The organism is Amycolatopsis sp. NPDC031561 (assembly GCF_055580625.1).
The window spans coordinates 1-110,962 of the sequence record NZ_JBVILA010000008.1 but is presented as its reverse complement, the minus strand read 5'-3'; the positions used below and the strand labels follow the sequence as shown (position 1 = coordinate 110,962).

Genomic DNA, 110,962 nt, shown 5'->3' with positions numbered 1-110,962 from the left:
ACAGCAGCAGTTCGACCGAGGCCCCGAGGGCGACGATCCCGGCGGCGTTCGGCATCCCGCCTTCCAGCCGCCGGGCGCTGTCGTCGGGCACGTAGTCCAGGTTGTCCCAGTCCTCCCGATGGGCGACCGAGTTCCAGCCCGGTTCCAGTGGCCGCAGCAGGTCCAAACAGGACTCCCGTACGTAGAGCACGCCGCAGCCCTGCGGCCCCAGCAGCCATTTGTGCCCGTCGGCCATCGCGAAGTCGACACCCCATTCCTCCAGCCGGGCCGGGATCACACCGAGCCCCTGGATGACGTCGACACAGAAGAGCGCGCCCGCATCGCGGCACACCCGGCTCAGCGCGGCGAGATCGACTCGCCAGCCGTGCCCGAACTGGACCCAGCTGGTCACCACGAGTTTGGGCGGCGGGCCCGCGGCGATCGCCTCGGCGAAGGCCTCGGTGGTGAGCTCACCGCGCACGCGATCCACCACCACGCCGCGATCGGCGAGCGCGAGCCACGGGTACAGCGTGGACGGGAACTCGAAGTCCGGGATGACGACGCGGTCGCCCGGCGACCAGTCGAGTCCGTTCGCGACGAAACCGAGGCCGGTACTGGTGTTCTTCACGAAGGCGACGTCGCGGGACGGCACCCCCATCAGCGTCGCCACCGACGCGCGGGCCCGTTCGATCGCCGCACTGTGCGCGGCGTAGGTGAACTCGCCGTCCAGTGAGACCTCGACGGCTTGCCGGTGCATGGCCTCCACCGACGACGTGGGCAGCGGGCAGATCCCGGCGTGATTGAGGTAGGCCCAGCGCTTCACGGCGGGGAACTGCTCGCGCGGCAACGGAGTCATCGAATCCTCCTCAAGTGAACACCGTGTCCACTTCGTGGATCCGAAGCTAGTCGATAACCGGTCACGGTGTCCACTTACGGGGTCAACGTCCTCCCGGTGAGGCTCGCGGTCTCCACGGCCTCGACGTAACTGCGCGCGACCTCCGCCGCCGGGGTGCCACCCTCCGGCTCGCCGAGCGCGGCGAGCGTTTCGCTCACCCAGCCGGGGCTGACGGCGTTGACACGGAGGCCGCGCGGCAGTTCGCGCGCCGCGGCGGCGACGAACGCTTCGAGGCCGGTGTTGGTCAGGACACCGAACGCGCTGCCGCGCAACGTCTCCGGGATCCGTCCCGCGGTCAGCGTCACGGAACCGCCGTCCGGCAGGTGCGGGATCGCGTGCCGCACCAGGAACACCTGGCCGAGCAGTTTTCCCTGCAGCCCTTGGACGAACTCTTCGTCGGTGCCGCCGTCGACGGGGACGAGCGAGCCGCTCCCCGCGCAGCACACGACGTGCTCGATCCCCGGTTCGGCGGCGAACACCGCGTCGAGGGTGCCCGGCCGTTCGACGTCCACTTCGACTTCACCGGAGCGGGACGCGGCGAGCACGGTGTGCCCGCGTGTGGCGAGGGCTTCGGAGACCGCGGCCCCGATCGTTCCGGTGGCACCGACCACGAGGATCTTCATCGGCGTTCTTCCTTTCAAGGTCGGGTGAAGGGTTCTGTTTCGTACGCCCGGCGCAGCGATGCGACGAACGACGGCGCCGCCGGCAACGGCATCTCGCCGATCCGATGCACCGCGATCCCCGGCGTCCACGAGTTCATGACCACCGCGCCCGCCAGGTCCGGCAGATCGGCGACGGTGACCTCCTGGACCCGCTGCGGCACTTCCAGTCGCCGTCGCAGGATGTCCATCGTGGTGCCCCGCAGCAGACCGGCGTCGGGCCACACCACCGTATCGCCGTCCCAGAACGCCAGGTTCCAGATCGTCGCCTCGCTGAGCCTGCCCTGGCGGTCCGCGAACGCGGCGTCGTCGAACCCTTGGGCCACGGCCTGACGCCGGAAGTGCGTCTTCGCCGTCTCACCGGTGTGCTTGATCGACGGCAGAAAGCGTTCGTGCTCGACGACTGTCAGCTTCAGCGGGCCTTCGGGGCCGGACGCCGGAGGCCGGGTACGAACGAGGACTTCGAGATCGCCTGGCAGGTGGATCGTCACGGTCAGGGAGACGTCGGCGGGGCCCGACTCCAGCGCCGTCCGCAGGTGCGAGCGGATCCTGTCGTCGGGCACCGCATTGCCGAACAGCTCCAGGGACGCGGTCCTCAGCCGGTCCAGGTGCAGGTCGAGACCGCGGACCAGGCCGTCGCGCACCTGCATGGCCGTGAAGTGGGCGAAGCCCGCGAAGGCGAGAGGCGCCAGCTCCTCGGCGGTCGCCGTCCGCCCATCCCGCTGCACTACGAAGGCACTCATGCCACCCACCGTAATCGCGTTTCGTTCTCTGGTTGCGGTAGTTGCCCGGGCAACTACCGCAACCAGAGGACGAAACGCGGGAGTCACGCGCGGACGGTCGTGATGCCGGGAATGGACTTCAGCTCGCCGAGCAGCATCGCGCTGACCGCGACCGGATAGTCGTCGAGCGCGTACGACTTCCCGGCGAGATCCACCCGGACCGGGGTTTCCCCCTTGTGCGCCAGCAAGGCCTGCTTCAGTTCCAGGACCGCGTCCTCGGTCAGCTTCTCGGCGATCGCGTGCAGGGTGAGGGGCGGCTCCTCGTCACCCGCCGCGGAAAGGTCGAGCGGCATCAGCCCGCCACCGAACACGGACATCTTGTCTTCCCGCCAGTTCACCCGGCCGCAGACGCGGACGGCGTTGTCCTCGGCCAGATCCGCCACGAACAACGCGTAGGCCTTGGGAAGGAACAGCACTTCGAGCGCGGCGTCCAGATCTTCGATCGTGCAGATCGCCCACGGCTCGCCCTTCTTGTTCACCCGCCGCTCCAAGGAGGTGACGATCCCGGCGACGACGAGATCCCCTTCCCTGGGCGGATTGTCGAGGATCGCCGCGATCGGGCGCGGCGCGTGTTTGCGCAGAAGGCGTTCCGCCCCGTCGAGCGGATGCGCGGAGACGTACAGACCGAGCATCTCCCTTTCGTGCGCGAGAAGTTCCTTGCGCGGCCACTCTTGGACACCGAACCTGAGGTGAGCGAGCGGCGAGGTGTCCTCTTGGCTCTCCTCGCCCGAACCGAAAAGATCGAACTGGCCCATCGCCTGCTTGCGTTTCAACGGCACCACGGCGTCCACCGCCTCCTCGTGCACCCGCAGGATCGAGAGCCGCGTGTGCCCGAGCGAGTCGAACGCGCCCGCCTTGGCCAGGGATTCGATGACCCGTTTGTTGCAGGCCACCAGTTCCGACTTGCCGAGGAAGTCGGTGAACGAGGCGTACTTCCCCTTTTCCCTTCGCGTCGCGATGATCGAGTCGACGACGTTCGCGCCGACGTTGCGCACCGCGCCCAGCCCGAACCGGATCGCGTCTCCCACCGCCGAGAACCGGAGTCCCGATTCGTTGACGTCCGGCGGCAGCACCTTGATCCCCAGCCGACGGCATTCCGAGAGGTAGACCGCCGACTTGTCCTTGTTGTCCCCCACCGAAGTCAGCAGGCCCGCCATGTACTCCGCCGGGTAGTTCGCCTTCAGGTACGCGGTCCAATAGCCGACCAGCCCGTAACCGGCGGCATGGGACTTGTTGAACGCGTAACCGGCGAACGGGAGGATCGCGTCCCACAGCGCCTGCACGGCTTCGAGGGAGAACCCGTTGGCGACCATGCCGTCCCGGAAACCCTCGAACTCCCTTTCCAGTACCTCTTTCTTCTTCTTGCCCATCGCCTTGCGCAGCACGTCGGCGCGGCCCATGGAGTAGCCGGCGACGTCACGCGCGATCCGCATGATCTGTTCCTGGTACACGATCAGGCCATGGGTCTCGGCCAGGATCTCGCGCAGCGGCCCGGCCAGCTCGGGGTGGATCGACTCGATCGGCTGCCTGCCGTTCTTGCGGTCCGCGTAGTTGTTGTGCGTGTTCATCGCGATGGGGCCGGGCCGGTACAGCGCGTTCACCGCGATGATGTCGCCGAAGCCGGTCGGCCCCATGCGGCGCAGCAGATCCCGCATCGCGCCGCCGTCGAGCTGGAAGACGCCGAGGCTGTCGCCGCGGGCGAGCAGTTCATACGTCGCCGGATCCTCGACACCGAGCGTGTCGAGGTCGATCTCCTCGCCGCGGTTGTCCTTGATGTTGTCCAGCGCGTCGCCGATGACGGTGAGGTTGCGCAGGCCGAGGAAGTCCATCTTCAGCAGGCCGATGGCCTCGCACGACGGATAGTCCCAGCCGGTGATGACCGCACCGTCATCCCGCCGCCACAACGGGATCGCGTCGAGCAGCGGTTCACTCGACATGATGACGGCGCAGGCGTGCACACCGGCGTTGCGGATCAGCCCTTCGAGCCCGCGGGCGGTCTCGAAGATCTTCGACGCCTCGCCGTCGCCTTCCAGCAGCGCGCGGACTTCCGCCGCCTCGGCGTAACGTTCGTGATCCGGCTCGACGATCCCGGCGAGCGGGATGTCCTTCGCCGCGACCGGCGGCGGAAGTGCCTTGGAGATCCGGTCCGCGATCGCGTACCCGCTCTGTCCATGGTGGACGCGGGCGGAGTCCTTGATGGCCGCTTTGGTCTTGATGGTGCCGAAGGTGATCACCTGCGCGACATGTTCGGCGCCGTACTTGACGGTGGCATAACGGATCATCTCGCCGCGGCGCCGGTCGTCGAAGTCCATGTCGATGTCCGGCATGGAGACCCGTTCGGGGTTGAGAAACCGCTCGAAGAGCAGTCCGAGGTCGATCGGGTCCAGGTTGGTGATGCCGAGCGCGTACGCGACGAGCGAACCCGCCGCCGAGCCGCGGCCGGGCCCGACCCGGATGCCGACCTCGCGGGCGTGCCTCATCAGGTCGGCGGTGATCAGGAAGTACGCAGGGAAGCCCTTTTCGGCGATCACGCCGATCTCGAAGTCGGCACGGGCGACGTAGGCGTCAGGAACGCCGTCCGGCAACCGCCACCGCAGCCCATCGGCGACCTCTTTGCGCAGCCAGGATCCTTCGTCGTGTCCTTCGGGAACCTCGAAGACCGGCATGCGGTCGAGGTGGCGATAGACGTCGTCGTAGGACTCGATCCGCTCGGCGATGAGGAGGGTGGAATCCGCCGCGCCCGGGACTTCGGCGTCCCAATACCGGCGCATCTCCTCCGCGGACTTGAGGTAGTAGCCGTCGCCGTCGAACTTGAACCGGCCGGGATCGTCGAGGGTCTTGCCGGACTGGACGCACAGCAGCGCGGAGTGCGCGGCCGCCTGATCCTGGGTGACGTAGTGCGAATCGTTGGTGGCCAACGGTTTCAGGTCGAGACGGCGTCCGATGTCCAGCAAGCCGTCCCGCACCGATCGCTCGATGGGGAGACCGTGGTCCATCAGTTCCAGGAAGAAGTCGTCCGCGCCGAAGATGTCGCGGTAGTCCGAAGCCGCCTGGATGGCCTCGTCCGGCTGGCCGAGCCGGAGCCTGGTCTGCACCTCGCCGGACGGGCAGCCGGTGGTGGCGATGATGCCTTCGTGGTGCCGGGCGAGGAGTTCGCGGTCCATCCGGGGTTTGCGGTAGTAGCCCTCCAGACTGGCCAAGGAGGACAGGCGGAACAGGTTCCGCAGCCCGGTCGCGTTCTCCGCGAGCATGGTCATATGCGTGTAGGCACCGCCGCCGGAGACGTCGCCGCCGTCGCCGCGCCGTCCCCAGAACACCGGTTTCCGATGGAAACGCGACTCGGGCGCGAGGTATGCCTCGATGCCGATCACCGGCTTGAGCCCGGCCAGGACGGACTGCCGGTAGAACTCGTCGGCGCCGTACATGTTGCCGTGGTCGGTCATCCCCACCGCGGGCATGCCGAGCCGCTGGGCCTCGGCGAACAGCGGCGCGATCTTGGCCGCGCCGTCGAGCATCGAATATTCGGTATGAACGTGCAGGTGCACGAAGGAGTCCACCGGCCACTCCCCACGGTTGTACGATTCCGGTCCGACGCGGCGATTGGACCCAAGACACACAGGCGCTGTCCAACAAGCGACACGCGGCGAGCGACAACCAGAAGTTGTAAGGAGCACACAGTGGAGCTGGACCTGGGCGCGGTCCGCGCGTTCGTCGCGGTGGCCGAGGACCGGTACTTCGGCGAGGCGGCGATCCGGCTGGAGGTGAGTCAGCAGGCGATCTCCAAACGGGTCGCGAAACTCGAGGCGGACCTCGGCGTGCGGCTGCTGTCGCGAACACGCGGAGGCGCCGAGCCGACCGAGGACGGCGAGGAGTTCCTCAAGCACGCTCGCGCGCTGATCAGCCTCGCGGACCAGGCCGTCGAGCGACTGCACGGCAGGCGCCGCCCCCTGCGCGTCGACGTCCTCGGCACGCGGCTGGCGACCATGGAGGTGATCCGGGCGTTCCACGCCGAGCACGACGACGAACTGGAGCTCGTCACGCCGGGACTGGGTGCGGTGCGCCGGTCGATGCTGCCCGAGACGGTGGATGCCGCCTTCGCCCGCGTCCACACCGTGAAGGACCCCGCGATCGGCCGCACGCCCGCTTATCTGGAACCGGCGAACCTGCTGGTCGGGCGGCGGCATCCGCTCGCACGGCGGCGCCGGGTCGCGATGGCGGACCTCGCCGGCCTCACGGCCTGGATGCCGTACAACGCGCGGGCCAGCGAATGGGCGGAGTTCTGGCAGGAACTGTGCCCGGCGTTCGGCGTCCTCGTCGACACCGACGGCCCGAACTTCGGCCTGGAGCACCACATCGAGGTGCTCAGCGAGTCGAAGGACCGTCTGGGTTTCGTCGGCGCGAAGATGCACGTGCCCTGGCATCCGGACGTCGTCCAGATCCCGCTGGTCGACCCGACTCCGGTGTACCCGTTCTCGCTGCTGTGGCGGCACGAGAACCGGCACCCGACGCTGCCGCTGCTGATCGAGCACGTCCGGTCCGGCTACCGGCCCTTCGACGCCGATCGGCAATGGCTCCCGATGGCGGACCGGGCGGCGATGAGCCTCGTGAGTGGTGAGGACGGTTAGAACCGTCCTCACCACTCACGAGACCCAAGCACCCTTGCCTAACTATACGAACGGTCGTACGTTTAGTTCCGACCCACTGGAGGGACCCGTGACGTACGCGCTCGTCCAAGCCTTGGCACTCGCCAAGAGCAGGCAGGACATCCCCGCGGCACTCGACCTGCTGCACCCCGACATGCTCCTCGAAACCCCGGCCTTCGGGACCACGGCGAAAGGCCGTGCCGAGAACGAGAAGGCGCTCAAGCGCTTCTTCGCCGCCTTCCCCGACTACGACGTCACCCTCGACGGCCACGCGAGCGACGGCACGACACTCGCCTGCTGGGGCACCGCCCGGATGACGATGACCGGCGACCGGTTCGGCGTCGTCCCCAGCGGCGATCGCGCCGAACTGCCCGTGTTCATCCGGTTCACGTTCGCCGACGGCCTCATCGCGTCCGAACGGTTCTTCTTCGACCTCTCGGCGCTCTGCGCCCAATCGGGCGTCTCGACCGACGCCGTCCGGCGGAAGGTGTTCGGCTCATGACCACGCGCGTGAAGGACGTCGGCGAACTCCGCACGGAGCCGCTCTTCGACATCGTCATCGATCTGCACCCTCCGCTGAACATCGGCGGCGGCCGAGTGCTCTTCGGCGCCGCGGGCGGCACGTTCGAGGGCCCGGAGCTGCGCGGCGAGGTCCTGCCGACCGGCGGCGACTGGGCGACGTTCCGCCCCGGCGGCACGATGGCGCTCGACGTCCGGCTGACCCTGCGCACCCACGACGACGCGCTGCTGCACATGACCTACCACGGCCGCTGGCGGATCCCCGCCGAACTCCGCGCCGAGCTCGCCGATCCCGCGACCCGCCATCTGGTCGACCCGGCCCGGTACTACTTCCGGACGACTCCGTACTTCGAGACCGGCTCCGAGCGCTACGCGTGGCTGAACGACGTCGTGTGCGCGGGTTCGGGCTACCCGGTCGAAGGCGGGATCGCCTACCGAGTCGCGAAGATCCTCTGACTCCGGGCCCCGCCGTGACCCGTGTGCACGATGCGCGAAGCACCATCGGTGCGGAAAAGTGAACGCATGGGCGAGGGGCTGATCGGCGCGAAGGTGACCCGGCAGGAGGACGTCCGCCTGCTCACCGGCCGGGCGCAGTACATCGACGACGTCCGATTGCCGGGGACGCTCGAGGCCGCGATCCTCCGCAGCCCTCATCCGCACGCGCGGATCCTGCGCGTCGACACCACGGCCGCGAACGCCCATCCCGGCGTGTTCGCCGTGATCACCGGCGAAGACGTGGTGTCGAGCACGAAGACACCACAGCCGGTGATCTGGTCGAACCTGCCGGACATGCGGGTGCCCGAGAACCACGCGCTGGCCGTCGGCAAGGTGCGGTATCCCGGCCAGGGCGTCGCGGCCGTCGCGGCGAAGGACCGGGCGACCGCGGAAGACGCGCTGGAACTGATCGAGGTCGAATACGAGGAACTCCCGGCCGTCAGCACGCTCGAACAGGCGCTGGCGGACGACGCGCCGAAGCTCTACGAAGACTGGCCGAACAATGTCGCCGGCACCGGAACCATCCCGATGGGTGACGTGAGCACCGCGTTCGCCGAGGCCGACGTCGTGCTCACCGAGTCGTTCCGCTTCGCGCGCCAGATGGGCACGCCGATCGAAACCCGCGGCGTGGTGGCGACCTGGGACCCGTTCACCGACCGGCTCGATGTCTGGCTCGCGACGCAGGCACCCAATCTCGCGCGCGAACTGTTCGGCGAGATCTTCGGGCTCTCGCTGGACCGGATCCGCGTGCGCACTCCCGACGTCGGCGGCGGCTTCGGCAACAAGTTCGACTTCTACGCCGAGGAGGTCGTCGCGGCGATCCTGTCTCGGCGTACCGGGAAACCGGTCAAGCTCATCGAGGACCGGGCGGAAAGCTTCGTCGCCAACGCGCACTCGCGCGAACAGAAGATCGACGTCGAACTCGCGGCCAAGGACGACGGCACGATCACCGGCCTGCGCGCCACGGTGTACGGCGTCCTCGGTGGCGTGCTCGGGACCGTCGGCCCCAGCCCGTGCTGGACGACGACGGCGCTGCTCACCGGGCCGTACGCCATCCCGAACGTGGAACTGAGCCTGGTCGCGGTGATGACGAACCGGTCGCCGTACGGATCGTTCCGCGGTTACGGGCTGCCGAAAGCGAACTTCGTGCACGAACACCTCGTGGAGCAGCTGGCGAAACGTCTCGGCATGGACGCGCACGCGGTGCGGCGCAAGAACTTCATCCCGCCGGAGGCGTTTCCGTACCAGAGTCCGGTGTTCGTCTACGACAGCGGCCGCTACGAAGACTGCCTGGATCTCTGTTTGAAGGCCGTCGCGGAGGCGGGCTGGGCGAAGCGCCGCGGAAACGGTGTCGGCATCGGCTATTCGTTCCACAACGAACTGACCGGGTTCGGGCCGAGCCGGATCATCAACCTCTCCGGTCTGGGGCATTCCGGCTTCGACGAGGAAGTCGTGCGGGTCGACTCGACCGGGCACGTGACCGTCCACACCGGACTGTCCGCGATCGGCCAGGGCATCCACACGACGCTGGCGCAGGTGGCCGCGCATACGCTCGGCGTCCCGCTCGACCACGTCACCGTCCTTTCCGGGGACACCGACAGCTGCCCGTACACCGGCTACGGCACGGCGGCGAGCCGCGGGGCGGCCGTCGGCGGCGCGGCCGTGCTGAACGCGTCGACCCGGCTGCGGGCGAAAATCCTGCGGGTGGCGGGCCACATACTGGAAGTCTCCCCCGACGATCTGTCCCTTGAGGACGGTGTCGTTTCGGTGAAGGGCGTGCCGGGCAAGGAGGTCACGCTGGCCGCGATCGGCGATGCCGCGTACCGGCGGCTGAACGGCGTCTGGCCGGAAGACGAGACGCCGACGCTGGAAGAGCGCGAGGTCTACGACCCGGTCAACGTCGCGACCTCGTTCGGCTGCACCGCCGTCCTCGCCGAGGTCGACCGGGAAACCGGTGTGGTGACGCTGCTGGACTACCTGATCGCGCACGACTGCGGCACCGTGATCAACCCGATGATCGTGGACGGGCAACTGCACGGCGGCGCGGCACAGGCGATCGGCGGCGCGCTGTACGAGGAGCTGGTCTACGGCGCCGACGGACGACTGGAGACCACGTCGTTCACCGGGTACCTGCTGCCGACCGCGACCGAGATCCCGCCGTTCTCCGTCTCCCATATGGCGACGCCCGCCGAACACGTTCCGGGCGGGTTCAAGGGGATGGGGGAAGCGGGTGTGATCGGCGGTGGCGCGGCGATCGCGCACGCCGTCGGAGACGCGCTGCGCGAGTACGGCGTCGACATCACGTCGCTGCCCATCACGCCGCCACGACTGCTGGCCGCGATCAAGCGAGGAGCACACCGGTGAAGGCCGCTCCGTTCGAGTACCTCCGGGCCGCTTCGCTCGACGAGGCCATCGAGGCGCTTGCGGGCACACCGGACGCGCGGGTGCTGGCGGGCGGGCAGAGCCTCGTGCCGTTGCTGAACCTGCGTCAGGTACGGCCCACCCTGGTGGTCGACATCAACCGTGTCGACGAGCTTTCCTTCCTGCGCAAGGAGAACGGACAGCTCGAGATCGGCGCTCTCACCCGTCACAGGGTCCTCGAGACGTCCGAAACCGTCCGGTCCGAAGTCCCGCTGCTCGCCGAGGCGATCGGCTATGTGGGACACCCGGCGATCCGGAACCGGGGCACCCTCGGCGGCAGCCTCGCGCACGCCGACCCCGCCGCGGAACTGCCCGCGGTGATGGTCGCGCTCGACGCCGGATTCACCGCGCACGGGCCGGAAGGCGAGCGGGTGATCGCCGCGCGGGACTTCTTCCTCGGCCCGCATCGAACGGCGTTGGGTCCCGGCGAACTGCTGACCCGGATTTCGGTGCCGTCGCACCGGGGCGGCTGCGCTGTCGAGCAACTGAGCCGTCGGAGCCGGGATCTCGCGCTGGTCGCCGTCTTCGCCACCGTGACGCTGTCCGGCGACGTCTGCGAAACCGCGCGGATCGCCATCTCGGGCGCGGGCCCCACGCCGATCCGGGCCACCGCCGCCGAAGAAGCGCTCACCGGCCGCGCCCTGACGGACGACGTGATCGCCCTTGCCGCGGAACTCGCCGCCGCGGCGACGGATCCGCCCGACGACCTCCACGCCCCCGCGGGCTACCGGCGCGAGATGGCCGCGGTCCTCACCCGGCGGGCGATCACGCGAGCGAAGGAGGGCGCATGATCACGGTCAGCCTCACGGTGAACGGACGGACCTACCGCGCCGACTGCGAACCGCGGCGGACGCTGGCCGACTTCCTGCGCCACGACCTGGGCTTCACCGGGGTGCACGTCGGCTGCGAACACGGCGTCTGCGGCTCGTGCACGATCACCCTCGACGGCGCGAGCGCGCGATCGTGCTGCCTGCTGGCGGTCCAGGTGGACGGCGCGGAGATCGTCACCGTCGAGGGACTGGCCGAGAACGGCGAACTGCATCCGCTGCAGGAATCGTTCCGGAAGCACCACGGGCTGCAGTGCGGTTTTTGCACGTCCGGGATGCTGGCGACGGCGGTGGAGCTGCTGAAGGAGAACCCGGACCCGACGGATGCCGAGATCCGGCAGGGGATCTCGGGGAACCTGTGCCGGTGCACGGGTTACCAGTTCATCGTGGACGCCATCCGGGACGCGGCCAAAGGTCCGTGAAGGCGTCACCACTGCTCGTCGATGCGCCGGAGGTACGCCTGGAATTCCGGGGTGAGCCGAGCGGGGAGCGCGAGCAGGACACCTTCGAGCATTTCCCTCGCCTCCAGGGGATCGCCGCAGCACTCCCAGACGCCGCAACCCTTGCTGTCGACCCGAAGCCGCCGGTACGGGTCAGCGGTGACTTCTTGCCAGAGGCGCAATGCGGTCCGGGTCGCACCGGCTCCGAGGTAATTGCGGGTGCGTTCAAGGCGGGAGATCTCGGCTGCGAGCGCCGGCGAAAAGTCCCGCCGGTCGTGAAATTCGGCCGGGCGCCGGAGTCGCAGCCCCTGCCGGACCCGCGCGGGTGCTCTACGTGCCACCACTCAAAAATACGTGAAGGCCTCCTTCACGGACCTTCGAGCCGTCAGCCGACGATGTCGATCTCGAACTCCACGTTCGAGCTGTACTCGTAGTCGACCCAGACGGCGCCCGGCAGGGCGTACCGCCGGTGCGACACCGTCTTCGGGTTGAATCCGGGCGCCTGCAAGGGATTCCCGCCGACACCGACCTTGTCGCTGCCCCAGGCGAAGATGTTGCCCTGCCAGACGGGCGAGTCGGTGGTGCCGTCGCCGTCGATCCGCGGGCGGACGATGATCGCGGCCGTCTCGCTGCCGGAGAGCAGCAGCCGCACGGACGTGGTGGCCGGGCTGGCCGGAATGGTCCTGCGTTCCATGAGTTCTGTCGTCGCCTTCCGTTTCGGGGCGGCGCCGCCGCCGGTCAAGTGGGCGTTCGTGTAGGACTCGTTGAGGTCGACACTGCTCGCGCGGATGCCGGGGACCTGACCGGCGTCCGAGTACTGGTGCACGTCGTAGCGGCCGGCGGCGGCGTCGGGTTTGGCGCCGTAGCGCGCGATCCAGATCACCAGGTCCGACACGCCGAACTGGTCGGGACGCAGCATCTTGGCGAGCGAATTGTTCATATAGATACCTGGCCGGAACCCGTGCCCCGCCACACGATTGCAGAACCTGATCGAGAAGTCGCGCTTGCGGCCGTCGGGGATGTTCGGTGCCCCGGAACCCGGCGGATTGTCTTCGAGGTCGAGCATCGGAACACAGCCTGTCGCGCCGAGTTTCCGGACCTCGGCGATGAACAGGTCGGCTTGCGCTTCCGGCGAAGGACTCGCCTGAGCGAAGTGGTAGCCGCCCACCGGAATCCCCACGGATCTCGCTCCGGCCACGAGCGCCCCGCCGGTGTGGCGGCCGCCGTTCGGCAGGCCACCGCCATCGGTGAGCTTGACGAAGACGAACGTCACGCCATGGTTCTTGACGGCCTGCCAGTTAGTAACGGATTGGAAGCGGCTGTAGATATCGATTCCCAGCGCCATCTTTACAGCCTGACGGGTGAACCTGTTGGACAAAAGGGCCTAGTGGGCGATTACTCGTACGTCCGATTCGCCCTTTTGGGCGGCCCCTCCCTGGCTGACTCCGATCACCCGTGCCCGTACTGTGACGGCCATGGCGTCTCGAAGCCCCTTTCGCTGGATGACCCGGTGGGTGGACTGGTTCGAAGAGCGCGGCGTCTACGTCCCGGGCGAGGAGAGCCGCGCGGTCGACCCGATGCGCGATTTCGGCTGGCTGATCGTGGCGTGGGTGTCCGGTCTGGCGATCTTCATCCTGTTCTTCGCCTTCGCCGTTTGACCCCTCCAGGTGTGCCACCGAGGTGACGACTGTCACTAGCCGTACCCTTCCGATCACGGATCGGCCACGGCTGTACACCAGGTGCGCTTCAACCCGGCCGTGCCGCTCCTCTCAGCTGAAGAAGCCAGTCACTCTGGACTCTTCGGCACTAATGACTACCTCGAACGGCCCACCCGCACCGCCGACTGGAGTAACCGCACATGGCGCCCCCGCGCACCCCGAAGTTCTTGATCGCCGCCTGTGCGCTGACGCTGGCGGCCGCGTGCGGGGTCCCGGCACCGGAAAAGGGGGCGGCCGTGCTCGGCGCGGACGCCCCGGCGCAAGGGCTGGCCGCGACGCACGCTGAAGGCGACCTCGCGTTCGGCGCCCCGCACCGGTTCGCGAGCGGGGTCACGATCTCCGTGTCCGCGCCGAAGGTTTTCCGGCCCAGCGCGTCGGCGTACCCGCAGAGCCCGCGCGCGGTGGCCTTCGGCATCGAAGTGACGAACGCGGGCGACGGGACCTACCGGCTTTCCGGCCTGTCCGTGACCGGTGAGGTCGACGGCGAACGCTCGTCGGTCAAACAGGTCGTCGACGCGGTGCAGGGCTACAACGGCATCGCGGACGCGGGCAAGGACGTGGCGCCCGGCCGGTCGGTCCACCTGAACCTGGCGTTCGCCGTTCCGGACAAGCCGGTGAAACTGCGCCTGCAGGTGCGGCCGAGCCCCTCGGAACCCGTCGCCGCGAAGTACTGCGGAAAGGTCTGACGCCGCCGATTCGCTACCGTGTGCGTCATGACCGAGCAGCGACTCTCCCCCGGCGACAAAGCGCCCGACTTCACCCTCCCCGACAGCGAGGGCAACGACGTCAAGCTCAGCGACTTCCGCGGCAAGTCGGTCGTCGTGTACTTCTACCCGAGCGCTGGCACGCCGGGCTGCACGAAGCAGGCCTGCGACTTCCGGGACAGCCTCGCGCAGCTCAACGACGCCGGTTACCAGGTGCTCGGGATCTCGCCGGACAAGCCCGCGAAGCTCGCGAAGTTCGTCGAGGCGGAGGGGCTGACCTTCCCGCTGCTCTCCGACACGGAGAAGACCGCCCTCAAGGCGTACAGCGCCTTCGGCGAGAAGAAGAACTACGGCAAGGTCTACGAAGGCGTCATCCGCTCGACGTTCGTCGTCGACGCGGACGGCAAGATCGCGGTGGCGCAGTACAACGTGCGCGCTACCGGTCACGTCGCGAAGCTTCTCCGGGACCTCTCGCTGGCGTAATCTCCTGACGATGACGGGGCTGGAGGGACCCGCCCTCAAATTGGGCGGCACCATCGCCACACACGCGGCGAAGTCGTGGCTACAACGGCGACGAAAGAAGACCGAACGCGAGTCGAGTCTGGCCGAACTGGCGGCTGATGAGCTCAAGGGACCGCTCGAGAAACGCAAGCTCGAGAACCTGGTGGAGAATATCGGCCTTCAGGTGGCCGAAGAGTTGAAGCCGGTTCTCGCTGCACGGTTCTCGACGCTGCCCGGAAACGAGATCGCCGCGGCGTTCCTTGCCGTAGAAGACACGCTTGGCAAGGTCGATCTCTCCGATAGAGCCCTTCTAGCGGACGACGCCGATCCGGAACAGCTGGCTCGGCGCGTCCGCGAACAGTTCCCTGGGCGCTCAGCCCTGCTGGCCGAGCGGACGGCGGATCTGTACGAGTTTGCTCTGGATCAGGCGTGCCGTCACCTGGTGATGGTGGTGCGGCATCTGCCGTCCTTCCAGCCGACGACGCTCGCCGAGGTGCTCAAACGACTGAGCCAACAATCGGCTCAGTTCGAGGAAATTCTCACGAGGGTCCCCAAGACCAGCCTCGCTGCCCCTACCGGTACCAACCACGACGCCGAGTTCCAAGCAGAATACCTGAGACTGATCGCCCGCAAACTGGACAAACTCGAACTGCTCGGACTGACCATGGACGACCAGCCGACGTTGCCCCTGACGGTCGCCTACCTCAGTCTTTCCGTCTCATCGGAGCGCACACGCAGGAGCAACCACCATCCGACGGAATGGTTCGAGAAACATCCAGGCCACCGCACGGGAGCAACCATGCGGATCGAAGACGCGATCGGCGATTCTCTCCGGACACTCGTCCGCGGCGAGGCAGGTTCGGGAAAGACCACCCTCCTCAACTGGCTCGCGGTCAAAGCCGCGACAGGTGGTTTCAGCGGAAAACTCTCCCAATGGAACGGATTCGTGCCATTCGTGATCCGGCTACGGAGATTTACGACCGGCGAACTGCCGAACGCCGACCAGTTCGTCCAGTGCTCAGCACCCACCTTGGCCGGACGCGCACCCACCAACTGGGCGGACCGCGTACTGCTCACCGGCCGGGCGATCGTCCTCGTGGATGGTGTCGACGAAGTCGACGCGGCACGCCGCCGGAAAGTCAAAGAATGGCTACAGGAACTCGGACTGACTTACCCCGACGCACGTTTCGTCGTCACCTCACGAGCGGCCGCGGCCGACCAGGGCTGGCTCTCACAAGAAGAGTTCGGTTCGGTGCTCTTGGAGTCGATGAGCGTCAACGACATCCACGCGTTGGTGGGCCGCTGGCATAATGCTGCGGTTTCGGTTCGCCCGGAAGAGGATCTCGACTCCGCGCAGCGGCGGCTGCTGAATCAGTTCACGAACCGACCGCAATTACGGACACTGGCGTCCAGCCCTTTGCTATGCGCGATGCTCTGCGCTCTGAATCTGGCGCACCGATCCGAACTGCCGCGCGACCGGATGGACCTATATCGCAAGGCACTGTCGATGCTGCTGCACATGCGTGATGCCGAACGCGGCATCACAGTGCTGCTGAACGAGCAGCAAAAACAGATTCTGCTCGGCCATCTCGCGTGGCGGCTCACCTCAGGCGGCAAGGTCGAACTGCCGAAAGACGAGGTGCTCGAGCACGTCGCCTACCGTTTGAAGTGGATTCCGCACGTCGACCACAGCCCGCAGGAAGTGCTGAACCACCTCCTCGAACGCAGTGGAGTACTGCGAGAGCCGGTGAGCGGCCGGGTCGATTTCGTCCACCGCACGTTCCAAGAGTTCCTTGCGGCCTACGAGGCCACCGATGCGAGCTACATCGACATGATGGTCTCCCAGGCACATCGTGACACCTGGCGGGAAACCATAGTCATGGCGTGTGGGCACGCGAAGCGCCACCAGACCAACAAGCTACTGAACGGCATCCTCGTTCGCGCCGGTGCGGAACCGCGCTACAGCCGGCGATTGCGGCTGCTCGCGGCGGCATGCCTGGAGACCGTTAGCAACGTCGATCCCAAAGTCATCTCCCGGGTCGAACGGGTCATCCGGGAACATCTCGTGCCGCCACGTGACCTTCGTGAGACCCGCTCTCTCGCATCGGTCGGAGTCCGACTCTTGCACTATCTTCCCGAAAACCTTGACGGATTGAGTGATTCCGCAGCCTCCGCGACGGTCCGGGCGACCGCCCTCACCGCGGGGAACGACGCTCTGCCACTGCTTCGAAACTACGCACAGGACAGTCGGCGGAAGGTTCAGGAACAGCTCTGTGAGGCTTGGCAATACTTCGATCCGGAACGCTTCGCCAAGGAGGTTCTCGCCGATTCGCCTCTTCGGGGAGGAAGGCTCGAAGCTCACGCGAGCAGGCTGGTCCCACAGGCTAAATTACTTCGCAACCTTACCGACTTCCGGATCGATCTACCTCTCTCGGAAAGGCACACGGACCTCTCCCTACTCTCCGGCGTGCCCTGTTTACGGGAAGTGGACATCTGTTTCGACAATGACGCGGTCGTGGATCTGGCCCACCTGGCCGACCATCCAGATCTGGAGAAGGTCCACCTTCTCTTCGCCAGGAGGTACACGAGTCTGAAAACATTGAGAACTCTTGAAAAACTCGCAAATTTGACAATTTTCCGATACACGCCGTGGCGAGGCCTCGACGCAATCAGCCGCTTGGATCAGGTGACGCATATGTCGCTCGATCAACTGCAGTCTATCAACAACCTCAACGCCATCGCATCATTGTCGTCTTTGGAAAGCCTGAGCATTTGGGAATGCCCCTCGCGGACGTTGAAGGCGACGCGGCCGATGCCCGACATCGGCCGCCTGACCTGTCACAGCGAGGAAGCAATGGGGGTTTCCTCCCGAAACCTCGCCACAACCTTTCCTGACATGAGACACCTCACGGCCTCTTCTGTTGACATGACAGATCTCAAGCCACTGGCAGACCTGCCATTGAAGTCCCTTTATCTGTCATTCTGTCAACTGGGCGATCTTCGCCCACTCGCTTCGCACTCCACCCTGGAAATACTCTGGATAGGCGGCACACGGACGCCCGTGGACGTCAGTCCGTTGGCGGATCTGGAGATGACCTTGATGCTGCGGCGCTCATCCCGGGTGACGGGGCTCGAGACTCTCGGGCCCGGCGTGAAAGTGATCACTTCGTCGAACCGGTCGTGAATGGCGATTCAGGTATGGAGCATACCGGTATTTTCCTACCGACGTTTGCCCAGTCCCGGCTGGTGATTCGATGACTGTTTCCGGAATTGACGACGCAGGAATTGAGGCGTTCAGCACCCGCCTCCTGCATCGTCACCGAGTCGTGTCGGGATCCGACCACCTCAAGAGGCCAGCTTCCGCAGTTCCCCCACCAACGCCCGCAACGCCAGTCCGCGATGCGACGCACTGTCCTTTTCAGATGGTTCCAGCTCGGCCGATGACCGCGTCTCACCTTCGGGCACGAAGATCGGGTCGTAACCGAATCCGTTGGTACCACGGCGTTCCCGGATCAACGTGCCACGCCATTCCCCACGCACCACGGTCTCGTCGCCCCCGGGGACGACCAGCGCCGCCGCGCAGACGAACCCCGCGCCCCTGCGCTCGTCGGGGGTGTCGGACAGTTGAGCCAGCACGAGGTTCAGGTTCGCCTCGTCGTCGCCGTGCTTGCCCGACCAGCGTGCCGAGAGCACACCCGGCATGCCGTTGAGCGCGTCGATGGCGATGCCGGAGTCGTCGGCGATCGCGGGGAGGCCGGTCGCGGCGGCCGCGTCCTGCGCCTTCGCAAGCGCGTTGCCTTCGAAGTCCGGGGCGGTTTCGGGCGCCTCGGGGAACTCGGGGACGTCAGCGAGGCCGATGACCTCGACGCCCTCGATCCCTTCCGCCACCAGGATGCGCCGGAGTTCGCCGAGCTTCTTCGCGTTGCGGGTGGCCAAAAGCAGCTTGGTCACTTCGCACCCTTCTTCTTGTCCGGCCGCGGCTCGGGCAGTTCGCCGGGGTACGGCAGCGCGAGCGCCTCGGTCTGCAGGCGGGTCAGCTCCTCGCAGCCCGCGAGCGCCATGTCCAGCATGGTGTCCAAAGTGGACCGCGCGAAGGTGGCCCCCTCACCGGTGCCCTGCACCTCGATCATGGTGCCCGCGTCGGTGGCGACGACGTTCATGTCGACCTCCGCACGCGAGTCCTCCTCGTAGGGCAGGTCGAGGCGCACGCGACCGTCGACGACGCCCACGCTCACCGCGGCCACCGAGGACGAAAGCGGCTGCGGGTCGGCGAGGCGGCCCGCGGCGCCGAGCCAGGTGACGGCGTCGGCGAGCGCGACGTAGCCACCGGTCACCGCGGCCGTGCGGGTGCCGCCGTCGGCCTGGATGACGTCGCAGTCGATGACGATCGTGTTCTCCCCCAGCGCCGCCAGGTCGATGCAGGCGCGCAGGGACCGGCCGATCAGCCGGGAGATCTCGTGCGTGCGGCCGCCGACGCGGCCCTTGATGGATTCGCGGTCGCTGCGGGTGTTGGTCGCCGACGGCAGCATCGCGTACTCGGCGGTGACCCAGCCGAGGCCGGAACCGGCCCGCCAGCGGGGGACGCCTTCGGTGACGCTCGCCGCGCACAGCACCCGGGTGTCGCCGAATTCGATCATCACCGAACCCGCGGGCCACCTCTGGAAGCCACGGGTGATCTTGATGTCGCGAAGCTGGTCGTCGTTCCTGCCGTCTTTTCTCGCCACGGCCGTCACTCTAGAACCCCGCGTCAGATGTCGTAGACGGCGCCCTGCTCGACCAGCTCGGCGGCGGGGAACGCGACGGCCGCCTCGGCGAGGACGGCCTCACGGTCGGTCCAGGGCGCGACGTGGGTGAGCAGCAGCCGTCCCACCCCCGCCTTGCGCCCCAGTTCACCCGCTTCCTTGCCGGACAGGTGGACACCGGCGGGCCGGTCGGGCGAGTCGGTCCAGGACGCTTCGGACAGCAGGACGTCGACGCCGGCGGCCAGATCGGTCAAGGTGTCGCAGACGCCGGTGTCCCCGGTGTAGGCGAGCGTCTTGCCGCCGTGCGCGAACCTCAGCCCGAACGCCGGGGTCGGGTGGTCGACCGGGACCGCGGTGACCTCGAACGGCCCGATCCGCATGGGCTCGGCCCGCAGGGCGTCGAAGGCGAAGACGTCGGACAGATCGGTGATCGCCCGCTCCTCCTCGTTCGCCGCGTAGGCGAGGGCGAGCCGCTCGTGCACGTCCGACGGTCCGTACACCGGCAGCCTGCGCGGCCTCTCCGGATACGGCAGCGCGGGGTGATAGCGCCGCAGCACGGTGAGGGCGCTGACGTCGGCGCAGTGATCGGGGTGGAGATGCGAAAGGATCAGTGCGTCCAGGTCGAACGGGTCGCGCAAGGCCTGCAGCCTGGCGAGCGTCCCGTTGCCGAGTTCGAGCCCCAGGACGAACCCGTCCGCCTCGATCAGATAGCCGGACGCGGCGGCGTTGGGCCCGGGGATGCTGCCTGAGCAGCCGAGGATCGTGAGACGCACTGTGACACCTTAAGCACGGAATCGGCGATTTTACGCACTGGTGGGAGCCAGCACACCCGGAGCGAAACCCATGAACCGCTGAGCGAGCCTGGTGAACGGCTCGGCGGATCCGGTGGCGACGAACTCGTGCCGCGGCGGGGTGTCGCGCTCGGCGAGGAGATCGTCCTCGGTGAGTACGCGCACGAGGTCACGCGCGGTCTCTTCGGCGCTGGACACCAGCGTGACGTCCTGACCCATGACGATCTGCAGCACCCCGGACAGCAACGGGTAGTGCGTGCAGCCCATGACGAGTGTGTCGACCTGTGCGTCCAGCAGTGGTTCCAGATAACCCTGTGCGAGTCCGAGCACCTGGCGCCCGGTGGTGATCCCGCGTTCGACGAAGTCCACGAACCGCGGGCACGCGACGCTGGTGATCTCGACGTCCTGAGCGGCGTTGAAGGCGTCGTCGTAGGCGCGGGACCGGACGGTGCCCTCGGTGCCGATCACGCCGATCCGGCCGGAACGCGTCGCCGAGACAGCCCGACGTGCGGCAGGGAGGACGACCTCGACCACGGGGACGTCGTAGCGCTCCCTCGCGTCACGCAGACAAGCGGCGGAGGCGGTGTTGCAGGCGATGACCAGCGCCTTCACCCCGCCCTCGACGATGTCGTCCAAGGCCTCGAGCGCGTACTGGCGCGCCGTCGCGATGGGGAGCGGACCGTACGGGTTGCGGGCGGTGTCGCCGACGTAGCGCAACTGCTCACCGGGCAGCTGCTCCAGGATCGCCCTGGCGACGGTGAGCCCGCCCACTCCGGAATCGAAGACGCCGATCGGGGCGTCGGCGCTCGGCTTGGTCACCCGGCGAGGTTACCGGCACCGCCGGGAGTCCCCTTTGAAGAGGCCTGCCTGGCTCGGGTCTTGTCCATCCGCGCCACCACCCAGGCCGCGAAGACGCCGGACAGCGCACCGAACAGGTGGCCCTGCCACGAGACGTTCGGATCACCCGGCAGCAGTCCCCAGAGCATTCCGCTCCAGATGCCCAGCAGCAGCACGGCGACCAGGATCTGCCCGACCGCACGGTTGAAGATGCCCCTGACCAGCAGGAAAGCGAGCCATCCGAAGGCGACGCCGGAAGCTCCCACGGTCACCGTGCCACTCGGCGCGATCAGCCAGACGCCGAGACCCGACAGCACCCAGATGATCGCTGTCACCAGCACCCACCGGCCGATGCCCGCGGCCATCGAGAGGAAGGCGAACACCAGCACCGGGACGGTGTTGGAGAACAGGTGCCCCCAGCCCGAATGCAGCAACGGCGCCCAGAGCACGCCATCGAGCCCGGAGACGTCACGGGCGAGGATGCCGCCCTGGTCGAGGTCGGCGGGCAGCACGACGTCGACCAGCTCGACCAGGTAGAGCAGCACGGTGAAGGCCAGCGCCACGATCACGGCGGCCTTCGGGTTCGGCGGCAGGACGCGTTTGGCCGGATCAGTACCGGACGACTCGCTCGCCGGGACCGGCTGGGAAGGCAAAGTGGTCACCTCCCCAGGCTACGACGGGGATCGGCGAGATCGCCTCCGTGAGAACCCTGAATTGTCGGTAGGGGGCGCTACGGTCGCTCGCATGGGGATCCCTTCTTCCGAGCACGTCGACGTGCCGGTCTACCTCGCGCGACTCGGCCTCGAGCACGAGCCGCCGGGCCTCGACGCGCTCTTCCGGCTGCACGCGGCCCATGTGGAACGGGTGCCGTACGAGGATTTCGAAGTCCAGCTGGGCCGGGTGACATCGCTGGATCCGGCGGTGTCGTTCGGCCGGATCGCCGCCGGTCGCGGCGGCTACTGCTATCACCTCAACGGCGCGTTCTCGGCCCTGTTGACGGCGCTCGGCTACCAGGTCACGCGGCATCCGGGTGGGGCGCAGATGCCGGGTGACCCGGCCGGGATCCACCTCAACCACCTGCCGCTGACGGTGTCCGGGCTGACGGAGACACCGGAAACGAACTGGTTCGTCGACGTGGGGCTCGGCGACGGCATCCACCAGCCGATCCCGCTGCTCGAAGGCGAGTACAAACAGGGGCCACTGGTTTTCGGCATGCGGGCCTCGGAGGTCACCCCCGGCGGCTGGCGGTTCGATCACGATCCGCAGGGCAGCTTCCTGGGAATGGACTTCGCGCCCGAGACGGCCGTGATGCCGGACTTCGCCGAGAAGCACGTCGAGCTGTCCACATCCGCGGATTCCGGCTTCGTCCGCACACTCGTGCTGCAACGCCGGGACGCCGATGGCGTGGACTCGCTGCGCGCGCTGACGTTGAGCCGTCTGCCGGGCGACAAGACGGTGCTGGAGTCACCGGCCGAGTGGTGGACGGCGATCGAGGACGTCTTCGGCGTGCCGCGTGCCGGATTCACCGGTGAAGAACAGGACAGGCTGTGGCGGCAAGCCTTCGCGCAGCACGAACGTCACTCGGCGGAGGGGAGCGAAATCTTGCCGAGCGCGTAGTCCACGGCCGCCTCGGCGTGCAACCTGGTGGTGGGGAACGTGGGCACCGGGCTGTCTCCGGGGCCGACGAGCAGTTCGATCTCGGTGCAGCCGTAGACGACGCCCTCCGCCCCCGCGTCGACGATCCGCGCGATGACCTCGCGGTACCGCTCGCGCGACTCATCGGTGACCACGCCGTGGACGAGTTCGTCGTAGATGACCCGGTGCACCGTCTCGCGATCGACTTCGTCCGGCACGAGCACGTCGAGCCCGTGCGCGGCGAGGCGTTCGCGGTAGAACGGCTGGGCCATGGTGAAACCGGTGCCCAGGAGCCCGACGCGCTCGAGGTTCGCGGCTTTGATCGCGGTGGCCGTGGTGTCCGCGAGATGCAGCAGCGGAATGCCGAGGCCGTCGGTGAGCTGGTCAGCGACCTTGTGCATCGTGTTGGTGCACAAGACGACGAAGTCAGCTCCGGCGGCTTCGAGGCCGCGCGCGGCTCGGTTCAGTTCCCGGCCGGCGTCATCCCAGCGGCCCTCGGCCTGCATCGCTTCGATTTCGGCGAAGTCCACGGAGTAGAGCACGGTGCGCGCGGAGTGGTACCCGCCGCGCAGCTCACGGACGCGCTCGTTGACCAGCCGGTAGTACTCGGCCGACGATTCCCAGCTCATCCCGCCCAGCAACCCGATGACCTTCATGCCCGCCATCGTGCCAGCGTGACCCGGGGGTGTGCGGATGACGCTAGCGAGCGCCCCGACTGCTCGACCGGACTGGCGTGGCGACCTCGGTTCGCATGTCCCCAATGTCGCATTGGGGACGCTGAGCGTCTCAAATGCGACATTGGGGACCCCTCAACCGAGGTCGCCCATCGCAGGTCAGCTCTGATCGAAGCGCCACTCGCAACGACAGCGCACGGCCACACAAATGTCATGAAAGGGGCTTTCAGGACGAAAAACGTCCTGAACGACCCTTTCATGACATCCGGAACCGGGATCAGGCCCAGAGCTGCCCGTCGAGCCTCTCGGCGGCTTCGTCGAGCGAACCGGAGTAAGCGCCCGTCGAGAGGTACTTCCACCCCGCGTCCGCGACCACGAAGGCCACGTCGGCGGGCTTCCCCGAAGCCGCGGCCTTCTCGGCGACGGCCAGCGCCGCGTGCAGCACGGCACCGGTCGAGATCCCCGCGAAGATGCCTTCGTGCTCCAGCAGCTCACGTGTCCGGCGAAGCGCGTCGTAGGCGCCCACGGAGAAGCGGCCGTTGAGCACGCTCGCGTCGTAGAGCTCCGGGACGAACCCCTCGTCGAGGTTCCGCAGGCCGTACACCAGCTCGCCGTAGCGCGGCTCGGCCGCGATGATCTGCACGTCCGGCTTCGCCTCGTGCAGGTAGCGCCCGACACCGACCAGGGTGCCGGTGGTGCCGAGGCCGCCGACGAAATGCGTCAGCGTCGGCAGGTCCTTGAGCAGTTCGGGCCCGGTGCCGCGGTAGTGCGCTTCGGCGTTGGCCGGGTTGCCGTACTGGTAGAGCATCACCCAGTCCGGGTTGGCCTCGGACAGTTCCTTCGCCCGGCGCACGGCCTCGTTGGACCCGCCGGCGGCCGGGGAGAAGACGATCCGCGCGCCGTACGCCTGCAGCAGTTGCTTGCGTTCGGTGGAGGTGTTCTCCGGCATGACGCACACCAGGCCGTAGCCCTTGAGCTTCGCGGCCATGGCGAGCGAAATCCCGGTGTTGCCCGACGTCGGCTCCAGGATCGTGGAGCCACGCCGGAGCTTGCCCTCACGCTCGGCGGCCTCGATCATCGCCAGCGCGGGGCGATCCTTGATCGAACCGGTCGGGTTGCGGTCCTCCAGCTTCGCCCACAACCGCACGTCGTGGGTGGGCGAAAGCCGGGGAAGGCCGACCAGCGGGGTACCGCCGAGCGTGTCGAGCAGCGACTCGAAGCGAGCCATGGATCAGCCTCCGGCCACGGCGGGCAGGATGGTCAGCGTGTCGCCGTCCTTGACCTCGGCCTCGAGGCCACCGGAGAAGCGGACGTCCTCGTCGTTGACGTAGACGTTGACGAAGCGGTGCAGCTTCTCTTCCTTGACCAGGCGGGCCTTGAGGCCGCCGTGGCGGGACTCGATGTCGTCGATCACCTCGAGCACGGTCTTGCCGCTCGCCTCGACGGACTTCTCGCCGCCAGTGTGCGTACGCAGGATGGTCGGGATGGACACGGTCACGGCCATGGTTTTCTACCTCCGGTGGGTTCTCTGCTACGCAGACGTTCGGGCCGGTCCGGGTTATTCCCGGGGCCGGGGTTCAGCCGGTGATCTCGACGGGCTCCTCGGTGATCTCCCCGTCCACGATCCGGTAAGACCGGAACTGATGCGAATCGGGGTCCTTGGTGGAGACGAGCACGTAGTGCGCGTCGGGTTCCGAGGCGTACGAGACATCGGTGCGAGACGGATAGGCGTCGGTCGCGGTGTGCGAGTGGTAGATGACCACCGGCACCTCGTCGTTGGCGTCCATCTCGCGGTAGAGCTTGAGCAGGTCGCCCGAGTCGAATTCGTAGAACGTGGGTGAGCGCGCCGCGTTCAGCATCGGGATGTACCGCTCGGGGCTGTCCGATCCCTCGGGACCGGCGATCACCCCGCACGCCTCATCGGGATGGTCACGGCGGGCATGGGCGACGATCTCGTCGACGAGTTCACGGCGGATCCGGAGCACATCGCACATCTTAGGTGCTGGACGCGGCCGGTCCACACTCTGAGATTGCTGCCACTCAGAGCGTGTGGACGCCCGGAGCCGCCGGGTCGTCGAGGATCGCGGTCGTGACCAGGTTTTCGAGCGAGGCCAGCCAGGCGGACTTCACATCGCGGTCTCGTCTGGCCACGAAGTCCTTCGGCGCATGGGCCTTCCACCTAGGGCGGCGCAGGTACCTGACCTGCGCCTGGACGAGCACGAGCCGCAGATCGGCGACCCCGGCCCGGTCGAGGACCAGAGTCGTCCCGGACGTCCTCGGCCCGCGACTCCAGGGCCTGGCCGAAATCGACCAGGATCGCTCGCAGCACTTCGGCCACGTTCTCCGTCAGGTCGAGCCGGACGCCGTCGCCGTCCCGGACCGCGCGAGCCCCGTCACGCATGCCGGAGCCTCGCCCGAAGGCCACGCACTTGCAGCGCCGCGACCAGCTTCTCGGCTTCCGCCCACGGCCCCGGAGCCAGCTCCACCTTGCCGCGGCGGTCGATGTCACCGGCGACCCGGTACGCGGTCTCGGTGGTATAGCCGAGCACGTCGGTCAGCACCAGCGTGACACCGCCGTAGGTGTTGATGTTGTCGTTGTGGATCTCGATGATCCACGAGCCCCCAGGGTGCATGCCGATTTGATCAACGGACGGCACCTCCGCGTTACGCGAGGGCTTCGGGCCAGACGTCGCGGTAGGCGCGCATGCCTCCGGCGGAAGTGGCGTTCAGCACGCCGTGCACCATCGCCCGTCCGAACACCCGCGCGGCCGCCGAGCAGAGCGTGTCCAGCACAACCGCCCGCTGGGTCGCCGCGACCGGGCCCGCGCCGCCGGGGAGCTCCCGGTCGCCGGTCGCCAGCGCGAAGACCGTGTCGCCGTCGAACATCGTGTGCGCCGGCCGCACGGCCCTGGCGAGACCGTCCTGCGCGGCCACCGCGAGCCGTCGCGCCTCCGCTTTGGACAGTGCCGCGTCGACCGCGACCACGCCGATGGTCGTGTTGAGTCCCGCCGCCTTCGCCTCGACGTCGCCGGGCCGGTGGGGCCAGCGGACGCCGAACTCGCCGTCGACTTCGTGATCAGCCGCGAACGCACGGCCGGTCGAGAGATCGACGGCCTCTCCGGCGGCGTTCACCGCGGCGACGACGCCGACGGTGAACGCCCCGACCCGCTCCGAGGCCGTCCCGATCCCACCTTTGAGTGATCCCGCCTTCGCCCCGGCACCCGCGCCGACGGTCCCCAGCGGCACCGGACCGGCCGCGGCCGCTTCACAGGCGGCGTAGCCGAAAGAGGCGTCCGGGCGGTTTCCCCAGTCGCTGCGCGGCAGGTCGAACAGCACCGCCGCGGGCACGATCGGCACCACTTCGTGCGGTCGCGTCCCGACCGGTATCCCCAGGTTCCGTTCGGCGAGCCAGCGCATGACGCCGTCCGCCGCGGCCAGGCCGTACGCGCTCCCGCCGGACAGGCAGATCGCGTTGACGTGCTGGACCAGGTTCTCCGGCTCCAGCAGATTGGTCTCCCGCGTGCCGGGCGCGCCGCCGCGCTGGTCGACGGCCCCGACTGCGCCGCCGGGGACCAGCACGACCGTCGTCCCGGTCGCCCAGCCGTCGCCGACCCGCTCGTGGTGCCCGACCAGCACGCCGGGAACGTCGGTGATCACGATGTCAACGACTGGATGAGGGTCTCCTGCACCCAGGTCAACCAGTGGTAGACGCCGAGATGCGGCGCGCGGGGATCGTCCTCGGGAAGCTCGTCGGGCATGTCCTCGGTGACGTCGAGCGCGGTGCCCAGCGCCAGCCGGACGTCGTTGAGCGCGCCGAGCCACGCGTCGGCCTGCTCGAAGGTCAGCCGCACGTTCCCGCCGTCACGCGGCAGGGTGTCCAGCACGATCTTGGCGACACCGACCTTCTTGTCCAGGAGGTCGGGCTCGTGGAGCGACCGCATCGCGGCGGCCGAGTCGATGTCCTCGCGGGTCGGGTTGTCCGGGTCCAGCTTGTGGAAGTCCGGCAACAGCCGGGAGAGCACCGGATCGTCCGGCGACTCCGTCGGGCCGGTGCGGATCCCGGTCAGCTCGGCCAGCTCGTCCTGCGGCGCCTCCTCGGCGCGCGCGGTGAGCATGTCCTCCAGCTGGCTGACCAGACCTCGCAGGACCGCGGCCTCCTGCTGCTCGAACCCGGCGACGATGGTCTCGCCTTTGCGGCGCCATCCGTTCATGAAGTCTGCTCCATCGTCGCCCAGAGGCCGGCCGCGTGCAGTTTCGCGACGTCGATCTCCACCTTCTCCTTGGAACCGGAGGACACGATCGCCTTGCCCTTCTGGTGCACGTCGAGCATCAGCTTCGTCGCGTGGTCCCGGCTGTAACCGAACAGCTTCTGGAACACGTACGTCACGTACGACATGAGGTTCACCGGATCGTTCCAGACGACCGTCCGCCAGGGATTGTCCTCAGAGACGACTTCTACTCCCTGTGGATCAACCTGCGTCTGCTCGGATGCGACAGGCGTGGACATGCACTCCATGGTGTCACGGGCCCAACCCGGTACGGGTTGGCAGGTCCGGCCATGTGAGTGAATAGGCTGGCACCATGGGTTCCCCCGAGGCGGCCACTGGCGCCGGCACCGCGTTGCTCACCGACCACTACGAGCTGACCATGCTGGCCAGCGCGCTGGCCGACGGGACCGCGGACAGGCCGTGTGTCTTCGAGGTCTTCGCACGTCGTCTCCCCGACGGCCGCCGCTACGGCGTCGTCGCGGGCACCGGCCGGGTCCTCGACTCGATCGCGGACTTCCGGTTCACCGACGCCGAGCTGAGCCAGCTGGAAGCGACCGCCGTCGTCGACGACGCCACCCTTTCGTGGCTCTCGGAGTACTCCTTCTCGGGGAACATCGACGGCTACGCCGAGGGCGAGCTCTACTTCCCCGGCTCCCCGATCCTGACCGTCACCGGTTCCTTCGGCGACGCCGTCGTGCTGGAGACGCTGATCCTCTCGATCCTCAACCACGACAGCGCGATCGCGTCCGCGGCGGCGCGGATGTCGGGCGCCGCGCACGGCAGGCCGATCATCGAGATGGGCGGGCGCCGCACGCACGAGTGGGCCGCCGTCGCCGCCGCGCGGGCCGCGTACCTCGCCGGTTTCGCCACGACGTCCAACCTCGAAGCGGGCCGCCGCTACGGCATCCCGACGCGGGGCACCGTCGCGCACGCGTTCATGTTGCTGCACGACAGCGAGGAAGAGGCCTTCCGCGCGCAGGTGGACAAGATGGGCACCGACACCACCCTCCTGGTGGACACCTACGACATCACCAAGGGCATCGAGACGGCCGTCCGGGTGGCCGGGACCGAACTCGGCGCGATCCGCATCGACTCGGGCGACGTCGGCCCGCTGGCCCGCAAGGCCCGCGAGCAGCTCGACGCCCTGGGCGCCAAGGACACCCGCATCGTGGTGTCCGGCGACCTCGACGAACACGCCATCGCGGCGCTGCGGGCGGAACCCGTCGACGCGTACGGCGTCGGCACCTCGGTCGTCACCGGCTCGGGCGCGCCGACCGCCGGGATGGTCTACAAACTCGTCGAGGTCGACGGCAGGCCGGTCGCCAAGCGCAGCGCGCACAAGGAGTCCCGCGGCGGCCGGAAATCCGCGCTGCGGCGGCACCGCGGCACCGGCACCGCCGTCGAAGAGGTGATCTGGACCGCCGCCTCGCCGGCACCGGAACGGGGACCGGACGACCACGAATTGCAGATACCGCTGGTCCGGGACGGCCGGACCGTGGATGATTTGCCCACGCTGGACGACGCGCGCCAGCGGCTGCGACGGGCTTTGGTGAGCCTGCCATGGGAAGGCCTCAAGCTTTCGCACGGCGAGCCCGCCATCCCGACCGTATTCGTCTAGAGAGAACTCAGGAGCAACACATGGGGACCGCCTTGATCGTGGTCGATGTGCAGAACGACTTTTGCGAAGGCGGGTCGCTCGGCCTGCCCGGTGGCGCCGCCGCCGCCGAAGCGATCTCCAAGCAGGCCGCCGAGGGCGGCTACGCGCACGTCGTCGCCACCCGCGATTACCACATCGACCCGGGCGACCACTTCAGCGAGACGCCGGACTTCAAGGACAGCTGGCCGCGGCACTGTGTCGCGGGCACCTCCGGCGCGTCGTTCCACCCGGCGCTCGACGTGGTCCCGGTCAGCGAGGTCTTCTCCAAGGGCGAGTACACCGCCGCGTACTCGGGCTTCGAGGGCAACGCGCGTGACGGCAAGACGCTCGACGCCTGGCTGAAGGAGCACGACGTCACCGAGGTCGACGTCGTCGGCATCGCGACCGACTTCTGCGTGCGCGCGACAGCGCTCGACGCGGCGAAGGCGGGCTTCACCGTGCGAGTGCTGCTGGACCTCACCGTCGGCGGCTCGCAGCCGACGGTCGACGCGGCGCTCAAGGACTTCGACGAGGCCGGCGTGACCTACACCGGGAAGGCGCCGGTCCCGACCGCATGATCCAGCACCACCTCCAGGACACCCTGATCGAAAACCGGCTCATCGCGATCCTGCGAGCCGACAACGCGAACCGCTTCGCCGACGCCGCCACGGTGTTGCACGCGGCGGGCGTGCGGGTGCTCGAAGCGGCGTTGACCACGCCGGGCGCCCCGGAAGCCATCGCCGTCATCCGCAAGAAGCTCGGCGACGACGCGCACGTCGGGGCCGGGAGCGTGCGTGAACCGTCCGATGTGGACATCGCGGCGGACGCGGGCGCGACGTTCCTGGTCACGCCGACGGTGAACCCGCTGGTACTGGAGCGCGCGCACGAACGCGGGCTGCCGGTGGTCTGCGGCGCGCTGACCCCGACCGAGATCGACCAGGCCTGGCGCCTCGGCGCGGCGGCGGTGAAGGTGTTCCCGGTCGCCGCCGTCGGCGGGGTCGCTTACCTGCGGGCGATCCGGGCGCCGATGCCGGACATCCCGCTCGTGCCGACCGGCGGCGTGCACCTCGCCGACGTCGCGAAGTACCTCGAGTCGGGTTCGATCGCCGTCGCCGCGGCCACTCCGCTGCTCGGCGACGCGCTCACCTCCGGCGGGTCGCTGACGGACCTCGCGACCAGGGCGGGCGAGTTCGTCGCCGCGGCCGCGAAGTACGTCTCGCGCACCTGAGCCCCTTCCGCAATTCGTCCTCTAGTTGCGATGGTTGGGAGTACGAATTACCGCAACTAGAGGACGAAACGCGGGGGGTCAGGGGGTCTTCTTGCCGTAGGGGTCGCAGCGTGCGGTGCCGAGGTAGATGTCGCCCTTCGCCGGTCCGCCGCCCTGCGGGAACAGCTTGATGTGCAGCATGTGCGTCACGAGACTCCCGTCGGGCGGCGTCGGCGTGACGGTCTCGTTGACCGTGAGCGACGCCAGCGCCGTCCCGCCCTTGCCGCCGGCGATGGTCAGCCGGTAGTTCTGCGGGATGTTCTCCGGCAGCGTGAACCCGGTGACGTCGCCGAACTCGATGTAGCCGAGGCTGCCGTCCTTGGTGGTGCTGCACTTCGCCATGAACGTGCGGACCTTGATCACCGGACCGCCGAAGCGCTTGAGCAGGCTGGTTTCGAACCGCCGTCCGGACGCCTCGGCGACGGCCACCGCGCCGGTCCGGCCGCAGTTCGAGTCACCGCCGCCGAACCGGGCGAAATCGCCGGTCGACCCGCCCTGGGTCTTCCCGGTCAGCGGCCCGTCGACGTCGCACGGCGCGAGATCGCCGGTGACGACGTGCTCGTCGCCGATCTCCACGTCGAGCGAACCGACCGACGCCGACGCCGTCGCGGGTGCCGCATCGGCCGACGCGATCGCCGGGACCCCCGTCACCAGCGCCCCGGTCAGCATCGTCACCGACAACAGCCTCGAACCGAGTTTCTTCATGTCCGGCAGCCTTCACCAAGAGCCTGACCGGCGCAGGTCCACGCCACCCGGACGAGTGGACCGGCGATGACCGTGAGGTGGCCGACATTCGGTCCGCGGCCCGCCGTCTGGCGTTAACCTCGGTTCACATTCGTGTACTCATAGGAGGTCTGAGTGTCTTCGCTGTCTGTGGCCGGCCACCGTCCGGTTCTCGCCGACCTCGTTCCCGGCGCTCTGGTCCGTGACGCGGTCCTGGTCGCCGGTGGTGCCGCCCTGACCGGTGCGGCCGCGCAGCTCATGATCCCGGTGCCCGGCTCGCCGGTGCCGATGACCGGCCAGACGTTCGCCGCCCTGCTGGTCGGCGCCGCGCTCGGCTGGAAGCGCGGCGCGCTGTCGATGGCGCTGTACCTCGCCGTCGGCGCGGCAGGCTTCGGCTGGTTCCAGGACGGCTCGTCGGGCCTGTTCGGCCACAGCGCCGGATACATCGTCGGATTCGTCTTCGCCGGTGCCCTGGTGGGCGCGCTCGCCGGCCGCGGCGGGGACCGCACGCCGCTGCGCATGGCGGGGACGATGGTGCTGGGCAACCTCGTCATCTACTCGATCGGCGTGCCGTGGCTGATGGCCTCGCTGGACGTCGGCCTGTCGACCGCGCTCGCGAAGGGTGTCGTGCCGTTCCTGATCGGGGACGCGCTGAAGATCGCCGTCGCGGCGGCGCTGCTTCCGGGCACCTGGGCGCTGGTCTCTCGCTTCGGTGAAGACAAGCACAGTCGCAAGGACGTGTGACCGGCCCTTTCACCACCTCTCCGGTGTGTAATGAACGGGACTTTCATTGCAAATTTTGCAATGAAAGTCCCGTTCATTGCACGGGCCTCAGGATCCTGACGGTGGCCCCGGCTATCGTCTTGTCCCGTGCCCTCCCGTGCTGACTTCCCCGGTGTCCTCGAACTCCTGACCCACGCGGTCGAGTCCGTGGGTGGTGCCGAGCGCGAGGGCCAGGTCCAGATGGCGGACGCCGTCGGCCGCGCCATCCGCACCGGTGAGCACCTGGCCGTCCAGGCGGGCACCGGCACCGGGAAGTCGTTGGCGTACCTCGTTCCCGCGATCCGGCACGCGGTCGAGAAAGAGGCCACGGTCGTGGTCTCCACGGCCACCATCGCGCTGCAGCGCCAGCTGGTCGACCGAGACCTCCCCCGGCTGGCGAAGGCGCTGAAGAAGCCCCTCGGCCGCGAGCCCACCTTCGCGATCCTCAAGGGCCGCCGTAACTATCTCTGCCTCCACCGGCTCGATTCCGGTGCCCCGGACGAGCCGGAAGACCAGCAGCTGTTCGACCCGTTCGCCGTCTCCCGGCTGGGCAAGGAGGTCACGCGGCTGCGGGAATGGTCGTCCGACACCGAGACCGGCGATCGCGACGAGCTCGTCCCCGGTGTTTCGGATCAGGCGTGGCGGCAGGTTTCCGTCACGGCCAGGGAATGCCTCGGCGCCTCGCGCTGCCCCATCGGCACCGACTGCTTCGCGGAGCGGTCCCGCGCCGAGGCGGGCAAGGCCGACGTCGTGATCACCAACCACGCGCTGCTGGCGATCGACGCGCTGCAGGGTTACCAGGTGCTCCCCGACCACGACCTGGTGATCATCGACGAGGCGCACGACCTGGTCGACCGCGTGACGTCGGTGGCCACCGGCGAGCTGACCAGCGGCATGGTCTCCGCCGCCGCCCGGCGCTGCGGGAAACTGGTCGACGACGAAGTGGCCGACCAGTTGCTCGAGGCGAGCGACGGGCTTGCCCTGATCCTCGACGACCTGCCGTCCGGCCGCATGGACTCCCTGCCCCAGGCTCTCAACGGGGCGATCCCCGCGGTCCGCGACGCCGCGCATCGCTGCCTCACCTCGCTCGGCAAGGACCGTAAGGAAGACGTCGACGGGGCCACGGCCCGTAAACTGGCGCGGTCGCTGCTCGAAGAGGTCCACGACACCGCTGTCCGGCTCCTCGAAGCCTTCGACGACGACAAGGCGCACCAGCGCGATGTCGTCTGGCTGACCGGGGACCGCTTCTCCACCAACCCGCGTCCGCCCGCGCTGAAGGTCGCTCCGCTGGGTGTCGCGGGGCTGCTGCGCGAGCGGGTCTTCAACCAGCACACGACCGTTCTCACGTCGGCGACGCTGACCCTGGGCGGCACGTTCGACACCATGGCCCGGCAATGGGGTCTTCCGCCCGGCGGGGCCAGGGTCGAGAAGTCACCGGGCACGGCGACCGAGAAGGCCGCTCCCGCCGACAGCGACGACGCAGACGGCCCGAAGTGGACCGGCCTCGACGTCGGCTCCCCGTTCGACCACAAGCGCAACGGCATCCTCTACCTGGCCAAACATCTGCCGCCGCCGGGCCGGGACGGGCTGCAGCCCTCGACCATGGACGAGCTGGCCGAGCTGATCGAGGCCGCGGGCGGGCGCACGCTCGGCCTGTTCTCCTCGATGCGCGCGGCGAAGCAGGCCACCGAGGAGATGCGGGAGCGGCTCGACCTGCCGATCCTCTGCCAGGGCGACGATTCCACCGGCCTGCTGGTGCAGAAGTTCTCCGAGGACGCGCGCACCTGCCTGTTCGGCACGCTGTCGTTGTGGCAGGGCGTCGACGTGCCGGGCCCGTCGCTCCAGCTCGTGGTGGTCGACCGCATCCCGTTCCCGCGCCCGGACGACCCGGTCTCGTCGGCGCGGCAGCGAGCCGTGGAAGCCAGGGGCGGCAACGGTTTCCTCACCGTCGCGGCCACGCACGCCGCCTTGCTGCTCGCGCAGGGAACCGGGCGCCTGCACCGTTCGGTCACTGACCGCGGTGTCGTGGCGATCCTCGATTCGCGGCTGGCCAACGCCCGCTACGGCGGATTCCTGCGTGCCTCGCTGCCGCCGTTCTGGCCCACCATGGACCCGAAGGTCGCCCGCGACGCGCTGCGCCGCCTCGACGCCGCCGCCCCGGCCTGAGTGGCCTGGAACACCGCCGAGTACCTTAAACGGAACGCCGAAGACAGGGAGAACCGGTTGTCCCACGAGTCGCCCAACGCACAATCCCGGACCGTCAGCGTCGATGACACCGGGGTGCGGCGCCAGCTCGCGGACGGAAGCGAGGAAGCCGTCACGTGGTCCGAGCTGTCCGCGGTGGTGGTCAGAGTGATCCCTGAAGGCCCGTGGAAGGAAGACGTCTTCTTCATGCTCGCCGGCGCCGACGGGAAGGGCACCGCGATCCCCAGCGGCGACCCGGCCGCCGACGCGCTGATCGAGCGGCTGCAGACGCTGCCCGGCTTCGACAACGAGAAGTTCATCGAGGCCATGACCACCGACGCCGACGAGGCGTACGTGGTCTGGAGCTCCGAAGGCCACGCCGCCAAACACTAGCCCCGTGTAATGAACGGGACTTTCATTGCAAATTCTGCAATGAAAGTCCCGTTCATTACATCCGGAGGCCTACTCGACAGGGAAGCTCTCCGTGACCGGGATGCCCTTCTTCAGCGTCCGGCTCACCGTGCACAGCCGCTCGATGGCGCGGTCCACCGCCACCGCGAGCGCCTCCCGGTCCGCCGCGGCGAGCGAGGACACGTCGACGTCGAAGGCCACGTGGACGGCGTCGAGTTCCGAAGCGCCTTCGCGCCTGTCCGCGGTCACGCCGACCCGGAACTTCGAGTCCTCACCGATCCGGCGCGTGATGAGGTTCTCCGCGGTGACGGCCGAGCAGCCCGCCGCCGCGATCTGAAGCAGTTCGGCGGGCGAGAAGGCGCCCTCGGCCCCCTTGCGGCCGATCACGACCTCGGCACCGCGTTCGTTGCGGCCGATGAAGCGGTGCTCGCCGTCGCGCTGGACTTCCAAAGACACGGTTTTCCTTTCAGAGTGACGGCAGCCTGGGCGCGATGTCCCTGGCCAGCCGTTCCGCCGCCGGGCACATCTCCTGCGGCTTTTTGACCTTGTCCGAGACGTAGATCTCCACCGTCTCGATCATGGCCCGGCCGTCGCCGGTGAAGGTCCGGTGCGGGATCTCGGCCTGGCAAGCCTCCCACTCGGACGAGACCTCGACGAAGGCTTCCCGCGATCCGAGAGCGAGGCGCGTGCCGCCGTCCTCGAACGGCGCCCACTCCCGTTCGAACCGGATCGTCACCTCCATGTCGCGGTGGTTCCAGTAGCACTCCCAATTGCCGAAGACGGGATCCGGCGCGGCCGGACCATCGACGACCTTCGACGGCGAATCCCCGCCCAGCGCGCAGGCGTCGAGACTCCCGAGCGTTCCCGCGGGGAACGGGGCGGGACGGCGCTTGATCGGTTCCCGGTTCAGCACGGCCGCCGCGTGCACGGCCACCGGATCGACGTAGTCGCACAGGTGGGCGTGCCAGTCCTGGATGTGCCGGGCGTGCACCCAGACCTGGTTGCCGTCCGGCAGCGGGATGACCCGCTCACACTTCTCCTCGGGCTGGCCCGTCACCTCGCGCACGCTCAGCCGCCCCGGCACCGGCTTCTCCAGCAGCGGCGCTTTCGGAATCGTCAGTTCGAGCCGGACGTCGACGATGTCCCCTTCGTCGGGGCTCATGCGCAGCAGGATTCCGCAGGCGTTGAAGTTGCCGTTGGCGGTGTCCAGTTCGGGGGTGCCGAACTGCTTCAGCACGGAAGGGTCCACCAGCGCGCAGGGATCCGCCGTCCGGGGGTCGCCGACCGAATCGGCCGGACGCGGGGCGGCCGCCATCGAAGCCGGTTCCTTCAGGGCGTAGACGAGGCCTCCGACCAGGACGAGCGCCGCGGCGACGCCTCCGATCGCGAGTGCACGTTTGGTCACCCGGATCCGCCGGGACCGCGCCGGGGCGGCCACATCCGCGACTTCGGCCAGCAGTTCGGCCGCGCGGACGGCGTTCGGCCGTCCGGCGGGTTTGCGTCGCAGCAGCTCGGTCAGTACCGGTGCCAGCGTTCCCGCCTGGCGGATCGGCTCCAGGGTGTACGACGTGGCCCGCCGGAGCTGGACGAACGGTCCCGAGTTCGGGTCTCCCCACACCGAGGTGCCTTCGACGGCGGTGAACAGCGTCGCGCCGAGCGAGAACACGTCCGCCGCGGCACCGGCCTGATGCCCCTCGGCCATCTCGGGCGCCAGGTAGCCGGGAGTCCCGACGTCGAGGCCGCCGCCGGTGCGCGTCACCTCCGCCCACTGCGCGATGCCGAGGTCGGTGAGTTTCGCGGTGCCGTCCTCGGCCACCAGGACGTTGCCCGGTTTGAGGTCGCGGTGGACCATGCCTTTTTCGTGCATCGCCGCGAGCGCGTTGGCGAGCTGCACGCCGATCTTCGCCACCTTGCCGGGTGACAGCGGCCCGTCGGCGTCGATGACGTCGGCGAGGCTGCGCGAAGGCAGGTACTCCATGACGAGCCAGCGATCGTCACCGTCCATCACGGCGTCGAAAACGGTGACCACGTTCGGATGATGCAAGCCCGCGCCGATCCGCGCCTCACGCCGGATCTGGCCGCTGTCCCCGGCCTGTGAACGTTTGAGTGCGACGACCCGCCCGAGGTCCTGATCGGTGGCACGCCAGACCACGCCCATGCCCCCGGCGCCGATCCGCTCCTCCAAGCGATAGCGCCCGGCGATCAGCCGGTCACCCATGAGGGGAGTATAGGAGGTTAAGCCCTTTGGGCTAGGACCGTGACGGTTCCGGGATCGACTTCGGTGAATCCGGCGTCCCTGACCGCGACGACACCGTCGCGGCGCCACGAGCCTTCGGGATCCTCGACCGGGCACAGCGCTTTCCAGGTCGCGACCGGCGGAGTCCGCACCGAGCACCGGAACCCGGTCCCGGCCCAAGCCGCCAGTTCGGCCTCGTCCAGCAGCGAGGCCAGGATCATCGTCGCGTGCCCGACCTGGGCGGAGCCCTTGCCGACGGTCATCGAGACCTCGGGGTTCAGCAGCAGCCGCGGGAGTCCTTCCGGCGCGGGGCCGGGTTCGTCGGCCGGGAGTTCGCTCCCGGAGATCTGCAGCCGCGAGACCTCTTTCGGCGTATCGACGACGCGGCCGGGGAGCAGGGCCCGCGCCTCGGCACCGTCGACCTCGATCGTGATGCCCGGCAGCTCCTGGACGGCCTGCCAGTGCGCGCCCCGCGCACGCCGGGCGACCTTGCGGATCCGGCCGTCGACCCAGGCCTTGAGCGGCTCGTGCCATTCACCCTCGGGCCCGGCGCGTTCGTCGAGGCAAACTGCGACCGCGGCCGCCGCGGCGGCCTCCAGCAAAGCGGTCCGAGAGGGCGGTTCGGCGCGTTCCATCCGCAGGATCACCGGCATCGCGCGGACCTCGCCGGGATCCTCGTCGGAGGTGTCCACCGTGTCTTCGGCCGGCAGCCCCAGCCAGTAGGCGTACCGCGCGGCCAGCGGCTCCAGCACACTCATGGCCGGGACAGTTCGAGGCCGTCGGCCGCGTCGGCCGCCTCGATCTCACCCCGCGTGACGCCGAGCAGGAACAGCACGGCGTCGAGGTACGGGTGCGAAAGCGCGGTGTCGGCGACCTCGCGCAGCGCGGGCTTCGCGTTGAAGGCGACGCCCATCCCGGCGACCGACAGCATGTCGATGTCGTTCGCCCCGTCGCCCACCGCGACGCACTGCTGCAGCGAGATCTCGTATTCCTCGGCGAACCGGCGCAGCGCCGTCGCCTTGCCCGCGCGGTCGACGATCTCCCCGACCACCCGGCCGGTGAGCTTGCCATCGACCACTTCGAGCTCGTTCGCGGCGGCGAAGTCGAGGCCGAGGTCGTCCACGAGGGCCTGGATGATCTTGGTGAACCCGCCCGAAACCACCCCGCAGCGGAAGCCCATCCGCTTCAACGTGCGGATGGTCGTGCGAGCGCCCGGAGTGAGCTCGATCGACGCGGCGACCTCGTCGAGAACCGTCTCCGGCAGGCCTTCCAGCAGGGCGACCCGGCGCTCCAGCGATTCGCTGAAGTTCAGTTCGCCGCGCATCGCGGCCTCGGTGATCTCTCGGACCTGAGGCTCGACGCCGGCGTGCGCGCCGAGCATTTCGATGACCTCGCCCTGGATGAGCGTGGAATCGACGTCGAAGACGACCAGCCGCTTGGCCCGGCGGGCGAGCCCGGCCCGCTCGACCGAGATGTCGATCCCGGCCTCGACGGCGGCGTCGGCCAGCGCGGTGCGCAGCGCGGCGTCGGCTTCCGGGGTGTCCTGGGCGAGCGAGGTGTACAGCTCCAGCCCGGTGACCGGGTAGTCGGCGACACTGCGGATCGAGTCGATGTTGACGTTCAGCGCGGCGAGGCGGCGCGCGACGTCGGAGAACGCCCGCGCGGTCACCGGGCGGCCGAGCATCAGCAGGACGTGCGTCGAGTCCTTCTGGCCGATGGCGAACGGGTCGGCGCCGATGGCGGAACCGATCTTCACCTCGACCTGCATCCCGACCGACGCCATCGCCTGCTCGACGTATTCCTGCAGGCCCTCGGGGTCGCGGTACACCCCGGCGAGCACGCCGAGCACCAGCTGGCCTCTGATGACCACCTGCTCGACGTCGAGGATGTCGACGTCGTGGCGCGAAAGCACGGCGAACAGCACCGAGGACACGCCCGGCTTGTCGGGACCGGTGGTGGTGATGAGAACTGGTGTCTGCGTCACGGGGTCAGTCTCTCTTAGCCGGACATGAAAAAGGCGCGTGCCGCACCTCGGTGTGAGGCAGGGCACGCGCCATTTCCGCTTATCGGGTCACTTCTCGCTGGAGTTGTCCTCGGAGTGATCACCCGGCATGACCGCCTCGGTGAGCACCTGGGACGGCGCCCGGTGGGTGTTGACCTTCTGCTTCCCGAAGAAGCCGATCTCACCCTCCTTGTGGATGCGCTCCACCATGTGCGGGTAGTGCAGCTCGAACGCCGGCCGCTCGGAGCGGATCCGCGGCAGCTCGGTAAAGTTGTGCCGCGGCGGCGGGCAGGACGTCGCCCATTCGAGCGAGTTGCCGTAGCCCCACGGGTCGTCCACCGTGACGATCTCGCCGTACCGGTAGCTCTTGAAGACGTTCCAGATGAACGGCAGCGTCGAGGCACCGAGGATGTACGCGCCGATCGTGGAGATCGTGTTCAGCGTGGTGAAGCCGTCGGACTGCAGGTAGTCCGCGTACCGGCGCGGCATGCCTTCGGCACCGAGCCAGTGCTGCACCAGGAACGTGGCGTGGAAGCCGATGAACGTGGTCCAGAAGTGCCACTTGCCGAGCTTCTCGTCCATCATGCGGCCGGTGATCTTCGGGAACCAGAAGTAGATCCCGGCGAACGTGGCGAACACGATCGTGCCGTAGAGCACGTAGTGGAAGTGCGCGACGACGAAGTAGCTGTCCGACACGTGGAAGTCGATCGCCGGCGCGGCCAGCATGATGCCGGTCAGACCGCCGAAGAGGAACGTGACGATGAAGCCCATCGAGAAGATCATCGGCGTCTCGAAGGACAGCTGGCCCTTCCACATCGTGCCGATCCAGTTGAAGAACTTCACGCCGGTCGGGACCGCGATCAGGAAGGTCATGAAGGAGAAGAACGGCAGCAGCACGGCGCCGGTCGCGTACATGTGGTGCGCCCACACCGCCACCGACAGCGCGGCGATCGCCAGCGTCGCCCAGACCAGGCCCTTGTATCCGAAAATCGGTTTGCGGCTGAAGACCGGGAAGATCTCCGACACGATCCCGAAGAACGGTAGGGCCACGATATAGACCTCTGGATGGCCGAAGAACCAGAACAGATGCTGCCAGAGGATCACGCCGCCGTTCGCGGGGTCGAACACATGCGCCCCGAGATGCCGGTCCGCCAGCAGGCCCATCAGGGCCGCGGTCAGGATCGGGAACGCCAGCAGGATCAGGATGCTGGTGACCAGGATGTTCCAGGTGAAGATCGGCATCCGGTACATCGTCATACCGGGGGCGCGCAGGCAGACCACCGTGGTGATCATGTTGACGCCACCGAGGATGGTGCCCAGACCCGAGACGACCAGACCGGAGATCCACAGGTCGGCGCCGACGCCGGGCGAGTGGATGGCGTCCGACAGCGGGGTGTAGGCGAACCAGCCGAAGTCGGCGGCGCCACCCGGAGTCAGGAAGCCGGACATCACGATCAGGCCGCCGAAGAGGTACAGCCAGTACGAGAACGCGTTCAGCCGCGGGAACGCGACGTCCGGCGAACCGATCTGCAGCGGCAGCACGAAGTTCGCGAATCCGAAGAGGATCGGCGTCGCGTACAGCAGCAGCATGATCGTGCCGTGCATCGTGAACAGCTGGTTGTACTGCTCCTGCGAAAGGAACTGCTGCCCGGGACGCGCCAGCTCGGAGCGGATCAGCATCGCCATCGCGCCGCCCACCATGAAGAAGGCGAACGACGTGACCAGATACATGATGCCGATTTGCTTGTGGTCCGTCGTGCGGAACAACCGCAGCAGGTACGAACCCTTAACCGACTCGCGCGCGGGGTACGGGCGCGTGGCGATCGGCTTGGGGGCTACGGCCGTCACTCCTGCCTCCAACACTCAAACCTTGTGGTGGTCAATGTTCTGCCGTCGGCCGGGTTCGGGACCCATTTCGGCGGCTAGTGGGGATCGTAGCCCTCACTACCCACCGTCGCGCGCACCGGCTGGCAAGATCGCGCCGTGACCGACGAACACACGCGTGCGGGAGTGGCCGCCGCGGTCGCTGTAGGTGACCGGTACGGACTGCCGACAAGCGATCCGGAGGTCCTGCATTTCAAGTCGAACGTGCTGGTGAGACTGGGTCCGGTGGTGGCGCGGGTGCCGGGCACGACGCGCTTCGCCAGGCCGTCCCCCGCGGACTGGCTCGCGCGCGACGTCGCGCTGTCGAGGTATCTCACGGAACGTGATGTGCTCGTCGTCTCACCGACCACGGATCCCCCGGCGGGACCGCATTTCGCCGACGGCTTGCCGGTCACTCTCTGGCATTACACCCCTCATGAGCCGGGGCACACGCTGTCGCCGCGAGAGGTGGCGATATCGCTCGCCCGGGTGCACGCCGCACTCGCGGACTACCCCGGTGAACTGCCCGAACTCGGACCGGTCCGGGAACTCCGGACGCTGCTCGACCGGCACGGGTCCTTCATGAACGGTGCGGCGCCGCGACTGTACGAAGAACTCGAACGGGTCACCGCGGCACTGCCTGACTCGCCTGTGCGGCCGCTGCACGGGGACGCCCACCCGGGGAACATCGTCGCGACGGCGGCCGGGCCGTGCTGGCTCGACTTCGAGGACACCTGGCGCGGGCCGCTCGGGTGGGACCTCGGCGTGCTCTACGCGGAAGCGGGCGCTTCGGCTCTCTCCGCGTACCCGGCCGATGTGGCGCCTTCGTCGCTTGAGCCGTTCATCGCGCTTCGGCGGCTGTTCGAGGTTCCCTGGCGGTTCGTGATCGCGCGGCGGTTCCCTTCGCGGCTCGGGGAGGCCGAAGCCGCCCTGGAGCGCTACTTCTCCCGCGTTTAGTCCTCTAGTTGCGGAGGTTGGTAGTGCGAACCACCGCAACTAGAGGACTACTTGCTTGGCGCTAGACCGACGTCATCAGGAGCTGGGCCGCCACATCGACGCCGTCCGTCCGCACCTCACCGCCGACGCGACCGGCCCGCTCGGCGACCTCGGGCCGCAGCACCTCCGCCAGCGCGGAGGTCAGCGATTCCGCCGTCGGTTCCCCGGTGATCGAGGTCCCGACCCCGAGGTCCCGGACGCGCTGCGCGAAATACGGCTGGTCGAACATCTGCGGGACGAGCACCTGCGGCACCCCGGCCCGGGTCGCCGCCGTGGTCGTACCGGCGCCGCCGTGGTGCACGACCGCCGCGACCCGAGGGAAGAGCGCCTGCTGGTTGACGTCCCCGATGGCGACGCAGTCGGGTTCGTCGTCGATCAGCGACAGTCCGGTCCAGCCGCGGAACACGACCGCCCGCCGCCCGTGCGCCCTCGCCGCCTCGATCATCGCCTTCGCGATCTCCTCCGGAGCGCGGATGCTCCCGAATCCGAAGTAGACCGGCGGTTCCCCGTCGTCGAGGAACGCCTCCAGTTCCGGGGACAACGGGCTGTGGTCCGGCAGGATCCAGGCCCCGGTCTGGTGCACGTCCAGCGCCGACGGTCCCCGCCACGGCGCCAGCACCGGATCGGCGGCCAGCCACGGCTGTTCGGTGAAGATGTGCCCGCGGACGTCGTCGACCGGCGGCAGGCCCAGCAGTTTCCGCCGCGAGTCGAGAACCTCGCCCCATTGCCCGTTCCACCGTTCCGCGTCGTCGGCCCACAAGGCCGGGATGGTGGCATCGGGATTCTTCGGCGCCCACCCCGGGAAAACGGGCGGCCGATGGTGCAGGGAAGGCAGCGTTATCGGGCAGTAAGCGGTGAAGAAATACGGGATCCCTTTTCGTTCCGCCACCGAATGGGCGGCGATGTTCAACGCCATTCCCGCGACGACGGCGTCGCAGCCCTCGGCCACGTCCGGCATCGTCTCGAACTGGTCGACCACCATGGCCTCGGCCATCGCGCGCCGCCCCTCGGGCGTGGCCATCGCCTTGGTCATCGCGGAATCCGGTTTCGCGGTCGACCGGAGCTCGGGACCCAGCGGGGCGAAGGAAATCCCGAGACCTTCGGCCCATTCACGGAAATCCGGCGGCGCACACAGCCGGACGTCCTGACCGAGTTCCCGCAATCGCACCGCCAAGGCGACCAGCGGTTGTACCTCACCCCTCGTCCCGATAGTGGACAGGAGTACACGCATGGGAATCCCCCTTCGGCAAAACGTGAAGGCACGAATTGTGGACCGGGAATGGGGGCTTGCCGCAAGTCCCCCTGTCCGCTATACCTTTGAAGGGGCGAGGGAAACGTTTCTACGCGGGGTACCAGCCCAAGATCGCTTCGACGACTCCAGCAGGATCCTCCAGCGGCGTCAGATGTCCCACCTCCGGCAGCACGACCAGTGTCGCGTCCGGCAGCGTCTCCACCAGGGTGTTCGCCGCGGCCGGCGGGGTCAGGCCGTCCTCTTCGCCGACCACGACCAGCGCCGGCACGTTCGCCGATCGCAGTGTCTCGGCCGAATCGGGCCGTGCCGCCATCGCGCGCGCCGCCCACGCGATGCCGGACGGCGGCTGCGTCGTGATCAGTTCGCGAAGCCGATCGGCCACCTCTGGCCGGGTCTTCTCGGCGAGCAGTCCGGGGGTGAGGGTTTCGGGCAGCCACCCGGCGCCTTCGGCTTCGACCCGGGCCGCGAGGTCGTGCCGGGCCTGCGCGGCCTCGGGGGTGTCGGCGGTCGCCTTGGTGTCGAGGAAAACGAGGCCGCCCACGCGTTCCGGTGCCACGCGCAGCACCGCCATCGTCAGGTAGCCGCCCATCGAGCAGCCGCCGAGAACGACCCTGTCGAGTTCGAGCCGGTCGAGCAACGCCACGACGTCGCGGGCGGCGTCGTCCAGGCTCGGCTCACGACCGGTTTCGGGCAGTGGGCTGCGGCCGAGGCCGCGCTGGTCGGGTGTGATCAGCCGGAGGCGTTCCGACAGCGGCGCGCGGACCGCGTCCCACATGCGGGCGTCGACGGGGAAAGCGTGCAGCAGTACCAGCGGGAGATCCGTCATGGCGATAATTCTGTCGCACCCCCGCGCTACCGTCGGATCCGTGCTGACAGAGATCAAAACGGAGAGGCTGCTGCTGCGGAGGCTGCGCGAGGAAGATCGCGAGAACATCGTCGCGCTGCAGGCCGATCCCGAGACGAACAAGTTCAACGCCGAGCCGCACACCGTCGAAGGTTCGCAGGAACTGTTCGACGCCTGGATGAAGCAATGGGCCGAGCACGGGTTCGGCTACCTCACGGTGTCCGCTTCGGACGAGCCGGAGGTCATCGTCGGCTTCGGCGGAGTCCGGTATCACGAATGGAACGGCGAGCGCGTGCTGAACCTCGCGTACCGCTTCTGGCCGTTCGCCTGGGGCAGGGGCTACGCGACGGAGATGGCGGCCGCCGTCGTCGAGTGGGCCGAGCGGGAGATCCCCGACGTCCCGGTGATCGCCAACATCATGGCGTCCAACACACCGTCGATCCGGGTCGCCGAGCGGCTCGGGTTCAAGATCCACACGGAGGAGGAATTCGCCGGAGAACCATCACTGCACCTGCGGCGCTGACTCACCAGCGGCTGAGTCACCAACGACCTGGCCTTCGCCGGGACCGGGCGTCCCAGCACGCCTTGTGCCAATGGCGGCGGTCGGCGACCCCGCCGGTGTCGTCGGCGGGCCAGACGACCAGATGCGAGGTCCCCGGCCGGATCTCGTGGTCGCAGCCGGGGCAGCGGTAGTCCTTGGTGGCTTGCGCGCCGGGCACGGTCCGGACGAGCCACTCCCCGTCCGTGGCGGATTCGGAGCGCGCCCAGCCGGTCGACGCGCCGAGGTCGGGGCGTCCACCGCGGTCGGGACGGTTACGTCGAGGCACCCCGGAACCGTAACCGGAGGCCTGACTCAGTCGCCGAAGTAGGCGCCCGGCGTCACACCGACAGCCCGTCGGAAAGCGACGACGAAGGCGCTCGGCGACGAGTAGCCGATCCGGCGGGAGACCGCCGTCAGCGGCATGTCCCCGGCCAGCAGCGGCAAAGACGCGCGCAGCCGGGCCTGCACCCGCCACGCGCCGAAAGTCGTCCGGCACTCGGCGAGGAACAGCCGCGCGAGCGTGCGTTCACTCGCGCCCACGTCGCGCGCGAAGTCCGCGAGGGCACGCCGGTCCGCCGGATCGGCGATCACCGCCCGGGCGACGGTCAGCGCCCGCTCGTCGGACGGCATCGGCACGTTGATCGGCACGACGTCCACCGGTTCGAGCAGGTCGAAGACGACGGCTTCGGCGCGGCGGCGGGCGCCGTCGTCGAGCACGGCCGAGCCCAGGTGGTCCAGCAGCTCCCGCAGCAGCGGACGGACGGCGACGAGCGTCGGCACGGGCCAGCGAACCGGGCACCGGTTCTGAGCCGCGTAGATACCCCGCAACACGGTCTGCGCGGTGGCACCGGTCCGGTGGACGACACCGGCCGGGATCCACAGTGCCCTCGTCGGCGGGAGCACCCAGTGCTGCTCGCCGACGTTCACGCTCAGGATCCCCCGCGCCGCCCAGGCGAGCTGGTGACCGTCGTGCTCGTGCCACGGCAACCAGGTGCCCGCGGGCAGATCCATCTCGCCGAGCACCATCGCCGTCGACATCGGCGGAAGGAGTCCGATTTTCGACATCACTTGGCAGCCTATCGCCTACCGGTCACCGCTAGCTTCGGATTCATGCCGATGAACCTGGTGCACCGCAAACTCTGCAGTTCCGCGCTGTGGGCGAAGGCCGTCGCCCACGAGATGCCGGGCAACGTCGCCGGTTTCGATCTGGGCGACTCCGTACTGGAGATCGGCCCCGGCTACGGCGCGACCACCCGGGCGTTGGTCGGACTCGTCCCCCGGCTCACCTCCATCGAGATCGACGAAGCGTCGGCGGATCTCCTCAAGCGGGAGTTCGACGACCGCGTGCGGATCGTCCAGGGCGACGGCGCGGCGATGCCGTTCGAGGACGGCGAGTTCTCCGCCGTCGTCTGCTTCACGATGCTGCACCACGTGCCGACCACGGCCCTGCAGGACGCGATCTTCGCCGAGGCTTTCCGAGTGCTCCGCCCCGGCGGAGTCCTGCGGGCGATGGACAGCCTGGCGAGTGCGCCGTTCCGGCTTTTCCACCTCGGCGACACGATGAACGCCCTCGACCCGGTCTCGGTCTGGCCCCGGCTCCAGGACGCCGGATTCACCGGCATCAAGGTCGACCACGTCCCGAAGCGCTCCATCAGTTTCTCGGCCAGGAAGCCGGATTGACGCGTTTCGTTCTCTTGATGCGGTAGTTGCACGCGCAAGGACCGCATCAAGAGAACGAAACGCGGGGTCAGCCGCGCGCGAGGACCAGGGGGACGAGTTGTTCGGCCGGGGTCAGCGAGCCGTGCTGACCGACCAACGAGGACTCGACGGCCTCGGCCAGTTCCCGCACGAGCCCGAACCGCCCCTTCGCCGCCACGACGACGTCGCCGATCCGCGGCCGGACCCGGTCGGCGACCGGCCCGAACCAGCCCGCTTCGACGGCCTCGTCGCGGGAGAGGGTCCACGCCCGGTCACCGATCACCTCGCGCCAGGCCGCCAGCACGTCGGCCTCCGCCCCCGGCTCGGTGTAGACGTGCCGTGCCCGGACCTCGCCCCCGATGGCCCGGACGCCGCCGAGCAGCGCGGGCGTCTCGTCGATGTCGAGCGCGCCCTCGACGGTCACCATGCCGTGGTCGGCCACGACCGCGAGGAGCGCGCCGGACGGCAGACCGTCCACAAGGGACTCGACCAGCCTGTCGACCTGCCGCAGCTGCATCCGCCACGGTGACGAACCGGGGCCGTAGATGTGGCCCAGCATGTCGAGTTCGCTGTGATAGCCCCAGCAGAACACCGGCCGCGTCTCGAGACACCGAAGGATGCAGGCGGCCAGGTCACCGAGCGCGTGGACGCCCACGTATCGGGCACCGGACTGCGTCGCCCGGGTGAGCGCGGTGTCGGCGAACTTCGCCGAAGACACGACGCTGGTGGTGATCCCGGCGGCCGCGGCGCGCTCGAACGTCGTCGGGAGGGGCTGCACCTCGCGCGGCGGCAGCGCCCCGCGGAGATCGCCGCCGTCCACGTGACTGGACCAGCGCAACGCGTTCATGACGCCCGCACCCGGGACTTCGAAGCTGTAGCCGACCAGGCCGTGCTCCCCCGAGGCCAGTCCCGTGCCGATCGCGCCGAGCCCCGCCGCCGTCGTCGCCGGGAACCCAACCCGCAGCGGCGACTTGGCCAGCTGCGTGAGCACGGGCGCGTCGGCGGCGTGCTCGGCCAGCAGTTCCCAGCCGAGACCGTCGATGAGCAGGACGCAGGCGCTGGACGCCTCGGCCAGGCTCAGCGAGTTGGCGAACCCGGCGCCACCCAGGGCGGAAAGCACGGACGGGACGACTTGGCCGAGATGCGGCACATGCGCCGCGACAGGCAGTTCCACCCGGTCAGCTTCTCATTCCGGAGCGGTGTGCGGGATGAGAAGATGAGCGCATGCCGACTTACGCCTACCGCTGCCGCGAGTGCACCGAGACCTTCGAACTGCTGCGGCCGATGAGCGAGTCCGGCGCGCCCGCGCCGTGCCCGGAGGGCCACCAGGACACCGTCAAGCTGCTGACGACCGTCGCACTGACCGGATCGGCCTCCGGTCCGGCCCCTGTTCCCGCAGGTGGGGGCGGCGGTTGCTGCGGAGGCGGCTGCTGCGGCTGACACTCGTTCGGGTGGCCTAACGTGTGATCGCCCGAATGGCGGGTACTTCCTTCCCACCAGTCTGGATCCTCCAGTCGTGGGAAGGGAGAAGCCCAGTGGCCACATCAGCACTGGCGGCCGTCGATTTCGGTCAAGGCGTGTCCAGCGCCTGGAGTTCGGTCGCCACGTTCGTCCCTAAGCTGCTCGCGTTCCTGGTCATCCTGTTCATCGGCTGGCTGATCGCCAAGGCGATCGCGAAGGCCGTGAGCATGGTGCTCGAGAAGGTCGGGTTCAACCGGCTCCTCGAACGCGGGGGCTTCAAGCAGATGCTCGCGCGAGGCCAGTTCGACGCGTCGAACATCATCAGCAAGATCATCTACTACGCGATCCTGCTGATCGCCCTGCAGATCGCGTTCGGCGTGTTCGGCCCCAACCCGGTGAGCTCGCTGCTCAACGACATCGTGGCCTGGCTGCCGCGCGCCATCGTCGCGATCGTCATCGTGGTGATCGCCGGCGCGATCGCCAAGGCGGTCAAGGACTTGGTGGGCAACGCCCTCGGCGGCGTCTCCTACGGCAAGGTGCTCGCCACCATCGCCTCGGTGTTCATCTGGGGTCTCGGCGCGATCGCCGCGCTGAACCAGATCGGCGTGGCCACCGCGGTCACGCTGCCGGTGCTGATCACCGTGCTCGCCACGGTCGGCGGGATCGCCGTCGTCGGTGTCGGCGGTGGCCTGATCAAGCCGATGCAGCAGCGCTGGGAGACCTGGCTCGGCCGGGCCGAGGCGGAGATCCCGGCCGCGAAGGCGCAGGCCGAGGCCTACCAGCGGGGCCGGGAGGACGCGAGCCGCTCCGGTGACGTGCCGACCGAACGGACGACCGCGCACCAGCCGGTGCCCGCCGGGCATCACGCGGTGAACGATCCGAACGTGGCCGGTGGCCAGCACTCGGCCCAGCAGCAGTTCCCGCCGAACCAGGGTCAGGTGCCGCAGCACCAGGATCCCGGCCAGCGGCCCCCCGGTGGGTCAATGCCCCCTCCGCCGGAGTACCGCTGACCTAGAACGGGAACGGGTAGGGCGTCCGGCCGCCCTATCCGTTCCCGGTCGGCTGTGCCCGGCGGTCGCCGAGCGTGGCGGCCAGCGAACACACACCGACCAGGCGCGCGGTCGTCCAATCGCTGGTACTCCAGGCTGATAGGTCTGCCGGGGCGCGGAACGTCCAACCCTTGGCCTTGGCTTCGTCCAGCAGCCCTCGCGTGTAGCCGGCGAGCAGCACCACCCCGGCGACGGCCGCCGAACCTTCGACCCCCGCCGCGAGGATGTCCCGTACCGCGGCGGAGTGCTGATCGAAGACCGCCGACAGCCCGGGAAGAGCCGCCGCCGCGGCTAGCCCGGCGACGCCGATCTGCTCGTGAAGCCGCGAAAGCGTGCTACGAGCCGAAGATTCCACCCAGGACGAGACCAGATCTTTCACCCGACCAGGTTAGCCAGGTCGGACGATTTGTCGACATCCCGGTGATCACGATCGCAGTGATTCAGCACGCTTTGAGTGCCTGATCCAGGTCGTGCCAGAGATCCTCGACGTCCTCCAGCCCCACCGACATGCGGATGAGCCGGTCGGTGACGCCCGCCCCGCGCCGGTCGTCCTCGGCGACGATCCGGTGGCTGATCGACGCGGGATGCTGGATGAGCGAGTCCACGCTGCCGAGGCTGACGGCCGGGGTGATCAACCGGACCGCGCCGATGAGCGCGTGCGGATCGCCGTCGACCTCGAAAGCGATCAGTGGACCACCGATGCCCGGATAGTGCACGGCGCTCACGTTCGCGTGACCACGAAGCCGCTCGACGAGTTCTGCGGCCGTCGCGGACGCGGCGTTGACGCGCAGCGGAAGGGTCGAAAGGCCGCGAAGCAGCATGTACCCGGCCAGCGGGTGCAGCACGCCGCCGGTGGCGAACCGGATCTGCCGCAACATCCCGGCGTCCTCGGCGTTGCACGCGACCACGCCGCCCATGACGTCGCCGTGACCACCGAGGAACTTGGTCGCGCTGTGCAGGACGAAGCGGGCCCCGTGGCGTCCGGGCCGCTGGAGCACGGGAGTCGCGAAGGTGTTGTCGACCAGCACCGGGACGTCACCCGCCGCGCGCACGATCTCGGCGATGTCGACCTCCCGCAGGGTCGGGTTCGCCGGCGTTTCGAGCAGCACCAGGCCGGTGTCGGGGCGCAGTGCCGAGCCGACGCCCTCCGGATCGGCCCAGGTCACTTCGGTGCCGAGAAGACCGGACGTGAGCATGTGGTCGGTGCAGCCGTAGACCGGCCGGACGGCGACGATGTGCCGCTTGCCCTGCGCGACGGCGGCCAGCAGCGAGGCCGACACCGCGGCCATGCCGGTGGCGAACGCGACGGCGTCGTCGAATCCTTCGAGTTCGGCCAGCGCCTTCTCGAACCGCTCGACGGTCGGATTGCTCAGCCGCCCGTAGACCGGGAGCCCGGACAGCGAGCCCGTGGTGGCGAACTCGTCGATGCGGGCCGCTTCTTCGACGCTGTCCCGCGACGGGTAGGTCGTGGACAGGTCAAGCGGTGCGGCGTGGACGCCGAGGTCCGTGAGATCGTCACGGCCGGCGTGGACGGCCCGGGTGCGCAGCGTTGCGGTCATACCGAGATGGTGCGATTTTCTCCGGATCGAGCGCAATATCCTCGGATATCATTCGCAGATGTCGGATTCTGCCGAATTGAGCACGGTCGACCTGCGGATTCTGCGGCTGCTGCAGAACGACGCCCGGATCTCGAACAAGGATCTGGCCGCCGAGGTCGGCATCGCGCCGTCGACCTGCCTCGACCGCGTCAACCGGCTGCGCGAGCTCGGGGTGATCATCGGCCAGCGCGCGGAGGTGGACGCCGCCAAACTCGGCCGCCCGCTCGAAGCGCTCCTGTTCGTCCAGGTCCGGCCGCACCGGCGAACGCTGGTGGACGCGTTCGTCGAGCATCTGCTGTCCCTGCCCGAGGTCCGCGCCGTCTACCACCTGACCGGACCGGACGACTTCCTCGCGCACGTCGCCACCGCTTCGGCGACCGAGCTGCAACGGCTGGTGCTCGACGAGCTGACCGCCCGCGACGAGGTCGCCAGGGTGCACACGAACCTGGTCTTCCAGCACTGGAGCGGGGGACCTTTGCTCCCGCCCGCCTAGTCGATCCGGACCTTGAACGGGTGAGTGACGTCGGTGGGGCAGGTGAAGACGTTCAGCGCTCCCCTGCGGTGGAACGACCAGCCCGCCGGTTCGTCCTCGGCGACCTCACAACCGCAGCCGACCTCGTGTTCCTCCGTGGCCAGCGAGAGCGTCTGCCGCAGCTCCACACCGCATTCCCGGCAGCCCAGCTCGTGACGGCCGGTCGCGTACCAGGCCGTCCAGCCGCCGACTTTCGAGTAGTGCGCCAGCTCCGGCCAGCCCTCCGGATCGTCGCTCGCGTCCTCGGGGATGCCGAGCGCGGCGCGGGTCTCCGGCGGGAAGTCGCAGAGCCGGGGCAGTTCATCGATAGAGCACGGTTCGAAGACGCAGGGCGCCGGCAGGAGATCGACGTCGGCCTCCTCGGGCGCGGGCGGCGGGTCCGCGATGTCCTCGACCTCCCCGGAATCGCGCCACACCAGCCGGACCGCGGGCCCTTGGTGATGCGGGCTGTTGTGCTGCATCGGGCAGAAAAGGATCTGGAGGACGTCGGTGCCCTCCGGGAAGGGCAGCTCCGGGAAGTCGTCGCGGAAGAACTGCGCCGCGCTGACCATCACCGGGACCGGACCGTCGAGCGGATGCCCGCCCGCCCACGCGTCGTCGGACGCGTCCGGGTCGGGAGGCCAGGTCACCGGGCACTCGGGCCACGGCTCGTCCGACGGCCAGAGCAGCGGGCCGCCGAAGTGGCTTTCGTCATGGCGAGGCTCGCCCGGCGCGGGGTGCAGCCGGATGGCCGTCCGGACCAGGTCGTTCAGGCCGGGGATCGGCACCCCGCCGTATGTCAGCTGACGCACCCAGGGGAGCTTAGAGGTCCGGCAGCGGATCTTCAGGTTTTGCCGCATTCCGCGAGATCTCCGCGTCGGCGGCGTGGACGGCCGCGATGTACTCGTCGTCGATCTCGTAGACGATGCCGTTGAACTCGAACCACGGGTTGCCGCCCGTCTCCACGGGGCCGATCCGGTGGTTTCGCAGGGTCACCGAGATGACGCGTTTCGGCGACTTCCTGCTCAGGCGGCCGGTCGTCAGGATCGTGATCGTCTTGCGGGTCACCGCGAAGAACACGCTGGGATTGGTGCTGCCGAAGATGTCGGCTGGGAACACGTACTGGATCTCGTCGTCCGGATCGAGTAGTTCCTTGATCCGCTTCCTGACCCCCGAGGAAACCGGCATACGGCCAGGCTACCCAGCCCGGTCACCGCTCGTGGCCGATGTCCCCAATGTGGCATTGGAGACGCTGAGCGTCTCCAATGCCACATTGGGGACCTTTCCCGCGAGGCTGAAACCCGGGTGTGCCCGCTTGCGGGACGAGGGTCCCGTGTCCTGAAGGCCACCTTTGAGACGGTCAACGTCTCAAAGGTGGCCTTCAGGACAGCCCTTCAGAACTCACGAGGGGTTACCTGGCCGAGTAGTCCTTGAAGCCCTTCCCCGTCTTCCGGCCGAGCCGCCCGGCGGTCACGAGGTGCTCCAGCAGCGGCGCGGGCGCGAAGCCCTCTTCGCGGAACTCGTTGAACAGGGTCCGCTGGATCGCCAGCGAAACGTCCAGCCCGACGACGTCGAGCAGTTCGAACGGGCCCATCGGCAGCCCGCAGCCCACCTTCATCGCGGTGTCGATGTCGTCGGCCTCCGCGTAGTGCGCTTCGAGCATCTTCACCGCGTCGTTGAGGTACGGGAACAGCAGCGCGTTGACGATGAACCCGGCCCGGTCGCCGCAGTGCACCGGGTGCTTGCCCACCACCGCGCAGACGGCGTCCACGGTCGCGATCACGTCGGGGGCGGTGGCGATCGTCGAGACGACCTCGACGAGTTTCATCACCGGCGCCGGGTTGAAGAAGTGCACGCCGACGACGTCCGACGGCCGCGAAGTGGCGGCCGCGCATTCGATGACCGGCAGCGAGGACGTGGTCGTCGCCAGGACCGCGCCCGGTTTCACGACGTCGTCGAGCGCGGCGAAAACGGCCTGCTTGACGGCCAGGTCCTCGGCCACCGCCTCGATGACGAGGTCGACGTCGGCCAGCTCGTCGAACTCCACCGCGGGCGAGATCCGGCCGAGTGCGGCGGCGGCGTCCTCTTCGGACAGCCTGCCCTTGACGACCGACTTGTCCAGCGACTTCTTCACCCGCGCGACCGACGCGGCGGCCTTCTCCGCGCTCCGCGCCCGCAGGATGACCTCGTAGCCGCGTTTCGCGAACACCTCGACGATACCGGTCGCCATGGTCCCGGTCCCGACGACGCCGACCTTGCGCACCTCTCGCGGCGCCACGGTGTCCACTGTGGACGCCTTGACCGAGTCGGTCACCGTCGGCGAATCAGGCTCGTCGTAGGCGTAAAAGCCTTGTCCCGTCTTCCGGCCGAGCAGGCCCGCGGTGATCATCTGCTTCAGCAACGGCGCCGGCGCGTGGAGCCGGTTGCGCGACTGGTGGTACATCGTGTCGAGGATCTCGTACGCGGTGTCCAGCCCGATGAGGTCGAGCAAAGCCAAGGGCCCCATGGGATATCCGCAGCCGAACCGCATCGCCGCGTCGAGATCCTCGCGCGTGGCGTAGCGCTGCTCGTACATGCGCACGGCGTGGTTGAGATACCCGAACAACAGCGCGTTCGCGATGAACCCGGCGCGGTCGCCGATCACCACCGGCGTCTTGCCGAGGCGTTCGGCGAACGCGACGACGTCGGTGATCACCTCCGGCTCGGTGACGACCGTGCGGACGATCTCGACCAGTTTGAGGATCGGCGCCGGGTTGAAGAAGTGCATCCCGACGACCTTGCCCGGCCGCGCGGTCTGCACCCCGATCTCGGTGATCGACAGCGAGGACGTGTTGGACACGAAGATCGTGTCCGCGCCGGTGATCTTGTCCAGCTCCGCGAACACGTCGGATTTCGCTTCGAGGTTCTCCGGGATCGCCTCGATCACCAGGTCCACATCGGACAGTTCGGCCAGCGACGTGGTGTACCGGATCCGGCCCAGCAGGGCGTCCCGGCCGTCGGCGTCGAGTTTTCCGCCGGACACCGCCCGTTCGGTCGAATGCTCCAGATGACCCCGGCCCCGGTGCACGCCGTCGTCGTCGATCTCCACCGCGACGACGGACACCCCGCTCCGCGCGAGCACCTCGGCGATCCCGGCACCCATGGTGCCGAGACCGATGACTCCCACACTCGAGATTTCCCGCGCCACAACCGGCCTCCGGAGGTTACTCGCTGGTAGTTTTCTCCGATCGTGCCATGCCGGGGCGCGGAAAGCACCGGCTGTCACCCTCCGGATCGAGTAAGTGTCACTCCCCGAAGTTCTGGTCGACGAGGTCCTTGACCTTGGTGAGCGCTTCTTCGGCCTGCGCACCCTTCGCGCGGACCTCGATCCTGTCGCCCTGGCGTGCGCCGAGCGCCATCAACGCGAGGACACTGTTGGCGTCCGCGGTCTCTTCGCCGAGCCGGACGGTTACCTGCGCGTCCAGCCCCGCGATGCTCCGGACCAGGACCGCCGCGGGCCGCGCGTGCAGGCCGACGTCGTTCCGCAGCGTGAGTTCGACACTGCTCTCGCCGTCTTGCGCGCCGCTGTCGAACGTCAGATCCGGTGGAGCTCCCGCCGCGGCAGCGGCACCGGCGACGGCCTGGCGATCCGCCCCGCCCTGCGCCGCGACGGCGGCGGCGATCGCGCCTTCGACGAGCGGCGCGTCCACCACGACCGCGGCCGACGGGTCGGCGAGCGATTCGACGGCGAGGTCCGCGGTCATCTGCGCGCTGCCCAGGTCGTACAGCAGGACGACGCCCGACCCCGAATCGGCGCGCTGCGTCGCGGCGACGACCTCGTCGTAGTCCGTTCCGATCCCGCCTTCGGACAGGCCGCCCGCCGCCACGATGGTGACGTCCGGCGCCATCTGGGCGGCGAGTTCCGCGAGCCCTTCGGCGAGTTTGGCGCTGTGGGAGACGAGCACGATTCCGACGCTCACTTGGCGGCCTCCGCGAACGCGCGCAGCAGCAGCGCCGTCGAGCGGGCTCCGGGATCGAGATGCCCCTTCGCGCGTTCGCCGAGGTACGACGCCCGGCCCTTGCGCGGTACGAGGTCCACAGTGGACTCGGCGCCCTTGTCGGCGGCGTCCGCGGCCGCGGCCAGGATCGCGGCGATGCCCTCGCCGGAAGCCTCCTCGGCGGCGGAGACGGCCGGGATCAGCGCGTCGACCATGGTCGCGTCTCCCCCGACGGCCTTGCCGCGTGCCTGCACCCCTTCGAGTGCCGCGCGCAGGGCTTCCACGAGCAGCGGACCGTCCACTTCGGCGGCGTCACCCAGTTTGACCGACGCGCGCAGGAAAGCCGTGCCGTACAACGGTCCCGCCGCACCGCCGACCTTCGAGATCAGCGTCGTGGCGGCGAGTTTCGCGACCGCGGCGGGGGTCTCGGGAGTCGCGGTGTCCAAAGCGGACACGATCGCGGTGAACCCCCTGTCCAGGTTCTCGCCGTGGTCGGCGTCGCCGATCGCGCGGTCGAGGTCGATCAGCTCGGCGCGATGCTCGGCGATCACCGCGGCCGCCGCCCGCAAGGCGGCGGCGAGCGTCTCGGCGGTGCAGGCCATCAGACTCCCCACCTCAGGGCCGGGGTGTTCACCGGCGCGTCCCACAACTCGGTCAGCTCGTCGTCCAGTTTCAGCAACGTCAGGCTCATCCCCTGCATCTCGAGGCTGGTGATGTACGGCCCCACCAGGCGCCGTTCGACCACGATCCCACGCTCGGCCAGCAGCCGCTCGGCGATCCCGTGGGCGAGGTACAGCTCCACCAGCGGCGTGCCGCCCATCGAGTTCGTGAACAGCAGGACCTTGTCGCCGTCGGCGAAGGGCAGGTCCGTGACCACCGCTTCGACCATGCGCGCGACGAGTTCGTCGGCGGACACGGCCGGTGTCTTTTCGATGCCGGGCTCGCCGTGGATCCCGATGCCGAACTCGATCTCGTCGTCGGCGAGTGCGAAACTCGGCTCGCCCGCGTGCGGCACGGTCGGCGCGGTGAGCGCGACACCGATCGAGCGGACCTGGCCGATCACCTTGCGCGCCAAGGCCTCCACCGCGTCGAGCGCGTCACCGCGTTCGGCGGCGGCGCCGGTGATCTTCTCCAGCAGTACCGTGCCGCCGACACCGCGGCGGCCGGCGGTGTACGTGGAGTCCTTGACCGCGACGTCGTCGTCGATCACCACGCTGCGCACGTCCAGCCCTTCGGCGGCGGCAAGCTCTGCGGCGGTCTCGAAGTTGAGCACGTCGCCGGTGTAGTTCTTCACGATCAGCAGGGCGCCCGTGTCACCCGTGGTGGCCTTGACCGCGGCCTCGACGGCGTCCGGCGTCGGCGAGGTGAACACCGCGCCCGGGACGGCGGCCGCCAGCATGCCCTGTCCGACGAAGCCGCCGTGCAGTGGTTCGTGCCCGGAACCGCCGCCGGAGATCACCGCGACCTTGCCGGCCAGGGGCGCGTCCACGCGCACCACGATCGCCGGGTCGTCCTCGACGCGCAGCACGTCCGCGTGCGCCAGGGCGAGCCCGCGCAGGGATTCCGCGACCACCGTCTTCGGGTCGTTGATGATCTTCTTCATGGCGGTCTCCGACACGTCGGCGGGTGGGATGTCCCCTTCCTACCTCGCCCGGCCGGATGCCGCCAGCGTCAGGGCTTCGGCAGCTTCGAGATCACCGATTTGGCGATCTTCGCCGTCTTCTCGCAGGACGCGGTTTCGTCCTTCTTCTCGTCGTAGTTCTGGTACGTCACGGCGACGAGCTCGACGTACTCGCCTGTCCACGGCTTGTGCTGCCACTCCATCTTGCACTCGGCGCTGCTGCCGACGCCCACCTTCTGGTAGACGGTGGTGCCACCGACCTCGACCTTCTTGGTCCCGTCACGTTCCTGCGGCGGGCGGCCGGGGCGGAAACCGATGGTGATCCGCGGGTTGGAGCCCGGCGTCCAGTCACAGGCGTGGAAGGTCGTCGGGGAGGTCGCGCCGTGCGGCGCCACCTCGCCGAGGACGGCGGGATCCGCGACGGTGCACGGGTCGACCGCGGTCAGCGTGCCCGCGCTGGTGGGGTACTTCGCCGGGGACGAGTGCAGGCTCTTCACGCCCTTCGCCGCCACCGAGCGGGCCGCCGCGCAGGGATCGCCGCCGTCGTAGTTGACCGAGAAGCTCACTCCGCGCTCGGGCTTGCGCAACGTCATGACGCCGACGTCGCAGCTCTTGCCGTCCTTGCTCTTCCGCTCGACCTGCGGCAGGCCGTCCACCGCCGTGACCACGGCGCCACCGGTGTCGGACAGGTAGGTCGACGCTCCGATGTCGACACTGACGGAGAACTGCTTACCGCCTGCGTCGACGACCTTCGCCCGGCAGCCGCCGAACGAGCTGGTCGACGGCACCGGGTCCTCCGGGGCGCCGAGGTCGCTCAGCGCCTCTTTGCCCACCAGCGGGCACGGGTCGATCGTGCGCATGATCGCCGGGGTGACGGCCGGGTCGTTGATGTTCCCGCTCGGCACGTCTCCGCCACTGCCCGCTTCCGCGGCGACGGTGGTACGGGCGAAGTTGGACTTGCCGAGGTTCTGTCCGCAGGCGGAAAGCGCGCCGAGCGCGGCCACCAGGGCCAGCGCGGACGCGATCCGGCGACGTCGAGCGTTGAGCAGCACGAAGTGCACGGTAGCCGGAGCGTGTCGCCGGTGTCCGGACAACCCGGCTATTCGCCGTCCTCGCCGGTTTCGGACGTGGGCGGCACCACGATGGGCCGCAGCTTCGCCCACAGCACGAACAGCAGCCCGAACGCCAGCATGCCGATGCCCGCCCACAGGTTGATGTTGACGTCGGCGGCCTTGGCCAGTTCCGCTTCGGTGGTGAAGCCGATGCCCATGATCGTGAGCACCAGCCCGTAGCCGCCGATGAGCAGGGCGATGACCAGCCGGATGTCGAAGACGCCGGCCTTCTTGGGAGCTTGGGACGCAGCCATCTCCGGCCTCCTAGAAGATGATGTTGAGCACGATGGTCAGGATCAGCACGATGCCCGCGAGCAGGCCCGGCTTGCGGTACCAGCCCGCGTCGTCACCGGTTTCGTCGTGCTTCAGCGACTCCTTCGGGGTGAGGGAGTAGACGAGGCCGACCAGCTGGGCTTCCGGCTTCGGCGCGGTGGCGAGCGAAACCGCGACGCTGACCACGATGTCGACGGCGAACGCCGTACCGGCGGCCACGAAGCTGACGCCCTGCCCGGTGAGCCCGAGGACCCCGGCCTGCGAAAGCAGCCACACGGTGATCGCGGACGCGGTACCGGCGACAAGGCCGACCCAGCCCGCCGTCGGCGTCATCCGCTTCCAGAACATGCCGAGGATGAAGGTGGCGAACAGCGGCGCGTTGAAAAAGGAGAACAGGTCCTGCAGGTAGGTCAGGATGTTCCCGGAGTTCGACGCGATGAACGCGGTACCGATCGCCAGCACGGTGCCTGCCGCGGTGACCAGGCGGCCGAGGCGGAGGTAGTAGCCGTCGGACTCGTTCTTCTTCACGTACGACTGCCAGATGTCATAGGTGAAGACGGTGTTGAACGAACTCAGGTTCGCCGCCATACCGGCCATGAAGGACGCGAGGAGACCGGCGATCGCGACGCCGAGCATGCCGTTGGGCAGCAGGTCGCGCATCAGCAGCAGGATCGCGTTGTTCGCGGTGACGCCGCTGGGCGCTTCGCCGCCATCGAGCAGGACCTGCTTGTCCTGGACGTACTCGGACACGGTGACCGCGGCGATCATGCCGGGGATGATCACGATGAACGGGATGAACATCTTCGGGAACGCGCCGATGATCGGCGTCCGCCGCGCGGCCGACATGCTCTTGGAGGCCATGGCGCGCTGGACTTCGACGAAGTTCGTGGTCCAGTAACCGAACGACAGCACGAAACCGAGGCCGAAGACGAGGCCGAGGATGGAGAGGAAGCTGTTGCCGAAGCCGGTGAGGTTGTCACCCGGCCAGGAGGACAGCTGCGCCTCGCCGCCGGGGCCGGCGGTGACCTTGTCGACCAGTCCCTGCCAGCCGCCGACCTTCACCAGGCCGACGATGGTCAGCGGCAGCAGCGCCGCGACGATCACGAAGAACTGCAGGACCTCGTTGTAGATCGCGGCGGAGAGACCGCCGAGCGCGGTGTAGGAGAGCACGACCGCGGCCGCGACGATGATCGACACCCACAACGGCCAACCGAGCAGGAGGTTCACGACGCTGGCGAGCAGGAACAGGTTCGCGCCGGCGATGAGGATCTGCGCACTCGCGAAGCTGATGCCGTTGACGAGGTGGGCGGGTTTGCCGAACCGGCGGAGCATGAACTCCGGGACACTGCGGACCTTCGAGCCGTAATAGAACGGCATCATCACGATGCCGAGGAACAGCATCGCCGGGATCGCGCCGATCCAGAAGTAGTGGAAGGTCGGCAGGCCGTAGAGCACGCCGTTGGCCGACATGCCCATGATCTCGACGGCGCCGAGGTTCGCCGAGATGAAGGCGAGACCGGTGACCCACGCGGGCAGCGAACGGCCGGAGAGGAAGAAGTCCAGGCTGCTCGAGACCGACCTTCGCGCCATGTACCCGATGCCGAGCACCAGCGCGAAGTAGAAGGCGAGCAGGACGTAGTCGATCGGACTCGCGTCGAGCCGCAGGTTCGCATCGGCCAGCACGTGCAACCGACCCACCTCCATAGTGAAAATGTCCACGAGAAGCGCCGGTAGCGCGTCAATCGCGGACCATACTGCATGGATTCAGGAACGGCAGCGTGGGTGGCCAGGCCGGGAGCGCACCGCTCCCGGCCTGGTGTTCAAAGCAGAGCCGGAGCGGGGATCACGGCGCCAGGCGCCAGACCACCGGGACGCCGCCGGAACCCCTCGAGTCGTTCGTCGCGTACCCGGCGAGCGAGCCGTCGTCTGCCGCGACCGAGGCTTCGAACGTCGAGTAGCCGCTCGGCGCGCGGACCTCGCCCGGCGTCGTCGTGCGCCACGCGATCGCGTTGCCGACGATCGACGGCCCCGACGGGTTCGGCACCAGCCCGGCCGTCAGGCCGACCTGGTTGACGCTCAACGCCATCGCGCCGCCCGCCAGCCCGACCGCCGGCGCGTCCGGGGACGCCCAGCGCACCGCCTGATCGACACCGCCGTAAACCCGCGTCCCGACGACGACCCCGTTGCGGATCGCGAGGCCCCAGCCCTGGACGGACGGGCTCGGTGACAGGTGCCGGACAACGCCGTCCTTCCACAGTGCCGAGCTGCGGTTCGAGTCGAACAGGAGCGTGCCGTCCTCGTCGAGGTCGCGCACGTAGTACATGTCCGGTGTGCTCGGGACGAGCACCGGCGCGCCGCCCTCCGCCCGCCACAGGACCGCGGCGTCGCTCCCGGTGCCACCGTTGAACTTCATCGCCCGGCCGAGCACGTCGCCACGCGTGTTGATCGCGACGCCGTACACGTAGTCGTAGCCCGCGGGGACGTCCTTGACGTGGAACCCGTTCGCGTCCAGCGTGTACGCCCGGCTGATCATCGAGTCGTAGTCGTGCGCCGTGCCGACGATGACGCCCGCCGGGTTCTCGTCCTCGGCCAGCGCCGCCTCGTAGCCGCCCGGCACGCCGCGCACCACCGGCTGCCCGTTCCGCCAGCTGACCACCGATTGCCTGCCGTTGACGCTGAACGTGCCCGTGTACTCCCCCTTGCCGTCGGACGCGGTCAGGAACCCGCTGCTGCCGCCGGACGGCAACGGCAGGACCGTCGGGCGCCACGCGAGGCGGTTCGCGGCCTGCGCGGGCTGCGCCAGTACCGCGACCGAAAGCGCGGCGACGACCGGCGCCGCGAACCGTACCCAGGACTTGAGTTTCATGGTCTCTCCCTTGTGGTCCCCCGACCTACATGGATCATCACGCCGGAGCACGGCGTCCGGTTGTCCGCCAAAAGGAGCAACTTCCCGTGGAGTCCGATGAGGACACAGCTCGCGAGCGGTCCGGGAAACGGAAAAGGGCCGCCCCGGCGTCTCCGCCGGAACGGCCCTTCTCGCGACCGGTGGGGGTTTACCGGTCCGTGGGCAGGCCTACTTCGCCGTCCTCCTTGATCAGCCTGGCGAGGACGTCGTCAGGCAGGTACGTGCGGTGCGGGTAGTTCGGTCCCCACGAGTTGAGGAACGGCACGGCGCCGAGTTCGTCGGCACGCGGGTTGCCGAGGACCTCGTGCACCTCGTCGACGGTCTTCGCCCAGCGATAGGCCTGGATGCCGTTCTTGACGTCGGGCGTGTAGGCGGCCCGCTTGACGTGGTCGTCGCTGGCGTAGCTCTCCGACCACGAGACGTGGCCCAGTTCCAGCAACACCTCGGCCGCCGCGCGGACGGACGTGCCGTTGTTGTCGCCGGGGTTGGTCTCGTCCCATTCGTCGCGCAGCTTCGACTGGTCCCACAGCCACCGCGCGGCGTAGAGGTCGCCGTTGAACAGCGTCATGCAGCGCGACCAGCCGAACCCGACGCAGGCGCCTTCCTTGCCCTGGTCGTAGAAGGCGTACTGGGTGTCGCCGTCCGTCGATTCGCCGGGTTCGAGGCAGACACAGTGACCGCCGCGTATCCGGGTGAGCGACTTCGCGCCGCCCTTCGCGACGAAGAACTCGCCGGACTTCGGGTCCTTTTCCGGGACGTCGAATTCCGCGTACCAGTTGACGCCGATGACGACCGGTGACCGGGTGGGCCGGTCCTGGGTGGCCAGCGCGGTCAGCGGATAGCGCTCGACGTGGCGCCAGTCGTCCGGGACGAACCGGCCGAGGCGGCCGTCCGCCGGATCACTGCCGATCGGGCGATAACGCATGGGATCCTCCTATTCCTCATCCCACCGGAATACCGCCGGCGAGTTCACTGCGGCACAATCTTTTCCAGAAACCGCCGCGCGGCCTCCCGCCCGTTTTCGAAGAGGTGCTTCTTCTCCTCTTCGCCGAGCCCGAAGTCGACAGCGGAAACACCGGTCGTGTCGACGTACACCGTCCTCCGGTTCACACCTTCCTCGTGCAGCCGGTAACGATTCCAGTCCGAAAGCAGGGTCTCGAGCGAACCGATGGCGATCCGCAACGCGCTCTTCACCGGTTTGTCCCTGCCGCCGGCGGGTTCCCCGGAAAGCTTCACGCCCCAGGTCGGCCAGCGCGGCTTCTTCATGTCGGTCCGGTCGAAGACGGTGATCGGGAAGTTCGACAGCAACCCGCCGTCGACCCAGGTGACGGTGCCCTCGGGGCGGACGTCGAACTGCACCGGCCGGAAGTAGAACGGGATCGACATCGACGCGCGGACGGCGTCGACGATCTTCTCCTCGCCGGGATCGCGGCCGTACTGGGAATAATCCCAAGGCAGCCGGACGAGCACGCGGCGGGTCAGATCGCTGACGTGGACGACGAGGGAATATCGTTGATACGAAAGCAAAGTACCTTCGGGGTCCTCGATGGCGAGATCGGCGAACGTGCGCACTCCCGCCTCCTCCAGCACCGGTGCGAGCCATTCGGTGAGATAATCGCCGGTGTGCATCCCGTCGTGGAGCACCAAATCGACGCCGTCGCCGATCGGGCCGGTGAGCTTGTCGAGCAAGGACCGATTCTGGAACCGGCGGCAGTCCATGTCATTCATCACCGCTTCCAGACCGCCGAGATCCTTCCCGGCCTTCTGATAAGCGGCGACCAGCGCCGCGACGATCGCACCCGCGCTCGTCCCGGCGATCCGCGGGAACGAATAACCGGCTTCGTGCAACTCCAGCACCGCGCCCAGCAACCCGATGCCTTTGACGCCGCCGCCTTCCAGCACCAGATCGACACGCTTCGGAGAATCAGCCATGGCACATCACCCCTGCACCCGCGACCGCCGGACTTCGGCGGTACCCCTCGCGGAAATCGAGTGTGACACAGCGCGAGACCACGGAATCCGGCGTTCACCCGAATGGCACAGAAACAGCTGGTTCTTTTGCAGGATGAGTCGAGTTCGTTAATTTCCCGCCGCCCTTTAGGGCATTCTGTGGCGCGAGAAAGAATGCAGATACAAAACCGAGGACTCGATCGGATCTCGGCTGTTCAGCGCGTGACCGGCCGCAAGTAGTCCTCTGGTTGCGATAGTTGCACGCGCAAGTACCGCAACCAGAGGACGAATTGCGTGGGGGTCAGAAGAGGCGGAACTCGTCCGACTCGATGCCGCGCAGCGCGTCGTAGTCCAGCGTGAGGCACCGGATCCCCCGGTCCTCGGCCAGCACCCTCGCCTGCGGCTTGATGATCTGCGCCGCGAACACGCCCTGCACCGGAGCCAGCAGCGGGTCGCGGTTGAGCAGTTCGAGATACCGCGTCAGCTGCTCGACGCCGTCGATCTCGCCGCGCCGCTTGATCTCGACGGCGACACTGGCACCCGCGGCGTCACGCGCCATGATGTCGACCGGCCCGATCGCGGTCGGGAACTCCCGCCGCACCAGCGTGTAGCCGTCACCGAGGGTCTTGATGTGCTCGGCGAGCAGTTCCTGCAGGTGCGCCTCGACGCCGTCCTTCTGCAGGCCCGGTTCCACGCCGAGTTCCTGGGCGTGGTCGTGGAAGATCTCGTCGATCTTGATGACGAGCTTCTCCCCCTGCTTGTTCTCGACGATCCACAGCTTGCCGTCCTCGATCAGCCAGCAAGGCGGGCTCATCCAGTTCAGCGGCTTGTAGGCACGGTCGTCCGAGTGCACGGACACCGAGCCGTCGGCCTTCACGAGCAGCAGCCGGGTGGCCATCGGCAGATGGGCGGTCAGACGGCCGGCGTAGTCGACCTGGCAGCGAGCGATCACTAGGCGCACCACGCGAGGGTAGGACAAGCATGGCGATACTGTGCGCATGGACCCCGTTCAGCGTGTCAGTTCGCGTGAGGTGTACCGGAACAACTGGATGACCGTGCGCGAGGACGCCGTCCGGCGGCTCGATGGTTCCGAGGGGATCTACGCCGTCGTCGACAAACCCACCTGCGCCGTGATCATCCCCTTCGACGGTGCCCGGTTCCACCTGGTCGAACAGTTCCGCTATCCGCTCGGGCAGCGGCGCTGGGAGTTCCCGATGGGCACCGCGCCCAACCGGGCCGACGTCCCCCCGCTCGAACTCGCCGCCCGCGAACTGCGCGAGGAGACCGGGCTGATCGCGGGGTCGATGACCGATCTCGGCCGGACCGACGTCGCCCCCGGCATCTCGAGCCAGCGCGGGCGCGTGTTCCTGGCCACGGACCTCACACAGGGTGAAGCCCAGCGCGAGGTCGAGGAGCAGGACATGCGGACGGCGTGGTTCGAGCTCGACGAGTTCGAGAAGATGATCGTCACGGGTGACATCACCGACGCGCAGACGCTGGCCGCCTACACGCTGCTGCTCATGCGCGAACGCGTGTCATGAAAGGGGCTTTCAAGACATCTTTCGTCCTGAAAGCCCCTTTCATGACACTTGGGTAGCGCTCAGTCAGGCCAAACCGGGGATCGCTTCTCCAGGAAGGCCGCCATTCCCTCCCGCGCCCCGGGCAGCTGCGACGCCGAGGCCATGACCTCCAGCGCCAGCGCGTAGGCGTCGGCCTCGGGCCGGTCCAGCTGCGCGTAGAGGGTCTGCTTCCCCAGCGCCTTGCTCGCCCGGCTCCCCCGCGTCGCGCGTGCCAGGAGCGAGGCGACGGCGTCGTCCAGCGAGTCGTCCGGGACCACGCGGTTCACCAGGCCCCAGTCCAGCGCGGTCGCCGCGTCGACGACGTCGCCGGTGAGCGCCAGTTCCATCAGCCGTTTCCGCCCGATCGACCGGGCCACCGGCACCGCGGGGGTGTGACAGAACCAGCCGCCCTTGCCGCCGGGCAGGGCGAATCCGGCGGAATCGGCGGCGACGGCGAGGTCGCAGGTGGCCACCAGCTGGCAGCCCGCCGCGGTCGCGAGCCCGTGCACCCGCGCGACGACGATCTGCGGCACCGACTGCATCGTGCCCATCAGGTCCGTGCACACCCGCAGCAGCTCACGCACGCCTGTCAGGTCACGCGCGGCGACGTCGCCGAAGTCGTGTCCCGCCGAGAACACCGGTCCGGCACCGGCCAGGACGATCCCGGTGGCGTCGGTCTCCCCCGCCTCGCGGAACGCCGCGAGCAGTTCCGCGAGGTGGTCCGCCGACAGAGAGTTCCGCCGCGCGGCGCGGTTCATGGTGACGGTGACGGTGTCCCCGTCCCGTTTCACGAGGATGTGCTCGTACTCGGCCATGCTTCGACGGTAACCGACCGGAACGTCCGGCGATACGAATCGGGCCCGACGCCGACGTCGGCCCGCAGCCGTCGCCGCAGGTTGGCGGCGGTGCCGAGGCCGGAGCGCTGCGCGACGCGCTCGACGGGGAGCTCGGTCGTCTCCAGCAGACGGCGCGCGAGCCGGACCCGCTGCGCGCGCAGCCAGCGTCCGGGCGTCACGCCGGTGGCCGCCGCGAACTCGCGGTGGAAGGTCCGCTCGCTCAGCCCGGCGTGGCCCACGAGGTCGTCGACGCCGATGTCCTCGGCGATCCGCGCCAGCGCCCAGTCCATTGTGGACGAAACGCTCGGCCGCGACGGCTTCGGCGGCAGCGGGTGGTCGACATATTGCCGCTGGCCGCCTTCTCGCGCGGGCGGCATCACGAGCCGCCGGGCGAGAGCGGCCGCGACCTCGGCGCCGTGATCACGGCGCACCAGGTGCAGGCAAAGGTCCAGCCCGCCGACCACCCCGGCGGACGTCAGCACGTCACCCTCGTCGGTGAACAGGACGTCCCGCTGGACGACGGCATCGCGAGCGGCGGTTTCGAGGTCGTCCAGCAGCCGCCAGTGCGTGGTGACCGACCGGCCGTCCAGCAAACCGGCTGCGGCCAGCGTGAAGGCCCCCGAACACAACGACGCCACGGTGATCCCGGCCCGGTGTGCCTTGCGCAGCGCGGCGACGGCGACCGCGGGCACCTCGGCGTGCGGATCGACCCTGCCGGGCACGAGGACGAGATCACAGCCAGCCAGCCCGCTCAGCCCATGAGTCGCCTCGACCTGGCCGAACGGGTGGATGGCGACCCGGTCACGGCCCGGCGCGCAGATCCGGACCTCGAAGGGGCCGATGCCGCTGTCGGTCCGGTCCACGCCCCAGACCTCGCCGATCACGCCGAGGTCGAAGGCCCGGCTGCCCGGCAGGAGGAGCACACCCACGGTTCGCATGGCAGAAAAGTACCGCATCGCGCCTCTTCTGCCACTCCCGTCCGGCCGAAGAACGCACGAAACTCGGAGCCATGACCACTGAGAACACCAAGGCCCTGCTCGTGATCGACGTCCAGCGCGGCTTCGACAAGCCCGTCTGGGGCCCGCGCAACAACCCCGGCGCGGAGGCCAACATCAAGGCGCTCGTCGACGCCTACCAGGAGCGCGGGCTGCCGATCGTGCTGGTGCACCACGACTCCGTGCGGCCCGGCTCATCGCTCCAGCCCGGCCAGGATGGCAACTACTTCAAGCCCGAACTCGACGGGGTGCGCGCGGACCTGGTGTTCGGCAAGAAGGTCAACTCGGCCTTCCACGGCGACATCGACCTCGACGGCTGGCTGAAGAAGCGCGGCATCACGTCGTTCGTGCTCGCCGGTATCCAGACGAACTTCTGCTGCGAGACCACCGCGCGCGTCGGCGGCAACCTCGGCTACGACGTGACCTTCGCACTCGACGCCACGTTCACCTTCGACCTCGCCGGGCCGGACGGGAGCGTCCTGACCGCCGACGAGCTCTACCGGGCGACCGCGACGAACCTGCACGGCGGCGGGTTCGCCACGGTCACCTCGACGAAGGAGATCCTCGGCAGCCTTTGAGAGTGGGGCCGCGGTGGTCGTGAGTGGCGATTCGTGTTCTAGCCAAGGGTGCCCTAGGTACCTACTGGATTTTGCGTGCGAGTGTTCGCAAGTTCGTGATGCCCAGCGGCCGTGGCGCGAAAGCCACTTTCGGGACATCAGACGTCGCGAAAGTGGCTTTCGCGACACCCGGGCTGGCTGGCTCGCCTCTGCGGTCCGTGAAGGCCTCCTTCACTACCTTCAGGGTAGGCAAGGAGGCCTTCACGGACCTGCGACCAACTCCAGTCACAACCAGCAGGTACCTAAGACCCCTTCGGCACTAACCCGAAACGCCACTCACGAGCACGTGGTGCCGACGCCTCACGCCCTGTCGATCACCGCCTTGAGGAACCGCCGCGTCCGGTCGTGCTCCGGCTCGCTGAACAGCTTGTCCGGCGCGGCGTCCTCCAGCACCTGCCCCTCGTCGAACATCATCACCCGATCCGAAACGTCCTGCGCGAACTGCATTTCGTGCGTGACACAAAGGATCGTGATGTCCGTGGACGCGGCGATCTCGCGCAGCACGCGCAGGACGTCCGCGACCAGTTCGGGGTCGAGTGCCGAGGTGACCTCGTCCAGCAGCAGCACGTCCGGCCGCATCGCGAGCGCCCGTGCGATCGCGACGCGCTGCTGCTGGCCGCCGGAGAGCCGCGTCGGATGCGCGTTCTGCTTGTCGGAAAGCCCGACCATGTCCAGCAGGTCGACGGCTCGCGCCTCGGCCTCCTCACGGGGGACGCCGAGCGAGTGGATCGGCGCCTCGGTGATGTTGCGCAGCACGTTCATGTTCGGGAACAGGTTGAACTGCTGGAACACCATGCCGATCCGCTTGCGCACGGTCCTCAGGTACTTCTCGTCCGCGGGCACCAGTTTCCCGCCGCGCTTCATGTGACTCAAGTGGTCACCGCAGACCTCGATGGTGCCGCCGTCGACCCGCTCCAGGGTCATCAGCAGCCGCAGGATCGTCGTCTTCCCGGACCCGCTCGGCCCGATCAGCGAAACGAATTCCCCTGGCGCGACGGTGAAATCGAGGTCCCGCAGCACGACGTGGTCGCCATAGGACTTGACCACCTGCGAGAACCGGATCATCGGGGAATCAACTGTGGGCGGCACGGCGCTCCAACCTTCTCACCAGAATCGACGCCGGCAGGCTCACCAGCAGGAACAGCACCCCGGCCAGGGTGTACGGCTCGATGACACGGAACGTTTCGGCACCGACCTCTTTCGCCCGGTTGAGCACGTCGAGGACACCGATCCCCAGGAGCAGCGGGGTTTCCTTGAACATCGAGATCGTGTAGTTGCCGAGCGCGGGCAGCACCCGGGGAACCGCTTGCGGCAGGACGACCGCCGTCCACACCCGCGACCTCGGCAGGTTCAACGCGGTCGCGGCCTCCCACTGTCCTTTCGGGACGGCTTCGATCCCGGCGCGGTACACCTCGGCGGCATAGGTCGCGTAATGCACTCCGAGCGCCACCACGCCGGTGAGGAAGGCCGACATCGTGAACCCCGTCAGCGGCGGCACCAGGTAGTAGATCGCGAACACCTGGATCAGCAACGGGGTACTGCGGACGAACTCGATGAACAGCCGGACCGCCTGGGACAGCACGGGAATCCCCGTCCGGCGGATCAGCGCGAACACCAGGCCGAGCGCGTAGCCGACCACCGAGGCGAGCAGGGTGATCTCGACGGTGACGAGAAGTCCCTCCAGCAACAGGGGAATCGAATCGAACGCGGCTTCCCAGCTCCAGTCCATCACACACCCCCCGCCGTGGCCGTCATCTTGGCGGGCGCCCTGCCGAGCCGCCGCGCCGCGAACCGTTCCAGCGTCCGCATCCCGCTCGTGATCAGCAGCGCGAGCAGGAGATAGAGCACGAGTTCGGTCCCGTAGATCCAGCCGATCTCGGCACCGAACACCGGCCGGAGCAGTTCACCTTGCCGCGTCATCTCCGGAACGGCGATGAACGAGAGCAGGGCGGTGCTCTTCAGCAACTGGATGAACAGGTTGTTGAACGGCGGCAGCATTTCCGCGAACGCCTGCGGCAGGATCACCCGCCGCATCCGCTGGGCGGGTGTCAGGTTGAGCGCGACGGCGCCTTCGAACTGCGCCCGCGGGACGGAGTTCACCGCGCCGCGGACGATCTCGGCGCCGTACGCGCCGTGATTCATCCCGAGCACCAGGATTCCGGCGAACATCGGCACCAGCTGGAAGCCCACCAGCACCGGCAGGACGAAGTACAGCCAGAACAGCTGGACGACCTCCGAGGTGCCGCGGAAGATCTCCACGTAGACCCGGGAAATCCCCCGCACGACCCGGGACGGCGATCGCAGCGCGAGCCCGGCGATCAACGCGAGCACGACGGTGACCGCGATCCCGCCGAGCGCGGCGGTGACGGTCGCGGTCAGTCCACTGAGGACGGACGTGATGATGTGCGAAACCGACGACGACATGACGTCAGCCCCGTTACACCGCGCAGAGTTTCTCGGTGGTGACGCCGCTCTTCGGCAGGTTGTCCGCCGAGAACCCGAACGGTGTCACGATCTTGGTCCACTCACCGCTGTCGTGCAGTTTCTTGAGTTCGGCGTTGAACGCCTCGCGCAGCGGGTTGTCGTCCTTGCGGAAGACGAACGCGCCGGCAGAGACGACCGGCTGCCCGTTCTTGATCGGATCGAAGCCGGGAGTGACTTCGGCGGCCGCGCCCGCGTTCTTCGCCAGGACGTCCTTGAGGGAGATGTCGGTGAGCGCGGCGCAGTAGACCCGGCCGTCGGTGACCGCGCGGAGCATGTTGTCCTGCGAATCCAGGGTGACTATCTGGTCTTCGGCCACTCCGGAATCCGTGGCGTAGCCCTTCTCGACGGCGGCCGAGAGCACGGCGACCTTGACCTTCTTCGCGGCGATGTCCTCGAACTTCAGGATCTGCTGCGGATTTCCCTTCGGCACCAGCAAAGCGGTCAGCGCCGAGTAGTCGGGGATCGAGAAGGCGGCGGCGTCACACCGTTCCTTCTTGATGTTCATCCCGGCCGCGACGATGTCGTACTGCCTGGCGTTGAGCGCCGGAATCAGCTGGTCGAACGACACGGCGCTGGCCTCGACATTGTCGATGCCCATCGCCTTGAATACGGCGCGCGCGACTTCGGGCGCCTCTCCGGTGACCTTGCCGGTTTGATCCGTGAAACCGTAGGGTGCTTCGTTCGCGATACCGATCTTGATCTTCTTGGCGCTTTTCGCCGCTTCCAACGCGTCTCCGGACGAGGTCGACGTGCACGCGGACAACAGCACCGGACCGCCGATCGTCACCGCCCCCAGAACAGCCGACCGCCGGAAGAATTCTCGCCTCGACCACTCGCCGTGCGCCATAGCCGCACCCCTTTTCGATTAATCGGTTTAATCGAAACGTAGGTGGGCGCCTTTGCCCGGGCAATGTGAGTGACTCCCTCGCCAGCCGCCGTTACGGTACCGAGATTTACGGTGACTTTAAGTGCTCAGGCCGTGGCACTCCCGCACCAATCCGACAATTCCGTCCATGATGTCGGTGAGTTCGTAGTCCTTCGGCGTGAACACCCTCGCGATCCCGCGTTCCAGCAGGAGTTTCTCGTCGTCGGGCGGGATGATGCCGCCGACGATGACCGGGATGTCACCCGCGCCCGCGGCCCGCAGCCCGTCCACGACCTGCGGCACGACCTCGAGATGCGAACCCGAGAGCACCGAAAGCCCGACCACGTGCACGCCCTCCTGGACCGCCGCCGCGACGATCTGTTCCGGGGTGAGCCGGATACCCTGGTACACCACCTCGAAACCGACGTCACGTGCCCGCACGGCCACCTGCTCGGCGCCGTTGGAATGCCCGTCGAGGCCGGGTTTGCCGACCAGGATCCGCAGCCGCTCGCCGATCTCGGTGCTCGTCGTCTTGACCCGGTCGCGCACGCGGCGGATCTCCGCGTTGCCCCCGCCCGCGGCCGCCGACGCGGAAACCCCGGTGGGAGCACGGTATTCGCCGAACACCTCGCGCAGCGCCCCCGACCATTCGCCGGTGGTGACGCCGGCGCGGGCGCAGTCGATCGTGGCCTCGAACAGGTTCTCCGAGGTCTTCGCGATGGCTTTCAGCTTCTCCAGCGAAGACTCGGCGGCCGCGTTGTCGCGGTGAGCCCGCCATTCTTCGATCGCGGAGACGGCCTGCTTCTCGACGGCGGGGTCGATCGTCTCGATCGCCTTGGCACCTTCGGCCTGCAGCGGAGATGGTTCCGTGGTCTCGAACTTGTTGACGCCGACCAGGATCCGCTCGCCGTCTTCCATGCCACGCCGTAACTCGGCGAGCGAAGCGACGAGCTGGGACTTCATGTATCCGCTCTCGACGGCCGCGACAGCGCCGCCGACATCCTGCACCCGCGCGATCTCCTCGCGTGCGCCGGCCATGATCTCGTCGACCTTGGCCTGAATGACGTGCGAGCCGTCGAAGATGTCCTCGTACTCCAGCAGATCGGTCTCGAACGCGAGCACCTGCTGCATCCGCAGCGCCCACTGCTGGTCCCACGGCCGGGGCAGGCCGAGCGCCTCGTTCCACGCGGGCAACTGGATCGCGCGGGCCCTGGCGCCGCGGGAAAGCGAGACCGCGAGCATCTCCAGCACAATGCGCTGGACGTTGTTCTCCGGCTGCGCCTCGGTGAGGCCCAGCGAGTTGACCTGCACGCCGTAGCGCAGCCGCCGCGCCTTCGGATCCGTTACGCCGTAACGTTCCCGGGTGATCTCGTCCCAGAGCGCGGTGAACGCGCGCATCTTCGACATCTCTTCGACGAACCGCACCCCGGCGTTGACGAAGAACGAGATCCGCGCGACCACCTTGGCCATGTCGGCCTGCTCGACCTGCCCGGAATCCCGGACGGCGTCGAGGACGGCGATGGCGGTGCACAACGCGTACGCGACCTCTTGCGTCGGCGTCGCACCCGCTTCCTGCAGGTGATAACTGCAGATGTTGATCGGGTTCCACTTCGGCACGTGGTGCACGGTCCACGCGATCATGTCGGTGATCAGGCGGAGGCTCGGGCCCGGCGGGAAGATGTAGGTGCCGCGGGAGAGGTATTCCTTGATGATGTCGTTCTGCGTGGTGCCGGTGAGCTTGGCGAGCACCTCGTCGACGTCGCGTCCTTCGGCTTCGGCCTGCTCGCGCGCCACGGAGACGTAGAGCGCCAGCAGCCACATGGCGGGCGCGTTGATCGTCATCGACGTGTTGGCCTCGGCGAGCGGGATGCCGTCGAAGAGGCGCCGCATGTCGCCGAGGTGCGAAACCGGGACGCCGACCTTGCCGACCTCGCCCTTGGACAGCTGGTGATCCGGGTCGTAGCCGGTCTGCGTCGGCAGATCGAACGCGACGGAGAGACCGGTCTGGCCCTTGGCGAGGTTGCGGCGGTACAGCTCGTTGGACGCGGCCGCGGACGAGTGGCCCGCGTAGGTCCGCATCACCCAGGGGCGGTCCCGTTCACGGTCCGTGGGATAGGGCACGGTGCACCTCCGGCGCTGGACGACCGTCTGAGTGTACCGGCCGGTAACATCGGGCGCGCAGTTGAATCGGACACAGTCGGGTCATTCTCCGGTGGCGGGACACTGGCGCTGTCGTGCCTCGTCAACGGCTTTCGCGAGCTTTTCCCGCACTTTCGCCACCTCGCTGACACCCACAAGGATGACCGGCGGCTTGCGCTCCTTCCCGGAGCCCGCGCCGAAGTTCGCCGACGCCCACGCCAGCACACCGAGCCTGCCGAAGGTGATCGTCCCGGTCTTGCCGGGGCCCGGGGTGACGACGGGATCCGGGAGTCCGGCCAGCTCCGCGGAGTCCTCCTTGCGGCGGAACAGGGAACTGATCGCGATGACCCGGCCGTCCGTCACGGCGTAGGTGGTCGAGGCGAGCCTGAGATAGCGGATCAACGGCCTGCCGGCGAGATGGAACACGCCCGCGACGGTGAGCACGATCCACGCGACCGTGTGGAAGGCCGTTTCGTGGTTGTAGAAGAAGAACAGAGTGACGGCGCCCAGCCAGAGCAGGCCGAAGGGGACGTTGAAGTAGTCGCCGGGATTGAAGAGGGGCCTGCGCACCGGAGTCCCGGCCCAGATGACCCGTTCGCCCGGAAGGAGGTCGATCTGCCCCTCATGCATGGCACCGCACACTACCCGTCCGCGAGGCGGGCGGCAGTGTCCGTTCGTCGGTTGCCTTCGGGCCGAATGGACCTAGCGGCCTTCCCGCTGGGCGGAGTCGATCAGGTCGCGGACCACCGCCGGATGCTCGATGTTCAGCAGTTCCGGGTACTTCGGATCCAGGCCCACGTCGGACCAGGACTGGTCCATCCATCCCCTTCCGGTCGTCTGGACGAAGTCCGCGGGGGCGAGGTTGAAGCAGACCGTCCCGGTGCCGTCCGGGTTCTCGCGGACGTACGGCGGGCCGAGGTCCGTCAGGTAGTGGGCCACCGCTTGTTTCCCCTTCGTCCAGACCATGACGCGCCGATCGGTGATCCCGTACGAAGCCGTCCGCAACGCGGTGTACCGGAGGACCGGCCTGCCGAGCCAGAGGCCGGCGATCAGCAGGAGCACGCCCCAGAGGAAGGGTGGGAACCCGTCGCGCAAACCACCGAAAACTACGCAACTGATGACCACGACAGCGGGAAGCAAGATCAAGTCGTTCTTGGCCAGCAACGGAATCCGCTGGGGCTTGCCGGACCACAGCAGGCGCTCGCCCGGTAGCAGATCGGCGTCGATGCGTTCCATCGCGCTACCTCGCCTGATGCTGGGCCGTGGCGATCAGGTCGCGGACGCGGCGCGCGTCGTCGATCCCGACCAGCTCCGGAAGCGACGACTCGGCGCCCTCGGATTTCTTGCCTCCCAGGAAGCCGGCCAGCAGACCACCGCCGCCGAAGGTGATGGTGCCGGTTCCGTTCGCGTGCTCCGCCAGCTGCGGTGGCCCCAGGTCGCTCAGGTAGCACGACGTGACATCGGCTCCCTTTCGCCGGACCACGACACGCCGATCGGTCACCACGAACGAACTCGACCGCCTCTTGAAGTACCGGGTGATCAGCTGGCCGATCCAGAGCAACACGATCACTGTCGGCGCCACGTAGACGAACAGCGGCGACGAAGTGGTCTGTGAAGCCATGTGGACCCAGAAGCCGACGAACAGCAGCCCCGGCACGATGAACAGGTCACTCTTCTCGACGGCCGGAACACTCTTCGGCACGCCTTCCCAAAGCGGGCTTTCACCGGGCAACAGCCCCGTATCCCCCAGATACATGAGCGGACGATAAGCCCACTTCATCCCGCTGAACAGGGCTTTGCCGGAATTGTGACTGTGACCGAAATCCGCGAGACGCGCCAGTGCCCGGCGTCTAGCGTGGGCAAGCGTGACCTGGAGTTCTTACAGCAGCTATCTGCTCATCGTCGTCTTGATCGTCCTCGCACCGGGGCCGGACACGATGGTGATGCTCAAGAACTCGCTGTCCGGCGGCAACCGTGGCGGATTACTGGCGACGGCCGGGATCTTCGTGGCCAACTCCGTCCAGGGCACCGCCGCCGCGCTCGGACTCGGCGTCGTCATCGCGCAGTCCCAGCCGGTGTTCGTGACGCTCAAGTGGGTCGGCGCCGCCTACCTCGTCTTCCTCGGTTTCCAGGCGCTGCGCGGGGCGTGGCGTGGTGACTACTCCGGCCTCGCCGCGGTGAAGCAGCAACGGTCGAGCGGATTCCGCCGCTTCCGTGAAGGCTTCCTCTCCAACATCACCAACCCGAAGGTCCTCGTGCTGTACCTGTCGGTGCTGCCGCAGTTCCTCGACCCGGTGAAGACCTCCGCGTGGGACGCGCTGCTGCTCGCCTACACGGTCGCCGTGCTGGGCGCGATCTGGCTGTTGATACTGCTGTTCTTCGTGCACCGCGTGCGGACCTGGCTGGAGCGGCGCAAGGTCCGCCGCGCGCTCGACGGCGTCACCGGAACCGCACTGGTCGGTTTCGGCGCCGCGCTGGCGTTCGAGTCATGACCTGGGGCGTCTACGGCGGTTTCGCGCTGATGATGCTGGCGCTGGCCCTCGTCCCCGGCCCGGACAACATGGTGGTGCTGAAGAACGCGCTCTCCGGCGGGATCCGCGGTGGCGGCTGGGCCTGCTTCGGCATCGGCATCGCGAACCTCGCGCAAGCGACGGCGGCCGCGCTCGGGCTCGGCGCCGTCATCATGAACTCGCGTCCGGTGTTCGAGGCCGTGAAGTGGGCCGGTGCGGCCTACCTCTGCTACCTCGGGATCCGGGCGCTGATCGGCGCCTTCCGCGGCGACTACGGGCGGCTTGCCGAAACCGCGGCCGCCCGGCGAGGCGGATTCCGGCGCTGGCGCGAAGGTTTCCTCTCCAACGTCACCAATCCGAAGGTCCTCGTGCTGTACCTGTCGGTGCTGCCGCAGTTCCTGACCCCGGGCGTCACCGGCACCGGTGACGCCCTCCTGCTGGCCTACACGATCGCGGCGGCCGGGACCTTCGCCCAGCTTCTGCTGCTGTTCTTCGTGCACCGCGTTCGGACCTGGATGGAACGCCGCAAGGTCCGCCGCGTGCTCGACGGCGTCACCGGAACCGCACTGGTCGGTTTCGGCGCCGCGCTCGTGTTGGAGGGCTAGGCCCGCTCGGGCTCGCCCGAGACCCGCTCGATGCGGGCGCCGAGCCGGTTCAGGTTCTCCACGAAATGCGGGTAGCCGCGGTCGATGTGGAAGACGTCCCAGACCTCGGTGACGCCGTCCGCGCACAGCCCGGCCAGCACCAGCCCGGCCCCGGCGCGGATGTCCGCCGCCCACACCGGCGCGCTGGAGAGCCGCTCCACGCCACGGACGACGGCGTGGTGCCCGTCGGTGCGCGCGTCGCCGGAGAGCCGCATCATCTCTTCGATGAACCGGAAGCGGGCCTCGTAGATGTTCTCCGTGATCATCGAGGTGCCTTCGGACACCGCCGACAGCGCCACCGCGAACGGCTGCAGGTCGGTCGCGAAACCGGGGTACGGCAGCGTCACCCAGTCGACCGCCTTCGGGCGCTCGTTCTGGACGATGCGGAAACCCTCGCCGTCGAACGTCTCGACCTCGGCGCCCGCCAGGCGGAGCTTGTCGAGGACCAGATCGAGGTAGTGCGGGTTGACGCCGCGGACGGTCAGGTCGCCCCGGGTCATCGCCGCGGCGAACGCCCAGGTCGCGCCGACGATCCGGTCGCCGATCACGCGGTGCTCGGTGGGGTTGAGCTTCTCGACGCCCTCGACGGTGAGGGTCGAGGTGCCCGCGCCTTCGACCTTCGCGCCCATCTCGATGAGCATCGTGCAGATGTCGACGATCTCGGGCTCGCGCGCGGCGTTGTCGATGACCGTGGTGCCCTCGGCGAGCACGGCGGCCATCAGGATGTTCTCGGTGGCGCCGACGCTCGGGAAGTCCAGCCAGATCTGCGCGCCGCGCAGGCCGTCGGCCTTCGCCACGACGCAGCCGTGCTCGATGGTGCTGGTGGCGCCCAGCTTGCGCAAGCCGTTCTGGTGCATGTCCAGCGGCCGGGAGCCGATGGCGTCACCGCCCGGCAGCGCCACGACGGCCTGCTTGAGCCGTCCGACCAGCGGGCCCAGCACGCAGACCGACGCGCGCAGCTTGCCCATCGCGGCCGAATCGGCTCGGTGGGACAGTTCGGCCGGAGTGGTGATCTTGGCGGTGTCGCCGTCGATGACGACGTCGCAGCCGACGCTGCGCAGGACGTCGCCCATCAGCGGGACGTCCAGGATCTGGGGGCAGTTCGTGATGGTCGTCGTGCCCTCGGCCAACAGGGCCGCGGCCATCAGTTTCAGGACGCTGTTCTTCGCTCCGACCACGTCGACCTCGCCGACCAGCCGTGCTCCGCCGTGCACGTCGAAGTGCTCGCTCATGGGCGCCAATCATGCCCTCTCGCCCGGATTTGCCTTACGCCGGGCCGGTAGAGTCGGCTTCATGGTCGTTCGCATCAACCGCGTTTACACGAAGGTCGGCGACAACGGCACCACGGCACTCGGCGACGGCTCCCGCGTGCCGAAGACGTCGCCGCGGCTGGCCGCGTACGCCGACGTCGACGAAGCCAACTCCGTCATCGGGCTCGCGCTCGCGATGGGCGGTCTCTCCGGGGAAATCGCCGATGTCCTGCGTGGGATCCAGAACGATCTCTTCGACGTCGGCGCGGATCTGTGCGCGCCGATCGTGGAGAACCCGCCCTACGAGCCGCTGCGCATCACCGAGCGGTACATCGAACGGCTGGAAGGCTGGTGCGACGAGTTCAACGAGCGCGTGCCGAAGTTGACGTCGTTCATCCTGCCGGGTGGTACTCCGGGGGCGGCGGTTCTGCACCAGGCACGCACCGTCGCGCGCCGGGCGGAGCGCTCGGGCTGGGCGCTGTTCGAGGCGGAGCAGGACACGACCAATCAGCTGGCGATCAAGTACCTGAACCGGCTTTCGGATCTGCTGTTCATCCTGTCGCGACTGGCCAATCCGGACGGCGACATCCTGTGGCAGCCCGGCGGCGCGAGCTGAAGGACGCTTTCCCCACGTAAGACGCGGCGAAAGCGTCCTTCAGCTCCGGTCAGCCCTGTTCCCGTGCCGCCCAATAGCGCTCGAGGTCGACGTCGGGCGTGCCGTCCTTGCCCGGGTCGATCGCCTTCATCGTGATCGTGTCCTCCAGGGACACGGACTCGGGAAGGTGGCTCCAGCGGTTCGTGTCCTCGCTCTGAGTCATACGCCGAGAATAGACGGGGATCACGTTCGCAGCCCGGTAGAAATGCCGGTCGGTGAAGATCTCATGTTCGCTTCGCTTCACGACCCAACCGCAACTAGAGGACTAATTGCGGCGGAGTGGTCACAGCCCCCAGGAGCCGCGAAGCGAAGCGAGAGCGTCGTGGAACCCGGGGAAGGTCTTCTTCACGCACCCCGGATCGTCCAGCGTGATCCCCGGCGTCCGCAGCCCGGTGACACTGAACGCCATCGCGATCCGGTGATCCCGACGGCACTTCACCAGAGCACCCGAAGGCGTGGCAGGCTGGATCTCGATCCAGTCCCGCCCGGTCTCCACCGGGACACCCATCGCGCGCAGGTTCTCCTCGCACGCCGCGAGCCGGTCGCATTCCTTGATCCGCGTGTTGTAGACGTCCTCGATCCGCACCGGCCCGTCCGCGAACGGCGCGATGGCCGCGAGCGTCGGCACCGTGTCGGAGATGTCGCGCATGTTCACCGTGACGCCGCGCAGCCCGCCCGTTCCGGTCACGGTGACGGCGTCCGGGCCGACCTCGACGTCCGCGCCCATCTGCCGCAGGACCTCGACGAAGGCCAGATCCCCTTGCAGAGCGCCGTCGCCGAGGCCCGGCACGGTCACCGACCGCCCGGTCAACGCCGCCGCCGCGAAGAAGTAGCTCGACGTCGAAGCGTCGGGTTCGATCTCGTAGCGGCACGCCTGGTACGGCGTGGGCGGCACGACGAACGTGTCGCCGTCCCGGACGACCTCGACGCCGAAGCGCCGCATCATCGCGATGGTGATCTCGACGTAGGGCACCGAAACGAGGTCGGTCACGGTGATCCGCAGTCCCTCGGTGGCCAGCGGCCCGACCAGCAGCAACGCGGTCAGGAACTGCGAAGACAGCCCCGCGTCCAGCGTCAGGTCCCCGCCCTTGATCCCGGCGGCCCGCACCACCAGCGGATGGTGACCCGGCTTGCCTTCGAAGGTGAGGTCGACGCCCAGTTCCAGCAGTGCGTCGGTGAGAGGCCCCAGCGGCCGCGCGCGCATCTGCTCGGAGGCGTCGAAGCGGAAGGTCCCGTGGCCGGCCGCGGCCAGGGCGGGGAGGAAGCGCGCGGTGGTGGCACCGTCGCGGCAGAAGACGTCCGCGCTGTCGACGGCGGGACCCTCTGGCCTGCCCTCGATGATCCACTCGCCGGAAGTGCGGGATACCTGATAGCCGAGCTTGAGAAGGCCCTCGGCGAAGCCCTCGGAGTCATCCGAACTCAGTGGCCTGCTCAGCACGGTCGTACCGTGGGCGGCGGCCGCGAGGAACAGGCCTCGGGCGGTGATCGACTTCGAACCGGGGATGTCGACGATGGTCACGCCGCGAGCATACGGCGTTTCCGGAACCGATTCAGGAAGCGCGCGGGAGGCGCCTGCCCGGAGGAGCGGACTCCAGCCAGGAGAGGAAGCCGGTGAGGGCGCCGGGGCCCATCGCGATCTCGATCGCCTCCTGCGTGGCCGACTCACAGCGCAGGACGATCGAACCTTCGGGGACGGCGTACGCCTCCGTGCCGGAGGGATCGCGCCGATCCGCGATCTCCATGCTCGCCCGCTGGAACACCCGGTCCGGGCCGGTCCGCAGGCTCCACACCCGGAACCAGACGAACTCGTCGCCTTCGTAGCGGCCCAGCCCCAGATGCCAGCTGGACCGCGCCTCGTCCGGACGCCACCGCAGCGCGACGCTCACGCCACCACCGCGGCGCATCCGGACCCATCGCAACGAATACCAGGCCGCGAAAACAGCCAGGATGGTCAGGGCCCCGAGAACACCCACGGCGATTTCCACGGCCCGGCCCCTGCCCGATTCCCGGTCAGACCGACTGACCGGCCGCGCGGAGCTGGGCGGCTGCCCTAGCCCGCTCTTGCTCGTCTTCGCCGCTCAACGCCTTCTTGGCCGCGTCGACGTCGATCTCGTGCGAAAGTTCCGCGCTCTCGGCGAGGATGCTCACGCCGGTCGCGGTGACCGACAGGAAGCCGCCGTGCACCGCGGCGGTCACGATCTCGCCGTCCGTGGTCGTCACCTTCACGACGCCGCCTTCGACGAGCTGGCCGAGAACCGGCTCGTGACCGGCCATGATGCCGATCTCGCCCTCGGTGGTCTGGGCCACCACGAACGTGGCGGTACCGGACCAGAGACGGCGCTCGACGGCTACCAGCTCGACAGAAATCTCAGCCACGTAGCTTCCCTTCACCTCAGGTGCTGCCACCGAGTGTAATAGTCAAGGTTCCATCTATGCGAACGGCGGGACCAGCGTCCACAGTAGACACTGATCCCGCCGCTCATCGGAACATCACTTCTTGGTGATTTCCTTGTACTTCTTCTCGAGGTCTTCGAGGCCACCGATACCCAGGAACGCCTGCTCCGGGTAGTGGTCGAAGTCGCCCTTGGTGATGCGGTCGAAGGACTCGATGGTCTCCGACAGCGGCACGGTCGAGCCCGGGATCTGCGTGAACGCCTCGGCGACCAGCATGTTCTGCGACAGGAACCGCTCGATGCGGCGCGCGCGCTGAACGGTCAGCTTGTCTTCTTCCGACAGCTCGTCCATACCGAGGATCGCGATGATGTCCTGCAGTTCCTTGTACTTCTGCAGGATCCGGATGACCTCGGAGGCCACCCGGTAGTGGTCCTCACCGACGATGGCCGGGTCGAGAATGGTCGACGTCGACGCCAGCGGGTCCACCGCCGGGAAGATGCCCTTCTGGAACACGCCACGCGAAAGCTCCGTGGTGGCGTCCAGGTGGGCGAACGTCGTGGCCGGGGCCGGGTCGGTGTAGTCGTCCGCGGGGACGTAGATCGCCTGCATCGAGGTGATCGAACGACCACGGGTCGAGGTGATCCGCTCCTGGAGCTGACCCATCTCGTCGGCCAGCGTCGGCTGGTAACCCACGGCCGAAGGCATGCGGCCCAGCAGGGTCGACACCTCGGAACCGGCCTGGGTGAACCGGAAGATGTTGTCGATGAAGAGCAGCACGTCCTGGTTCTGCACATCGCGGAAGTACTCCGCCATGGTCAGCGCGGACAGCGCGACCCGCATACGGGTGCCCGGCGGCTCGTCCATCTGACCGAAGACGAGGGCGGTGTCGTTGATGACGCCGTCCTCGGACATCTCCAGGAAGAGGTCGTTGCCCTCACGGGTGCGCTCGCCGACACCGGCGAACACCGAGGTACCACCGAAGTTCCGGGCGACACGGGTGATCATCTCCTTGATGAGCACCGTCTTGCCGACACCGGCACCGCCGAACAGGCCGATCTTGCCACCCTCGACGTACGGGGTCAGCAGGTCGACGACCTTGAGGCCGGTCTCCAGCATCTTCGTCTTGCCTTCGAGCTGGTCGAAGGAAGGCGGGTTGCGGTGGATGCCCCAGCGCTCGAGGTCATCGCCGTAGCCGGGCTCGTCGAGGCACTCGCCGAGCGCGTTGTAGACGTGGCCCTTGACCTTGTCGCCCACCGGGACGGTGATGGGGCCACCGGTGTTGGTGACCTCGGCGCCACGCACCAGGCCGTCCTGCGGCTGGAGCGAGATGGTGCGGACGAGGTTGTCACCGAGGTGGCTGGCGACCTCGAGGGTCACCGTCTTGCGCAGCTGCTCGAACTCGATTTCGACCTTGAGCGCGTTGAACTGGTCGGGAACGGCACCGCGCGGGAACTCGACGTCGACGACCGGGCCGGTCACCGAGACGATGCGCCCCTTGGCACGCGGGGTTTCAGTACTGGTCATCAGTCATCACTTCCTGCTGCGGTCAGCGCGTTCGCGCCACCGACGATTTCGGAGATCTCCTGGGTGATCTGCGCCTGGCGGGCCTGGTTCGCCTCCCGCGTCAGCGTGTTCACCAGATCGTTCGCGTTGTCCGACGCCGCCTTCATCGCGGTACGGCGAGCGGCGAGTTCGGACGCGGCCGACTCGAGCATCGCCGCGAAGATCCGCGTGTTGATGTACTTCGGCAGCAAAGCGGAGAGCAGCTTCTCGGCGCTGGGCTCGAACTCGTAGCTCGGGAGCAGGCCTTCGGGCTTCTCTTCGTCACCCTCGGTGTACTCGACCTCGAGCGGCGCGACGCGCTTGGCCGTCGGACGCTGGGTGAGCATCGAGACGAACTCGGTGTAGACGACGTGGATCTCGTCGACACCCAGGATGCCGTCGGCGTTGCCCGCCTCGTCGTCGGCGCCGTTCAGGAACGACTCGACGATGAGCTCACCGGCGGTCGAGGCGTTGACGTAACCGGGCTGGTCGGAGAACCCCGTCCAGCCTTCGGTCACCTCGCGGCCGCGGAACCGGTAGTAGCTCAGGCCCTTGTTGCCGGTCACGTACAGCACCGGCTCCTTGCCCTGCTGGCGCAGCAGCGTCAGGAGCTCCTCGGTCGCCTTCAGCACGTTGGAGTTGTATCCACCGCACTGGCCCTTGTCGCTGGTGATCACGAGGACCGCCGCGCGCTTCGCGTTGGGGCGCTCGACCAGCAACGGGTGGTCGAGGTTGGACGAGGCGCTGGCCAACGCGGAGAGCACGTTCGTGATCTCGTCCGCGTAGGGGCGCGACGCCGCGACCTTCGCCCGCGCCTTGGTGATGCGCGCGGTGGCGATGAGCTCCATCGCCTTGGTGATCTTGCCGATGGACTTGGTCGCCTTGATACGCGACCGGAGTTCTCGGAGTTGTGCGGCCATGAGCTACCAGCTCACTTCTTCGGTGCGGGCTTGTTGACCTTGACGGTCTCCTGCCCGACCTTCTCGGCGTCCATGGCGTCGGAGACCTCGACCAGGCTCTTGCCCTCGGCGGTGGTGAACTCCTTCTTGAACTCGTTCACCGCGTCGACCAGCCCGGAAGCGGTCTCCTTGGAGAACTTGCCCGACTCGCGGATGTCCTTGAGGAGCTCTCCGTGCTTGCGGCGCGCGGAGTCGATGAACTCGTCACGGAAGCGGCGCACGTCCTCGGTCGGAACCGTGTCGAAGTGACCGTTCGTGCCGAGGTACACCGTGACGACCTGCTCCTCGACCGGGATCGGCGAGTACTGCGGCTGCTTGAGCACCTCGTACAGGCGGGCACCACGCTCGAGCTGCGCCTTCGACGCGTCGTCGAGGTCCGAGGCGAAGGCCGCGAAGGCCTCCAGCTCGCGGTACTGCGACAGGTCGATCCGGAGCGAACCCGAAACGTCCTTCATCGCCTTGACCTGCGCGGCACCACCCACGCGGGAAACCGAGATACCCACGTCGATGGCCGGGCGCTGACCGGCGTTGAAGAGGTCCGACTGGAAGAAGCACTGACCGTCGGTGATCGAGATGACGTTGGTCGGGATGTACGCCGACACGTCGTTCGCCTTGGTCTCGATGATCGGGAGACCGGTCAGCGAGCCCGCGCCCAGCTCGTCCGAGAGCTTGGCGCAACGCTCGAGGAGACGGGAGTGCAAGTAGAAGACGTCGCCGGGGAAGGCTTCACGGCCCGGCGGGCGACGCAGCAGCAGCGAGATCGCGCGGTACGCGTCGGCCTGCTTGGTCAGGTCGTCGAACACGATGAGGACGTGCTTGCCCTCGTACATCCAGTGCTGGCCGATGGCCGAACCGGTGTACGGCGCGATCCACTTGAAGCCGGCGGAGTCCGACGCGGGGGCCGCGACGATGGTGGTGTACTCCATCGCGCCGGCGTCCTCGAGGGACTTCTTCACGGCCGCGATCGTGGAGCCCTTCTGGCCGACGGCGACGTAGATGCAGCGAACCTGCTTCTTCGGGTCGCCGGTCTCCCAGTTGGCCTTCTGGTTGATGATCGTGTCCACCGCGACGGCCGTCTTACCGGTCTTGCGGTCACCGATGATCAGCTGGCGCTGTCCACGGCCGATCGGGGTCATCGCGTCGATCGCGGTGATACCGGTCTGCAGCGGCTCGGCCACCGGCTGGCGCTCGACCACCGAAGCGGCCTTGACCTCCAGCGGGCGACGCTCGGTGGTCTCGATCTCGCCGAGGCCGTCGATCGGGGCGCCCAGCGGGTTCACCACGCGGCCGAGGTAGCCCTCGCCGACCGGGACCGAGAGGACCTGGCCGGTGCGCTTGACCTGCTGGCCTTCGACGACGGTCTCGAAGTCACCGAGGATCGCGGCACCGATGGAGCGCGCGTCCAGGTTCAGCGCGACGCCGAGGACCCCGCCGGGGAACTCGAGCAGCTCGTTGGCCATGGCCGAGGGAAGGCCCTCTACGTGGGCGATACCGTCACCGGCGTCGATGACGACGCCAACCTCTTCCCGGCTCACGTCCGGGGCGTAACTCGAGACGTAGTTCTCGATCGCGCTACGGATCTCATCCGAGGAGATCGTCAGCTCCGCCATTTCAATCCCGCTCTCGCTTCGTTCGTGCCAGTGTGCAAAGTCGTTGATGTGGGTCAGCCAGCCAACCGGCGACGCAGGGCGTCGATGCGCCCCGCGGTGCTGCCGTCGATGACCTCGTCACCGACGCGGACGACGAGTCCGCCGCCCAGTGACGGGTCGACCTCGACGTGCAGCGCGAGCTGCCGCCCGTAAAGGGCGTTGAGCTTCTCGCTCAGCCGAGCCTGCTGCTCGTCGGACAGCGCGCTCGCGCTGGTCACCTGGGCGACCGAGCGTTCACGGCGTTCCGCGGCCAGCTGGACCAGCCGCTCGAGCGCGTTGGCGACCCCGCGGCCCTTGGCGCGCAGGACGACCTGCTCGACGAGGGTCTCGGTGACCACGTCCACCTTGTCGGCGAACAGGTTGCGGACGAGGGTCCGCTTCGCCTCCGCGGGGGCTGTCAGGTCCGACAGTGCCCGCTCGAGCTCCGGGGCGCCCGCAACGATACGGGTGACCCGGAACAGCTGGTCTTCGACAGCGTCGACGTTCCCGGACTTCTCCGCACTGGTGAGCAGCGCCGAGCGGCCGAGGGCCTCGAGCCCGTCGGTCAGTTCGCGCGGGCTCGACCAGCGGCTGCCCGCCACGGAGTCGAGCACCTGCAGGGCCGGTTCGGAAACCTTGCCCGCGAGGATCCCGCGGGCGAGGCCGATCCGGGCTTCGGGCGAAGCCGAACCGTCGGCGACGGCCCGGCGAAGGCCGATCTCCCGGTCCAGCAGGGTGACGACCGAAAGCAACTCGTCGCCGACCGTCGCCGGGTCAGTACCCGCGGCGGCCAGAACCTCGCCGAGACGATTCTCGGCGAGGTCGAGCGCTTCACGGCTCGCAGCATGCAGCGTCATTCTGGTCTACTTCCCCGCTCCGTTGGAGGCACCCGCGGTCTCCAGCTCGGCAAGGAACCGGTCCACGGTGCCGTGACGGCGCGCGTCGTCCGCGAGCGACTCGCCGACGATGCGGCTGGCCAGCTCGACGGAGTTACGGCCGAGTTCGGCGCGCAGCTCGGCGATGATCTGCGCCTTCTGGGCCTGCAGCTGAGCCTGGCCCTGGGCGACGATGCGCTGGGACTCGGACTCCGCCTCGGCCCGCAGTTCCGCCTTGATCTGCTCGGCTTCGAGCCGGGCGTCGTCGCGGATCTTCGCGGCCTCGGAACGGGCTTCCGCCAGCTGCGCCTTGTACTGCGCAAGGTTTTCTTCGGCTTCGGCCTGCGCCTTCTCGGCCCGCTCGATGCCACCCTCGATCAGCTTGGTGCGCTCTTCGTATGCCGTCTCGAAACGCGGGACGACGTACTTCTTCAGAACGAACAGCAGCAGAAGGAAGGCGATGAATCCGAGGATGAGCTCGGGAACGTGCGGCACGATCGGGTTGGGCACCTCTTCGGCGGCCAACACCAATTCGGTCTTCAGCACAACGTCTCCTTAAGCGATGAGCGGAACTCAGCCCTAGGCGGAGGCGAGGAAGTAGATGACGATACCGATCAGCGCCAGCACCTCGGTCAGAACGAAGGTCGAGAAGGCGATGCTCTGCAGCTTGCCCTGGGCCTCCGGCTGACGGGCGGTGCCGTTGATGACGGCGGCGAAGATGAGACCCACACCGATACCGGGGCCGATCGCGCCGAGGCCGTAACCGATGGCGGCGAGACCCTTGTTGATGCTGACGGCCTCGGCAGCCTGCTGCGCAAGAACGATGTTGCTCACGTGCGTTTCCCTTCAAACTCGGTCCGCGCGACTCACGCGGATCGGGGGCTTTTGGTGTTACTCAGTGCTCCGACGCCAGTGCGGCGCCGATGTACCCTGCGGACAGCAGTGCGAAAATAAATGCCTGCAGGACCTGGATGAATGCCTCCAGGAAGGTCATCGCGATGGCGAACAGGAACGCCACCGGAGACGCGATTTTCACGAGGCCTTCGCCTTCGGTCAGCAGGAAGCTCCCACCGAGCGTGAAGACCATGATGATCAGGTGCCCGGCGAACATCGCCGCGAAGACTCGGATCGCCAGCGTGGCCGGCGCGATGAAGAACTTCTGCGCGAACTCGATGGTGGAGTACAGCGGCAGAACGAACCCGGGAATACCCGCCGGGGCCAGTTCCTTCTTCAGATAACCCTTGAAACCGTGGCGCTTGAACCCGACGTAGTGATACACCGGGTAAACGACAAGGAACGCGAGTGCGACCGGGAAGCCGATTCGCGCCATCGTGGGGAACTGGAAGAACGGGATGATCCCGAAGAGGTTGTTCACCAGCACGAAGCTGAAGAGACCGAGCACAAGCGGGATGAACGGCTTGAAGTCGGCGGAGCCGATCTGCTCCCGCGCGATGTTGTTGCGGCCGAAGTTGTAAATCGATTCGGCGATGAACTGTCCCTTGCCCGGGACGACCTTCAACCGGCGCGACGACACCATGAAGTAGGTGACGAGGATGATCAGGGAGATGACCACCAGCAGCATCGGCTTGGTGAAGCTCAACCAATAGCCGGAACCGAACAACGGCGGCAGGTTGAAGTCTTTGACGCCAGGCGGCGCGAACTCCGCACCCTCGGCTAGTACCAGCGCGCCCACTGGGCTCCTTCCGGTTCTCCCGGCCGGCGTTCACTCCGCCGGGGGAATCGTCACGATCTGGACTTAACGTACCCGACACGTATCGGGCCGTCGGAGGCGGCCACCCCACGATGTGCTGAACACGGCTTCACGTTCCGCACACGAGGATTCTCGATGCAGTGCTCCCGGGAGACAGACGCCTACCAGCGGGTAATGAGGGACGATTCAACACCGTCGCCACACTGCTGTTCGGGGTTCGTCATCGGGAGCCGGCAGCCGAGGCCGCCGCCCATACGCGGACCATATCAGCAGGTTCCGACGGGCCGTACAGGCGTACTACATTGCCCCTGAACGGCCGAGGACCTAGGTCCCGGCCCAGGTCAGGACCTGAGTCCCGAAATCAGTGGGAGGCGGGGATGATCGTCGGGATCTTGGTCTTGCGGAACGCCGCGAACTCCACCGCGGCGGCCACGAGGATCGCGACGATCATGGTGACGCCCAGCGCCATCGGGTGGATCGAGTCCACTCCGCGAAGCACGCTCAGCGCGGCGAAAAGAAGGATGAGCTTGAGTACGTAGCCACCGAGAGCGATCACCATCACGAACATCGGGTCCATGCCCGCGCTGAAGCGCATGAGGCCCAGCGTCGCGACGGCGGACACGAGGGCGAGCACGCCGCCGATGGCCGAGCCGAGCAGGCCCGGCTGTCCTTTGAGGATGGTGAACACCACGACGCAGATCAGCACCGCCGGCGGAACCAGCTTCAGGGAAGCCTTCATCATCGCGTTGGCCGCCTGCAGAACCACCTTGGCGTGGGGGTTCTCCTCCGCCTCGACGGTCTTCTCGGTCTCGCTCACAGAAAACTCCCTGGTCGTCTCAGCCGTCCAGTGTAGGCCCGCGCCGATCCCGTCTTTCAGGCGGTTCGGTTCCGCGACCGCAGCCGCGGGATGACCGACACCAGAGTCGCGAGCAGGAAACCGAATCCGACAATCCAGAAAACCGCGGCGTCGTCGAACAACGTCACCGAGACGGCGCCGAACGCGAGCAGGCCCGCCCACAAGTAGATGAGCAGTACCGCGCGGCGCTGCGAATGGCCGATCTCCAGCAGCCGGTGGTGCAGGTGCATCTTGTCCGCGGCGAACGGGCTCTCGCCGCGGCGGGTGCGGCGGATGACCGCCATGATCAGGTCGAGCAGCGGCACGAACAGCACCGCGGCGACCACGACGAGCGGCGAGAGCAGCGCGAGCGCGTCCTTGCCGCTGAACTGCGGGTAGGGAACGCGGCCCGACGCGGACGTCGTCGCGCCCGCCAGCATGAGGCCGATCATCATCGACCCCGAGTCGCCCATGAAGATCTTCGCGGGCTGGAAGTTGTACGGCAGGAAGCCGAGACAGGCCCCGGCGAGCGTGGCGGCGATGAGGGCGGGCGGATACGCGCCGACGTCACCGCCCGAGGAGTCGAGCAGGCCGAGCGAGAACGAGCACGTCGCCGCGGCGGCGATGAAACCGAGGCCGCCGGCGAGCCCGTCGAGGCCGTCGACGAAGTTCATCGCGTTGACCATGACGACCACCAGCACGACCGTCAGCAGCGCGCCCTGGTTCTTGTCCAGCACCAGGACCTGGCCGAAGGATCCGTCGCCGCCTCCCCACGGCACCCAGAACGACACCCACTGCACGCCGAAGATCACCAGGATCCCGGCGCACATGACCTGGCCAGCCAGTTTCGTCCAGGCGTCCAGCTCGAACCGGTCGTCGAGCGCGCCGATCAGGGAGATCACACCCGCGGCGAGCAGGACGCCCAGCGAGTCGAAGGAGTAGTCGAAACCGCGGCTCAGCGCGGGCAACTGGTGTGCGAGCCCCATCGCGGCGGCCACGCCGAGGAAGATGCCGATGCCGCCCATCCGGGGGATCGGCGTGACGTGGACGTCGCGGGCCCGCGGGTTGGCGATCGCGCCGATCCGGATGGCGACCCGGCGAACCACGCCGGTGAGCAGGAAGGTAACGGCCGCCGCGGTGAGGGCGACGAGGATGTACTCCCGGATCGGGAGGCCTTGCGTAGGAGGCATGGTGCGTTACGCCGCCGAGGTCCAAGTCACTCGAACACGCTACCGCGCCAGGGGGATACGGCGGCGGACGGTCCTCAGACTCGGGGACCAGGCCGTGTCCTAGGCGAGTGACTCCGCGGGCACTCCCAGTACTTCCGCGATCGCGGCGCGGCTGACCGCGCCCTCCCGCAGGATGACCGGGTCGTCACCGGTGAGGTCGACCATCGAGGACGGCACGGGTTCCCCGGTGGATCCGCCGTCGAGGTACACCGCGACGCTGTCGCCGAGCTGGTCGACGGCTTCCTGCGCGGTGGAGGCGGGCGGCTGACCGGAGACGTTGGCGCTGGAGACCGCCATCGGGCCGACGTCACGCAGCAGTTCCAGCGCGACCGGGTGCAGCGGCATGCGCAGCATCACCGTCCCGCGTGACTGGCCCAGGTCCCACTGCAGGCTCGGCGCGTGCGGCAGGACGATGGAGAGGTCGCCGGGCCAGAAGGCCTCGATGAGCGCGCGGGCCTGCGGCGGCGTGCCGAGCACGAGCCCGTCCACAGTGGACCAGGAGCCGACCAGGACGCCGACCGGCATGTCCGGACCGCGGTTCTTGGCCCGCAGGAGGGACTGGACGGCGCCGCCGTCGAAGGCGTCCGCGCCGATGCCGTAGACCGTGTCGGTCGGGAGGACCACGAGGCGGCTGGAACGCACCGCGCTCGCCGCCGCGGCGAGCCCGTCGGCCCGGGATTCACGCTTGCTGCAGTCGTACACCGCGCTCATGGCAGATGAGCGTAGTCCTGCCCCGCGCTCGCCCGGTTCGCGCCTCCCGGGGTGTCATGAAAGGGGCTTTCAGGACATTTTTCGTCCTGAAAGCCCCTTTCATGACATGCGGTGCTCCGCTAGAAGGCGAAAGCGGCGCAGAACGACGTCGCCGTCTTGGCCGGGTCGGCGATCGACGTCGCGGTCAGCTTGATCTGCGCGACGTGGTCACCGCCCGCGGCCCGTTTGGCGTGCGCCGTCGCGGAAGACCGCCCGCCGAACGGGACGGTGGACAGCTCGTTCGGCAGCCGGACCTCCCAGCCCTTCGCCGTGGTGGACGCGCTCAGGCGGTAGGTGTCGGTGTTGTACGGCGCGGCCGCCCCCTTCGCGTTGCCCGTGTTGAGTACCGGGAACGAGCAGCTCGCGAGCCCCTGCTTGGCGAACGCCGGGATCGACGGCCACAGCGAAACGCCCCTGGCCTGCGAGCCCGCGCCGTCGAGCGAAGCCACCGTGACGACGTAGGACAGCACGCCCTTGCGGTCGCGCTCGACGTCCGAGACCAGGAACTTCAGCCGGTTCGCCTCGTCGGTGTACTCGTACTTGCTCGCCGAACCGGTGCCCGCCTTGAAGGCGGCGTCGTTGAGCTGGCGGTAGTCGCCGATGGGGATCGGGACCGGGGTGCCGTCCGGCTTCTTGTAGTCGGTCATGCCGATGTCGGCCGGATGCGCGTCGACGATCCATTCGAACGGCGCGTTGTCCTGGTTCTTCGTCTTCGCGATGATGACGCCGGAATCGGGGGCGAAGGAATCGCTGCCCATCCGGTCGACGACCTCGACGGTGTAATTGTCGTAACCGCCGCCGTCGCAGAACGGATCCTTCGAACGATCGCATTTCGGCGAAAGGTCCCCGCCGGTCAGCGCGATGTTGATCCCGCTGTAGGCGCCCTGTCCCGGCAGGACCGAACGCGCGGTGATCCGCGTCGAAACCGGGCCGGTCTTGGCGAGCTGCTTCCGGTCCAGTTCGAGCACGTCTTCGGGGTCGATGATGTCGAGCTTCATCTTGGTGCGCAGCATGTGGTGCGACCCCATCGAGCCGCCCTGCGTCGCCGGGATCTGCCAGCGGGTGTGCGGTCCGCCGGGGCCGTTGAAGCTGCCGCGCGACATCATCTCCCACGGGCCGGTGTAGGTCCTGGACGGCGGAGTGCCGAACGGGTTGTTGTAGTTGTCGCCGATGCCGAGAATGTGGCTCAGTTCGTGCGCGTAAACCGCCTGACCGGAGCTTTCCGCCTGGGTCGAGGAACCGGTGACCGCGTTCGGCCAGATGCTCGCCGCAGATTTCCACGACGTCCACGGGACATAGCGGGTGGACGCGGCGTTCGGCATTCCGGCGACACCGGGACCGAATTCGTCGGGCACGTTCTCGCGATCGCCGAATTTCATCACGCCGAATTCCTGCCAGGTCGCGCTCTCGTCCTGGCCCGCGGAAAGATAGAAGATGAAGTCGAACTGCTTGGAGACGTCACCCACGTCCGCCCGCCAGGCGGCGCCCGCGTCGGCGCGCAGGTCACGCTTGCAGTTCGCGCCCGGCGGACACGCGTCGGGCTGGAACTCCATGCCGTATTCGAAGGACTTGCCGGGCAGCCGGTACGGCCCGAACGCGGTCAGCTGGACGCCCATCCTGCCGCCGGAGTCCTCCATCCAGTACTCGTTGATGGTGTGGCCCTGGTTCAGCGCCTGGGGCTTGTTGAGGAAGTCCTGGTAGAACTTCGCGACGTTCGCCCGCGGGATGTTGCTGGCGGCGGGGCCCGGGTTGCCGAACACCGTCGAATGCGTCGGCTGAGTGACGGCGAATTCCTGGTCCGGGTAGTCCGCGAGCACCACGGCACCCTTGAACGTCCGCTTTGTCGGCTTCAGCGAGGGATCGGCCCAGTTGGTGCCGGGTGGCTTGCGGTAGTCGTCCCACGTCATGTGGTCCTGGTTCTCCCAGGTCGACCCGTCGATCGGGGCGGGCCAGCCTTTCACCGGCACCGCGGCGGACGCGGGCTGGGCGACCAAACCGGGCAACAGGGCGACGGCGGCGAGGACGGCGAGTGTTCTGAGTGGGGCTCGTCGGAAAGACGATCGCATCGGGGTACACCTCCCAGTCGGACCGCCGATGAGGCGGCCGTGATCGACGGTAGGAGGTGGGCTTTGCCCTGGGCACCGCCGGAAGTCGTGAGTCCCGCTAACCATCCGGCCCACCCTCCCGCGTTTCGTCCTCTGGTTGCGGTACTTGCGCGCGCAAGTACCGCAACCAGAGGACGAAACGCGGGAGAAGGGGGCGGGAGAAGAGAAGCGTCAGGAGACGCGCAGGGCGGTGACGAACCGGGGGCGGCCGGCGAGGTCGAGGTGACCCCGGACGTCGGTCAGCACCCGCCGCGCCCGCACCAGCGCCGGGACGGCGGAGCCGTGGGTGTCGTCGTGCTCGATCGCCATCCCGCCGGTGGGCCGCAGCAGCCGCGCGGCGGCGGCGATCGCGTGCCGGATCACCGCCAGCCCGCTCTCCTCCGCGAACACCGCCCGCGCCGGGTCGTGCTCGGCGACCTCCGCGGGCACCGGGGTGCCTTCGGGGACGTATGGCGGGTTGCACAGGACCAGGTCGACGAGGCCGTCGAGCTCGGCGAACATCGTGCTGTCCGCGACGTCGCCGGAGTACAGCCGGATGGGCGTGTCCCCCGCGTCGGCGTGGACGTCGGCGTTGTGACGGGCCCAGGCAAGCGCCTGGGCGTCGATGTCGACGGCGTAGACGACGGCGTCCGGCCTCGCGTGCTGCACGGCCAGCGCCAGCGCGCCCGAGCCGGTGCACAGGTCGACCACCACCGGGTACTCGCGCCCGTGCAGCAGCTTGAGGCCCCATTCCAGGAGCAGTTCGGTCTCCGGGCGCGGGACGAACACCCCGGCGCCGACGTTGACCGTGATGTCGCCGAGCGCGGCCCAGCCGGTGAGATACTGCAGCGGGATCCGTTTGGCCCGCTGGTTCACCAGCTGGCCGATCGCGTCGATGACGGGCGGGTCCACCAGCGGCACCATCGGCAGGCGGCCGCGTTCGACGCCGAGGACATGCGAGGCGATCAGCTCCGCGTCCGAGCGCGGTGACGCCACACCGGCCTCGGTGAGAATGCGGGTCGCTTCCATGATGGCGAGGCGCAACGGCTGCCGGTTCACTGGTGTTCCTTCACAGAGTCAAGCCTGACACACGAGGCACGCGTGCCGGGGTCGATACACGCGGGCTCAGGGTATCGATTCCTTTCAGCGCACCCGCCACGAGAGCGACGACAACGTCAGCGCCGCTTCGGCCACTCGCCGCGCGAGGTCGGTCTGAAGGCTCTTCGTCGCCGAAGCGATCCACTCGTCGACGTTCCGCACGCCGATGTCGCGGTACTCGACGGCTTGAAGCAGCATCTCGAGCTTGTCCGCGTCGCGCGCGTACAGCGCCTCCGGGCTCTTCGCGGCTTCGTACTCGTCGACGGCCTCGCGCACCGAGTCGCGCGCGGCGCCGGGCAGTGCCGACGTCTGCGCGGCGGTGATCGCCCGGGGGTCCGGCTTCTCGACGAAACCCTTGATCGTGTGCGGGAGGTCGCCGGTCCGCGTCTCCTGGGTGTCGTGCCACAGCGCGAGGTACGCCGCCCTCGCCGGGTCGGCGCCGCCTTCGGCCGCCAGCAGGCCCGCCAGCTGCGCGACCCGGGTGGTGTGCTCGGCGACCGATTCGGGATCGCGGACCCCGGCCTGCCACCATCCGGCCCGGCGGATCCGCTTGAGCACACCCAGTTCGAATCCGAACCTGGCCAGGGCTTCCACGCTGCTCCCCTACTCGTCGACGATGAGATGAACCGTCAGTGTCCCGCGCCGTCGCTCTCCGACGCTTAGAGAGGGCACGAACTGATCACCCTCTGGAATCTTCTAAGGTGGCGCGGGTGAAGATCCGGGAAATCCGACTGACCCTGGGCGTGTTTTTCGCCGCGCTCGGGGTGCTACTCGTCCGTTTCCTGGTTCCGCGTCCGATCGGGATGGCGGACAACGGCGACGGCTGGCGCATCCTGTGCCAGCTCGGCGCCCGCGAGCTCGACCGCCCGTCGGAACACTTCGTCCGCTTCTCCTACGGCCCCGCCCCGGCCTGCAACAGCGAGTACATCTCCAGCCAGAGCTGGATCGACAAGATCGCCAGCGAGATCGGGCAGTTGCTCGGCTCGTCCGCGATCCTGAACCTGCTGGTCCTGGGCGTGCTGGGCTGCCTGCTGGTGGCGGGCGGGATCGCGGCGATCGTCGCGGGCCTGCGCCTTTCGGTCCGCGACAGCTTCATCGCCACGGCCGCGCTGCTGCTGGTCGCCGCGGACTCGGCCTTCTTCGGGTACTTCGCCTCCGTGCTGAGCGAGGGCGCCGCCTTCGCCGGGATGCTCCTGCTCGCCGGCGGGCTCCTGCTGATGCACCGCACCGGGCCGTGGCGCTACACCGGCGCGGCCGTCACCGTGCTCGGCGCGATGGTCGGGATCAACGCGAAGTCGCAGACGCTGCTGCTGATCCCGCTGTTCGCGCTCGCGCTGCTGTTCGTCCGGCCCGCGGGCAGCCGCGGCCTGGCCCGGTGGGCGCTGCCGCTGGCCGTGCTCGCCGTCGTCGGCACGGGTACCGCGCTGGTGCAGGGCGCGGGCGACTCGGCCAACGCGGAGTACCGCGAGGCCAACATGTACCACGTCGTGTTCAACGGGATCGTCGACGGGAAGCACGACACCACCGGCGACCTCGCCGCGCTGGGGCTCCCGCCGGAGTTCGCCCAGTACGTCGGCACGGGCTGGTGGAGCGCGAACGCGGCCTGGAAGTCCCCCGAGTACGCCAAGTACCGCGACAAGATCAGCCGCCGCAACGTCGCCCAGTACTACCTCGACCATCCGGTGCGCGTGGTCGAGATGCTGCACCGCTCCGCGCAGGAGACGCTGACCGCGCGGGTGCCGAACCTCGGCAGCTTCGGCGAGCACGCCGGGCAGCCGCCGCTCGCGAAGGAGTACCGGATCCCGGTCCTGTCCGGGATCACCGGCTGGATCGCGCCGCTGGGACTGTTCGCCCTGCTGCCGATCTGGCTGCTCATCGGCTGGGCGGGACTCCGGGCCTTCCGCAACCGCACCGGCCGCCGCGACGTCGGCATCGTGGTGCTCATGTTCCTGCTCTTCGCGTTGGGCCAGCTCCTGGTGTCCGGTCTCGCGGAAGGCATCGAGAACGTCAAGCACCAGCAGCTGACGATCTTCCCGACCCTGCTCGCCGCCGCCTTCGCCGCGCTCTCGTTCCTGCCGCGACGCGAGGAAGAGACAGCGACGATCGAAGACCGCGAGCCGGAGACGGCGTCCGTCTCCGGCTGAGCTTCAGCCGCAGGTGCCCAGAATCCCGCGAAGCTGCCGCAGGCCACTCTGGTCCCGCCGAGCTTGTCCTTGACCCGGTCTTCCACGCCGCTCATCGCGATGGTCGGCGCGTCCGGGGCGACGGCATCGTGCACCGGCGCGCCCGCGGTCAGCGAAACGGCCTTGACCGTCTGGAAGAGCACGAGATAGTCCCCTTCCCGGTCAAGGCGTTCCGCCGCCTCGACCATCCTTTCCGGACTGTCCCCGGTCAGTTCCAGCGGGAGCGGCCAGTCCAGCGGGAACGGGTTGCGGACCCCGAAGACCGGGGCGACGAAAGGATTGTCCGGCAGGACGGCCACCTTCGACGCCGGGTAGCGGTCCAGGCAGCCGCGGATCTGGGCGACGTAGGTGTACACGCTGGGATTGGTGCGGACGCCGCGCAGCGCGGGCGCGATGTCCCCGAGGTCCTTCGTCAGTTCACCCTGCGGCCTGTCCGCGTACGGCGCCTTGTCGTGCGCGGACAGCAGCAGGAGCCCGGCGAGGATGAACGCGGTGGCGCCGAGAACGCCGCCCGCGAACCGGGGCGGCCGCGGCAGATCCCGCTGCGCCACGGCTTCCAGCACGCCCAGCGCGAAGATCCCGGTGAGCAGGCCGGGAAGCGGGTAGCCCCAGGACAAACTGGCCATCCAGCCGAGTGCGGCGATCGCCAGGTATCGCCAGGGCAACCGTCTTCGGACGACGGCGTCGAGCACCGCGGCGGCCAGGAAGAGCCACAGTAGGGTGACCGGCCAGCTGCCCGCGTGCTCGAACCCGCCGTCGGCCACGACGAACACCACCACGGCCACGACGCACAAGCCCGTCACGACCCGGAGCCATCGGCCCGGCTCGCCGAGCCGTTCGCGAAGGGACCACGCGACGGCGAGGACGCACACTCCGAGCAGCACCGGGAAGACGTACGTCCTCGGATCGGCGCGGCCGGTGAAATCCGCCGTCCAGAACCGGAAAAGGCTTTCGCCCCAGGTTTGTTTGCCGCCGGAGAGCTGCGCGATCGCCGACCGGAGTCCCCCGGCGACGGTGACCATGCCGAGGTACAGCAGCGGCGCCGCACCGAGCACGAGGACGTCGCCGAGCAGGCGCGGCCACTTCCTCGGCGGCGCGGCGGGGTGGAACAACAGGATCAGCACCCCGACCGGTGCGGCGAACAGGAAGCTCTGCTTGACGATGATCGCGAAGCCGAGGCAGAACAGGCCGAGCAGTCGCCGCCATCGCGAGCCGGAACGCAGCCCGCTGTCGAGGAGCCACCAGCCGACCGCGACCAGGAAGACACCGTCGACGGTGTGCCAGGCCATCAGCGGATACGTGTTCAGGCAGACCACCGCGGCGGTGAAGACCAGCCCGAGCCGCAACGGCCCCCACTCCAGCGGCGAAGTCCCGGTCAAGAACGCGGCGAGCGCGAACGTGGCGACGGTCAGCTGCGCCATCATCACGAAACTCGACCCGATCATCAGCGGCGCGGGAACGAGATGGTCGACCACGTGCAGATAAGCCGAACCGAACGGCCGGGGCCCGACGAAATCGACTTGCGGGATCTCGCCGTGCAGGACGCGCCACACCTGCGCCAGTACGAATCCCTGGTCGGTCGGATTGAACCCGAACCGGCCGATCCTGGCGACGACGGCCACGCTCAGCAGGACCGTTCCGGCACCGAGCGCGAAAGCCCGCAGAACACGTTTCCGGTTCGCCGGAATGGATCTTTCCTCGATGTGCACGTCTTCTGCGTATGCCACGGATACGTGTTCCCCTGGGACCGATTCCCTTACCGCCCAGGGACCGTAGCGGAAGCGGGGAATCGACGACAGGCCCGCTCTGCCGCCTGTCCGCGCCGCCCGTAGGCTGAACACACCTGTAGCCGCCGAAGGGCCAGCGAAATAGTCATGGATCTCCGGGAAACGGAAGTCGTCACGCGGATATCCGCGAATATCGAAACCGATGATTTCACCGCGGCCGCCGCACTGGGCGAACGCTTCATCGAAGAGTTCGAAGCCACCGAACTGGAGATCTGCCGGGCGGATCCCGAAGGCGGCTGGAAGGGATACACGGTCTCCGTCGGCTATCGCACTCCGCCGGCGGACGGCGAGGAGCCCGCCGACACACTGCACCGCGCCGCGGTACCGGCGCTTTTCCACTTCGGCCTGAACGCGGCATTCTTCGAAATCCACGGAACGCCGGAAACCGGCCAATACGGAAGCTACGAAGCGCCCGACACCCAAGCCGACGGCTACACGCTCTATGCGCTGATGGCGGCCGTCGGCGGCACCGATCCGCGTGAACCGGCGTACGTCCCCCGGCACGATTTCACCCCGCGCGCGGACACCGACGTCATCTCACGGGTGCACCTTTACGTGCCCACCGGCGATCTGCGGCTGGCCGTGGGCCTGTGCGGACGGCCCGCGACCGACCTTTCGGCGTCACTGGTCCGGATCAGCACGGACGCGGGACCCTGCGAAGCCGTGCTGCTGTCGGCTTTTCCCGCTGTCGCCGGGGAAAGCGGCGAAGAGGCGCTCAGCCGGGTCACGAACGAGGTGACCGACAGGCTCTCCCACGTGAGCATGTCCGTCCGGGCCATCCACACCGGGCTCGAGGACGATCCGTTCTACACCGAACCCGGCTAGCTGTCCGGCTACCGGGTTTCCGAGAGGACCGCCAAGGCGTCCTTGGCCGCGGCCACCACCTGCGGCCATTCGGCCGTGTTCAAGTACTCCTCGTCCGACAGCTCCGTGCCCAGCTTGCCGAAGAGGTTCTCCAAAGCGTCGTTCAGCGGACCGAAGACCGCCACCTCGCGCTCGCCACGCAGAATGTCACCGATGGCGTCTTCCGGCGCTTCGAGCATTCGGACATCGTCCAGTGCGTTCAGCTGCATCGTGAAGTTGTCCAGGCGCGCGGGCCAGCTCTCTGCCCGGACCCACTCTCGCCATTGGTAATCGACGTCCGAGAAAGCCTCGACCGCTTCGATGACCATCGTCCGCATCGCCGGGTACGCGACACCGTCGTCCGGCATCGGCTGTCAGCCCGCGTGGGCGGCGAGCCGCTCTTCGCGGTCCGCGGTGATGAGCGCGTTCAGCACGCCGTCGAGGTCGCCGTCGAGGACCTGGTCCAGGTTGTACGCCTTGTAGTTCACCCGGTGGTCGGCGATGCGGTTCTCGGCGAAGTTGTAGGTGCGGACCCGCTCGGAGCGGTCGACGGTGCGGACCTGCGAGCGACGCGCGTCCGACGCCTTCGCGGCGGCCTCCTCCTCGGCGATCGCCTGGAGGCGGGCCTGCAGCACCTGCAGGGCACGGGCGCGGTTCTGGATCTGCGACTTCTCGTTCTGGCACGAGACGACCACACCGGTCGGAAGGTGCGTGATGCGCACGGCCGAGTCGGTCGTGTTCACGCTCTGGCCGCCGGGGCCGGACGAGCGGTAGACGTCGATCCGCAGGTCGTTCGGGTCGATCTCGACCTCGACGTCCTCGGGTTCGGGGTAGATGAGCACGCCGGACGCGGAGGTGTGGATACGACCCTGGGATTCGGTGGCGGGCACGCGCTGCACGCGGTGCACCCCGCCCTCGAACTTCAGGCGCGCCCAGACACCGTCGACGTCGGCCGAACGGCTCTTGATGGACACGGTGACGTCCTTGAAACCGCCGAGGTCCGAGTCGACCGAGTCGAGCACCTCGGCCTTCCAGCCGTGACGCTCGGCGTAGCGCAGGTACATGCGCAGCAGGTCGCCGGCGAACAGCGCCGACTCCTCGCCGCCTTCACCCGATTTGATCTCCATGACCACGTCGGAACCGTCGTACGGGTCGCGCGGCAGGAGCAGTTCGGTGAGCTTGGACTCGAGTACGGGGATCTTGGCGGAGATCTCCTCGGCCTCGGCCGCGAAGGACGAGTCTTCGGACACCAGTTCCTTCGCCGTCTCGAGGTCGTCGCGAGCGGTGTCGAGTTCACGGACCGTCTTGACGACCGGGCTCAGCTCCGCGTAGCGGCGGCCGAGCTTGCGTGCGCGCGCCTGGTCGGCGTGCACGGCCGGGTCGGCCAGCTGTTCTTCCAGCTGGGCGTGCTCTTCGAGCAGACCCTTCAGCGAACTCGAATCCACCACTCCACCTTTCAACGGCCCGGGACAAAACCATGGCTGGGACACCAAAGAAAACGGCGCCTACCCGGACATGCGGGTAGGCGCCGTCGTTCAAGCTACTTGGCGTCTTCGGCCTTCTTGCGCTTGCCGTAGCGAGCCTCGAAGCGCGCGACGCGGCCGCCGGTGTCCATGAGCTTCTGCTTGCCGGTGTAGAACGGGTGGCAGTTCGAGCAGATCTCGACGTGGAGGTTGCCGGAGGTCTTGGTGCTGCGCGTGGTGAATTCGTTGCCGCAGTCGCAGTTGACGTGCGTGACAACGTAGTCGGGGTGAATACCGCTCTTCATGGTGTCCTCTCTCGTTGGCCCCGGGTCCCCGTGGCGGGGTGAACCGGTGCCGGACTTCAGCGGATGATTTTGCCAGATGCGCTGGCAGTGGGGTTAACGCACCCCTCACTCGGCATATTCCACCACGTTGAGTAATCAACTATCGACGCCGAGTTGTACGAAATTTGTACCCGATCACGGGATCGTCCTTCTGTTGGAAAATACTCCACGGGAGGTTTGCATCATGCGCACAATCCTCGCCAAGGTGGCGAAGCCCGCGTCCGTCGCGGCGCTGGCCATCGCGGCCTTCGCCATGGCTCCGGTCGCTGGAGCCGCTCCGGAAGCGGGCGCCACCATCACCGCCGCCGACATCAACCCCGCGGCGGGCACCTTCACCACGGTGCCCGAGGGCGACCTCGCGATCCAGGGCGCCGGTGACGGCACGCCGGCCGGTGCCGTCCAGTGGTTCAAGAACAAAGCCGGCTCCACCGCGTACCAGGGCCTCTGTGAGAAGGCCGTCGAGAACGCGTACGGGACCACCGGCGTCTGGGCCTCGGCCAACGCGCACTGGAACGGCGCGAGCCCGAAGCACACGACCGGGACGCCGCCGAAGGGCTCCTTTGTGTACTGGAACATCAGCCAGTGGGGCCACGTCGGCATCGCCGACGGCTCCGGCGGGATCTACGCCTCCAGCATCGGCGGCAAGATCGGCCACGCGTCGAGCGTGAACTACTTCAACAACTACCGCGGCTGGACCCCCGCGGCCGTCCCGCACCGCTGAGCCCTCGTTCTCGTGAGTGGTAAGGGCGGTTCTAACCGTCCTTACCACTCACGAGACGCGAGCCAGCGCCTTGTAGCGCGCGGCGAGGTCAGCCGCACCACCGGCATCCCGGGATCCGCCTCCCAGGCGCGAATGATCCGCCGCTTGCGGGCGAAGGACCGGAAGTGCCACACGATGATCGAGTCGCCGGAGAAGATCCCGCGCGGTGTTTCGAGGTTGCCGTTGCAGATCCGGCGACGGGTGACGCACCGCACCACCGTCCGACGCACCAGACGGCTCAGCGAAACCCAGCGCGGATAGTCCAGCGCCACGATCAGCTCGGCCCTGGGCTGTGCGATGTCGCGCCATTTGGAGAACATGCCGTCAATGACCCACCGGTCTCCCGCGACCAGCGCGGTGATCCGGCGCCGTTGCTCGTCGTCGGGGACGGGCACCCAGCCCGGCTGCCACGCGAGGTCGTCGTCGACCGAGTGGTACGGCGACCCGGTCCGCTCGGCCAACTTCCGGGCCAGCGTCGACTTGCCCGAACCGGTGACGCCGTAGACGACGATCCGCCCTGGTCCCGAAGCCACGACATCCTCCCTGCGCCTCAAGTACATGAAGGCCCCCTTCCTTGCGCTGGACGCAAGGAAGGGGGCCTTCATGTACTTACCAGACCGAAACTCAGTCGTCGTCGTTCGAGCCGAGGGCCGTCTTCGAGACCTGCATGAGGAACTCGAGGTTGGTCTTCGTCTTGCGCAGACGCGAGATCAGCAGGTCGATGGCCTGCTGCGAGTCCAGCGCGTGCAGCACCCGGTGCAGCTTGTGGGTGACCGCGAGCTCGTCCGGCGAAAGCAGCAGATCTTCCTTGCGGGTACCGGACGGGTTGATGTCCACCGCGGGGAAGACGCGCCGCTCGGCGATCTTCCGGTCGAGCTTGAGGTCCGCGTTCGCGGTGCCCTTGAACTCCTCGAAGATGACCGTGTCACCGGTGGATCCGGTCTCGACCATCGTCGTGGCGAAGATCGTGAGCGAACCGCCGTTCTCGATGTTGCGCGCCGCGCCGAGGAAACGCTTCGGCGGGAAGAGCGCGGTCGAGTCGACACCACCGGAGAGGATCCGGCCGGACGCCGGGGCCGCGAGGTTGTACGCACGGCCGAGGCGGGTGATCGAGTCGAGCAGCACGACGACGTCGTGGCCCATCTCGACGAGCCGCTTCGCCCGCTCGATGGCCAGCTCCGCGACCGACGTGTGGTCGGACGGCGGACGGTCGAAGGTCGAGGCGATGACCTCGCCCTTCACCGAACGCTGCATGTCGGTGACCTCTTCAGGACGCTCGTCCACGAGCACGACCATCAGGTGGCACTCGGGGTTGTTCGTCGAGATCGCGTTCGCGATGTCCTGCATGATCGTCGTCTTGCCGGCCTTGGGCGGCGACACGATCAGGGCACGCTGTCCCTTGCCGACCGGCATCACCAGGTCGATGACGCGGGTGGTGAGCTTGTGCGACTCGGTCTCGAGGCGCAGCCGCTCGTTCGGGTACAGCGGGGTCAGCTTGGTGAACTCCGGACGACGCTTGGCCTCGTCCGGCTCCAGGCCGTTGATCGAGTCGACGCGCACCAGCGGGTTGAACTTCTGCCGCTGCTGCTCGCCGTCACGCGGCTGGCGCACGACACCGGTGAGGGCGTCACCGCGGCGCAGGCCGTACTTGCGGACCAGCGACAGCGAGACGTACACGTCGTTCGGCCCGGCGAGGTAGCCCGAGGTACGCACGAACGCGTAGTTGTCGAGCACGTCCAGGATGCCCGCGACGGGCAGCAGGACGTCGTCCTCGCGGATCTCGGTGTCGGGCGAACCGCCCTGTTCACGGCCACCGCCGGCACCCCGGCGGCGACGGTCGCGGAAGCGACGGCCGCGACGGCCGCCTTCCTCGTCGTCGTCACCCTGCGGGCCCTGCTGGCCCTGACGCTGGCTGTTGTCCTGGCCACCGCCCTGCTGATTGCGCTGGCGGCTGTCCTGGCCGCGGCTGTCGCGGTTGCCGTCACGACCGCCGTCACGGTTGCCCTGACGGTTACCGCCCTGCTCACCGCGGTCGCCACGCTCGTTGCGGTCGCCGCGGTCACGCTGTTCGCCGCGGTCACGCTGTTCGCCGCGGTCACGCTGTTCGCCACGGTCACCACGGTCCCCGCGGTCACGCTGCTCACCGCGATCACGCTGCTGGCCACCCTGTTCGGGCGAACCCGCGGCGCGGTTGGAGCCACGACGACGACGGCTGCGGCCGCCCTCTTCCTGCTGCGACTGGCCGTCCTGCGGCCCGTTCTCCTGCTGCGCGGGCCGCTCGGCGGCGGGCGCGGAGCCGTTCTCCGAGACTTTTTCGGCCTTCTCGGCGCGCGGGGCTTCGGCCGGGGCGGCTTCCGCCTTCGGCGCTTCGGCCTTCGGGGCCTCCTGCTTCGGGGCCTCCGTCTTGGGCGCTTCGGCCTTGGGAGCCTTGCGTGGTGCATCGATCCCCTCGAGCGGAAGCGTTTCGCTCGCCGCGGCGGGGGTCTTGCGCTTGGTCTTGCCCTGGCGCTCACGGATGGCCGCGATCAGGTCGCCCTTACGCATACCCGTGGTCTCGCCGATGCCAAGGTCCCCAGCGATCGAGCGCAGTTCGGCGACGGTCTTGCCGGTCAATCCGCCGACCGTGCGCTTGGGAGCGACGGCGCCGTTCGACTCGGCGGCGCCACCTTCGACGTCGCTCAAAAGATCGGTGTTGCTCACAAATGTCCTTCCTGACCGATCCACGCCTCCAGGTGGATCAGCGGACCGCCGTTCGCGTCCGATTGCGAAACGGCGTATCTGGCCCCCGATACGGGCGATCAGCTCCTCGGCCGTGTTGAACACAGCTAGAAGGCCTCCAGCACAGGGATTTGCGTCCTCCAAATGGAGGAAGCGGAATTCGGCACCGCCGAAACCGGGAACCCGCCTGCGTCGACCTGCCAGCCCCCGCTTGCCAGGCTGTGCTGTTGCCGGACTCTGTGCGGGACTGGCGGATCAACTAAGGATGCGGGCCAAGGATGACACTGGTCACCTGGACCGGCACCGGGTGCGGAAACGCACGGTGATCGAACGCCCCCGAGGGTAGACCGCGCCACGGCCGGGTGCAACAACCACCCCCCGCGTGGCGGGATGGGGCTCCGGCATGTGACCGAGGCTTTACTGGGCCGCAACCTGAACGCCGCCCGGATCGATCGGCAGCTCGGTGACGTCGAAAGATGTAACGTCCACGCCCGCCGGGAGTATTCCCCCGGTGGTCAGCGCGAGCACGCTCGGACCGGCTCCGGAGATGGCCGCGGCCACCCCTTCGGCCCTCAGCGCGCGCACCAGTTCGCTGCTCGCCGGGTACGCGGGCGCCCGGTAATGCTGGTGAAGCCGATCTTCGGTCGCGGAGAGCAACAGGTCAGGGCGCGAGGTGAGCGCGTGGACCGCGAGCGCCGCGCGGCCCGCCGTGAACGCCGCGTCGGCGTGCGGGACCTGGGCGGGAAGCAGGCCGCGCGTCGCGTCGGTGGAGGACCGCAGGGCCGGGATGGCGACCACGGGCCGGATGTCGTGATGCGGCTGGAGTCGTTCGGCGAGGAACCGCATCCCCTCGTTCCAGGCCACCACGAAGCCGCCCAGGAGGCTCGCCGCCGCGTTGTCGGCGTGCCCTTCGAACTCGGCCGCCAATTGCAGCGCGTCGTCGTCCAGGGCCTTCTCAGCCAGCGCGTACGCCGCCGCGACGCCGGTCACGACGGCGGCCGCGGACGAGCCGAGGCCGCGGGCGTGCGGGATGGCGTTGAAGCAGCGCAGGTGCAGGCCAGGCACCCGGACGTCCAGGTGCTCGCAGGCCCGCCGGAAAGCCCGGACGACCAGGTGCGATTCGTCGGTCGGGACGTCGTCCACGCCGCCGGCGCCCGCGTCGATCACCTCGATCTTGAGCCCGTGGTCGGTGATCTGGAGTTCGACCCGGTCGTACAACGCCAGCGCCAGGCCCAGCGTGTCGAACCCCGGGCCGAGGTTCGCCGAAGACGCCGGGACCTTGACCTTGAGCAGCGTCATCGCAGGTCCAGCGCGGCGGCGACGGCGGTCGGGTCGACGGCGAGCGGTTCGACCTCGACGTTGCCCTCCAGCGCCGTCGCCGGGTCCTTCAGGCCGTGGCCGGTGACGGTGCAGACGACGGTCGAGCCCTTCGGCAAGCGCCCGTCGGCGGCCGTCGCGAGCAGGCCGGCGACGCTGGTCGCCGAGGCGGGCTCGACGAACACGCCCTCCTTGCTGGCGAGCAGCCGGTACGCCTCGAGGATCTTCTCGTCGGTGATGGCCTCGAACAGCCCGGCGGAGGCGTTCTTCGCCTTCATCGCGCCGTCCCAGGACGCGGGGCTGCCGATGCGGATCGCGGTCGCGATGGTGTCCGGGTCGGCCACCGGCTCGCCGTGCACGAGCGGTGCGGCGCCCGCCGCCTGGAAGCCGAACATCCGCGGGGTGTTCTTCACCACACCGTCGCCCGCGTACTCCGAATATCCCGCCCAGTAGGCGGTGATGTTGCCCGCGTTGCCGACCGGCAGGCAGTGGATGTCCGGCGCCTTGCCGAGGACGTCGCAGATCTCGAACGCGGCCGACTTCTGGCCCGCGATGCGCACCGGGTTGACCGAGTTGACCAAGGTCACCGGGTAGTCGATCGCGGTCTTCTGCGCCAGCTCGAGGCAGTCGTCGAAGTTGCCGTCCACCTGCAGGATCCGCGCGCCGTGCAGGACGGCCTGGGCGAGTTTGCCCATCGCGATCTTGCCCTGCGGGACCAGCACCGCGCAGGTGAGCCCGGCGCGGGCCGCGTAGGCCGCGGCCGACGCCGAGGTGTTGCCGGTGGAGGCGCAGATGACCGCCTGGAGCCCGCTGGCGAGCGCGTGCGTGATGGCGACGGTCATCCCGCGGTCCTTGAACGACCCGGTCGGGTTCACGCCCTCGACCTTGAGGTAGACCTCGCAGCCGGTCAGTTCCGAGAGGTGCGGCGCGGGCAGCAACGGGGTGTTGCCCTCGCCGAGGGTGATCACCTTCGCGCCGGCCGGGACCGGGATCCGGTCGGGGTAGGCCTGGATGATCCCTGGCCATGGTTGGGGAATCACTGGTCTTCGCCTTCCACACGCATCACACTGACGACCTGGTTCACCACATCGAGTTTGGCGATGTCGTCCACAGTGGACTTCAAGGCCGCGTCCGGCGCCAGGTGGGTGACCACGACCAGGCTGGCCGTGTCGTTGGCGTCGCGCTGCCGCACCGCGGCGATGCTGACGCCGTGCCCGGCGAACGCCTGGGCCACCTGGGCGAGCACGCCCGCTCGATCGGCCACGTCGAGACTGACGTGGTACCGCGTCGGCGTCTGGCCCATCGGCCTGACCGGGAGCGCGGCGTGCGCGGATTCGCGCGGGCCACGGCCGCCGACGACCCGGTTTCGAGCCACCGCGACGAGGTCGCCGAGCACGGCACTCGCGGTCGGCGCGCCACCGGCGCCCTGACCGTAGAACATGAGCTCACCGGCGGCGTCGGCCTCGACGTAGACGGCGTTGTACGCGCCGCCGACCCCGGCGAGCTGGTGCCCGCGCGGGATCATCACCGGATGCACGCGCGCCGAAACGGATTCGGCGCCGTCGTCGGAGGTGACGCGCTCGCAGATGGCGAGCAGTTTCACCGTGCGCCCCAGCACCTTCGCCGCGGCGAGGTCCGACGCGGTGACGTCGGCGATGCCCTCACGGTGCACCTCGGACGCCGTGACGCGGGTGTGAAACGCGAGCGAGGCGAGGATCGCGGCCTTGGACGCCGCGTCGTAGCCGTCGACGTCGGCCGTCGGGTCCGCCTCGGCGTATCCGAGCCTGCTGGCCTCTTCCAGGGTTTCCGCGTAGCCCGCGCCGGTGGAGTCCATCGCGGAGAGGATGAAGTTGGTGGTGCCGTTGACGATGCCCATCACGCGGGTGATGCGGTCACCCGCCATCGATTCGCGCAGCGGGCGCAGCAACGGGATCGCCCCGGCCACGGCCGCTTCGAAGTAGAGGTCCACACCGGACGCGTCGGCGGCCTCGAACAGCTCCGCGGAATGCTCGGCCATCAGCGCTTTGTTCGCCGTGACAACGGATTTCCCGGCCTTGAGCGCGTCGAGCAGCCACTCCCGCACCGGCTCGATCCCGCCGACCAGTTCGACGACGACGTCGACATCGTCGGAGGTGACGAGCTTCGTCACGTCGGAGGTCACCAGCTCCGGCGGCAGTTCGGGGTGCTTGTCGGGGCGCCGCACGGCGATGCCCGCGAGCTCCACCCTGGCGCCCGCCCTGGCGGCGAGCTCCTCGGCCTGCTCGGTGAGCAGGCGGACGACCTCACCGCCGACCGTCCCGCAGCCGAGCAGGGCGACCCTGATCACGCGTCCGTCCACAGTAGACACTTGCTAGACCTCCAGGCGCAGCATGTCGTCCGTCGTCTCCCGCCGCAGCAGCACACGGGCGCTGCCGTTGCGCACGGCCACCACCGCGGGCCGCGGCTGCCGGTTGTACCCGCTGGCCATCGAGTAGCAATACGCCCCGGTGGCCGCCACGGCGAGCAGGTCGCCGGGAGCAAGAGTGTCGGGGAGCCAGCAGTCCCGGACGACGATGTCGCCGGACTCACAGTGTTTTCCCACGACCCGGGACAGCGCGGCGGCGACCTGGCCGTCCCCGTCGTCGTCGGAAGTGCGGGAAACGAGACGGCAGTCGTACACCGCGTCGTAGAGCGCGGTGCGGATGTTGTCGCTCATGCCGCCGTCGACGCTGACGTAGCGCCGGGCGGCCTTGTCGCCGAGCGACACGTCCTTGATGGTGCCGACCTCGTAGAGCGTGATCGTGCCGGGACCGGCGATGGCCCGGCCCGGCTCGCCCGCGATCTTCGGCACGGGAAGGCCCGCGTACTCGCATTCCTTGCGGACGATCTCGCGGATCTGCGTGATCATCTGCGCGGGCGGGGGCGGGTTGTCCTTGTCGGTGTAGGCGATACCGAAACCGCCGCCGAGGTCGACGATCGACAGCTGGTCGAGCAGATCGTTGCCGTGTTCCTTGGCGAGTTCGGCCAGCAGGCCGACCACGCGGCGGGCGGCGACCTCGAAGCCGTCGGCGTCGAAGATCTGCGAACCGATGTGGCTGTGCAGGCCGATCAGCTTGAGCGACGGCGCGTTGAGCACCCGGCGCACGGCTTCGGCCGCGTCACCGGAAGCCAGCGAGAAACCGAACTTCTGGTCCTCGTGCGCGGTCGCGATGAATTCGTGGGTGTGCGCCTCGACGCCGACGGTGACCCGGATGAGCACGTTCTGCGTGATGTCGTGCCGGGCAGCGACATCCGCCAACCGCGCGATCTCGTAGTAGGAGTCGACCACGACCGTGCCGACGCCAGCCTCGACGGCGGCTTCGAGTTCGGGAAGGGATTTGTTGTTGCCGTGGAAGGTGATCCGCTCGGCCGGGAAGTCCGCGCGCTGCGCGACGGCGAGTTCGCCGCCGCTGCAGACGTCCAGGCTCAGTCCCTGCTCGGCCACCCAGCGGGCGATCTCGATGGACAGGAACGCCTTGGACGCGTAGTGCACGAGTGCCGGGTCGTCGAACGCCTCGGCGTAGTCGGCGCAGCGGGACTTGAAGTCGGCCTCGTCGACGACGAACAGCGGCGTGCCGTACTTCTCGGCGAGTTCGCGGACGTCGACGCCCGCGATGCGCACGACACCGTCTCCACCTCGGAAGGTGTTACGGGGCCAGACCTTCGGGTACAGCCTGTCGAGTTCTTCGGGACTCGACGGCGGGAAACCGGAGGCGTCGGCGTGGGGGTAGACGTCGGCGTGGCGGGGGCCCGCGGGGTGAGCCATCGATTACATCCGTTCCGGAGCAGAGACACCGAGCACCGTGAGGCCGTTCGCCAGCACCTGGCGGGTCGCCTCGCAGAGCGCGAGCCGGGAAAACGTGAGGGGGGTGGTCTCCTCGTCGCCCTTCGGGAGAACCCGGCCGACGGCGTTCCACTTGTGGTAGGCGCCGGCGAGTTCTTCGAGGTACCGGGCGACGCGGTGCGGTTCGCGCAGCTGCGCCGCCCGGCGGAGGACGGTCGGGAATTCGCCGAGTGTGCGGATGAGATCGCCCTCGGCGGGCAGCGTGAGCAGACCGAAGTCGACATCGCCATCGGTTTTGAGGCCGAGGTCGGAAGCGTTGCGCTGCAAGGAGGCCAGCCGCGCGTGGGCGTACTGGACGTAGTAGACCGGGTTGTCGTTGGAGTGCTTGCGCAGCAGGTCGAGGTCGATGTCCAAAGTGGAGTCGACCGAGTAGCGGATCAGCTCGTAGCGGGCCGCGTCGACCCCGACGGTGCCGACCAGGTCCTCCATGGTGATCACGGTGCCCGCGCGTTTGCTCATCCGGACGGGTTTGCCGTCGGAGACCAGGTTGACCATCTGGCCGATCAGGACCTCGACCACGGCCGGGTCGTCGCCGAAGGCGGCCGCGGCGGCCTTGAGGCGGGCGATGTACCCGTGGTGGTCCGCGCCGAGCATGTAGATGCAGAGGTCGAAACCGCGCTTGCGCTTGTCCTGGAAGTAGGCGAGGTCACCGGCGATGTAGGCCGGGTTGCCGTCCTTCTTGATGACGACGCGATCCTTGTCGTCACCGTGTTCCTTGGACTTCAGCCACCAGGCACCGTCCTCGAAGTACAGGTTCCCGGAGTCCTTCAGCCGCTGGACCGACGACCCGACGGCGCCGGACTCGTGCAGCGAGTTCTCGTGGAAGTAGACGTCGAAGTCGGTGCCGAAGTCGTGCAGGCTCTGCTTGATCTCGGTGAACATCAGCTCGATGCCCACCCGGCGGAAGGTCTCCGCGCGCTCGTCGTCCGGCAGCGACAGCGCGCTCGGCTCCTGGCGGATGACCTCGGCGGCGATGTCGTTGATGTAGCCGCCCGCGTAGCCGTCTTCCGGGGCGGGCTCGCCCTTGGCGGCGGCGACCAGGGACCGGACGAAGCGGTCGATCTGCGCGCCGTGGTCGTTGAAGTAGTACTCCCGGGTGACCAGGCCGCCCTGCGCGGACAGCACGCGGCCCAGCGCGTCGCCGACCGCGGCCCAGCGGGTGCCGCCGAGGTGGATCGGGCCGGTCGGGTTCGCCGAGACGAACTCGAGGTTGATCTTGAGCCCGGCCAGCTCGTCGCCGAGGCCGAACCGCTCACCGGCGTCGAGGACCTGCTGAACGATCTGGCCCTGCGCGTCGGCGGCGAGCCGGAGGTTGAGGAAGCCCGGCCCGGCGACCTCGGCCGAGTCGATACCGTCGGCCGCGGCGAGGGCCTCGGCCAGCGCGTCGGCGAAGTCGCGGGGCTTCATGCCCGCCTTCTTGGCCACCTGCAGCGCCAGGTTGGTCGCGTAATCGCCGTGCTCGGGGTTGCGGGGACGTTCGATCGTCACCTTCTCCGGCAGCACGGAATCGTCGAGGCCGCGCGCGGTGAGAACCTGCACGGCTGAGTTACGGACCAGGTCGGCGAGAGCTGCGGGAGTCACTCGCGGAATTCTAGGTGTGACCTGGTCCGGGCTTCGCAGCGACCGCCGGAAGGTGTGAGCCAAGCCGGTGATCTTCCGGCTGTTCACGGTGATCAGACGCGCGGTCTCTACACTGGCCCGCGCAGGGACCACCCCCTTTGGAGAACGCAGGAGCCATGGCTAACGGGACAACCAGAAAAAAGGGCGCGTCGTCGAAGAACGCCATGAAGGCAGCCCGTAGTTCCGTCGTGTCCAAGAAGGGCACGCCCTGGGGCACGATCATCGCGGTCGTCGCGATCGTCGCCTTGGCGGCCTCGGTGGTCACCTACTACATGGTCGCCTCGGCGCCGAAGCGCGAGCAGAAGACCCGCGAAGAGACCGCGGCCGCCTTCGCGCCTTCGCAGCAGGACCCGGATCCCTCCAAGCGGATCAACGGCGTGACCACCACGACGTACGAGGGCAGTGTCCACGTCACGGCCGCCGAGCGCGTCGCCTACGACAAGACCCCGCCCTACGGTGGCCCGCACGACCAGGCCTGGGCCGCGTGCAATGGCGTCGTCTACGACCGCGCGGTGCGGAACGAGAACATGGTCCACGGCCTCGAGCACGGCGCGGTCTGGATCGCCTACAACCCGGCGCAGATCTCGGGCGAGGCGCTCGAGCTGCTGCGGGTCCGCGTCGAGGGCAAGCCGTACACCACGATGTCGCCGTACCCGAACCTCGACAAGCCGATCTCGGTGCAGTCCTGGGGCCACCAGCTGAAGCTGGACAGCGCCTCCGACGAGCGGATCGACCAGTTCATCGCGGCGCTGCGCACCAACCCGTACGGCGCGTACCCCGAGCGTGACGCCACCTGCGACGCGCAGATCGAGCCGGGCGAGTTCGACGCGACCCCGCCGGGGCCGGACGCGAAGCCGATGGACTACAAGGGCACCGCGGGCACCCAGCAGGACGGGCAGCCCGGCGCCGGCCAGCCGTCGCAGCCCCCGGCCACCCAGCCGTCGGCACCCGCGAGCAAGTAGGTAAGTGAGCCGGATGGATCCCGATCTCCAGTACGTCGACGAACCCGGCGACGAGGTACCGCGCTCCGCCAAGAGCCGGTGGCTGGTGATCGGGGCCACCCTGGTCGTCATGCTGATCGTGGGCTTCGGCCTCGGCGCCTTGACGACCAGGTTGATCGACTCCGATCCGGAGCCGACGACCCCGGGTGCGGGCTCGGTCGAGGTCGGCTTCGCGCAGGACATGTCGGTGCATCACCTCCAGGCCGTCACGATGGCGGGCTGGGCGCGGGACCACACGGCCGATCCGGCGGTCAAGACCCTCGCGTTCGACATCGAGCGCACGCAGACCGGCCAGGTCGGCCGGATGAAGGGCTGGCTGGGCCTGTGGGGCCAGCCCGAGCAGGCGACCGGCGCCTACATGACCTGGATGACCGAGCCGATGGCCGGCCACTCGGGGCACGGTGGCGCCGACATGAAGCCGTCGAACGGCGCTCCGATGCCGGGGATGGCGACTTCGGCCGAACTGGCCAAACTGCGGTCGCTGACCGGCAAGGAGATGGACGTCTTCTTCCTCCAGCTGATGCTGCGGCATCACATGGGCGGGACGGAGATGGCGCAGTACGGCAACGACCACACGTCCATCGCGGACGTGAAGTCGCTGACGCGGAGCATGCTCGTCTCGCAGGGCGCCGAGATGAACCTGATGAAGGGCCTGCTCCAGGAGCGCGGCGGCTCCCCGCTCCCCGCCTGACGCTTCCCCTCTTACGCGTTTCGTCCTCTAGTTGCGGTAGTTGGCTTCACGAACTACCGCAACTAGAGGACGAAACGCGTTGTGGGGGCGGCGCGGTGGGGCGGCCGGGGTCGCGCCGGGGGTCGATCTGGACCGGCCGACGAGGGCCACCCCCATCGACGATGAAGGAATCGGGACACTCAACGTCCCGATTCCTTCATCGTCGACACCCGGCACACGCTGAACCGTCACCCTCGTACTGGTCAGGTGGTCGTGTGATCCGAGTGTGGAGGATTCGGGACGTTCAACGTCCCGAATCCTCCACACCCGGCC

General features: G+C 68.4%; 117 protein-coding genes (1 of these 117 cut by a window edge). 33 read left to right on the top strand and 84 right to left on the bottom strand.

Annotated features, from left to right (window positions below; translation table 11 throughout):
- The 4 genes from ACZ5IK_RS18930 to dnaE form a co-directional block, all read right to left on the bottom strand.
- Positions 1–835, bottom strand: partial view of an aminotransferase class V-fold PLP-dependent enzyme gene (locus ACZ5IK_RS18930; protein ID WP_465488831.1) — the 5' portion only. It extends 293 nt beyond the left edge of the window; only the first 835 of its 1,128 coding nucleotides appear in the window; its start codon is at positions 833–835; its stop codon lies beyond the left edge, outside the window.
- 74 nt (positions 836–909) lie between these two features.
- A complete protein-coding gene (locus tag ACZ5IK_RS18925; RefSeq protein ID WP_465488830.1) occupies positions 910–1,497 on the bottom strand; it encodes a short chain dehydrogenase in 588 nt (195 codons plus the stop codon).
- Between the two features lie 14 nt (positions 1,498–1,511).
- Positions 1,512–2,276, bottom strand: coding sequence for an aminotransferase class IV family protein (locus tag ACZ5IK_RS18920; RefSeq protein WP_465488829.1), 765 nt, complete (start codon positions 2,274–2,276; stop codon positions 1,512–1,514).
- Positions 2,277–2,359: 83 nt separating this feature from the next.
- Positions 2,360–5,872 carry a DNA polymerase III subunit alpha gene (dnaE, locus tag ACZ5IK_RS18915; protein ID WP_465488828.1) on the bottom strand — a complete coding sequence of 1,171 codons (3,513 nt, stop codon included), beginning with the start codon at positions 5,870–5,872 and terminating at the stop codon, positions 2,360–2,362.
- Between the two features lie 120 nt (positions 5,873–5,992).
- On the opposite strand from dnaE, the gene ACZ5IK_RS18910 reads away from it, so the two are divergent.
- The 6 genes from ACZ5IK_RS18910 to ACZ5IK_RS18885 all read left to right on the top strand — a co-directional run bounded on the left by ACZ5IK_RS18910 (position 5,993) and on the right by ACZ5IK_RS18885 (position 11,642).
- Positions 5,993–6,940: a LysR family transcriptional regulator gene (locus tag ACZ5IK_RS18910; protein WP_465488827.1), complete on the top strand. Its 948-nt coding sequence runs from the start codon at positions 5,993–5,995 to the stop codon at positions 6,938–6,940.
- Positions 6,941–7,028: 88 nt separating this feature from the next.
- Complete coding sequence (locus ACZ5IK_RS18905) at positions 7,029–7,460, top strand: ester cyclase (protein WP_465488826.1); 432 nt, start codon at positions 7,029–7,031, stop codon at positions 7,458–7,460.
- The gene (locus ACZ5IK_RS18900) at positions 7,457–7,933 is read left to right on the top strand and encodes a DUF3237 domain-containing protein (RefSeq protein WP_101610174.1); all 477 of its coding nucleotides are present in this window, start codon (positions 7,457–7,459) and stop codon (positions 7,931–7,933) included. Before ACZ5IK_RS18905 ends, ACZ5IK_RS18900 begins: the two co-directional genes overlap by 4 nt.
- Positions 7,934–7,999: 66 nt before the next feature.
- The gene (locus tag ACZ5IK_RS18895; RefSeq protein ID WP_465488825.1) at positions 8,000–10,336 is read left to right on the top strand and encodes a xanthine dehydrogenase family protein molybdopterin-binding subunit; all 2,337 of its coding nucleotides are present in this window, start codon (positions 8,000–8,002) and stop codon (positions 10,334–10,336) included.
- Positions 10,333–11,184, top strand: coding sequence for an FAD binding domain-containing protein (locus tag ACZ5IK_RS18890; RefSeq protein WP_465488824.1), 852 nt, complete (start codon positions 10,333–10,335; stop codon positions 11,182–11,184). The genes ACZ5IK_RS18895 and ACZ5IK_RS18890 overlap by 4 nt, the downstream gene beginning before the upstream one ends.
- Positions 11,181–11,642 (top strand): (2Fe-2S)-binding protein, encoded by a 462-nt coding sequence (locus tag ACZ5IK_RS18885; RefSeq protein ID WP_465488823.1) that lies wholly within the window; start codon positions 11,181–11,183, stop codon positions 11,640–11,642. The genes ACZ5IK_RS18890 and ACZ5IK_RS18885 overlap by 4 nt, the downstream gene beginning before the upstream one ends.
- A gap of 5 nt (positions 11,643–11,647) precedes the next feature.
- Here the strand turns inward: ACZ5IK_RS18885 and ACZ5IK_RS18880 are convergent, their stop codons facing one another.
- The gene (locus tag ACZ5IK_RS18880; RefSeq protein ID WP_465488822.1) at positions 11,648–12,001 is read right to left on the bottom strand and encodes a hypothetical protein; all 354 of its coding nucleotides are present in this window, start codon (positions 11,999–12,001) and stop codon (positions 11,648–11,650) included.
- 44 nt (positions 12,002–12,045) lie between these two features.
- Complete coding sequence (locus ACZ5IK_RS18875; RefSeq protein WP_465488821.1) at positions 12,046–13,005, bottom strand: glycoside hydrolase family 25 protein; 960 nt, start codon at positions 13,003–13,005, stop codon at positions 12,046–12,048.
- A 130-nt stretch (positions 13,006–13,135) separates the two neighbouring features.
- On the opposite strand from ACZ5IK_RS18875, the gene ACZ5IK_RS18870 reads away from it, so the two are divergent.
- The 4 genes from ACZ5IK_RS18870 to ACZ5IK_RS18855 all read left to right on the top strand — a co-directional run bounded on the left by ACZ5IK_RS18870 (position 13,136) and on the right by ACZ5IK_RS18855 (position 17,767).
- On the top strand, positions 13,136–13,318 hold the full coding sequence (locus tag ACZ5IK_RS18870) for a hypothetical protein (RefSeq protein WP_101610178.1): 183 nt from the start codon (positions 13,136–13,138) through the stop codon (positions 13,316–13,318).
- A 200-nt stretch (positions 13,319–13,518) separates the two neighbouring features.
- Positions 13,519–14,064: a hypothetical protein gene (locus ACZ5IK_RS18865; protein WP_465488820.1), complete on the top strand. Its 546-nt coding sequence runs from the start codon at positions 13,519–13,521 to the stop codon at positions 14,062–14,064.
- A 27-nt stretch (positions 14,065–14,091) separates the two neighbouring features.
- Positions 14,092–14,565: a thioredoxin-dependent thiol peroxidase gene (gene bcp / locus ACZ5IK_RS18860; protein WP_465488819.1), complete on the top strand. Its 474-nt coding sequence runs from the start codon at positions 14,092–14,094 to the stop codon at positions 14,563–14,565.
- A 10-nt stretch (positions 14,566–14,575) separates the two neighbouring features.
- A complete protein-coding gene (locus ACZ5IK_RS18855) occupies positions 14,576–17,767 on the top strand; it encodes an NACHT domain-containing protein (RefSeq protein ID WP_465488818.1) in 3,192 nt (1,063 codons plus the stop codon).
- A 161-nt stretch (positions 17,768–17,928) separates the two neighbouring features.
- On the opposite strand, the gene rdgB is transcribed toward ACZ5IK_RS18855, so the two are convergent.
- The 5 genes from rdgB to ACZ5IK_RS18830 are packed head-to-tail and all read right to left on the bottom strand — an operon-like array spanning position 17,929 to position 21,606.
- Positions 17,929–18,534 carry an RdgB/HAM1 family non-canonical purine NTP pyrophosphatase gene (gene rdgB / locus ACZ5IK_RS18850; RefSeq protein ID WP_465488817.1) on the bottom strand — a complete coding sequence of 202 codons (606 nt, stop codon included), beginning with the start codon at positions 18,532–18,534 and terminating at the stop codon, positions 17,929–17,931.
- Complete coding sequence (gene rph, locus ACZ5IK_RS18845) at positions 18,531–19,307, bottom strand: ribonuclease PH (RefSeq protein WP_101613467.1); 777 nt, start codon at positions 19,305–19,307, stop codon at positions 18,531–18,533. The genes rdgB and rph overlap by 4 nt, the downstream gene beginning before the upstream one ends.
- Before the next feature lie 23 nt (positions 19,308–19,330).
- Positions 19,331–20,098, bottom strand: a complete 768-nt coding sequence (locus ACZ5IK_RS18840; RefSeq protein ID WP_465488816.1) for an MBL fold metallo-hydrolase — start codon at positions 20,096–20,098, stop codon at positions 19,331–19,333.
- Positions 20,099–20,128: 30 nt separating this feature from the next.
- Entirely contained in the window at positions 20,129–20,935 is an 807-nt protein-coding gene (murI, locus tag ACZ5IK_RS18835) for a glutamate racemase (RefSeq protein WP_093937632.1), read from the bottom strand.
- Complete coding sequence (locus ACZ5IK_RS18830; RefSeq protein ID WP_465488985.1) at positions 20,932–21,606, bottom strand: rhomboid family intramembrane serine protease; 675 nt, start codon at positions 21,604–21,606, stop codon at positions 20,932–20,934. Before ACZ5IK_RS18830 ends, murI begins: the two co-directional genes overlap by 4 nt.
- A 91-nt stretch (positions 21,607–21,697) precedes the next feature.
- On the opposite strand from ACZ5IK_RS18830, the gene ACZ5IK_RS18825 reads away from it, so the two are divergent.
- A complete protein-coding gene (locus ACZ5IK_RS18825; protein WP_465488815.1) occupies positions 21,698–22,570 on the top strand; it encodes an arylamine N-acetyltransferase family protein in 873 nt (290 codons plus the stop codon).
- Here the strand turns inward: ACZ5IK_RS18825 and ACZ5IK_RS18820 are convergent.
- The 9 genes from ACZ5IK_RS18820 to clpS all read right to left on the bottom strand — a co-directional run bounded on the left by ACZ5IK_RS18820 (position 22,531) and on the right by clpS (position 27,769).
- Positions 22,531–23,244: an aspartate/glutamate racemase family protein gene (locus tag ACZ5IK_RS18820; protein ID WP_465488984.1), complete on the bottom strand. Its 714-nt coding sequence runs from the start codon at positions 23,242–23,244 to the stop codon at positions 22,531–22,533. The genes ACZ5IK_RS18825 and ACZ5IK_RS18820 overlap by 40 nt on opposite strands.
- A 295-nt stretch (positions 23,245–23,539) precedes the next feature.
- Positions 23,540–24,490: a PLP-dependent cysteine synthase family protein gene (locus tag ACZ5IK_RS18815; protein ID WP_410666275.1), complete on the bottom strand. Its 951-nt coding sequence runs from the start codon at positions 24,488–24,490 to the stop codon at positions 23,540–23,542.
- A 3-nt stretch (positions 24,491–24,493) separates the two neighbouring features.
- Positions 24,494–24,766, bottom strand: coding sequence for a MoaD/ThiS family protein (locus tag ACZ5IK_RS18810; protein ID WP_034308802.1), 273 nt, complete (start codon positions 24,764–24,766; stop codon positions 24,494–24,496).
- A gap of 73 nt (positions 24,767–24,839) precedes the next feature.
- Positions 24,840–25,247 carry a M67 family metallopeptidase gene (locus ACZ5IK_RS18805; protein ID WP_101613470.1) on the bottom strand — a complete coding sequence of 136 codons (408 nt, stop codon included), beginning with the start codon at positions 25,245–25,247 and terminating at the stop codon, positions 24,840–24,842.
- Positions 25,248–25,441: 194 nt separating this feature from the next.
- A complete protein-coding gene (locus tag ACZ5IK_RS18800) occupies positions 25,442–25,663 on the bottom strand; it encodes a hypothetical protein (protein ID WP_465488814.1) in 222 nt (73 codons plus the stop codon).
- A complete protein-coding gene (locus ACZ5IK_RS18795; RefSeq protein ID WP_101610186.1) occupies positions 25,656–25,895 on the bottom strand; it encodes an ATP-dependent Clp protease adaptor ClpS in 240 nt (79 codons plus the stop codon). The genes ACZ5IK_RS18800 and ACZ5IK_RS18795 overlap by 8 nt, the downstream gene beginning before the upstream one ends.
- A 31-nt stretch (positions 25,896–25,926) precedes the next feature.
- Positions 25,927–26,919, bottom strand: a complete 993-nt coding sequence (locus ACZ5IK_RS18790; protein ID WP_465488813.1) for a P1 family peptidase — start codon at positions 26,917–26,919, stop codon at positions 25,927–25,929.
- Complete coding sequence (locus ACZ5IK_RS18785; RefSeq protein ID WP_005165656.1) at positions 26,916–27,473, bottom strand: DUF2017 domain-containing protein; 558 nt, start codon at positions 27,471–27,473, stop codon at positions 26,916–26,918. The genes ACZ5IK_RS18790 and ACZ5IK_RS18785 overlap by 4 nt, the downstream gene beginning before the upstream one ends.
- Entirely contained in the window at positions 27,470–27,769 is a 300-nt protein-coding gene (gene clpS, locus ACZ5IK_RS18780) for an ATP-dependent Clp protease adapter ClpS (protein WP_101610189.1), read from the bottom strand. Before clpS ends, ACZ5IK_RS18785 begins: the two co-directional genes overlap by 4 nt.
- Positions 27,770–27,843: 74 nt before the next feature.
- Here clpS and ACZ5IK_RS18775 point away from each other — a divergent pair, with 74 nt between their 5' ends.
- Genes ACZ5IK_RS18775 through ACZ5IK_RS18765 form a run of 3 tightly spaced genes read left to right on the top strand, consistent with a single transcriptional unit; the run spans position 27,844 to position 30,394 of the window.
- Entirely contained in the window at positions 27,844–29,148 is a 1,305-nt protein-coding gene (locus tag ACZ5IK_RS18775; RefSeq protein WP_465488812.1) for a nicotinate phosphoribosyltransferase, read from the top strand.
- A 20-nt stretch (positions 29,149–29,168) separates the two neighbouring features.
- Positions 29,169–29,744, top strand: coding sequence for an isochorismatase family protein (locus tag ACZ5IK_RS18770; protein WP_101610191.1), 576 nt, complete (start codon positions 29,169–29,171; stop codon positions 29,742–29,744).
- Positions 29,741–30,394, top strand: a complete 654-nt coding sequence (locus ACZ5IK_RS18765) for a bifunctional 4-hydroxy-2-oxoglutarate aldolase/2-dehydro-3-deoxy-phosphogluconate aldolase (protein ID WP_101610192.1) — start codon at positions 29,741–29,743, stop codon at positions 30,392–30,394. Before ACZ5IK_RS18770 ends, ACZ5IK_RS18765 begins: the two co-directional genes overlap by 4 nt.
- A gap of 78 nt (positions 30,395–30,472) precedes the next feature.
- On the opposite strand, the gene ACZ5IK_RS18760 is transcribed toward ACZ5IK_RS18765, so the two are convergent.
- On the bottom strand, positions 30,473–31,138 hold the full coding sequence (locus ACZ5IK_RS18760) for a choice-of-anchor P family protein (RefSeq protein WP_465488811.1): 666 nt from the start codon (positions 31,136–31,138) through the stop codon (positions 30,473–30,475).
- Positions 31,139–31,291: 153 nt separating this feature from the next.
- Between ACZ5IK_RS18760 and ACZ5IK_RS18755 the strand changes: the two genes are divergently transcribed.
- The 3 genes from ACZ5IK_RS18755 to ACZ5IK_RS18745 all read left to right on the top strand — a co-directional run bounded on the left by ACZ5IK_RS18755 (position 31,292) and on the right by ACZ5IK_RS18745 (position 34,495).
- Positions 31,292–31,900: a biotin transporter BioY gene (locus ACZ5IK_RS18755; RefSeq protein ID WP_465488810.1), complete on the top strand. Its 609-nt coding sequence runs from the start codon at positions 31,292–31,294 to the stop codon at positions 31,898–31,900.
- 126 nt (positions 31,901–32,026) lie between these two features.
- Positions 32,027–34,084: an ATP-dependent DNA helicase gene (locus ACZ5IK_RS18750; RefSeq protein WP_465488809.1), complete on the top strand. Its 2,058-nt coding sequence runs from the start codon at positions 32,027–32,029 to the stop codon at positions 34,082–34,084.
- Positions 34,085–34,141: 57 nt separating this feature from the next.
- Entirely contained in the window at positions 34,142–34,495 is a 354-nt protein-coding gene (locus ACZ5IK_RS18745) for a hypothetical protein (RefSeq protein WP_026466908.1), read from the top strand.
- A gap of 69 nt (positions 34,496–34,564) precedes the next feature.
- Here ACZ5IK_RS18745 and ACZ5IK_RS18740 read toward each other — a convergent pair whose 3' ends face one another.
- From ACZ5IK_RS18740 to ctaD, 5 genes are all read right to left on the bottom strand, one after another.
- A complete protein-coding gene (locus ACZ5IK_RS18740) occupies positions 34,565–34,969 on the bottom strand; it encodes an OsmC family protein (RefSeq protein ID WP_410666271.1) in 405 nt (134 codons plus the stop codon).
- A 10-nt stretch (positions 34,970–34,979) separates the two neighbouring features.
- Positions 34,980–36,731 carry a serine/threonine-protein kinase gene (locus ACZ5IK_RS18735; RefSeq protein WP_465488808.1) on the bottom strand — a complete coding sequence of 584 codons (1,752 nt, stop codon included), beginning with the start codon at positions 36,729–36,731 and terminating at the stop codon, positions 34,980–34,982.
- Positions 36,732–36,748: 17 nt separating this feature from the next.
- The gene (locus tag ACZ5IK_RS18730; protein ID WP_465488807.1) at positions 36,749–37,507 is read right to left on the bottom strand and encodes a peptidyl-tRNA hydrolase; all 759 of its coding nucleotides are present in this window, start codon (positions 37,505–37,507) and stop codon (positions 36,749–36,751) included.
- Entirely contained in the window at positions 37,504–38,733 is a 1,230-nt protein-coding gene (serB, locus tag ACZ5IK_RS18725) for a phosphoserine phosphatase SerB (protein ID WP_465488806.1), read from the bottom strand. The genes ACZ5IK_RS18730 and serB overlap by 4 nt, the downstream gene beginning before the upstream one ends.
- Positions 38,734–38,820: 87 nt before the next feature.
- On the bottom strand, positions 38,821–40,599 hold the full coding sequence (ctaD, locus tag ACZ5IK_RS18720; protein WP_465488805.1) for an aa3-type cytochrome oxidase subunit I: 1,779 nt from the start codon (positions 40,597–40,599) through the stop codon (positions 38,821–38,823).
- 135 nt (positions 40,600–40,734) lie between these two features.
- Between ctaD and ACZ5IK_RS18715 the strand changes: the two genes are divergently transcribed.
- Positions 40,735–41,571: a phosphotransferase gene (locus ACZ5IK_RS18715; protein WP_465488804.1), complete on the top strand. Its 837-nt coding sequence runs from the start codon at positions 40,735–40,737 to the stop codon at positions 41,569–41,571.
- A 61-nt stretch (positions 41,572–41,632) separates the two neighbouring features.
- Here ACZ5IK_RS18715 and ACZ5IK_RS18710 read toward each other — a convergent pair whose 3' ends face one another.
- Both ACZ5IK_RS18710 and ACZ5IK_RS18705 read right to left on the bottom strand, forming a co-directional pair.
- On the bottom strand, positions 41,633–42,841 hold the full coding sequence (locus ACZ5IK_RS18710) for a glycosyltransferase (protein ID WP_465488803.1): 1,209 nt from the start codon (positions 42,839–42,841) through the stop codon (positions 41,633–41,635).
- Between the two features lie 109 nt (positions 42,842–42,950).
- Entirely contained in the window at positions 42,951–43,688 is a 738-nt protein-coding gene (locus ACZ5IK_RS18705; protein WP_465488802.1) for an alpha/beta fold hydrolase, read from the bottom strand.
- A 40-nt stretch (positions 43,689–43,728) separates the two neighbouring features.
- Here ACZ5IK_RS18705 and ACZ5IK_RS18700 point away from each other — a divergent pair, with 40 nt between their 5' ends.
- The gene (locus tag ACZ5IK_RS18700; protein WP_465488801.1) at positions 43,729–44,229 is read left to right on the top strand and encodes a GNAT family N-acetyltransferase; all 501 of its coding nucleotides are present in this window, start codon (positions 43,729–43,731) and stop codon (positions 44,227–44,229) included.
- 16 nt (positions 44,230–44,245) lie between these two features.
- Here ACZ5IK_RS18700 and ACZ5IK_RS18695 read toward each other — a convergent pair whose 3' ends face one another.
- Together ACZ5IK_RS18695 and ACZ5IK_RS18690 are read right to left on the bottom strand one after the other, a co-directional pair.
- Positions 44,246–44,533, bottom strand: coding sequence for a hypothetical protein (locus ACZ5IK_RS18695; RefSeq protein ID WP_465488800.1), 288 nt, complete (start codon positions 44,531–44,533; stop codon positions 44,246–44,248).
- A gap of 26 nt (positions 44,534–44,559) precedes the next feature.
- Positions 44,560–45,312: an AraC family transcriptional regulator gene (locus tag ACZ5IK_RS18690; RefSeq protein ID WP_465488799.1), complete on the bottom strand. Its 753-nt coding sequence runs from the start codon at positions 45,310–45,312 to the stop codon at positions 44,560–44,562.
- Between the two features lie 51 nt (positions 45,313–45,363).
- On the opposite strand from ACZ5IK_RS18690, the gene ACZ5IK_RS18685 reads away from it, so the two are divergent.
- The gene (locus ACZ5IK_RS18685; RefSeq protein WP_465488983.1) at positions 45,364–45,927 is read left to right on the top strand and encodes a class I SAM-dependent methyltransferase; all 564 of its coding nucleotides are present in this window, start codon (positions 45,364–45,366) and stop codon (positions 45,925–45,927) included.
- 67 nt (positions 45,928–45,994) lie between these two features.
- Here ACZ5IK_RS18685 and ACZ5IK_RS18680 read toward each other — a convergent pair whose 3' ends face one another.
- On the bottom strand, positions 45,995–47,119 hold the full coding sequence (locus tag ACZ5IK_RS18680; RefSeq protein WP_465488798.1) for an alkaline phosphatase family protein: 1,125 nt from the start codon (positions 47,117–47,119) through the stop codon (positions 45,995–45,997).
- A gap of 50 nt (positions 47,120–47,169) precedes the next feature.
- Between ACZ5IK_RS18680 and ACZ5IK_RS18675 the strand changes: the two genes are divergently transcribed.
- Both ACZ5IK_RS18675 and ACZ5IK_RS18670 read left to right on the top strand, forming a co-directional pair.
- The gene (locus tag ACZ5IK_RS18675; RefSeq protein WP_101610207.1) at positions 47,170–47,385 is read left to right on the top strand and encodes an FmdB family zinc ribbon protein; all 216 of its coding nucleotides are present in this window, start codon (positions 47,170–47,172) and stop codon (positions 47,383–47,385) included.
- Positions 47,386–47,480: 95 nt separating this feature from the next.
- Positions 47,481–48,416: a mechanosensitive ion channel family protein gene (locus ACZ5IK_RS18670; protein WP_410603412.1), complete on the top strand. Its 936-nt coding sequence runs from the start codon at positions 47,481–47,483 to the stop codon at positions 48,414–48,416.
- A 34-nt stretch (positions 48,417–48,450) separates the two neighbouring features.
- Here the strand turns inward: ACZ5IK_RS18670 and ACZ5IK_RS18665 are convergent, their stop codons facing one another.
- A complete protein-coding gene (locus ACZ5IK_RS18665) occupies positions 48,451–48,834 on the bottom strand; it encodes a DUF6401 family natural product biosynthesis protein (protein ID WP_465488797.1) in 384 nt (127 codons plus the stop codon).
- 61 nt (positions 48,835–48,895) lie between these two features.
- Complete coding sequence (locus ACZ5IK_RS18660) at positions 48,896–50,014, bottom strand: trans-sulfuration enzyme family protein (protein ID WP_465488796.1); 1,119 nt, start codon at positions 50,012–50,014, stop codon at positions 48,896–48,898.
- 58 nt (positions 50,015–50,072) lie between these two features.
- On the opposite strand from ACZ5IK_RS18660, the gene ACZ5IK_RS18655 reads away from it, so the two are divergent.
- Positions 50,073–50,546: an Lrp/AsnC family transcriptional regulator gene (locus ACZ5IK_RS18655; RefSeq protein WP_465488795.1), complete on the top strand. Its 474-nt coding sequence runs from the start codon at positions 50,073–50,075 to the stop codon at positions 50,544–50,546.
- On the opposite strand, the gene ACZ5IK_RS18650 is transcribed toward ACZ5IK_RS18655, so the two are convergent.
- From ACZ5IK_RS18650 to nucS, 13 genes are all read right to left on the bottom strand, one after another.
- On the bottom strand, positions 50,543–51,376 hold the full coding sequence (locus ACZ5IK_RS18650) for a YwqG family protein (protein WP_465488794.1): 834 nt from the start codon (positions 51,374–51,376) through the stop codon (positions 50,543–50,545). The two genes, ACZ5IK_RS18655 and ACZ5IK_RS18650, sit on opposite strands and share 4 nt — an antisense overlap.
- A gap of 10 nt (positions 51,377–51,386) precedes the next feature.
- Positions 51,387–51,752, bottom strand: coding sequence for a hypothetical protein (locus tag ACZ5IK_RS18645; protein WP_465488793.1), 366 nt, complete (start codon positions 51,750–51,752; stop codon positions 51,387–51,389).
- Positions 51,753–51,975: 223 nt separating this feature from the next.
- Complete coding sequence (locus tag ACZ5IK_RS18640) at positions 51,976–53,751, bottom strand: 3-hydroxyacyl-CoA dehydrogenase family protein (RefSeq protein WP_465488792.1); 1,776 nt, start codon at positions 53,749–53,751, stop codon at positions 51,976–51,978.
- Between the two features lie 97 nt (positions 53,752–53,848).
- Positions 53,849–54,523, bottom strand: coding sequence for a dihydroxyacetone kinase phosphoryl donor subunit DhaM (gene dhaM / locus ACZ5IK_RS18635; RefSeq protein WP_465488791.1), 675 nt, complete (start codon positions 54,521–54,523; stop codon positions 53,849–53,851).
- Complete coding sequence (gene dhaL / locus ACZ5IK_RS18630; protein WP_465488790.1) at positions 54,520–55,143, bottom strand: dihydroxyacetone kinase subunit DhaL; 624 nt, start codon at positions 55,141–55,143, stop codon at positions 54,520–54,522. The genes dhaM and dhaL overlap by 4 nt, the downstream gene beginning before the upstream one ends.
- A complete protein-coding gene (dhaK, locus tag ACZ5IK_RS18625; RefSeq protein WP_465488789.1) occupies positions 55,143–56,144 on the bottom strand; it encodes a dihydroxyacetone kinase subunit DhaK in 1,002 nt (333 codons plus the stop codon). The genes dhaL and dhaK overlap by 1 nt, the downstream gene beginning before the upstream one ends.
- Before the next feature lie 68 nt (positions 56,145–56,212).
- Positions 56,213–57,214, bottom strand: coding sequence for a DUF3558 domain-containing protein (locus ACZ5IK_RS18620; RefSeq protein WP_465488788.1), 1,002 nt, complete (start codon positions 57,212–57,214; stop codon positions 56,213–56,215).
- A gap of 47 nt (positions 57,215–57,261) precedes the next feature.
- On the bottom strand, positions 57,262–57,528 hold the full coding sequence (locus ACZ5IK_RS18615) for a hypothetical protein (protein WP_465488787.1): 267 nt from the start codon (positions 57,526–57,528) through the stop codon (positions 57,262–57,264).
- 10 nt (positions 57,529–57,538) lie between these two features.
- Positions 57,539–59,236, bottom strand: a complete 1,698-nt coding sequence (locus ACZ5IK_RS18610; RefSeq protein ID WP_465488982.1) for a sodium:solute symporter family protein — start codon at positions 59,234–59,236, stop codon at positions 57,539–57,541.
- 154 nt (positions 59,237–59,390) lie between these two features.
- Positions 59,391–60,413 (bottom strand): hypothetical protein, encoded by a 1,023-nt coding sequence (locus tag ACZ5IK_RS18605; protein WP_465488786.1) that lies wholly within the window; start codon positions 60,411–60,413, stop codon positions 59,391–59,393.
- Between the two features lie 187 nt (positions 60,414–60,600).
- Complete coding sequence (locus ACZ5IK_RS18600; RefSeq protein ID WP_101610222.1) at positions 60,601–61,377, bottom strand: hypothetical protein; 777 nt, start codon at positions 61,375–61,377, stop codon at positions 60,601–60,603.
- Between the two features lie 44 nt (positions 61,378–61,421).
- Positions 61,422–62,384 (bottom strand): patatin-like phospholipase family protein, encoded by a 963-nt coding sequence (locus ACZ5IK_RS18595; protein WP_465488785.1) that lies wholly within the window; start codon positions 62,382–62,384, stop codon positions 61,422–61,424.
- A gap of 319 nt (positions 62,385–62,703) precedes the next feature.
- The gene (gene nucS, locus ACZ5IK_RS18590; RefSeq protein ID WP_168214394.1) at positions 62,704–63,363 is read right to left on the bottom strand and encodes an endonuclease NucS; all 660 of its coding nucleotides are present in this window, start codon (positions 63,361–63,363) and stop codon (positions 62,704–62,706) included.
- A gap of 37 nt (positions 63,364–63,400) precedes the next feature.
- Between nucS and ACZ5IK_RS18585 the strand changes: the two genes are divergently transcribed.
- The gene (locus tag ACZ5IK_RS18585; protein WP_465488784.1) at positions 63,401–63,943 is read left to right on the top strand and encodes an NUDIX domain-containing protein; all 543 of its coding nucleotides are present in this window, start codon (positions 63,401–63,403) and stop codon (positions 63,941–63,943) included.
- Between the two features lie 59 nt (positions 63,944–64,002).
- On the opposite strand, the gene ACZ5IK_RS18580 is transcribed toward ACZ5IK_RS18585, so the two are convergent.
- Complete coding sequence (locus ACZ5IK_RS18580; RefSeq protein WP_465488783.1) at positions 64,003–64,776, bottom strand: enoyl-CoA hydratase-related protein; 774 nt, start codon at positions 64,774–64,776, stop codon at positions 64,003–64,005.
- Complete coding sequence (locus ACZ5IK_RS18575; protein ID WP_465488782.1) at positions 64,749–65,735, bottom strand: GlxA family transcriptional regulator; 987 nt, start codon at positions 65,733–65,735, stop codon at positions 64,749–64,751. The genes ACZ5IK_RS18580 and ACZ5IK_RS18575 overlap by 28 nt, the downstream gene beginning before the upstream one ends.
- Before the next feature lie 71 nt (positions 65,736–65,806).
- Here ACZ5IK_RS18575 and ACZ5IK_RS18570 point away from each other — a divergent pair, with 71 nt between their 5' ends.
- Entirely contained in the window at positions 65,807–66,370 is a 564-nt protein-coding gene (locus ACZ5IK_RS18570; protein ID WP_465488781.1) for a cysteine hydrolase family protein, read from the top strand.
- Between the two features lie 339 nt (positions 66,371–66,709).
- On the opposite strand, the gene ehuA is transcribed toward ACZ5IK_RS18570, so the two are convergent.
- The 8 genes from ehuA to ACZ5IK_RS18530 all read right to left on the bottom strand — a co-directional run bounded on the left by ehuA (position 66,710) and on the right by ACZ5IK_RS18530 (position 73,653).
- A complete protein-coding gene (gene ehuA, locus ACZ5IK_RS18565; protein WP_465488981.1) occupies positions 66,710–67,474 on the bottom strand; it encodes an ectoine/hydroxyectoine ABC transporter ATP-binding protein EhuA in 765 nt (254 codons plus the stop codon).
- A gap of 7 nt (positions 67,475–67,481) precedes the next feature.
- On the bottom strand, positions 67,482–68,138 hold the full coding sequence (gene ehuD / locus ACZ5IK_RS18560) for an ectoine/hydroxyectoine ABC transporter permease subunit EhuD (RefSeq protein WP_101610230.1): 657 nt from the start codon (positions 68,136–68,138) through the stop codon (positions 67,482–67,484).
- Positions 68,138–68,833 (bottom strand): ectoine/hydroxyectoine ABC transporter permease subunit EhuC, encoded by a 696-nt coding sequence (gene ehuC / locus ACZ5IK_RS18555; RefSeq protein WP_465488780.1) that lies wholly within the window; start codon positions 68,831–68,833, stop codon positions 68,138–68,140. The genes ehuD and ehuC overlap by 1 nt, the downstream gene beginning before the upstream one ends.
- 13 nt (positions 68,834–68,846) lie before the next feature.
- Entirely contained in the window at positions 68,847–69,740 is an 894-nt protein-coding gene (gene ehuB / locus ACZ5IK_RS18550) for an ectoine/hydroxyectoine ABC transporter substrate-binding protein EhuB (protein ID WP_465488779.1), read from the bottom strand.
- Between the two features lie 117 nt (positions 69,741–69,857).
- On the bottom strand, positions 69,858–71,879 hold the full coding sequence (locus tag ACZ5IK_RS18545; protein ID WP_465488778.1) for a protein meaA: 2,022 nt from the start codon (positions 71,877–71,879) through the stop codon (positions 69,858–69,860).
- A gap of 81 nt (positions 71,880–71,960) precedes the next feature.
- Positions 71,961–72,527 carry a hypothetical protein gene (locus ACZ5IK_RS18540; RefSeq protein WP_465488777.1) on the bottom strand — a complete coding sequence of 189 codons (567 nt, stop codon included), beginning with the start codon at positions 72,525–72,527 and terminating at the stop codon, positions 71,961–71,963.
- 72 nt (positions 72,528–72,599) lie between these two features.
- Positions 72,600–73,133, bottom strand: a complete 534-nt coding sequence (locus ACZ5IK_RS18535) for a hypothetical protein (protein WP_465488776.1) — start codon at positions 73,131–73,133, stop codon at positions 72,600–72,602.
- A 4-nt stretch (positions 73,134–73,137) separates the two neighbouring features.
- Positions 73,138–73,653 (bottom strand): hypothetical protein, encoded by a 516-nt coding sequence (locus ACZ5IK_RS18530; RefSeq protein WP_465488775.1) that lies wholly within the window; start codon positions 73,651–73,653, stop codon positions 73,138–73,140.
- 109 nt (positions 73,654–73,762) lie between these two features.
- Between ACZ5IK_RS18530 and ACZ5IK_RS18525 the strand changes: the two genes are divergently transcribed.
- Both ACZ5IK_RS18525 and ACZ5IK_RS18520 read left to right on the top strand, forming a co-directional pair.
- Positions 73,763–74,389 carry a LysE family translocator gene (locus tag ACZ5IK_RS18525; RefSeq protein ID WP_465488774.1) on the top strand — a complete coding sequence of 209 codons (627 nt, stop codon included), beginning with the start codon at positions 73,763–73,765 and terminating at the stop codon, positions 74,387–74,389.
- Entirely contained in the window at positions 74,386–75,012 is a 627-nt protein-coding gene (locus ACZ5IK_RS18520; protein WP_465488773.1) for a LysE family translocator, read from the top strand. Before ACZ5IK_RS18525 ends, ACZ5IK_RS18520 begins: the two co-directional genes overlap by 4 nt.
- On the opposite strand, the gene murA is transcribed toward ACZ5IK_RS18520, so the two are convergent.
- Positions 75,009–76,283, bottom strand: coding sequence for a UDP-N-acetylglucosamine 1-carboxyvinyltransferase (gene murA, locus ACZ5IK_RS18515; protein WP_410666248.1), 1,275 nt, complete (start codon positions 76,281–76,283; stop codon positions 75,009–75,011). The genes ACZ5IK_RS18520 and murA overlap by 4 nt on opposite strands.
- 61 nt (positions 76,284–76,344) lie before the next feature.
- Here murA and ACZ5IK_RS18510 point away from each other — a divergent pair, with 61 nt between their 5' ends.
- A complete protein-coding gene (locus tag ACZ5IK_RS18510) occupies positions 76,345–76,917 on the top strand; it encodes a cob(I)yrinic acid a,c-diamide adenosyltransferase (protein WP_465488772.1) in 573 nt (190 codons plus the stop codon).
- A gap of 49 nt (positions 76,918–76,966) precedes the next feature.
- Here ACZ5IK_RS18510 and ACZ5IK_RS18505 read toward each other — a convergent pair whose 3' ends face one another.
- The 17 genes from ACZ5IK_RS18505 to ACZ5IK_RS18425 form a co-directional block, all read right to left on the bottom strand.
- Positions 76,967–77,119 carry a hypothetical protein gene (locus ACZ5IK_RS18505; protein WP_228694870.1) on the bottom strand — a complete coding sequence of 51 codons (153 nt, stop codon included), beginning with the start codon at positions 77,117–77,119 and terminating at the stop codon, positions 76,967–76,969.
- A 120-nt stretch (positions 77,120–77,239) separates the two neighbouring features.
- Positions 77,240–78,475, bottom strand: a complete 1,236-nt coding sequence (gene aroA, locus ACZ5IK_RS18500; protein WP_465488771.1) for a 3-phosphoshikimate 1-carboxyvinyltransferase — start codon at positions 78,473–78,475, stop codon at positions 77,240–77,242.
- 31 nt (positions 78,476–78,506) lie between these two features.
- Positions 78,507–78,941, bottom strand: coding sequence for a DUF2550 domain-containing protein (locus ACZ5IK_RS18495; protein ID WP_101610243.1), 435 nt, complete (start codon positions 78,939–78,941; stop codon positions 78,507–78,509).
- Positions 78,942–78,966: 25 nt separating this feature from the next.
- The gene (locus ACZ5IK_RS18490; protein WP_465488770.1) at positions 78,967–79,332 is read right to left on the bottom strand and encodes a F0F1 ATP synthase subunit epsilon; all 366 of its coding nucleotides are present in this window, start codon (positions 79,330–79,332) and stop codon (positions 78,967–78,969) included.
- 114 nt (positions 79,333–79,446) lie between these two features.
- Positions 79,447–80,874, bottom strand: a complete 1,428-nt coding sequence (atpD, locus tag ACZ5IK_RS18485) for a F0F1 ATP synthase subunit beta (RefSeq protein ID WP_101610244.1) — start codon at positions 80,872–80,874, stop codon at positions 79,447–79,449.
- Complete coding sequence (locus ACZ5IK_RS18480; RefSeq protein WP_465488769.1) at positions 80,874–81,812, bottom strand: F0F1 ATP synthase subunit gamma; 939 nt, start codon at positions 81,810–81,812, stop codon at positions 80,874–80,876. Before ACZ5IK_RS18480 ends, atpD begins: the two co-directional genes overlap by 1 nt.
- 11 nt (positions 81,813–81,823) lie before the next feature.
- Positions 81,824–83,461 (bottom strand): F0F1 ATP synthase subunit alpha, encoded by a 1,638-nt coding sequence (gene atpA, locus ACZ5IK_RS18475; RefSeq protein WP_465488768.1) that lies wholly within the window; start codon positions 83,459–83,461, stop codon positions 81,824–81,826.
- 53 nt (positions 83,462–83,514) lie between these two features.
- Complete coding sequence (locus ACZ5IK_RS18470; protein ID WP_465488767.1) at positions 83,515–84,336, bottom strand: F0F1 ATP synthase subunit delta; 822 nt, start codon at positions 84,334–84,336, stop codon at positions 83,515–83,517.
- Between the two features lie 6 nt (positions 84,337–84,342).
- Positions 84,343–84,900 carry a F0F1 ATP synthase subunit B gene (locus ACZ5IK_RS18465; RefSeq protein WP_465488766.1) on the bottom strand — a complete coding sequence of 186 codons (558 nt, stop codon included), beginning with the start codon at positions 84,898–84,900 and terminating at the stop codon, positions 84,343–84,345.
- A 33-nt stretch (positions 84,901–84,933) separates the two neighbouring features.
- Positions 84,934–85,188 carry an ATP synthase subunit c family protein gene (locus ACZ5IK_RS18460; RefSeq protein WP_005150354.1) on the bottom strand — a complete coding sequence of 85 codons (255 nt, stop codon included), beginning with the start codon at positions 85,186–85,188 and terminating at the stop codon, positions 84,934–84,936.
- A 61-nt stretch (positions 85,189–85,249) separates the two neighbouring features.
- Positions 85,250–86,047 (bottom strand): F0F1 ATP synthase subunit A, encoded by a 798-nt coding sequence (gene atpB, locus ACZ5IK_RS18455; RefSeq protein WP_409493898.1) that lies wholly within the window; start codon positions 86,045–86,047, stop codon positions 85,250–85,252.
- A gap of 379 nt (positions 86,048–86,426) precedes the next feature.
- The gene (locus tag ACZ5IK_RS18450; protein ID WP_465488765.1) at positions 86,427–86,882 is read right to left on the bottom strand and encodes a hypothetical protein; all 456 of its coding nucleotides are present in this window, start codon (positions 86,880–86,882) and stop codon (positions 86,427–86,429) included.
- Between the two features lie 56 nt (positions 86,883–86,938).
- Positions 86,939–88,090: a glycosyltransferase family 4 protein gene (locus ACZ5IK_RS18445; protein WP_465488764.1), complete on the bottom strand. Its 1,152-nt coding sequence runs from the start codon at positions 88,088–88,090 to the stop codon at positions 86,939–86,941.
- 99 nt (positions 88,091–88,189) lie between these two features.
- Complete coding sequence (locus ACZ5IK_RS18440) at positions 88,190–88,840, bottom strand: L-threonylcarbamoyladenylate synthase (protein ID WP_465488763.1); 651 nt, start codon at positions 88,838–88,840, stop codon at positions 88,190–88,192.
- A gap of 119 nt (positions 88,841–88,959) precedes the next feature.
- The gene (locus ACZ5IK_RS18435; RefSeq protein WP_465488762.1) at positions 88,960–90,945 is read right to left on the bottom strand and encodes a M6 family metalloprotease domain-containing protein; all 1,986 of its coding nucleotides are present in this window, start codon (positions 90,943–90,945) and stop codon (positions 88,960–88,962) included.
- Positions 90,946–91,155: 210 nt separating this feature from the next.
- Positions 91,156–92,022 (bottom strand): peptide chain release factor N(5)-glutamine methyltransferase, encoded by an 867-nt coding sequence (gene prmC, locus ACZ5IK_RS18430; RefSeq protein WP_101610254.1) that lies wholly within the window; start codon positions 92,020–92,022, stop codon positions 91,156–91,158.
- Positions 92,023–92,106: 84 nt separating this feature from the next.
- Complete coding sequence (locus tag ACZ5IK_RS18425; protein ID WP_465488761.1) at positions 92,107–92,655, bottom strand: HD domain-containing protein; 549 nt, start codon at positions 92,653–92,655, stop codon at positions 92,107–92,109.
- A 116-nt stretch (positions 92,656–92,771) separates the two neighbouring features.
- On the opposite strand from ACZ5IK_RS18425, the gene wsfD reads away from it, so the two are divergent.
- Positions 92,772–94,205, top strand: coding sequence for a glycan biosynthesis hexose transferase WsfD (gene wsfD, locus ACZ5IK_RS18420; RefSeq protein ID WP_465488760.1), 1,434 nt, complete (start codon positions 92,772–92,774; stop codon positions 94,203–94,205).
- A 1,913-nt stretch (positions 94,206–96,118) separates the two neighbouring features.
- Complete coding sequence (locus tag ACZ5IK_RS18415; protein ID WP_465488759.1) at positions 96,119–96,856, top strand: hypothetical protein; 738 nt, start codon at positions 96,119–96,121, stop codon at positions 96,854–96,856.
- 8 nt (positions 96,857–96,864) lie between these two features.
- Here ACZ5IK_RS18415 and ACZ5IK_RS18410 read toward each other — a convergent pair whose 3' ends face one another.
- The 3 genes from ACZ5IK_RS18410 to rpmE all read right to left on the bottom strand — a co-directional run bounded on the left by ACZ5IK_RS18410 (position 96,865) and on the right by rpmE (position 98,642).
- Positions 96,865–97,242, bottom strand: coding sequence for an SCO4402 family protein (locus tag ACZ5IK_RS18410; RefSeq protein ID WP_465488758.1), 378 nt, complete (start codon positions 97,240–97,242; stop codon positions 96,865–96,867).
- A 6-nt stretch (positions 97,243–97,248) separates the two neighbouring features.
- Positions 97,249–98,319: a peptide chain release factor 1 gene (gene prfA, locus ACZ5IK_RS18405; protein ID WP_465488757.1), complete on the bottom strand. Its 1,071-nt coding sequence runs from the start codon at positions 98,317–98,319 to the stop codon at positions 97,249–97,251.
- A 95-nt stretch (positions 98,320–98,414) separates the two neighbouring features.
- The gene (rpmE, locus tag ACZ5IK_RS18400; RefSeq protein ID WP_101610263.1) at positions 98,415–98,642 is read right to left on the bottom strand and encodes a 50S ribosomal protein L31; all 228 of its coding nucleotides are present in this window, start codon (positions 98,640–98,642) and stop codon (positions 98,415–98,417) included.
- 223 nt (positions 98,643–98,865) lie between these two features.
- On the opposite strand from rpmE, the gene ACZ5IK_RS18395 reads away from it, so the two are divergent.
- Positions 98,866–99,402: a CHAP domain-containing protein gene (locus ACZ5IK_RS18395; protein ID WP_465488756.1), complete on the top strand. Its 537-nt coding sequence runs from the start codon at positions 98,866–98,868 to the stop codon at positions 99,400–99,402.
- 41 nt (positions 99,403–99,443) lie between these two features.
- Here the strand turns inward: ACZ5IK_RS18395 and ACZ5IK_RS18390 are convergent, their stop codons facing one another.
- From ACZ5IK_RS18390 to argS, 7 genes are all read right to left on the bottom strand, one after another.
- Positions 99,444–99,974 carry an AAA family ATPase gene (locus ACZ5IK_RS18390; RefSeq protein ID WP_465488755.1) on the bottom strand — a complete coding sequence of 177 codons (531 nt, stop codon included), beginning with the start codon at positions 99,972–99,974 and terminating at the stop codon, positions 99,444–99,446.
- Between the two features lie 91 nt (positions 99,975–100,065).
- The gene (rho, locus tag ACZ5IK_RS18385; protein WP_465488754.1) at positions 100,066–102,141 is read right to left on the bottom strand and encodes a transcription termination factor Rho; all 2,076 of its coding nucleotides are present in this window, start codon (positions 102,139–102,141) and stop codon (positions 100,066–100,068) included.
- A gap of 435 nt (positions 102,142–102,576) precedes the next feature.
- On the bottom strand, positions 102,577–103,458 hold the full coding sequence (thrB, locus tag ACZ5IK_RS18380; protein ID WP_465488753.1) for a homoserine kinase: 882 nt from the start codon (positions 103,456–103,458) through the stop codon (positions 102,577–102,579).
- On the bottom strand, positions 103,455–104,516 hold the full coding sequence (gene thrC, locus ACZ5IK_RS18375) for a threonine synthase (RefSeq protein WP_465488752.1): 1,062 nt from the start codon (positions 104,514–104,516) through the stop codon (positions 103,455–103,457). Before thrC ends, thrB begins: the two co-directional genes overlap by 4 nt.
- Positions 104,513–105,823 (bottom strand): homoserine dehydrogenase, encoded by a 1,311-nt coding sequence (locus ACZ5IK_RS18370; RefSeq protein ID WP_101610269.1) that lies wholly within the window; start codon positions 105,821–105,823, stop codon positions 104,513–104,515. Before ACZ5IK_RS18370 ends, thrC begins: the two co-directional genes overlap by 4 nt.
- A 3-nt stretch (positions 105,824–105,826) precedes the next feature.
- On the bottom strand, positions 105,827–107,260 hold the full coding sequence (gene lysA, locus ACZ5IK_RS18365) for a diaminopimelate decarboxylase (protein WP_465488751.1): 1,434 nt from the start codon (positions 107,258–107,260) through the stop codon (positions 105,827–105,829).
- A gap of 3 nt (positions 107,261–107,263) precedes the next feature.
- On the bottom strand, positions 107,264–108,919 hold the full coding sequence (gene argS / locus ACZ5IK_RS18360) for an arginine--tRNA ligase (RefSeq protein WP_101610271.1): 1,656 nt from the start codon (positions 108,917–108,919) through the stop codon (positions 107,264–107,266).
- Between the two features lie 203 nt (positions 108,920–109,122).
- Here argS and ACZ5IK_RS18355 point away from each other — a divergent pair, with 203 nt between their 5' ends.
- Complete coding sequence (locus tag ACZ5IK_RS18355; RefSeq protein WP_465488980.1) at positions 109,123–109,920, top strand: DUF3105 domain-containing protein; 798 nt, start codon at positions 109,123–109,125, stop codon at positions 109,918–109,920.
- 13 nt (positions 109,921–109,933) lie between these two features.
- A complete protein-coding gene (locus ACZ5IK_RS18350) occupies positions 109,934–110,650 on the top strand; it encodes a DUF305 domain-containing protein (RefSeq protein ID WP_465488750.1) in 717 nt (238 codons plus the stop codon).
- The last annotated feature ends 312 nt before the right edge of the window (positions 110,651–110,962 follow it).

Bases quoted from the DNA above. Each gene is read 5' to 3' on its own strand.
- ACZ5IK_RS18925 (WP_465488830.1), bottom strand. From the start codon at position 1,497: ATGAAGATCCTCGTGGTCGGTGCCACCGGAACGATCGGGGCCGCGGTC.
- ACZ5IK_RS18920 (WP_465488829.1), bottom strand. From the start codon at position 2,276: ATGAGTGCCTTCGTAGTGCAGCGGGATGGGCGGACGGCGACCGCCGAG.
- ACZ5IK_RS18900 (WP_101610174.1), top strand. From the start codon at position 7,457: ATGACCACGCGCGTGAAGGACGTCGGCGAACTCCGCACGGAGCCGCTC.
- ACZ5IK_RS18895 (WP_465488825.1), top strand. From the start codon at position 8,000: ATGGGCGAGGGGCTGATCGGCGCGAAGGTGACCCGGCAGGAGGACGTC.
- ACZ5IK_RS18885 (WP_465488823.1), top strand. From the start codon at position 11,181: ATGATCACGGTCAGCCTCACGGTGAACGGACGGACCTACCGCGCCGAC.
- ACZ5IK_RS18875 (WP_465488821.1), bottom strand. From the start codon at position 13,005: ATGGCGCTGGGAATCGATATCTACAGCCGCTTCCAATCCGTTACTAAC.
- ACZ5IK_RS18870 (WP_101610178.1), top strand. From the start codon at position 13,136: ATGGCGTCTCGAAGCCCCTTTCGCTGGATGACCCGGTGGGTGGACTGG.
- ACZ5IK_RS18865 (WP_465488820.1), top strand. From the start codon at position 13,519: ATGGCGCCCCCGCGCACCCCGAAGTTCTTGATCGCCGCCTGTGCGCTG.
- bcp (WP_465488819.1), top strand. From the start codon at position 14,092: ATGACCGAGCAGCGACTCTCCCCCGGCGACAAAGCGCCCGACTTCACC.
- ACZ5IK_RS18855 (WP_465488818.1), top strand. From the start codon at position 14,576: ATGACGGGGCTGGAGGGACCCGCCCTCAAATTGGGCGGCACCATCGCC.
- ACZ5IK_RS18825 (WP_465488815.1), top strand. From the start codon at position 21,698: ATGGGGATCCCTTCTTCCGAGCACGTCGACGTGCCGGTCTACCTCGCG.
- ACZ5IK_RS18820 (WP_465488984.1), bottom strand. From the start codon at position 23,244: ATGAAGGTCATCGGGTTGCTGGGCGGGATGAGCTGGGAATCGTCGGCC.
- ACZ5IK_RS18815 (WP_410666275.1), bottom strand. From the start codon at position 24,490: ATGGCTCGCTTCGAGTCGCTGCTCGACACGCTCGGCGGTACCCCGCTG.
- ACZ5IK_RS18810 (WP_034308802.1), bottom strand. From the start codon at position 24,766: ATGGCCGTGACCGTGTCCATCCCGACCATCCTGCGTACGCACACTGGC.
- ACZ5IK_RS18800 (WP_465488814.1), bottom strand. From the start codon at position 25,663: ATGCGTGACGGGGCTCGCGCGGTCCGGGACGGCGACGGCGTCCGGCTC.
- ACZ5IK_RS18795 (WP_101610186.1), bottom strand. From the start codon at position 25,895: ATGCACCCTGGGGGCTCGTGGATCATCGAGATCCACAACGACAACATC.
- ACZ5IK_RS18785 (WP_005165656.1), bottom strand. From the start codon at position 27,473: ATGAACGGATGGCGCCGCAAAGGCGAGACCATCGTCGCCGGGTTCGAG.
- clpS (WP_101610189.1), bottom strand. From the start codon at position 27,769: ATGTCCACGCCTGTCGCATCCGAGCAGACGCAGGTTGATCCACAGGGA.
- ACZ5IK_RS18775 (WP_465488812.1), top strand. From the start codon at position 27,844: ATGGGTTCCCCCGAGGCGGCCACTGGCGCCGGCACCGCGTTGCTCACC.
- ACZ5IK_RS18770 (WP_101610191.1), top strand. From the start codon at position 29,169: ATGGGGACCGCCTTGATCGTGGTCGATGTGCAGAACGACTTTTGCGAA.
- ACZ5IK_RS18765 (WP_101610192.1), top strand. From the start codon at position 29,741: ATGATCCAGCACCACCTCCAGGACACCCTGATCGAAAACCGGCTCATC.
- ACZ5IK_RS18760 (WP_465488811.1), bottom strand. From the start codon at position 31,138: ATGAAGAAACTCGGTTCGAGGCTGTTGTCGGTGACGATGCTGACCGGG.
- ACZ5IK_RS18735 (WP_465488808.1), bottom strand. From the start codon at position 36,731: ATGGGTGACCGGCTGATCGCCGGGCGCTATCGCTTGGAGGAGCGGATC.
- ACZ5IK_RS18730 (WP_465488807.1), bottom strand. From the start codon at position 37,507: ATGAGTGTGCTGGAGCCGCTGGCCGCGCGGTACGCCTACTGGCTGGGG.
- ACZ5IK_RS18710 (WP_465488803.1), bottom strand. From the start codon at position 42,841: ATGCGTGTACTCCTGTCCACTATCGGGACGAGGGGTGAGGTACAACCG.
- ACZ5IK_RS18705 (WP_465488802.1), bottom strand. From the start codon at position 43,688: ATGACGGATCTCCCGCTGGTACTGCTGCACGCTTTCCCCGTCGACGCC.
- ACZ5IK_RS18690 (WP_465488799.1), bottom strand. From the start codon at position 45,312: ATGTCGAAAATCGGACTCCTTCCGCCGATGTCGACGGCGATGGTGCTC.
- ACZ5IK_RS18685 (WP_465488983.1), top strand. From the start codon at position 45,364: ATGAACCTGGTGCACCGCAAACTCTGCAGTTCCGCGCTGTGGGCGAAG.
- ACZ5IK_RS18675 (WP_101610207.1), top strand. From the start codon at position 47,170: ATGCCGACTTACGCCTACCGCTGCCGCGAGTGCACCGAGACCTTCGAA.
- ACZ5IK_RS18660 (WP_465488796.1), bottom strand. From the start codon at position 50,014: ATGACCGCAACGCTGCGCACCCGGGCCGTCCACGCCGGCCGTGACGAT.
- ACZ5IK_RS18655 (WP_465488795.1), top strand. From the start codon at position 50,073: ATGTCGGATTCTGCCGAATTGAGCACGGTCGACCTGCGGATTCTGCGG.
- ACZ5IK_RS18645 (WP_465488793.1), bottom strand. From the start codon at position 51,752: ATGCCGGTTTCCTCGGGGGTCAGGAAGCGGATCAAGGAACTACTCGAT.
- dhaL (WP_465488790.1), bottom strand. From the start codon at position 55,143: ATGGCCTGCACCGCCGAGACGCTCGCCGCCGCCTTGCGGGCGGCGGCC.
- dhaK (WP_465488789.1), bottom strand. From the start codon at position 56,144: ATGAAGAAGATCATCAACGACCCGAAGACGGTGGTCGCGGAATCCCTG.
- ACZ5IK_RS18615 (WP_465488787.1), bottom strand. From the start codon at position 57,528: ATGGCTGCGTCCCAAGCTCCCAAGAAGGCCGGCGTCTTCGACATCCGG.
- ACZ5IK_RS18605 (WP_465488786.1), bottom strand. From the start codon at position 60,413: ATGAAACTCAAGTCCTGGGTACGGTTCGCGGCGCCGGTCGTCGCCGCG.
- ACZ5IK_RS18600 (WP_101610222.1), bottom strand. From the start codon at position 61,377: ATGCGTTATCGCCCGATCGGCAGTGATCCGGCGGACGGCCGCCTCGGC.
- ACZ5IK_RS18595 (WP_465488785.1), bottom strand. From the start codon at position 62,384: ATGGCTGATTCTCCGAAGCGTGTCGATCTGGTGCTGGAAGGCGGCGGC.
- ACZ5IK_RS18585 (WP_465488784.1), top strand. From the start codon at position 63,401: ATGGACCCCGTTCAGCGTGTCAGTTCGCGTGAGGTGTACCGGAACAAC.
- ACZ5IK_RS18580 (WP_465488783.1), bottom strand. From the start codon at position 64,776: ATGGCCGAGTACGAGCACATCCTCGTGAAACGGGACGGGGACACCGTC.
- ACZ5IK_RS18575 (WP_465488782.1), bottom strand. From the start codon at position 65,735: ATGCGAACCGTGGGTGTGCTCCTCCTGCCGGGCAGCCGGGCCTTCGAC.
- ACZ5IK_RS18570 (WP_465488781.1), top strand. From the start codon at position 65,807: ATGACCACTGAGAACACCAAGGCCCTGCTCGTGATCGACGTCCAGCGC.
- ehuA (WP_465488981.1), bottom strand. From the start codon at position 67,474: ATGATCCGGTTCTCGCAGGTGGTCAAGTCCTATGGCGACCACGTCGTG.
- ehuD (WP_101610230.1), bottom strand. From the start codon at position 68,138: ATGGACTGGAGCTGGGAAGCCGCGTTCGATTCGATTCCCCTGTTGCTG.
- ehuC (WP_465488780.1), bottom strand. From the start codon at position 68,833: ATGTCGTCGTCGGTTTCGCACATCATCACGTCCGTCCTCAGTGGACTG.
- ehuB (WP_465488779.1), bottom strand. From the start codon at position 69,740: ATGGCGCACGGCGAGTGGTCGAGGCGAGAATTCTTCCGGCGGTCGGCT.
- ACZ5IK_RS18540 (WP_465488777.1), bottom strand. From the start codon at position 72,527: ATGCATGAGGGGCAGATCGACCTCCTTCCGGGCGAACGGGTCATCTGG.
- ACZ5IK_RS18535 (WP_465488776.1), bottom strand. From the start codon at position 73,133: ATGGAACGCATCGACGCCGATCTGCTACCGGGCGAGCGCCTGCTGTGG.
- ACZ5IK_RS18530 (WP_465488775.1), bottom strand. From the start codon at position 73,653: ATGTATCTGGGGGATACGGGGCTGTTGCCCGGTGAAAGCCCGCTTTGG.
- ACZ5IK_RS18520 (WP_465488773.1), top strand. From the start codon at position 74,386: ATGACCTGGGGCGTCTACGGCGGTTTCGCGCTGATGATGCTGGCGCTG.
- murA (WP_410666248.1), bottom strand. From the start codon at position 76,283: ATGAGCGAGCACTTCGACGTGCACGGCGGAGCACGGCTGGTCGGCGAG.
- ACZ5IK_RS18510 (WP_465488772.1), top strand. From the start codon at position 76,345: ATGGTCGTTCGCATCAACCGCGTTTACACGAAGGTCGGCGACAACGGC.
- ACZ5IK_RS18505 (WP_228694870.1), bottom strand. From the start codon at position 77,119: ATGACTCAGAGCGAGGACACGAACCGCTGGAGCCACCTTCCCGAGTCC.
- atpD (WP_101610244.1), bottom strand. From the start codon at position 80,874: ATGACCAGTACTGAAACCCCGCGTGCCAAGGGGCGCATCGTCTCGGTG.
- ACZ5IK_RS18480 (WP_465488769.1), bottom strand. From the start codon at position 81,812: ATGGCCGCACAACTCCGAGAACTCCGGTCGCGTATCAAGGCGACCAAG.
- atpA (WP_465488768.1), bottom strand. From the start codon at position 83,461: ATGGCGGAGCTGACGATCTCCTCGGATGAGATCCGTAGCGCGATCGAG.
- ACZ5IK_RS18470 (WP_465488767.1), bottom strand. From the start codon at position 84,336: ATGACGCTGCATGCTGCGAGCCGTGAAGCGCTCGACCTCGCCGAGAAT.
- ACZ5IK_RS18445 (WP_465488764.1), bottom strand. From the start codon at position 88,090: ATGCCTCCTACGCAAGGCCTCCCGATCCGGGAGTACATCCTCGTCGCC.
- ACZ5IK_RS18440 (WP_465488763.1), bottom strand. From the start codon at position 88,840: ATGAGCGCGGTGTACGACTGCAGCAAGCGTGAATCCCGGGCCGACGGG.
- ACZ5IK_RS18435 (WP_465488762.1), bottom strand. From the start codon at position 90,945: ATGCGATCGTCTTTCCGACGAGCCCCACTCAGAACACTCGCCGTCCTC.
- ACZ5IK_RS18415 (WP_465488759.1), top strand. From the start codon at position 96,119: ATGGATCTCCGGGAAACGGAAGTCGTCACGCGGATATCCGCGAATATC.
- ACZ5IK_RS18410 (WP_465488758.1), bottom strand. From the start codon at position 97,242: ATGCCGGACGACGGTGTCGCGTACCCGGCGATGCGGACGATGGTCATC.
- rpmE (WP_101610263.1), bottom strand. From the start codon at position 98,642: ATGAAGAGCGGTATTCACCCCGACTACGTTGTCACGCACGTCAACTGC.
- ACZ5IK_RS18395 (WP_465488756.1), top strand. From the start codon at position 98,866: ATGCGCACAATCCTCGCCAAGGTGGCGAAGCCCGCGTCCGTCGCGGCG.
- thrB (WP_465488753.1), bottom strand. From the start codon at position 103,458: ATGACGCTGCTCAAGGTCAAGGTCCCGGCGTCTTCGGCGAACCTCGGC.
- lysA (WP_465488751.1), bottom strand. From the start codon at position 107,260: ATGGCTCACCCCGCGGGCCCCCGCCACGCCGACGTCTACCCCCACGCC.
- ACZ5IK_RS18355 (WP_465488980.1), top strand. From the start codon at position 109,123: ATGAAGGCAGCCCGTAGTTCCGTCGTGTCCAAGAAGGGCACGCCCTGG.
- ACZ5IK_RS18350 (WP_465488750.1), top strand. From the start codon at position 109,934: ATGGATCCCGATCTCCAGTACGTCGACGAACCCGGCGACGAGGTACCG.